General features: G+C 40.5%; 92 protein-coding genes, 1 tRNA gene, 1 other RNA gene and 10 pseudogenes (2 of these 104 cut by a window edge). 50 read left to right on the top strand and 54 right to left on the bottom strand.

Features of this window, described 5'->3' with window-relative positions; genetic code table 11:
- The 5 genes and pseudogenes from PGX00_RS04555 to rsmH all read right to left on the bottom strand — a co-directional run.
- Positions 1 to 381 carry the beginning of a UDP-N-acetylmuramoyl-tripeptide--D-alanyl-D-alanine ligase gene (locus tag PGX00_RS04555; RefSeq protein ID WP_272133306.1) on the bottom strand. Its footprint begins 981 nt before the window's first position, so the window shows 381 of its 1,362 coding nt (coding positions 1–381); the start codon lies at positions 379 to 381; its stop codon lies off the left edge, out of view.
- Positions 378 to 1,880, bottom strand: coding sequence for a UDP-N-acetylmuramoyl-L-alanyl-D-glutamate--2,6-diaminopimelate ligase (gene murE / locus PGX00_RS04550; protein WP_272133304.1), 1,503 nt, complete (start codon positions 1,878 to 1,880; stop codon positions 378 to 380). The genes PGX00_RS04555 and murE overlap by 4 nt, the downstream gene beginning before the upstream one ends.
- 52 nt (positions 1,881 to 1,932) lie before the next feature.
- Positions 1,933 to 3,678, bottom strand: coding sequence for a penicillin-binding transpeptidase domain-containing protein (locus PGX00_RS04545; RefSeq protein ID WP_272133303.1), 1,746 nt, complete (start codon positions 3,676 to 3,678; stop codon positions 1,933 to 1,935).
- A pseudogene (gene ftsL, locus PGX00_RS04540) lies at positions 3,675 to 3,988 on the bottom strand (cell division protein FtsL). The gene PGX00_RS04545 and the pseudogene ftsL overlap by 4 nt, the downstream one beginning before the upstream one ends.
- Positions 3,988 to 4,935 carry a 16S rRNA (cytosine(1402)-N(4))-methyltransferase RsmH gene (gene rsmH / locus PGX00_RS04535; protein ID WP_272133302.1) on the bottom strand — a complete coding sequence of 316 codons (948 nt, stop codon included), beginning with the start codon at positions 4,933 to 4,935 and terminating at the stop codon, positions 3,988 to 3,990. The pseudogene ftsL and the gene rsmH overlap by 1 nt, the downstream one beginning before the upstream one ends.
- Before the next feature lie 377 nt (positions 4,936 to 5,312).
- Between rsmH and PGX00_RS04530 the strand changes: the two genes are divergently transcribed.
- A complete protein-coding gene (locus PGX00_RS04530) occupies positions 5,313 to 6,251 on the top strand; it encodes a hypothetical protein (RefSeq protein ID WP_272133300.1) in 939 nt (312 codons plus the stop codon).
- Between the two features lie 392 nt (positions 6,252 to 6,643).
- On the top strand, positions 6,644 to 7,063 hold the full coding sequence (locus PGX00_RS04525) for a hypothetical protein (RefSeq protein ID WP_272133298.1): 420 nt from the start codon (positions 6,644 to 6,646) through the stop codon (positions 7,061 to 7,063).
- Between the two features lie 60 nt (positions 7,064 to 7,123).
- Here the strand turns inward: PGX00_RS04525 and rnpB are convergent.
- Positions 7,124 to 7,532, bottom strand: an RNA gene (gene rnpB / locus PGX00_RS04520) — RNase P RNA component class A.
- A gap of 88 nt (positions 7,533 to 7,620) precedes the next feature.
- Positions 7,621 to 8,484 carry a 16S rRNA (cytidine(1402)-2'-O)-methyltransferase gene (gene rsmI / locus PGX00_RS04515; RefSeq protein WP_272133297.1) on the bottom strand — a complete coding sequence of 288 codons (864 nt, stop codon included), beginning with the start codon at positions 8,482 to 8,484 and terminating at the stop codon, positions 7,621 to 7,623.
- 63 nt (positions 8,485 to 8,547) lie between these two features.
- On the opposite strand from rsmI, the gene PGX00_RS04510 reads away from it, so the two are divergent.
- The 4 genes from PGX00_RS04510 to PGX00_RS04495 are packed head-to-tail and all read left to right on the top strand — an operon-like array spanning position 8,548 to position 12,021.
- Entirely contained in the window at positions 8,548 to 10,362 is a 1,815-nt protein-coding gene (locus tag PGX00_RS04510; RefSeq protein WP_272133295.1) for a penicillin-binding protein activator, read from the top strand.
- Positions 10,349 to 10,717, top strand: a complete 369-nt coding sequence (locus tag PGX00_RS04505) for a YraN family protein (RefSeq protein WP_272133294.1) — start codon at positions 10,349 to 10,351, stop codon at positions 10,715 to 10,717. The genes PGX00_RS04510 and PGX00_RS04505 overlap by 14 nt, the downstream gene beginning before the upstream one ends.
- A gap of 7 nt (positions 10,718 to 10,724) precedes the next feature.
- Positions 10,725 to 11,315 carry a phosphoheptose isomerase gene (locus PGX00_RS04500; protein ID WP_272133292.1) on the top strand — a complete coding sequence of 197 codons (591 nt, stop codon included), beginning with the start codon at positions 10,725 to 10,727 and terminating at the stop codon, positions 11,313 to 11,315.
- 4 nt (positions 11,316 to 11,319) lie between these two features.
- A complete protein-coding gene (locus tag PGX00_RS04495) occupies positions 11,320 to 12,021 on the top strand; it encodes a BON domain-containing protein (RefSeq protein WP_272133290.1) in 702 nt (233 codons plus the stop codon).
- 43 nt (positions 12,022 to 12,064) lie between these two features.
- Here the strand turns inward: PGX00_RS04495 and sspB are convergent, their stop codons facing one another.
- The 8 genes from sspB to zapE form a co-directional block, all read right to left on the bottom strand.
- Positions 12,065 to 12,535 (bottom strand): ClpXP protease specificity-enhancing factor, encoded by a 471-nt coding sequence (gene sspB / locus PGX00_RS04490; protein ID WP_407702374.1) that lies wholly within the window; start codon positions 12,533 to 12,535, stop codon positions 12,065 to 12,067.
- A 37-nt stretch (positions 12,536 to 12,572) separates the two neighbouring features.
- Complete coding sequence (sspA, locus tag PGX00_RS04485) at positions 12,573 to 13,208, bottom strand: stringent starvation protein SspA (protein WP_272133288.1); 636 nt, start codon at positions 13,206 to 13,208, stop codon at positions 12,573 to 12,575.
- Between the two features lie 88 nt (positions 13,209 to 13,296).
- Entirely contained in the window at positions 13,297 to 14,034 is a 738-nt protein-coding gene (locus PGX00_RS04480) for a cytochrome c1 (RefSeq protein WP_272133286.1), read from the bottom strand.
- A complete protein-coding gene (locus tag PGX00_RS04475; protein ID WP_272133284.1) occupies positions 14,031 to 15,296 on the bottom strand; it encodes a cytochrome b in 1,266 nt (421 codons plus the stop codon). The genes PGX00_RS04480 and PGX00_RS04475 overlap by 4 nt, the downstream gene beginning before the upstream one ends.
- Positions 15,296 to 15,889 (bottom strand): ubiquinol-cytochrome c reductase iron-sulfur subunit, encoded by a 594-nt coding sequence (gene petA / locus PGX00_RS04470; RefSeq protein WP_272137922.1) that lies wholly within the window; start codon positions 15,887 to 15,889, stop codon positions 15,296 to 15,298. Before petA ends, PGX00_RS04475 begins: the two co-directional genes overlap by 1 nt.
- Positions 15,890 to 16,281: 392 nt before the next feature.
- On the bottom strand, positions 16,282 to 16,674 hold the full coding sequence (gene rpsI / locus PGX00_RS04465) for a 30S ribosomal protein S9 (RefSeq protein ID WP_272133282.1): 393 nt from the start codon (positions 16,672 to 16,674) through the stop codon (positions 16,282 to 16,284).
- A gap of 15 nt (positions 16,675 to 16,689) precedes the next feature.
- On the bottom strand, positions 16,690 to 17,118 hold the full coding sequence (gene rplM, locus PGX00_RS04460; RefSeq protein WP_171752644.1) for a 50S ribosomal protein L13: 429 nt from the start codon (positions 17,116 to 17,118) through the stop codon (positions 16,690 to 16,692).
- 226 nt (positions 17,119 to 17,344) lie between these two features.
- Entirely contained in the window at positions 17,345 to 18,448 is a 1,104-nt protein-coding gene (zapE, locus tag PGX00_RS04455; protein WP_272133278.1) for a cell division protein ZapE, read from the bottom strand.
- 157 nt (positions 18,449 to 18,605) lie between these two features.
- Here zapE and zapG point away from each other — a divergent pair, with 157 nt between their 5' ends.
- From zapG to degS, 3 genes are all read left to right on the top strand, one after another.
- The gene (gene zapG, locus PGX00_RS04450; RefSeq protein ID WP_272133276.1) at positions 18,606 to 19,034 is read left to right on the top strand and encodes a Z-ring associated protein ZapG; all 429 of its coding nucleotides are present in this window, start codon (positions 18,606 to 18,608) and stop codon (positions 19,032 to 19,034) included.
- 102 nt (positions 19,035 to 19,136) lie between these two features.
- Positions 19,137 to 20,504, top strand: a complete 1,368-nt coding sequence (locus PGX00_RS04445; protein WP_272133275.1) for a DegQ family serine endoprotease — start codon at positions 19,137 to 19,139, stop codon at positions 20,502 to 20,504.
- A gap of 146 nt (positions 20,505 to 20,650) precedes the next feature.
- Positions 20,651 to 21,718, top strand: coding sequence for an outer membrane-stress sensor serine endopeptidase DegS (gene degS, locus PGX00_RS04440; protein ID WP_272133274.1), 1,068 nt, complete (start codon positions 20,651 to 20,653; stop codon positions 21,716 to 21,718).
- 91 nt (positions 21,719 to 21,809) lie between these two features.
- Here degS and parC read toward each other — a convergent pair whose 3' ends face one another.
- From parC to nudF, 6 genes are all read right to left on the bottom strand, one after another.
- Positions 21,810 to 24,089, bottom strand: coding sequence for a DNA topoisomerase IV subunit A (gene parC / locus PGX00_RS04435; protein WP_272133272.1), 2,280 nt, complete (start codon positions 24,087 to 24,089; stop codon positions 21,810 to 21,812).
- 7 nt (positions 24,090 to 24,096) lie between these two features.
- Positions 24,097 to 25,977 carry a DNA topoisomerase IV subunit B gene (gene parE, locus PGX00_RS04430; RefSeq protein WP_272133270.1) on the bottom strand — a complete coding sequence of 627 codons (1,881 nt, stop codon included), beginning with the start codon at positions 25,975 to 25,977 and terminating at the stop codon, positions 24,097 to 24,099.
- A 221-nt stretch (positions 25,978 to 26,198) separates the two neighbouring features.
- A complete protein-coding gene (yqiA, locus tag PGX00_RS04425; RefSeq protein ID WP_272137920.1) occupies positions 26,199 to 26,783 on the bottom strand; it encodes an esterase YqiA in 585 nt (194 codons plus the stop codon).
- Positions 26,780 to 27,595, bottom strand: coding sequence for a 3',5'-cyclic-AMP phosphodiesterase (cpdA, locus tag PGX00_RS04420; protein WP_272133269.1), 816 nt, complete (start codon positions 27,593 to 27,595; stop codon positions 26,780 to 26,782). The genes yqiA and cpdA overlap by 4 nt, the downstream gene beginning before the upstream one ends.
- Positions 27,596 to 27,716: 121 nt before the next feature.
- The gene (locus PGX00_RS04415) at positions 27,717 to 28,154 is read right to left on the bottom strand and encodes a DUF1249 family protein (protein WP_272133267.1); all 438 of its coding nucleotides are present in this window, start codon (positions 28,152 to 28,154) and stop codon (positions 27,717 to 27,719) included.
- Positions 28,142 to 28,753 carry an ADP-ribose diphosphatase gene (gene nudF, locus PGX00_RS04410; RefSeq protein WP_272133265.1) on the bottom strand — a complete coding sequence of 204 codons (612 nt, stop codon included), beginning with the start codon at positions 28,751 to 28,753 and terminating at the stop codon, positions 28,142 to 28,144. The genes PGX00_RS04415 and nudF overlap by 13 nt, the downstream gene beginning before the upstream one ends.
- A gap of 234 nt (positions 28,754 to 28,987) precedes the next feature.
- On the opposite strand from nudF, the gene tolC reads away from it, so the two are divergent.
- Positions 28,988 to 30,301, top strand: a complete 1,314-nt coding sequence (tolC, locus tag PGX00_RS04405; protein WP_272133263.1) for an outer membrane channel protein TolC — start codon at positions 28,988 to 28,990, stop codon at positions 30,299 to 30,301.
- A 70-nt stretch (positions 30,302 to 30,371) separates the two neighbouring features.
- Here tolC and glnE read toward each other — a convergent pair whose 3' ends face one another.
- Both glnE and PGX00_RS04395 read right to left on the bottom strand, forming a co-directional pair.
- Positions 30,372 to 33,218: a bifunctional [glutamate--ammonia ligase]-adenylyl-L-tyrosine phosphorylase/[glutamate--ammonia-ligase] adenylyltransferase gene (gene glnE / locus PGX00_RS04400; protein ID WP_272133261.1), complete on the bottom strand. Its 2,847-nt coding sequence runs from the start codon at positions 33,216 to 33,218 to the stop codon at positions 30,372 to 30,374.
- 138 nt (positions 33,219 to 33,356) lie between these two features.
- Complete coding sequence (locus PGX00_RS04395; RefSeq protein WP_272133259.1) at positions 33,357 to 34,955, bottom strand: methyl-accepting chemotaxis protein; 1,599 nt, start codon at positions 34,953 to 34,955, stop codon at positions 33,357 to 33,359.
- A gap of 116 nt (positions 34,956 to 35,071) precedes the next feature.
- Here PGX00_RS04395 and PGX00_RS04390 point away from each other — a divergent pair, with 116 nt between their 5' ends.
- Positions 35,072 to 35,845, top strand: a complete 774-nt coding sequence (locus tag PGX00_RS04390; protein ID WP_272133258.1) for a potassium channel family protein — start codon at positions 35,072 to 35,074, stop codon at positions 35,843 to 35,845.
- A 72-nt stretch (positions 35,846 to 35,917) separates the two neighbouring features.
- On the opposite strand, the gene PGX00_RS04385 is transcribed toward PGX00_RS04390, so the two are convergent.
- Positions 35,918 to 37,441 (bottom strand): CYTH and CHAD domain-containing protein, encoded by a 1,524-nt coding sequence (locus PGX00_RS04385; RefSeq protein ID WP_272133256.1) that lies wholly within the window; start codon positions 37,439 to 37,441, stop codon positions 35,918 to 35,920.
- A gap of 210 nt (positions 37,442 to 37,651) precedes the next feature.
- Between PGX00_RS04385 and PGX00_RS04380 the strand changes: the two genes are divergently transcribed.
- The 3 genes from PGX00_RS04380 (at position 37,652) to PGX00_RS04370 (ending at position 40,490) form a co-directional block, all read left to right on the top strand.
- Complete coding sequence (locus PGX00_RS04380) at positions 37,652 to 38,332, top strand: TIGR00153 family protein (RefSeq protein ID WP_272133255.1); 681 nt, start codon at positions 37,652 to 37,654, stop codon at positions 38,330 to 38,332.
- Positions 38,333 to 38,440: 108 nt separating this feature from the next.
- Positions 38,441 to 39,700 carry an inorganic phosphate transporter gene (locus tag PGX00_RS04375; RefSeq protein WP_272133254.1) on the top strand — a complete coding sequence of 420 codons (1,260 nt, stop codon included), beginning with the start codon at positions 38,441 to 38,443 and terminating at the stop codon, positions 39,698 to 39,700.
- Between the two features lie 178 nt (positions 39,701 to 39,878).
- Positions 39,879 to 40,490 (top strand): TIGR04211 family SH3 domain-containing protein, encoded by a 612-nt coding sequence (locus tag PGX00_RS04370; RefSeq protein WP_272133252.1) that lies wholly within the window; start codon positions 39,879 to 39,881, stop codon positions 40,488 to 40,490.
- Between the two features lie 109 nt (positions 40,491 to 40,599).
- Here the strand turns inward: PGX00_RS04370 and PGX00_RS04365 are convergent, their stop codons facing one another.
- Positions 40,600 to 41,394, bottom strand: a complete 795-nt coding sequence (locus PGX00_RS04365) for a general secretion pathway protein GspB (protein WP_272133251.1) — start codon at positions 41,392 to 41,394, stop codon at positions 40,600 to 40,602.
- Between the two features lie 2 nt (positions 41,395 to 41,396).
- Positions 41,397 to 42,995, bottom strand: a complete 1,599-nt coding sequence (locus tag PGX00_RS04360) for an ExeA family protein (protein ID WP_272133249.1) — start codon at positions 42,993 to 42,995, stop codon at positions 41,397 to 41,399.
- 107 nt (positions 42,996 to 43,102) lie between these two features.
- Between PGX00_RS04360 and PGX00_RS04355 the strand changes: the two are divergent.
- A pseudogene (locus tag PGX00_RS04355) lies at positions 43,103 to 44,341 on the top strand (multifunctional CCA addition/repair protein); the annotation flags it as partial.
- 70 nt (positions 44,342 to 44,411) lie between these two features.
- Here the strand turns inward: PGX00_RS04355 and PGX00_RS04350 are convergent.
- From PGX00_RS04350 to folB, 3 genes are read right to left on the bottom strand one after another with little or no spacing between them, the layout of a single operon-like run.
- Entirely contained in the window at positions 44,412 to 45,215 is an 804-nt protein-coding gene (locus tag PGX00_RS04350) for an undecaprenyl-diphosphate phosphatase (RefSeq protein ID WP_272133246.1), read from the bottom strand.
- Between the two features lie 10 nt (positions 45,216 to 45,225).
- On the bottom strand, positions 45,226 to 45,708 hold the full coding sequence (folK, locus tag PGX00_RS04345; RefSeq protein WP_272133244.1) for a 2-amino-4-hydroxy-6-hydroxymethyldihydropteridine diphosphokinase: 483 nt from the start codon (positions 45,706 to 45,708) through the stop codon (positions 45,226 to 45,228).
- Positions 45,709 to 45,710: 2 nt separating this feature from the next.
- Positions 45,711 to 46,073, bottom strand: a complete 363-nt coding sequence (gene folB, locus PGX00_RS04340) for a dihydroneopterin aldolase (protein ID WP_272133242.1) — start codon at positions 46,071 to 46,073, stop codon at positions 45,711 to 45,713.
- Between the two features lie 324 nt (positions 46,074 to 46,397).
- Here folB and plsY point away from each other — a divergent pair, with 324 nt between their 5' ends.
- Positions 46,398 to 46,988, top strand: coding sequence for a glycerol-3-phosphate 1-O-acyltransferase PlsY (gene plsY, locus PGX00_RS04335; protein ID WP_272133241.1), 591 nt, complete (start codon positions 46,398 to 46,400; stop codon positions 46,986 to 46,988).
- 37 nt (positions 46,989 to 47,025) lie between these two features.
- Here the strand turns inward: plsY and tsaD are convergent.
- Positions 47,026 to 48,047: pseudogene (gene tsaD, locus PGX00_RS04330) on the bottom strand (tRNA (adenosine(37)-N6)-threonylcarbamoyltransferase complex transferase subunit TsaD).
- A 196-nt stretch (positions 48,048 to 48,243) separates the two neighbouring features.
- Between tsaD and rpsU the strand changes: the two are divergent.
- The 11 genes and pseudogenes from rpsU (at position 48,244) to PGX00_RS04280 (ending at position 56,545) form a co-directional block, all read left to right on the top strand.
- Positions 48,244 to 48,459, top strand: a complete 216-nt coding sequence (gene rpsU / locus PGX00_RS04325) for a 30S ribosomal protein S21 (RefSeq protein WP_004396009.1) — start codon at positions 48,244 to 48,246, stop codon at positions 48,457 to 48,459.
- Between the two features lie 28 nt (positions 48,460 to 48,487).
- Positions 48,488 to 48,931 carry a GatB/YqeY domain-containing protein gene (locus PGX00_RS04320; protein ID WP_272133180.1) on the top strand — a complete coding sequence of 148 codons (444 nt, stop codon included), beginning with the start codon at positions 48,488 to 48,490 and terminating at the stop codon, positions 48,929 to 48,931.
- 99 nt (positions 48,932 to 49,030) lie between these two features.
- Positions 49,031 to 50,314: pseudogene (gene dnaG / locus PGX00_RS04315) on the top strand (DNA primase); the annotation flags it as partial.
- 63 nt (positions 50,315 to 50,377) lie between these two features.
- Positions 50,378 to 50,782 (top strand): annotated as a pseudogene (dnaG, locus tag PGX00_RS22870) (DNA primase); the annotation flags it as partial.
- Between the two features lie 86 nt (positions 50,783 to 50,868).
- Positions 50,869 to 52,719 (top strand): RNA polymerase sigma factor RpoD, encoded by a 1,851-nt coding sequence (rpoD, locus tag PGX00_RS04310; RefSeq protein WP_272137918.1) that lies wholly within the window; start codon positions 50,869 to 50,871, stop codon positions 52,717 to 52,719.
- 157 nt (positions 52,720 to 52,876) lie between these two features.
- Positions 52,877 to 52,952 (top strand) — tRNA-Ile (locus tag PGX00_RS04305).
- Between the two features lie 196 nt (positions 52,953 to 53,148).
- Positions 53,149 to 53,979, top strand: coding sequence for a restriction endonuclease (locus tag PGX00_RS04300; RefSeq protein ID WP_272133176.1), 831 nt, complete (start codon positions 53,149 to 53,151; stop codon positions 53,977 to 53,979).
- Positions 53,980 to 54,307: 328 nt separating this feature from the next.
- Complete coding sequence (locus tag PGX00_RS04295) at positions 54,308 to 54,916, top strand: hypothetical protein (RefSeq protein ID WP_272133174.1); 609 nt, start codon at positions 54,308 to 54,310, stop codon at positions 54,914 to 54,916.
- Positions 54,917 to 54,934: 18 nt separating this feature from the next.
- Entirely contained in the window at positions 54,935 to 55,777 is an 843-nt protein-coding gene (locus tag PGX00_RS04290; RefSeq protein ID WP_272133172.1) for an RNA polymerase sigma factor, read from the top strand.
- Between the two features lie 17 nt (positions 55,778 to 55,794).
- Positions 55,795 to 55,974 carry a hypothetical protein gene (locus PGX00_RS04285; protein ID WP_272133170.1) on the top strand — a complete coding sequence of 60 codons (180 nt, stop codon included), beginning with the start codon at positions 55,795 to 55,797 and terminating at the stop codon, positions 55,972 to 55,974.
- 100 nt (positions 55,975 to 56,074) lie between these two features.
- Positions 56,075 to 56,545 carry a DsbA family protein gene (locus PGX00_RS04280; protein ID WP_272133167.1) on the top strand — a complete coding sequence of 157 codons (471 nt, stop codon included), beginning with the start codon at positions 56,075 to 56,077 and terminating at the stop codon, positions 56,543 to 56,545.
- A gap of 91 nt (positions 56,546 to 56,636) precedes the next feature.
- Here the strand turns inward: PGX00_RS04280 and PGX00_RS04275 are convergent, their stop codons facing one another.
- From PGX00_RS04275 to PGX00_RS04265, 3 genes are all read right to left on the bottom strand, one after another.
- Positions 56,637 to 57,140: a flavodoxin family protein gene (locus PGX00_RS04275; protein ID WP_323131696.1), complete on the bottom strand. Its 504-nt coding sequence runs from the start codon at positions 57,138 to 57,140 to the stop codon at positions 56,637 to 56,639.
- A 17-nt stretch (positions 57,141 to 57,157) separates the two neighbouring features.
- Entirely contained in the window at positions 57,158 to 57,337 is a 180-nt protein-coding gene (locus PGX00_RS04270; protein ID WP_272133165.1) for an NAD(P)H-dependent oxidoreductase, read from the bottom strand.
- A gap of 224 nt (positions 57,338 to 57,561) precedes the next feature.
- Complete coding sequence (locus PGX00_RS04265) at positions 57,562 to 57,939, bottom strand: TIGR04076 family protein (protein ID WP_272133163.1); 378 nt, start codon at positions 57,937 to 57,939, stop codon at positions 57,562 to 57,564.
- Between the two features lie 927 nt (positions 57,940 to 58,866).
- Here PGX00_RS04265 and PGX00_RS04260 point away from each other — a divergent pair.
- From PGX00_RS04260 to PGX00_RS04250, 3 genes are all read left to right on the top strand, one after another.
- The gene (locus tag PGX00_RS04260; protein ID WP_272133161.1) at positions 58,867 to 61,116 is read left to right on the top strand and encodes a bifunctional diguanylate cyclase/phosphodiesterase; all 2,250 of its coding nucleotides are present in this window, start codon (positions 58,867 to 58,869) and stop codon (positions 61,114 to 61,116) included.
- Between the two features lie 92 nt (positions 61,117 to 61,208).
- Complete coding sequence (locus tag PGX00_RS04255) at positions 61,209 to 61,577, top strand: PilZ domain-containing protein (RefSeq protein ID WP_272133159.1); 369 nt, start codon at positions 61,209 to 61,211, stop codon at positions 61,575 to 61,577.
- Between the two features lie 197 nt (positions 61,578 to 61,774).
- Positions 61,775 to 63,556: a lysophospholipid acyltransferase family protein gene (locus tag PGX00_RS04250; protein ID WP_272133157.1), complete on the top strand. Its 1,782-nt coding sequence runs from the start codon at positions 61,775 to 61,777 to the stop codon at positions 63,554 to 63,556.
- Positions 63,557 to 63,661: 105 nt separating this feature from the next.
- On the opposite strand, the gene PGX00_RS04245 is transcribed toward PGX00_RS04250, so the two are convergent.
- Together PGX00_RS04245 and PGX00_RS04240 are read right to left on the bottom strand one after the other, a co-directional pair.
- Positions 63,662 to 64,273 (bottom strand): response regulator transcription factor, encoded by a 612-nt coding sequence (locus PGX00_RS04245; protein WP_272133155.1) that lies wholly within the window; start codon positions 64,271 to 64,273, stop codon positions 63,662 to 63,664.
- Between the two features lie 265 nt (positions 64,274 to 64,538).
- Positions 64,539 to 65,477, bottom strand: coding sequence for a LysR family transcriptional regulator (locus PGX00_RS04240; RefSeq protein WP_272133153.1), 939 nt, complete (start codon positions 65,475 to 65,477; stop codon positions 64,539 to 64,541).
- 209 nt (positions 65,478 to 65,686) lie between these two features.
- Here PGX00_RS04240 and PGX00_RS04235 point away from each other — a divergent pair, with 209 nt between their 5' ends.
- On the top strand, positions 65,687 to 67,213 hold the full coding sequence (locus tag PGX00_RS04235) for a YjjI family glycine radical enzyme (protein ID WP_272133151.1): 1,527 nt from the start codon (positions 65,687 to 65,689) through the stop codon (positions 67,211 to 67,213).
- Positions 67,214 to 67,239: 26 nt separating this feature from the next.
- Positions 67,240 to 68,114 (top strand): annotated as a pseudogene (locus PGX00_RS04230) (YjjW family glycine radical enzyme activase).
- Between the two features lie 397 nt (positions 68,115 to 68,511).
- Here PGX00_RS04230 and glmS read toward each other — a convergent pair.
- Positions 68,512 to 70,344 carry a glutamine--fructose-6-phosphate transaminase (isomerizing) gene (glmS, locus tag PGX00_RS04225; protein WP_272133149.1) on the bottom strand — a complete coding sequence of 611 codons (1,833 nt, stop codon included), beginning with the start codon at positions 70,342 to 70,344 and terminating at the stop codon, positions 68,512 to 68,514.
- 66 nt (positions 70,345 to 70,410) lie between these two features.
- Positions 70,411 to 71,173: pseudogene (locus PGX00_RS04220) on the bottom strand (DeoR/GlpR family DNA-binding transcription regulator).
- Positions 71,174 to 71,597: 424 nt separating this feature from the next.
- Here PGX00_RS04220 and pykF point away from each other — a divergent pair.
- A complete protein-coding gene (pykF, locus tag PGX00_RS04215; protein ID WP_272133147.1) occupies positions 71,598 to 73,010 on the top strand; it encodes a pyruvate kinase PykF in 1,413 nt (470 codons plus the stop codon).
- Between the two features lie 507 nt (positions 73,011 to 73,517).
- Here pykF and PGX00_RS04210 read toward each other — a convergent pair.
- The 10 genes and pseudogenes from PGX00_RS04210 to PGX00_RS04165 all read right to left on the bottom strand — a co-directional run bounded on the left by PGX00_RS04210 (position 73,518) and on the right by PGX00_RS04165 (position 86,375).
- Positions 73,518 to 75,398 carry a GGDEF domain-containing protein gene (locus PGX00_RS04210; RefSeq protein ID WP_272133145.1) on the bottom strand — a complete coding sequence of 627 codons (1,881 nt, stop codon included), beginning with the start codon at positions 75,396 to 75,398 and terminating at the stop codon, positions 73,518 to 73,520.
- A 132-nt stretch (positions 75,399 to 75,530) separates the two neighbouring features.
- Positions 75,531 to 76,025, bottom strand: coding sequence for an acetolactate synthase small subunit (gene ilvN, locus PGX00_RS04205; protein ID WP_272133144.1), 495 nt, complete (start codon positions 76,023 to 76,025; stop codon positions 75,531 to 75,533).
- Positions 76,025 to 77,743 (bottom strand): acetolactate synthase 3 large subunit, encoded by a 1,719-nt coding sequence (locus tag PGX00_RS04200; protein ID WP_272133143.1) that lies wholly within the window; start codon positions 77,741 to 77,743, stop codon positions 76,025 to 76,027. Before PGX00_RS04200 ends, ilvN begins: the two co-directional genes overlap by 1 nt.
- Positions 77,744 to 78,189: 446 nt before the next feature.
- Positions 78,190 to 80,007, bottom strand: a complete 1,818-nt coding sequence (locus PGX00_RS04195) for an AMP-dependent synthetase/ligase (RefSeq protein WP_272133141.1) — start codon at positions 80,005 to 80,007, stop codon at positions 78,190 to 78,192.
- 234 nt (positions 80,008 to 80,241) lie between these two features.
- Entirely contained in the window at positions 80,242 to 81,204 is a 963-nt protein-coding gene (gene leuO, locus PGX00_RS04190) for a transcriptional regulator LeuO (protein ID WP_272133139.1), read from the bottom strand.
- Between the two features lie 497 nt (positions 81,205 to 81,701).
- Positions 81,702 to 82,754 carry an MJ1255/VC2487 family glycosyltransferase gene (locus PGX00_RS04185; RefSeq protein WP_272133137.1) on the bottom strand — a complete coding sequence of 351 codons (1,053 nt, stop codon included), beginning with the start codon at positions 82,752 to 82,754 and terminating at the stop codon, positions 81,702 to 81,704.
- Positions 82,751 to 83,283: pseudogene (locus tag PGX00_RS04180) on the bottom strand (phosphatase PAP2 family protein). Before PGX00_RS04180 ends, PGX00_RS04185 begins: the two are co-directional and overlap by 4 nt.
- A gap of 126 nt (positions 83,284 to 83,409) precedes the next feature.
- The gene (locus tag PGX00_RS04175; protein ID WP_272133135.1) at positions 83,410 to 84,345 is read right to left on the bottom strand and encodes a LysR family transcriptional regulator; all 936 of its coding nucleotides are present in this window, start codon (positions 84,343 to 84,345) and stop codon (positions 83,410 to 83,412) included.
- Between the two features lie 18 nt (positions 84,346 to 84,363).
- Positions 84,364 to 84,999 (bottom strand): response regulator, encoded by a 636-nt coding sequence (locus PGX00_RS04170; protein WP_272133133.1) that lies wholly within the window; start codon positions 84,997 to 84,999, stop codon positions 84,364 to 84,366.
- Entirely contained in the window at positions 84,996 to 86,375 is a 1,380-nt protein-coding gene (locus tag PGX00_RS04165) for a cache domain-containing protein (RefSeq protein ID WP_272133132.1), read from the bottom strand. Before PGX00_RS04165 ends, PGX00_RS04170 begins: the two co-directional genes overlap by 4 nt.
- Before the next feature lie 221 nt (positions 86,376 to 86,596).
- On the opposite strand from PGX00_RS04165, the gene PGX00_RS04160 reads away from it, so the two are divergent.
- The 3 genes from PGX00_RS04160 to PGX00_RS04150 are packed head-to-tail and all read left to right on the top strand — an operon-like array spanning position 86,597 to position 89,636.
- Positions 86,597 to 87,664 (top strand): TRAP transporter substrate-binding protein, encoded by a 1,068-nt coding sequence (locus PGX00_RS04160; RefSeq protein WP_272133131.1) that lies wholly within the window; start codon positions 86,597 to 86,599, stop codon positions 87,662 to 87,664.
- Between the two features lie 57 nt (positions 87,665 to 87,721).
- Positions 87,722 to 88,264 carry a TRAP transporter small permease subunit gene (locus PGX00_RS04155; protein WP_272133129.1) on the top strand — a complete coding sequence of 181 codons (543 nt, stop codon included), beginning with the start codon at positions 87,722 to 87,724 and terminating at the stop codon, positions 88,262 to 88,264.
- Positions 88,251 to 89,636, top strand: a complete 1,386-nt coding sequence (locus PGX00_RS04150; protein ID WP_272133127.1) for a TRAP transporter large permease — start codon at positions 88,251 to 88,253, stop codon at positions 89,634 to 89,636. Before PGX00_RS04155 ends, PGX00_RS04150 begins: the two co-directional genes overlap by 14 nt.
- A gap of 118 nt (positions 89,637 to 89,754) precedes the next feature.
- Here the strand turns inward: PGX00_RS04150 and lptG are convergent, their stop codons facing one another.
- A complete protein-coding gene (lptG, locus tag PGX00_RS04145; RefSeq protein ID WP_272133126.1) occupies positions 89,755 to 90,825 on the bottom strand; it encodes an LPS export ABC transporter permease LptG in 1,071 nt (356 codons plus the stop codon).
- Positions 90,818 to 91,926 (bottom strand): annotated as a pseudogene (lptF, locus tag PGX00_RS04140) (LPS export ABC transporter permease LptF). The gene lptG and the pseudogene lptF overlap by 8 nt, the downstream one beginning before the upstream one ends.
- A gap of 191 nt (positions 91,927 to 92,117) precedes the next feature.
- Here lptF and pepA point away from each other — a divergent pair.
- From pepA to PGX00_RS04115, 5 genes are all read left to right on the top strand, one after another.
- Positions 92,118 to 93,626: a leucyl aminopeptidase gene (pepA, locus tag PGX00_RS04135; protein WP_272133123.1), complete on the top strand. Its 1,509-nt coding sequence runs from the start codon at positions 92,118 to 92,120 to the stop codon at positions 93,624 to 93,626.
- An 81-nt stretch (positions 93,627 to 93,707) separates the two neighbouring features.
- Positions 93,708 to 94,160 carry a DNA polymerase III subunit chi gene (locus tag PGX00_RS04130; RefSeq protein ID WP_272133121.1) on the top strand — a complete coding sequence of 151 codons (453 nt, stop codon included), beginning with the start codon at positions 93,708 to 93,710 and terminating at the stop codon, positions 94,158 to 94,160.
- Positions 94,161 to 94,275: 115 nt separating this feature from the next.
- Positions 94,276 to 97,146, top strand: coding sequence for a valine--tRNA ligase (locus PGX00_RS04125; protein ID WP_272133120.1), 2,871 nt, complete (start codon positions 94,276 to 94,278; stop codon positions 97,144 to 97,146).
- 194 nt (positions 97,147 to 97,340) lie between these two features.
- Positions 97,341 to 97,736: a DUF2061 domain-containing protein gene (locus PGX00_RS04120; RefSeq protein WP_272133118.1), complete on the top strand. Its 396-nt coding sequence runs from the start codon at positions 97,341 to 97,343 to the stop codon at positions 97,734 to 97,736.
- A gap of 107 nt (positions 97,737 to 97,843) precedes the next feature.
- Positions 97,844 to 98,749 carry a bifunctional helix-turn-helix transcriptional regulator/GNAT family N-acetyltransferase gene (locus tag PGX00_RS04115; protein WP_272133116.1) on the top strand — a complete coding sequence of 302 codons (906 nt, stop codon included), beginning with the start codon at positions 97,844 to 97,846 and terminating at the stop codon, positions 98,747 to 98,749.
- 17 nt (positions 98,750 to 98,766) lie between these two features.
- Here the strand turns inward: PGX00_RS04115 and PGX00_RS04110 are convergent, their stop codons facing one another.
- The 3 genes from PGX00_RS04110 to rraB form a co-directional block, all read right to left on the bottom strand.
- On the bottom strand, positions 98,767 to 99,549 hold the full coding sequence (locus tag PGX00_RS04110; RefSeq protein ID WP_272133115.1) for a glycosyl hydrolase 2 galactose-binding domain-containing protein: 783 nt from the start codon (positions 99,547 to 99,549) through the stop codon (positions 98,767 to 98,769).
- 106 nt (positions 99,550 to 99,655) lie between these two features.
- Entirely contained in the window at positions 99,656 to 101,656 is a 2,001-nt protein-coding gene (locus tag PGX00_RS04105; protein WP_272133114.1) for a methyl-accepting chemotaxis protein, read from the bottom strand.
- 309 nt (positions 101,657 to 101,965) lie between these two features.
- Entirely contained in the window at positions 101,966 to 102,379 is a 414-nt protein-coding gene (gene rraB, locus PGX00_RS04100) for a ribonuclease E inhibitor RraB (RefSeq protein ID WP_272133112.1), read from the bottom strand.
- A 505-nt stretch (positions 102,380 to 102,884) separates the two neighbouring features.
- On the opposite strand from rraB, the gene arcA (PGX00_RS04095) reads away from it, so the two are divergent.
- From arcA (PGX00_RS04095) to PGX00_RS04055, 9 genes and pseudogenes are all read left to right on the top strand, one after another.
- A complete protein-coding gene (arcA, locus tag PGX00_RS04095; RefSeq protein WP_272133110.1) occupies positions 102,885 to 104,105 on the top strand; it encodes an arginine deiminase in 1,221 nt (406 codons plus the stop codon).
- 599 nt (positions 104,106 to 104,704) lie between these two features.
- Positions 104,705 to 106,138, top strand: coding sequence for a YfcC family protein (locus tag PGX00_RS04090; protein WP_272133108.1), 1,434 nt, complete (start codon positions 104,705 to 104,707; stop codon positions 106,136 to 106,138).
- A gap of 587 nt (positions 106,139 to 106,725) precedes the next feature.
- Positions 106,726 to 107,946 carry an arginine deiminase gene (arcA, locus tag PGX00_RS04085; protein ID WP_272133106.1) on the top strand — a complete coding sequence of 407 codons (1,221 nt, stop codon included), beginning with the start codon at positions 106,726 to 106,728 and terminating at the stop codon, positions 107,944 to 107,946.
- Between the two features lie 47 nt (positions 107,947 to 107,993).
- A pseudogene (gene arcC / locus PGX00_RS04080) lies at positions 107,994 to 108,907 on the top strand (carbamate kinase).
- 114 nt (positions 108,908 to 109,021) lie between these two features.
- Positions 109,022 to 110,026: an ornithine carbamoyltransferase gene (gene argF / locus PGX00_RS04075; protein WP_272133103.1), complete on the top strand. Its 1,005-nt coding sequence runs from the start codon at positions 109,022 to 109,024 to the stop codon at positions 110,024 to 110,026.
- Between the two features lie 414 nt (positions 110,027 to 110,440).
- Entirely contained in the window at positions 110,441 to 111,370 is a 930-nt protein-coding gene (pyrB, locus tag PGX00_RS04070; protein WP_272133101.1) for an aspartate carbamoyltransferase, read from the top strand.
- Between the two features lie 14 nt (positions 111,371 to 111,384).
- Entirely contained in the window at positions 111,385 to 111,849 is a 465-nt protein-coding gene (pyrI, locus tag PGX00_RS04065; protein WP_272133099.1) for an aspartate carbamoyltransferase regulatory subunit, read from the top strand.
- A gap of 397 nt (positions 111,850 to 112,246) precedes the next feature.
- Positions 112,247 to 112,738, top strand: coding sequence for an arginine repressor (locus PGX00_RS04060; protein ID WP_272133098.1), 492 nt, complete (start codon positions 112,247 to 112,249; stop codon positions 112,736 to 112,738).
- Between the two features lie 158 nt (positions 112,739 to 112,896).
- The gene (locus tag PGX00_RS04055) at positions 112,897 to 113,286 is read left to right on the top strand and encodes a RidA family protein (RefSeq protein WP_272133096.1); all 390 of its coding nucleotides are present in this window, start codon (positions 112,897 to 112,899) and stop codon (positions 113,284 to 113,286) included.
- A 77-nt stretch (positions 113,287 to 113,363) separates the two neighbouring features.
- On the opposite strand, the gene PGX00_RS04050 is transcribed toward PGX00_RS04055, so the two are convergent.
- Both PGX00_RS04050 and murA read right to left on the bottom strand, forming a co-directional pair.
- Entirely contained in the window at positions 113,364 to 114,095 is a 732-nt protein-coding gene (locus tag PGX00_RS04050; RefSeq protein WP_272133095.1) for a 1-acylglycerol-3-phosphate O-acyltransferase, read from the bottom strand.
- Between the two features lie 93 nt (positions 114,096 to 114,188).
- Positions 114,189 to 115,343, bottom strand: partial view of a UDP-N-acetylglucosamine 1-carboxyvinyltransferase gene (murA, locus tag PGX00_RS04045; RefSeq protein WP_272133094.1) — the 3' portion only. The gene runs 111 nt beyond the window's last position; only the last 1,155 of its 1,266 coding nucleotides appear in the window; the start codon falls outside the window, past its right edge; the stop codon is at positions 114,189 to 114,191.

Genomic DNA, 115,343 nt, shown 5'->3' with positions numbered 1-115,343 from the left:
CTTGCCTTTTAGGCTTAAGATCGATGAAACCATCTCTTTTACAGTGGTTTTTCCACAGCTACCCGTAATCGCAAGAGTTTTAATATCGCACTCTTTATGTACCCAAGAGGCTAATTGACCTAGCGCTAATCTCGTATCAGGTACCACAACTTGAGGAAGTTGAACTGGCAACTTTCGTTCAACCAACAATGCACTCGCGCCACACTCCTTCGCATTTTGACAGAAATCATGTGCATCAAACTTATCACCCACCAGAGCGATAAACAGCGATCCTGGGCTGATCGTTCTTGTATCTGTAGAGACTGAATCAATCCGTGGGTTTTCACCTAATACTTCACAATTCAGTACTTCGGCTATGGAGTTTAATGAAGTAGAAATCATTGAATTATTCCTAGTAATCGAGCGGCGGAATCACGGTCAGAATAATGTATTGTTTCATTCTTAAGAACCTGATAGTCCTCATGGCCTTTGCCTGCTAACAAAATAATATCGTTGCTACTCGCATTCTCGCTTGCTAGCTTCAACGCATGATATCTATCATGCTCTAGCCTAGCCAACTCAGGTTTATTCAGTCCTGCAAGCATGTCTTTAAATATGATCTCTGGGTCTTCACTGCGTGGATTATCGTCGGTCAACATAACGTGATCAGCTAAACGTTCCGCTATTTCTGCCATTATAGGCCGCTTACCTGTATCTCTATCTCCACCACAGCCAAAAATAACCCATAGCTTTCCTGAACAATGCACTCTTAAAGCCATTAATGCCTTTTCTAAAGCATCTGGAGTATGTGCATAATCGACAACTATTTTAGCTTTGTCTGTCGCTTGAAAAAGCTCCATCCTTCCAATGACGGGTTGTAAGCTTTTAGCGCTCGCTAATAGCTCTTGTTTGTCAAAACCTAGTGACAATAATGCGGCTAAACCGAGTAAGACATTCGAAGCATTAAACTCACCAATCAAGGGAACTGAAAGCTCCCCTTTTCCCCAATGCCCATCAATGGACAATTGAATTCCAGCATCAGAATATTGAATATTTCTCGCCCATAACGAGTTAGCTTGCGAAGGTTCGTTTATGATAGAAACCGCTATAGCTTCAGGCAGCTCGTTCAACCAGTCCGCCCCCACCTTATCATCAGCATTAATGACTATTTTTTCACAGCAATGCTGAGTAAATAGAGTGAGTTTTGCCTGTGCATAAGCTTCCATCGTGCCATGGTAATCGAGATGGTCTCTACTTAGATTAGTAAATACACCAGCAGAAAATGGCAAGGTCTTGACGCGCCCCTGAACTAATCCATGAGAAGAAATTTCAAGTGCTGCGTACTCGGCCCCTAAATCTGATAAATTCGCTAATGTCCGGTGAATATCAATCGCACTACCGGTCGTGTTTGTCGAAACTTGTAGGTTGTCAAGAAACCCATTCCCTGTTGTCCCCATCACTACTGAGCGTTTTTCTAGCAGTTCAAGCCATTGGGCAATAAGTTGAGTAATGGTTGTCTTTCCATTCGTTCCAGTTACACCTATCAACTTAGAATGACACTTATAGAGACGACTAGATAGTTCGGACAAATACAAATCAAGCTGGTCAATATAAACAATTGGACAGCCGGTTCTGTATTCTACTGAGCCATGCATGTGCTCTTCGCTAGCTTGAGCAATAACCGCATTTGCGCCTTGTTCAATAGCTTTGCCCATAAAAGATCGGCCATCCACAGCATGACCTAAAATCGCGACAAAAGTATCACCTTTTAGAACCTTACGACTATCCAATTCCAAATTAACGACTTGGATATCTTGTAAAGCATCATGTTGATTACTTTCTAGACTTTTACTCTCTATCCAAGGAGATAAAAGTGATAGTAAACTTTGCTTGTTAAGCATCAAGTTTATCCTTCAATATTTAGCCTGAATGTCTAAAGCAGCCCTTGCAAATTTATTTGGCATCAGGAGCTACGTTTAGAATTTGTAATGTTGATTTCATAACATCAGCGAAAACGGGACCAGCAACAGCCCCTCCATAGTATTGGTCGCCTTGAGGTTCATTTACGACGACGACCATTGCAACCTTAGGATTACTGATTGGAGCGACTCCGGCAACAATAGCAACATACTCATCGCTATACCCACCAGCCGTTGCCTTTCTCGATGTTCCCGTTTTTGCTGCGATACGGTAACCAGGAACAGCGGCTCTCGTTGCAGTGCCTCCTTGTTGCGTTACCCCTTCCAACATCTCTAAAACTTTGGCTGAATGTTCTGCACTCATTACGCGCTTAGCATGTTCAAATTTATTATCGTTGACGATATGAAGCGCTCTGTAAAGACCGTGACTACCAAGGGTCGCATACGCATGAGCTAATTGAATAGGAGTAACCGCAATACCATACCCAAAGGCGAGTGTCGCAATTTCAAACTTAGACCAGCGACGGCGATCAGGAAAAAGCCCCTCGGTTTCTCCGATGAGGTCAACACCACTAACAGAACCGAAACCTACTGAGCTATACATTCCTAATAAAGCGTCTAAAGGCATATCTAGCGCCAGTTTTGCCACACCAATATTGCTCGATTTTTTCAATATAGTAGCAAGGTTCGCTTTACCAATTTTTGAACTATCTCTAACACGGCTACCACCAATTTGCATAAGACCATTGCCGGTATCGATAACCGTCTCATAGTTTGCGCTGCCATTTTCTAAAGCCGCTAAGACAACAAATGGTTTCATGGTAGAACCCGGCTCAATGGAATCCGTAATGGTACGATTTCTCATTTTGAAACTCTGCATCTGCTCCTTATTATTAGGGTTATATGATGGTGCATTCACCATTGCCAAAACCCCACCGGTATTCACATCCAAAATAATAATTGAACCCGACGTCGCTCGGTAATCGGCTACCGCTTGTTTTATCGCTTGATATGATACGGCTTGAAGGCGTTGATCTATAGTGAGTTGTATTGGCTTGCCCTGCTTTCTTTCATTGAGAGCAATATTTTCAACCACTCGACCATGCCTGTCTTTTCGTATTGTTTTTTTACCCGCCTCACCGGTTAAATATGAGTCATAGCTACGCTCAACACCCTCAAGGCCATGATCATCGATACCTGTAACGCCAATAACATGTGCACTTACTTCACCAGTGGGATAATAACGGCGAGACTCATTATTCAAGCCAACCCCCGTAAGCTTCAGCTCACGAATGTAGTTTGCCATTGCAGAACTTACCTGCCTTTGTAGGTAAATAAAGCGTCTCTTTTTACTTTTCTCTATTTTATTCAATAACTCTTCACGTTTAATGCCAAGAACATCGGCTAACGCATGCCATCGATCGAGCTCTTCAAACCCACCAGCTTTAAAAATAGCCACGGGATCAGCCCATACCGCCTGAACCGGTACACTCACGGCAAGTTGTTCGTCATTACGATCTGAGATAATACCTCGAGCAGAGGGGATAGATTTGACTCGAACAGAACGCAAGTCACCTTGCTTAATCAAATCATCAGGCTTGATTACCTGTATATAGGCTACACGTACGATAAGGGCGGAAAATACAATAAATACGAAAGCAATAACGATATAAAAACGCCAAGGAATAAGGAGCACTTCTTCCTTTTTTTCTACACGTTTATTGACCGGTTTTTTCTTAGCTGAACTCTTGGCTCGTTTCACGACTTTCTTTGTATTCATTGGGAAGAAATCACCACTTCTTTATCCGCATCAGGACGCTTCATTTCAAGATCTTCAATCGCCATCTTTTGCACTCGGCTATGTTCTGCGAGTGCATTTTCTTCCAATATTAAATTTCGCCATTCATTGTCAAGCCGTTCGCGCTCCTCATAAGATTGATCTTTCTCAGTTATAGAGCGTCGAGTTTCATGGGTATTAAATACCACCCCCATTGCAGCTACTAATATCGCCAACAATAAAATAAAGGGTACTCCCCCACTCTGAATAAGTCGAGTGCTATTAGTTTGGCAAGATTAGGCTGGTTTTCCATTATAATTTCTCTGCAATCCTTAGTACTGAACTACGAGAGCGATTATTTATTTCTACCTCTTGATTAGATGGCTTAATTGCTTTACTCACTGTCTTAAGTGCTGCGCTACCTAATGCTTTAATTTGATCTTCCGTAAGTGGTAACCCATGTGGCACTTCAGGGCCTTTACTTTCCTTACGCATAAATCGCTTTACCATACGATCTTCTAAGGAATGAAAACTAATGACAGACAATCTGCCTTCTGGAGCCAAAATACTTAGCGCCCCTTTAAGTGCAGTATCTATCTCTTCAAGCTCACTATTGATATAGATTCGGATTGCTTGAAAACTCCTTGTTGCGGGGTGTTTCTTTTTCTCTCTAGATGGAGAGGCATCCGAAATCAGCTTTGCTAAATGACTAGTACGAGTAAGAGGTTCTTTCTCTTCATCTTCACGATGAGTAATAATAGCTCGAGCTATTCTCCTAGCAAATCGCTCTTCACCAAACTCTCGCAATACCCAGGTAATGTCGTCTAAGTCAGCTTCCATAAGCCATTGCGCAGCAGAAATGCCCGATGTAGGATCCATTCTCATATCTAGCGGACCATCTTTCATAAAACTAAAACCACGCTCTGCATCATCTAATTGTGGTGAAGAAACACCAAGATCAAGCAAAACACCATCGACCTTTCCCACTAGATCAAACTCTTCAGCATAATCAGCCATCTTAGAAAAAGGACCATGGATAATAGTAAATCGTGGATCATCAATTTTATTTGCTACCGCTATAGCAGTAGGATCACGGTCGATACTATAAAGACGACCATTTTCGCCTAGTTTCGACAAGATATTTCGACTATGCCCTCCACGACCAAATGTACCATCGATATATATGCCGTCTGGTTTAATCGCTAAACCTTCGATAGATTCATTAAGCAATACAGAAATATGTTGGAATGGTTCGGTCATGACAGGTGCTCGTTTCCTTGGGGCTTCAGTTTTGAAGTGTTAACGTTATAGTGTACCGAATTGCCCTGTTCTAGCCAGTAACAATGCATTTATTCAGGTAAAATACCGCAATAAATCACTATATATGAGTAACTCATCTTTAAGTCGTGAGTCTCGTGGTAAAAAAACAGACTTTTAATTACTATTTTTCATCTCTCTATTTGATGTCAACAAGCAATATCGCTGACGACAACAAAGGCCAGAGTATAACAACTAACGCCTTTATCCCGCAATCAGATACGTTTTACCCAAATAATAATTAAAGCTTTTGGAGAAGATGTTAGTTTGTTTATATCGACTTCAGAGGTTAGAATCAGATCATTACCGAGGAGAACTTTTTGAGTGCGAAATACACGTTTTATGCTTGGGAGAAATCCCCCGAGACTGCTGACGAAAAACTAGTGTTATTAAAATTGGCAGATATGGCCAACAACGATGGTATGGTTTCATTTGCTCTAGCTGACATTACCCAAGAATGTCTAACTAGCGAGTTTAAACTTGCAAACACCCTAACCTCGATAGCCAATCAAGGATTTCTAGAAAAAACTCAAGTCGAAAGACAACAGGGACGTGAAATTCATTGGTTTAAATTACTGCTTTCGGAAGATTCAGATACCGTCAAGTTGCCCGTGTATACATCGACAGATATCGTTCAAAAAGCACCTGCAACAATTAAACCGATGGCGCAAACCAGCGCTCCCAACTGGACTGGTCGTTTTTTTGGTCTTTATAACATCCCTGCTACAAGCCGTGATTCAATTTGGCAAAAATTTGCCCGTGAGATTAATACACAAACAACCAATTTAATCCGACTTGAACGCGACTTTGAAAGCTGGCTTGACCAGGCTAAACAAGCGGGTGATTTGAACGAGTTTGTTGGACATGCCAAAACAAATCAAAAACAGAATAAAGTAACTAAGTCTAAACACAGTGGCAGTAACTACTTATCTACCCACGACCTTAACGAATACGACGTACCAGACTGGGCACAACAGACACTTATGCATGCCGGTCTGCAGGTTGATCCTAAACTGTTTTGGGAAAAATTTGTGGTTTATTACAAATCCAGAGCCAATGAATATATCTCTATCACCCAGTTACTTAATAAACTGCGTTATTGGATAGTAAATGAGAAGCAATCGGCTGAAAACCGCAAACAAGCAGAAGAACGCCGTCAACTATCTTATCAAAATAGTAATAATCAGCGGAAGAGTTTAAGCCCCTCAGAAGAGTTTAGAGAATATCTAAGGGCACAAGGTAAGAAACCAAACTTTTAATGGTACCGAGTCAGCCAAAGCTAGTTTACGGACGAGAATATGAACAAATCAAATAAACCTGAAAATATGGATTTTTCCTCTATGGAAAAAAACTGCGCGAACTCGGTATTGATAATGGTATTGATCATTTAAACAAAAATAAAAGTACCGCTGTATCGCCAACGGCTAATAAACAACAAATTACGCCGTCTAAAAAACTCCCGGGTAAAGCTCGTCAAGTTCCAAGTCAACTCGCAATTAAAGATGAGTCCGATAGAGTACCAAGTGATTGGTGTAACTATATATTTGGCACACTGTTAAGCATTTACGAATCGACGTGGATAAAGTCTTATGGTGGTCGTCCTACTGGACGATTTCTTGATTTTGCCGATGGTCTCTCAGAAGAAGAGTTGATGCGGATAATTCAACACTGTCGTGAGCGCCTACAAGCAGGCGAGACTTGGCCTCCTATTATGGGAGAGTTAACGATTCTAAAAAATCAATTAACAGTATCTGAGTTGATGGATGCTCAAATGAGAGTGACCAATAAAGAACCTCAGAATCAACTCGAAAAGTGGATAATCCAAAATAAAGGATTCGAGCTACGCAGGCTCTCTCAGTCCCAACTAACGAAACGATTCAAAGAGTTTTACCTAGAAGCAATGAAGCTTCAAGAAAAGGGAAAACTCAGAACAGAAATGCCAAAAGCCATCGCTGAGAACTCAGTTAAAAATCTTAACGACGTGAAGCAAGAAGAATACAGACAAGCACACGGAAATCAAATCAACCCGCGAATTCAAGCTATCTTGGATAGTAAGAAAAAACAAGAATAAAAATTTATCTTCTCAAATAAAAAAACCTCGCAAAAATTTGCGAGGTTTTTTTATTTCAATAGGTGGAGTCAACTTGTAAGCCGGGTTCTGTATCCGCTTGCGCGGTGATAGCCATTCGTCTAGGCCAGCAATCGCTCACTGGCTCAAGCAACCTACCCGCTCCCTAACACGAGCCGCGCTATGTGGAAGCCTATTTGGTCTTGCTCCGGGTGGAGTTTACCTTGCTACGAACTGTTACCAGACGCACGGTGCGCTCTTACCGCACCCTTTCACCCTTACCTGTACCTTTATCTTCTATCGAAAACAAAAGCCATCGGCGGTTTTCTCTCTGCTGCACTTGTCGTGGGCTTACGCCCCCAGGCGTTACCTGGCACCCTGCTCTATGGAGCCCGGACTTTCCTCCCCTTCGTCAGTCTCCACAGGATAAACCGTAGGACATCAACGAAGCAGCGACTACCCAGTCAACTCCGGCGCGGATTGTAGCGGAAGCGACTATAGATGTCGAGCTTATAGAACAGCAATTTCTTAGTTGGTTATGTTCGATTACCTGCCTACGACTATTCCAAGTTCTCTAACCCCCATTTGTACAACAGATTTTTCTTTAATCCATGCGTTTCTGCAACGATAGCTGCAGCTTTCTTCAATGGGAGTTCTGCTACAAGTAATTTCAACAAGCGCAGTGCTTCCGCTGGAATTTCGTCTTTCACATCCTCTCGGTAACCATGGATAAGCAAGACCATCTCACCTCTCTTACGGTTATCGTCTTCTTCAATCCAAGGTATAAGTTCACCTAAAGGCATACCTTGAATAGTTTCAAAGGTTTTTGTTAACTCACGAGCAAGCACAACTATTCTTTCTGGCCCGAGCACTGCCAACATATCTTGAAGAGAGCCCATTATTCTATGAGGCGACTCATAAAAAATACAGGTACGTTCAGCTCTCTCTATCTCTCTAAATTTATCCTGCCTGCCTTTGCTTTTTGCCGGCAAAAAGCCTTCAAAGCTAAATCTATCAGAAGGTAACCCTGAGGCACTTAGAGCAGTTACAAATGCACACGCACCTGGAAGCGGAACAACTTTTACACCCGCTTGACGACATTTGTTTACTAAATGGTATCCTGGATCACTAATTAAAGGGGTTCCAGCATCAGAAACCAGCGCTATAGATTGTCCTTGTAATAATCTATCAACTAATACTTGCGCTTTTTGTTGTTCATTATGATCATGTAAGGCATAAGTTTTAGTTGGTATGTTAAAGTGGGCGAGCAGTTTCCCAGTGTGTCGTGTATCTTCTGCGGCAATAACATCCACACTGGATAAAACCTCAATAGCACGCTGGGTTATATCTCCCAAATTTCCAATTGGGGTGGGTACAATGTAGAGAGTTGGGATCTCTGACGGAAAAGTTTTGTTATCTGTCATTTGTTTACCATCACTTCAGCGATTAATATAGAGATAAATTTACACATAGTTGAATAATAACTTATGCCTAAAAAGAACCAGCAACGGATCAGTGTACCACGCCTTATTACTCCAATTGCACTAGCAATTGTTCTTGCGGCGTGTTCTTCTCAACCAAATTCCCCAGAAAAGATCGATATTACCTTAGATCCCACCTTATCGGCACAAGCTTATATCGTTAAGGCAGACACTCTCGGAAGTAGCTTACAAAATGATTGGCTTATTATGGCCCTCAAAGCAGCAACCGCTGAAGGAAATACTGAACAAGCTGGTTTCTTAATAACAAGAATAGAGAAACTACAATTATCTGAAATACAGCAGGCCGAATGGCAACTCGCCAGAGCCAAGCACTTAATGTTAACTGGTCAATCTACAGAAGCTCTGCAACAACTTAACTTTGCACAATGGTGGGAGCTTCCTCAAGAGCAATGGAAAGACTACCATGCAATGCGCGCTGAGTTATTTTCCCAACTAGGGGATCACATAAATGCTAGCCGAGAAACCATTTTACTCAGCCAATATCTAAAGCCTGAAGAACAAGAAATTATTGCAGAGCAGATTTGGAGCCAACTTTCAAAATATTCCCAATTTGATATAAGTAATTTGTCTGCACAACAAAATGAACCCGATCTCACTGCATGGCTTCAACTTGCTGTCTATATGAAGACTCTAGGTACAAATGCGACCCAACTAAAAGATGTACTAGAAACATGGCTGCAGGAAAACCCAGACCATTTAGCCGCCCTCTATGTGCCAAGCGACGTACAGGCTATTCTGGATCTTGAAATCGTACAACCTAAAAGCACGGCACTACTATTGCCATTAACGGGTAAATATGAAAAGCAAGCCAAGTTAGTAAGAGACGGTTTTCTAATGGCGTTAATGAATGATAACACTAGAGATAGTGATGCCATTCTTACCGTAATTGATACAAATAAAGTAAATAACCAACAGCTAGCTCAGAAACTAGACGAAGAGAGCATAGATTTTATCGTTGGCCCGCTGATGAAAAAGAACATCGAAGAACTAACTATGATTCAATCGGAGCGAGCACAAAAAATCCCAACGTTAGCGCTCAATATTCCTAATGAGACAGACCCCACATTCAACACCTGTTATCTAACGCTTTCACCTGAACAAGAAGTCGAACAGGCAGCTAAGCATCTATTTTCTCAAGGCTTTCAATACCCTCTAATTTTAGCCCCTAAAGGGACCTTAGGTACTCGAGTCGCTATTGCGTTCCAGAATGAATGGAAAAAATACAGCAACAATCAGGCTGTAGTCAGCTATTTTGGAACAAAAGCGCAATTGCAAAAAAACATAAATTCCACCCTTGGCATCAATGCAAGTCAAAGCAGAATTGTGCAAATGGAAAATTTAATGGCTATGCAGCTAGAAAATCAAGCCAGAAGCCGAAGGGATATTGACTCTATTTATATTGTGGCCAAGAGCTCAGAGCTAACACTGATAAAACCATTTATAGAAGTGGCTATCAATCCTGAAGCTAAACCACCTAAATTATTCGCAAACTCTAGAAGTAACGACGGAGGGAAGCGTCAATTTGAGGATCTGTCTGGGGTTATATTCAGTGATATACCGATGTTAGTCGAAAGCAATTCGACCTTACTTACGCAGTTAGATGAGCTATGGCCAAACCAGAGCAATAGTCAAAAACGCTTACAAGCATTAGGGATGGACGCTTATCAGTTAACGAACGAATTACCACAAATGAAAGTAGTACAAGACTATAAGATAGAAGCGAAAACAGGTACGCTAAGTATAGATCAACAATGTGTAGTACAGCGAGAAATCGGCTGGGCGGAGCATGAGTCTCTTTAGTAAAAGAGAGATAGGAAATAAATATGAGGCCTTGGCGAATAAGTTTCTAAACAGCCAAGGTTTATCTTTGATTGAATTTAATTTCAACACTAAGTTCGGCGAGATTGATCTAATAATGCAAGATCAAGAGACCATAGTCTTCGTTGAAGTAAAATACCGTAAAGATAGCCGTTTTGGCCACGCAGCGGAGTTTGTAACCCACTCTAAGCGTCAAAAGTTGATTAAGACCGCACATGTGTGGTTAGGTCGTCAAAATCGTTCACCATACTCGACTGATTTTAGATTTGATGTTGTTGCTATTCACCAACACGGAACAGACATCAATTGGATAAAGAACGCTATAACGCAGGATTAATTGAACCATGCAAGAAAGTATTAAAGCCAGTTTTACCGAGAGTATCCAAATTCAAATTGCAGCCGCAGAGGCGCTACCAGATCCCATCACTTATGCCGCTCAGGCAATGGTAACAAGCCTACTAAATGGCAATAAAATTCTTTGTTGTGGTAATGGTGGTTCGGCTGCCAACGCACAGCAGTTTGTATCTTGCCTACTCAATCATTTTGAAACAGAAAGACCAAGCTTACCTGCTATGGCGTTAACGGCAGATAACACAACTTTAACAGCGGTCGCTAATGACTATGATTACCAACAAATATTCTCAAAGCAGGTTAGAGCATTTGGTCAAGCTGGTGATATTTTATTAGCTATCTCTACGAGTGGTAATAGCCAAAACATCGTGAAAGCGATGGAAGCGGCTGTAACACGCGATATGACAATCATCGCACTTACCGGTAAAGACGGTGGTGAAATGGCTGGGTTGCTAGGCGAGCATGATGTGGAAGTTCGTATCCCCTCGCATAGAACGGCTCGCATCCATGAAGTACACATGGTCACTCTACACTGCCTATGTGATTTAATTGATCAGGTTCTTTTTCCTGCTCATGAGGAATAAAAAAATGAACAAAGTGCGTTTTTTATTGATACCTATCTTGAGCATTCTATTAACGGGTTGTGCGGGATTATTTTTAGCGGGAGCCGCTACAGCTGTTTACGTTGTAACCGATCCAAGAGACAGTCGAGAACTAGCCACTGACCAAGACATATCCTTACAAGTTGGCGCTCTTGGTAATAAGTCACCCTACCAATTTAATGTGAGAGTTACCGCCAATACCTTTAAAGGCAATGTATTGCTTATGGGTCAAGCGGTCTCTCAAGACTTAAAAGATTCTGTTGAAGCTGAAGTTCGTAAGCTCAAAGGAGTTAACGTCGTATATAACCAAATGAAAGTAAAACCTTTGCTCTCTATTGGTGCTGTTAGCAAAGACACATGGATTACAACCAAAGTGAAATCATCCATTATTGCGGATGACGAACTTCGTGAGATTAAAGTGACGGTCTATACCGAAGATACTGAAGTATTTTTGACGGGAGCAGTGTCCCCATACCACGCAGATAAAGCCGTTGATATCGCAAGAAATATTTCTGGTGTTAGCAAAGTAATTAGAGCTTTTTATTACGGTGAAGAGCCTGCAGCAAAAGAAGTACAACAAGAACAGAAACAAGAAATTCAAGCCGAAGTAATTACTGTTTCCGAAACTCAAGCCGAAAACACAGTAATAGAAGAAGATGTCCCTTTTATTGCTCCCATTGAAGAATGAACAATAAGGATCAAAAAAGCCGCTTAAACTAAGCGGCTTTTTATTATTTTACAACTCTTAGGCTTGGTCGCCCTTTCGGTGTTGGCGGCTCATCATTAGGTTCATTATCGCCATCATAACTTTGTGCCAGACCGATTGTTGGTTCGCCCTCTTCAGCATCGAAAAGTTCGTGTTCAACACCCTCTTCGATACTTATTTGATACGCATCTTCCGGTTCAAACATTGTACCAGCGCCATTCTCTCTAGCGTAAATAGCTTGGACAGCGTACAACGGAACAATAACAGAATGCGGCTTACCACCAAATCGAGCACTAAAGGTAACGGCTTCATTACTCATTTCTAAATTACCGACAGCTCTAGGGGCCACATTTAAAATAATCTGGCCATCTTGAACAAATTGGTCTGGTACACGAACACCGGGTAGATCCGCCTCAACAACTAAATGAGGCGTCAAATCATTGTCAACTAACCACTCATAAAATGCCCTCAACAAGTAAGGGCGGCGAGGGGTCATATTGCTGCTATCCATTTTTCGAATCAGCCTTTACTATCTATCGAACTAAACGCATCTCGCGTTCAGCTTCGGTCAATGAAGCTAAGAACGAATCACGTTCAAACACTCGACTCATGTAAATTTTCAACTCTTTAGAGCCAGGTCCAGTCAATTCAATACCAAAAGTAGGTAAACGCCACAACAGCGGAGCTAAATAGCAATCGATAAGACTAAATTCTTCACTCATGAAGTATTCATATTCTGCAAAAACAGGACCAAGCGTTAGTAGATCATTGCGTAGTTTCTGACGAGCAGATTCTGCTTGCTCAGGGCTACCTTCTACGATTTTTTTCGCCAATGAATACCAATTACGCTCTATACGATAAATCATCAAGCGGCTGTTGCCACGTGCAACTGGGTATACAGGCATCAATGGTGGGTGAGGAAAACGCTCGTCTAGATATTCCATAATGATCTTTGAGTCATAAAGTGCTAACTCACGATCAATTAGAGTTGGTACTGACTTATACGGGTTTAGCTCAATGAGTTCATTAGGCAAATTGGCATCATCAACCAATTCAACTTCAACACTTACCCCTTTTTCAGCTAAAACGATACGAACCTGATGACTATAAAGATCAGACGCGCTAGAAAAAAGAGTCATAACAGAACGTTTATTGGCAGCTACAGCCATTGAGCCCTCCGGTGCACTTACAAACAGAAAAAATAATGGAGGCTAACTGCCTCCATTACATGAAAATTAGCACGGCATGATAGCACAATTAGTGCACGTCGCGCCAATACTCTTTCTTAAGTAGAACTACCACGATGGTAAATAGCACAAGGAATCCCATGACCCACCAACCTAGAGCTTCACGCTCTAACTTGACAGGATCACCAGAATATTCGAGGAAATTTACAATATCACGAACAGCACTATCGTATTCACTGGTGCTCATTTCACCGGTGCCATCTGTCTTAACGCCAACCACTGACTGTTTCTCAACGCCATCAACCATATGCGTCTCAATGATTGGCATTGGGATTCCTTGAAGCTCTTCAAGTACATGAGGCATACCTACACTTGGGAAAATAATATTATTCACCCCAAATGGACGAGATGGATCCGCATAAAACGAACGTAAATAGGTATATAGCCAATCTGTACCTCGAACACGAGCAACCAATGATAGGTCTGGAGGTGGAGCACCAAACCATTTAGCCGCTGAATCGTCAGGTATGGCATTCTCCATTAGCTGACCAATTTTAGCATCAGGATCAAACATCAAGTGTTGTTTCATAAGATCCAGTGGGATATCTAAATCAGTAGCAACGCGTTGATAGCGTTGATATTGCGTTGAGTGACACCCAAAACAATAGTTCATAAATAGCTTTGCACCATTTTGCAATGACGCGGTATCCCTAATATCATTATTTGCTTTGTCTAAATGAACATTGCCACCGGCCGCAAGCGCCAAAGATGGTAACAATGCAAAAAGTACTACAATCCACTTCTTCATTTGAATGTCACCCTTTCTGGTAATGGTTTAGTCGCTTCATTTTTACTATAAAAGAACAGTAAAACGAAGAACATGAAATATCCTAGTGAGAATATGCGTGCTAGCAATGTATACAAATCTGTAACTGGCAACGCGCCTAAGATACCAAGGGCAATAAAGCTTACAGTGAACTGAACAATATTCAGTAAGTGGAACTTGCTGCGGTAACGGTATGAACGTACTTTGCAACGGTCTAACCATGGAAGTAAGAACAACACAACGATTGCTCCACCCATCGCTACTACACCTAATAGCTTGTCAGGAACAGCACGTAAAATCGCGTAAAATGGAGTGAAGTACCATACAGGTGCAATATGTTCCGGTGTTTTAAGTGGATTAGCAGCCTCAAAGTTAGGTGGCTCAAGGAAATAACCGCCCATCTCAGGGTTAAAAAACAACACATAGCAGAAGAAGAACAAGAAACCAGCAATACCAATAAAGTCTTTTACCGTTCCATAAGGGTGGAATGGAATAGAGTCGATAATGTCGTATTTCTTGGTGTAATACTCATGAAACTTAAATGAGCTTTCGTAATCATCCCCCATCGTTCCTTTCGGTAATTTTGTATCGATACCATCTGGGTTGTTTGAGCCGACCTCATGTAAAGCGAGAAGGTGCAGCACAACGAGGAGAAGTAAAACGATAGGCAATGCAATAACGTGAAGTGCAAAGAAGCGGTTCAATGTCGCGCCTGAGATAACGTAATCACCACGGATCCAAAGCGTCAAATCATCACCGATAACTGGAATCGCACCAAATAGTGAAATAATTACCTGCGCTCCCCAGTAAGACATTTGTCCCCATGGAAGTAGATACCCCATAAAGGCTTCGGCCATCAGTACTAAGAAAATGAGCATACCGAATATCCACACAAGTTCGCGTGGCTTCTGATATGAGCCATAGATTAGGCCACGGAACATATGCAGATAAATAACAATAAAGAACGCAGAAGCACCAGTGGAGTGCATATAGCGAAGCAACCATCCATAATCGACATCACGCATGATGTACTCTACAGATGCGAACGCACCATCTCCTGATGGTTCATAGCTCATTGTTAACCAAATACCAGTAACAAGTTGGTTAACAAGAACTAGCATGGCTAATGAACCAAACAAATACCAAAAGTTAAAGTTCTTAGGCATCGGGTATTCTGATAAATGCTTTTTATAAGCATTTATTGAAGGCAGACGCTTTTCAAACCATTCAGCTAAAGCTTGCATTAGGCTTCCCCTTCTTCATCTACACCAATAATAATTCTAGAATCCGTCAAATACATATGTTTTGGTATAACCAAGTTATATGGTGCGGGTACACCTTGGAATACTCGACCAGCCATATCAAACTTAGAACCGTGACACGGACAGAAGAAACCAGAACTAACCCCTTGAACTTGCTCACTAAAGGTATCTGGCAAATAGGTAGGTGAACAGCCTAGGTGGGTACAGATTCCAACTGCAACAAAATACTCCGGTTTAATTGAACGGTGCTCATTCTGAGCGTAAGCAGGTTGTTGCTCTTCGGTTGACGAGGGATCACTTAGTTGAGTATCGGCATCTTTCAATGCTGAGACTATAGATTCAGCTCGACGGACCACCCAAACAGGCTTACCACGCCATTCGACGCGAACCATTTGACCTTCTTCGAGTTTACTAATATCGACTTCAACGGGCGCACCCGCTGCTTTCGCTTTTTCACTTGGGTTCCAAGATTTAATAAAAGGAACAGCTACGGCTGCAGCTCCCAAACCACCAACAACGGCTGTTGTTGCAGTTAAGAAGCGCCTACGTCCACTGTTTAAAGGCGCATTGCTCATATCCAGCATATCTCCCATTTGCCCGACTTTATCATTATGCTTTGAGTTGGGCATGGCTAACAAAAATTAAACTTATTGTATTTATAGCGGTGCATGATAAGTAAATTTACACCTTTTGTTAACATTTATAACAAAAATTCGCTCATTAGTTCACAAAAAACTGAATAGATTCAAGATCTAGTTATCGATTCAAGAGCGTTACTGTTTTGTATTACCGTAACTTTATTTGAAGTGATAGGCGATAATCGCCTTTAAAGTGGTAGAGAAATACGCTTGAAATAGCGATTTAACACAGAAAAGAGTAAATTTTAGGTACAAAAAAGCTCGGTATAAAACCGAGCTTTTGATTCCACAATCCGGTATAAGCCAGAACGTAATATTCCGAAGAAATATTAACGCTTTGAGAATTGTGGGCGACGACGTGCTTTACGTAGACCAACTTTCTTACGTTCAACCTGACGTGCGTCACGTGTAACGTAGCCAGCTGCGCGTAATGCAGGGCGTAATGTTTCATCGTACTCCATAAGAGCGCGAGTGATACCGTGGCGGATCGCACCAGCTTGACCAGAAATACCACCACCTTTAACAGTAACGTATAAATCTAGTTTTTCTAACATGTCTACTAACTCAAGTGGTTGACGAACAACCATACGAGAAGTTTCACGACCAAAGTAAACATCAAGGCTACGCTTGTTGATTACGATGTTACCACTGCCTGGTTTAATGAAAACGCGAGCAGCTGAGCTTTTGCGACGGCCAGTGCCGTAGTATTGATTCTCTGCCATTGTCATAATCCCCGATTAGATGTCTAATACTGTTGGTTGTTGAGCAATATGGTTATGCTCAGCACCAGCGTAAACTTTAAGCTTACGGTACATAGCACGGCCAAGAGGACCACGTGGTAACATACCTTTAACAGCAAGTTCAAGAACCATCTCTGGTTTCTTATCAATCAATTTTTCAAAAGTGATTGATTTTAGACCACCAGGGAACTCAGAGTGACGGTAATACACTTTACCTTTAGCTTTGTTACCTGTTACAGCAACTTTCTCAGCGTTGATAACGATGATGTAATCACCAGTATCTACGTGAGGTGTGTATTCAGCTTTATGCTTGCCACGAAGGCGAGATGCAATTTCACTTGCAAGACGGCCAAGAGTTTTACCTTCAGCGTCTACAACATACCAGTCACGTTTTACAGTAGCTGGTTTAGCAACGAAAGTTTTCATGCTAATAATAACCCGTTAATTAAATTTTACACACAAGGAGTTGTTACACTCCCACTGTCTAAGAGCCCATATCATCACCCCTTCGAGTGTTGGCACTCTCGGCCATATTTTGGAAAAAATAGACCTGCAGTAACGGTGGGTCGCAGGATTATAGAGAAGTGTGAGGAAAAAATCATCTTTTTTGTGGCTAAACTTAAAAAAAGAGTAAAGCCAACAAAACGAAGGTTTAGGCCAAATGTTCTTTAGCTAAATACTCCTGACTTTGCATCTCAACAAGTCGAGACAAACAGCGCTTAAATTCGAAGTCTAACTGACCGGATGAATAAAGGCTCTCCATGCCCACTTGAGCCGAAATAATCAGTTTAACGTTCCTCTCATAAAACTCATCGACTAGTGCGATAAACCTTCTCGCTGCATCATCATGCTGCGCATTCATCTCAATAACGTCTGATAACAGAACGGTGTGGTAAATGCGTGATATTTCAATATAGTCGTTTTGACTTCTGCTGGTCTGACAAATCTGTTCGAATGTAACAAATAACACACCATCGCAAGCCTTTCTAACAGGTATATTTCTATGATTTATTTCTATTTCGAATAGAGTGCTTTTACAGTCGGTAGTAAGTTGTCCGTAATATCGGTTTAGATTTTCTTCAGCAATATCATCTAATGGTGAATGATAAATCTCAGCTTGTTCCAAAGTTCTCAATCGATAATCGACACCGCTGTCTACATTCACTATTTGACAATGTTCTTCAATCAAATCAATTGCGGGCAGAAAACGAGCTCGTTGCAATCCATTTCGATATAGATCTTTAGGCGGAATATTAGACGTAGCGACCAATACAACCCCTCTTTTGAATAAGGCCTGAAACAATGTTCCTAAAATCATAGCATCGGTGATATCAGAGACAAAAAATTCATCGAAACAGATGATGTCGGTTTCGGATTTAAATATATCCGCAACTTGTTCGAGAGGATCAGACGTTTCTGAAAGACGCCCCATTTCATCATGAACTCTCAACATAAAGCGATGAAAATGCACTCTCATTACTTTTGAGCCAATCATCGTTTCGCAAAAAGTATCCATTAGATACGTTTTTCCACGTCCTACCCCACCCCACATGTAGATGCCTTTAGGCAGTTTTGGCTTTTCGGCGGTTTTTCCTAGCCATCGCTGCAATTTGTTTACCGACGGTGTAGGGGTCTTCAAATATGCTTGATAATCATGAAAAAGCTGGTCTAGTTGCTGTACCGCGTTTTTTTGCGCAGGGTCATTTTGAAAACCAAACTCTTCAATATCTTTTTTATACTTGTCTATCGGTGTCATCAACTTCGCTGCCTAAAAATTAATGCTTATATATACAATATGAGTTTCTATTACGTATCTACTTTATTCAATTGCATACTCATAGTACCATGAGATACAAGCATGTGTAATTCGTATGTAAACAACATGTTACCTGATAACTTAAAAAGGAGTTGTTATGCCTTGGATTTACGGACTTGTGGGTCTTCTTGTAGGAGCGATTTTAGGTATTATAATTTCGCGTATAAAAACCCCACAATATAAAAAACATCAGCAGATGAAAAAAGAGTTGGCTACAACTAAGTTTGAATTAGAGCAACAACGACAAGAATTAACTGACCATTTTTCACAAACCTCTGAATTACTTGACGTATTAGGAAAAGATTACACTAAGCTCTACCAGCACATGGCCACAACCTCGACTGAAATGTTGGCAAATTTACCAGAACAAGACCAACCTTTTGCGAAGAAGCTAACTCAAGTAGATTCTGATACTGAGCAAGAAGCCGATACCCAACCTAAAGATTACGCCAAAGGTGCAACTGGATTATTAACACCAGAGAAAAAAGAAATCATCGAAGCGCCAGAAGCGGTTAAAGCCTCTTAATTGATGATCTAGTAATATTAGATACAATTATTTTATTAATTTATTTGAACTAGAGTCAGGTTTTTGAGTCATAAACTCCATAACAATATAGAGGAGTAAATGATGAAAAAACCTATACTTGCCTTAAGTGTATTGGCTTTAAGTCTAAGCACTATCATCACACCAGCACCTTCCTTCGCAGCACTACCTCTCAGTGTTGGAAATGAACAATTACCGAGCCTTGCTCCTATGTTAGAGCAAGTTACTCCGGCTGTTGTCAGTATCGCTGTTGAAGGTAAGCAGACGTCTCGGCAACAATTACCTGAATCATTTAGATTTTTCTTTGGCCCAGATTTCCCATCCGAGCAGCTTCAAGAGCGACCGTTTAGAGGGCTAGGTTCAGGTGTCATTGTTGATGCTAAAAAAGGACATATTGTTACTAACTATCATGTAATCAATGGCGCTGATGAAATCAAGGTCAAGCTACACGATGGTAGAGAGTATGATGCCGAGCTTATCGGCGGTGACGAGATGTCTGATATTGCGTTGCTCAAATTAGAGTCCACTAAAAATCTTACACAAATTAAAGTCGCCGATTCAGATAAATTACGCGTCGGAGACTTTAGTGTCGCTATTGGTAATCCATTTGGATTAGGACAAACCGTCACTTCAGGAATCGTTTCGGCGCTTGGCAGAAGTGGATTGAACATAGAAAACTTCGAAAACTTCATTCAAACCGACGCTGCTATTAACAGTGGTAATTCTGGCGGTGCACTGGTTAACCTCCGTGGTGAACTAATTGGAATTAACACAGCGATTCTCGGACCAAATGGCGGCAATATTGGGATTGGTTTTGCAATTCCATCTAACATGGTTATCAATCTCACCGACCAAATACTTGAGTTCGGCGAGGTTAAGCGCGGAATGTTAGGTGTCCAAGGTGGTGAAGTAACTTCTGAACTTGCCGAAGCTCTTGGATATGAAGCAAGCAAAGGGGCATTTGTTAGTCAGGTTGTACAAGACAGCGCAGCTGATAAAGCTGGGCTAGAAGCCGGTGATATCATTATCGAAATTAATGATAAAGAAATCCGAACCTTTAGCGAATTGAGAGCGAAAGTGGCAACACTTGGAGCCGGTAAAGAGATAACGCTCGGCGTTATTCGCGACGGCAAAAAGAAAAGCTTTGACGTTACGCTAGGTGAAGCATCCGATAGCAAAACAAAAGCTGCTACATTACACGACGGCCTCAAAGGTGCTGAGCTGACAAACACATCATCAGACGATTCTGTCGAAGGTGTTAAAGTTAGCTCCGTAGAGAAAGGCTCTTCAGCGGAAGCGTTCCAACTCCAATCGGGCGATATTATCGTCGGAGTCAACCGTCAACGCGTGCATAACCTTGGTGAATTAAGGTCGCTGTTAGAACAAAAACCAAATGTTCTAGCACTGAATGTTCAGCGTGGAGAGCGTACTATTTACTTAGTTGTTCGATAAATCATCTATATATTCACTACACAAGGGAAGATTGCTTCGTAATCTTCCCTTTCTTTTACAAACACCTATCTGTATCCTTATTCATCGTGAATTATCTTACCTATACTTAAATATTACGGTTTTGCTTTCGTAGCATTAGGGGATACATGCTGAATTTTCTATTACGTTCTGTTGGTTTAGGCCTAATAACAGCATTCATCATTTTGCTCGCAGTACCCTCACTGCGCTCTAACATCATTCCAGAAGATATCGTCGATACCGTTGAAAGCTTTCAAGAGCTTAGGGTGTCATTTAGTGATGCAGTCCTTCGTGCTGCGCCCGCTGTTGTCAATATTTATAGCCGAAAATACACGGCAGAAGATCGATCTACATTGAAGACTCAAGGGCTCGGCTCTGGTGTTATCGTCAGCGATAAAGGCTACATTATTACCAATTTTCACGTCATCGCAAAAGCGGACCAAATCATCGTTGCACTGCAAGATGGAAGAATAGCCAATGCGCAACTCGTTGGTAAGGATCGTCGAACAGACATTGCGATATTGCGTATAGAGATGACTGAACTACCCACTATCCCTTTAAACTCTAACTACGATGCACAAGTTGGAGATATCGTCTTAGCGATAGGTAATCCTTATAATTTAGGGCAAACAACGACATTCGGAATTATTTCAGCAACAGGTCGTTCCTCAATTAGTGCTGATGGTAGGCAAGCCTTTATTCAAACCGATGCTGCAATCAATCAAGGTAACTCTGGAGGAGCTTTAGTCAATACTCACGGAGAACTTGTTGGTATTAACACCGCCTCATTTCAACAAGCAACCGACCTCGAAACCTATGGAATCTCATTTGCCATACCTTACGCTTTAGCGGACCGTATTATGCAAAAAATCATAGCTGACGGACGGGTCATACGAGGGTATATAGGTGTCGATGGACAAGATATAAACACCATGACGTCTAGGTTATTAGGTGGTGATTATGTTGGTGCAATCATTATTTTAGGTGTTGCCCCAGAAGGTCCAGCAGCCATCGCTGGATTACAAAAAAATGATGTTCTACTCGCTATAGATGAACAAAAGATCAACGGTCGTCAAAGTGTAATGGACATCGTTGCAGATCTTCGCCCAGGGACAACGGTCAACTTTACCGTACTAAGAGATGGGGAAACACTTTCTATTGCTGTTCAGGTTGGTGAGTCTGCCGATCCTGAATAGATCCCTCTTTCAACTAAATAACCATCAAGAGAATAAAGAAAAGCCCAATTATTAATTGGGCTTAGTTATTCATATCAATTGCTAGAAAATTTTATTCTTCGGTATTGGGCATTTCTGTCCCTGATACTGTTTCTATTTCAATATTAGTCACTCTTTGAAGCCCTCTTGGTAACAAGCCTCCTCTACGACCTCTTTCACCTCTATAGTTTTCGAGATCTGCAGGTTTCAACCCTAATTTGCGTTTACCAGCATGGAGAGTAACCGTCGCACCTTGAGGTATAGAAATCAAATGAGAAACAATCTCTTCTCTTGCTTTTGCTTTCGCTGCCGGGATATTAATAATCTTGTTGCCTTTTCCTTTTCCTAGCTGAGGTAAATCTTTAATCGGGAAAATGAGCATTCTTCCTTGATTAGTTATCGCTAAGATTTCATCCGCATCAAGATTGTTCACAGGTTTCGGGGTCAACACCTCCGAATTAGCAGGTAAGCTAACGAGTGCTTTACCACTGCGGTTTTTAGAAAGCAGGTCTGCACCTTTACAAACGAAGCCATACCCCGCATCTGAACCTACAAGCCAAAGCTGTTCAATTTCACCCATAATAACCTGACGAATAGATGTCCCTTCTGCAACATTTAGACGCCCTGTTATAGGTTCACCTTGGCTTCTTGCCGATGGCAGTGAGTGGGACTCTAACGAATAACTACGTCCATCCGAGCCTAAGAAAACTGCTTGCTGATTACTCTTACCACATGCCTGTGCAAGGTAACTGTCACCAGATTTATAATTCAAATTTGAGGCATCGACATCATGGCCTTTCGCATGTCGTATCCATCCTTTATCTGATAGAACAACTGTAATTGGCTCACTTGGGACTAGGTCTCTTTCCGTTAGTGCTTTAGATTCACTACGCTCAACTAATGGAGAGCGTCTATCGTCGCCATATTTTTCAGCATCTGCTTGAATTTCTTTTTTAAGCAGCGTGTTCATGCGTCGTTCAGAGCCGAGTAATAATTGTAATTTATCACGCTCTTTCTCTAACTCTGATTGTTCACCACGTATTTTCATCTCTTCTAGTTTGGCGAGATTACGAAGTTTAATATCTAAAATCGCGTCAGCTTGAATATCTGTAATAGAAAAGCGTTCCATTAAGACTACTTTAGGGTGGTCTTCACTGCGGATAATTTCTATCACTTCATCAAGATTTAGATAAGCAACCAACAAACCCTCTAGGATGTGCAAACGAGCAAGGATTTTATCTAGACGATACTGTAATCGACGGCGGACTGTCAGACGACGAAATTCAATCCACTCAGACAGTATTTGCACTAACCCTTTAACTTGTGGACGATTGTCTAAACCAATCATATTCAAGTTAACTCTAAAGTTTTTCTCGAGATCTGTAGAAGCAAAAAGATGGTTCATCAGCTGATCACAATCAACTCTATTTGAGCGAGGGACGATAACAATTCGTGTTGGGTTCTCATGGTCAGATTCATCTCTAAGATCATCGACCATTGGCAATTTTTTAGCTCGCATCTGAGCCGCAATTTGCTCCAACAACTTCGCACCAGAAACTTGGTGAGGTAATGCCGTGATGACAATATCAGTGCTTTCTTTATGCCAAACCGCGCGCATTTTAATACTGCCACGACCAGTTTTATATATTTTTTGAATATCGCTTGTAGGAGAGATTATTTCCGCTTCTGTAGGGTAATCCGGTCCTTTCACATAATCCATTATGGCCGGCAATTCCGCTTTAGGGTTTTCCAATATATGAATCGCCGCATTCGCTACTTCACGAACGTTATGCGGTGGAATGTCTGTTGCCATTCCCACAGCAATACCTGTAATACCGTTAAGCAAAATGTGAGGTAATCTAGCGGGCAGCATTAATGGCTCTTTCATCGTGCCATCAAAATTAGGTTGCCATTCAACGGTGCCTTGACCAAGCTCGCCTAATAATACTTCTGCAAATTTAGATAATTTAGACTCGGTATAACGCATTGCAGCAAATGATTTCGGATCATCAGGTGCTCCCCAGTTACCTTGTCCATCCACTAATGGATAACGATAGGTAAATGGCTGAGCCATCAGAACCATCGCTTCATAACAAGCCGAGTCACCATGAGGATGATACTTACCGAGTACGTCACCTACTGTACGAGCCGATTTTTTGTACTTAGCAGAGGAAGAAAGTCCTAACTCGGACATTGCATAAATAATACGTCTTTGAACCGGTTTCAATCCATCACCAATATAAGGTAATGCTCGGTCCATAATGACGTACATAGAGTAATTCAAATACGCATCTTCAGTAAACTTGCGCATTGGCATCTGTTCAATGCCTTCATAGGTAATTTCAGTGGACATCTATCTTTTAAACCTCTGCTAAATCGCCATTGCTTTGTAACCAAGTACGACGGTCATCCGCTCTCTTTTTACCTAGTAACATATCTAACATTTCGTTGGTAAGCTCATCGTCATCAATAGTAAGTTGAACCAATCGACGAGTATTTGGATCCATTGTGGTTTCACGCAGTTGCAGTGGGTTCATCTCACCCAAACCTTTAAATCGTTGTACGTTTATTTTGGCTTTCTTCTTACTCAAACGTTCAAGTATGCCCTCTTTTTCTTCTTCATCGAGCGCGTAAAATACCTCTTTACCACAATCAATACGAAAAAGTGGTGGCATGGCAACATAAACATGACCTTCTGCGACCAAGGCCCTAAAATGGCGAGTGAATAATGCACAAAGTAATGTAGCAATATGGAGTCCATCGGAGTCAGCATCCGCTAGTATGCAAACCTTGCCGTAACGCAAGCTATCAAGATTATCTGTATCAGGGTCAATACCTAACGCCACAGAAATATCATGAACCTCTTGAGAGGCTAAAACCTGATCTGCTGACACTTCCCATGTGTTAAGTATTTTACCTCGAAGGGGCATAATAGCTTGAAATTCGCGATCTCTGGCCTGTTTTGCAGACCCTCCCGCAGAATCCCCTTCCACAAAAAATATCTCTGTACGGCTTAAATCTTGTACGGAACAATCCGTAAGTTTACCCGGTAAAGCAGGGCCTGATGCCACTTTTTTACGTACTACTTTTTTGCTCGCACGCATTCGGCGATGAGCATTAGAAATGCACATTTCAGCCATAAGTTCGGCTAATTGAGGACGCTCATTTAACCAAAGACTGAAAGAATCTTTAACAACTCCTGAGACAAATGCCGCGCATTGACGAGATGAAAGACGCTCTTTTGTTTGGCCAGCAAACTGAGGATCTTGCATCTTTATCGACAAGACATAAGAACAACGGTCAAAGACATCATCCCCCGTTAATTTAACGCCACGAGGAAGTAAGTTACGGAATTCACAAAACTCACGCATTGCATCGAGCAAACCCTGACGCAATCCATTGACATGAGTTCCACCAAGAGGGGTAGGTATCAAGTTCACATAACTTTCTGTTATTAATTCGCCACCTTCTGGCTGCCAGATAAGAGCCCAACTAGCCCCTTCCGTTTCCGCTTTAAACTCACCAGTAAATGGGGATTCTGGAAGTACTGTATAACCTTTAACGCCTTCGGAAAGATAATCTTTCAAGCCATCTTCATAAAACCATTTATGTACTTCACCGTTAATTTTATTGGTAAAAGTAATCTCCAACCCTGGGCAGAGAACCGCTTTGGCTCGTAGATTATTAATGAGTCTAGAAGCAGAGAAGTTACTCGAGTCAAAATATTTAGGCTCTGGCCAAAAGTGCACACTCGTCCCACTATTTCGACGGCCACAAGTCCCTGTAACCGTCAAATCGGAGACTTTATCACCATGTTCAAACGCAATTTCATAGACTTGGCCATCACGCCTAACAGTAACATCCACCCTTTTAGAGAGGGCATTAACTACCGAAATCCCAACGCCGTGTAAGCCACCGGAAAACTGATAACTTTTGTTAGAAAACTTACCACCTGCGTGGAGCTTACATAAGATCAGCTCGACACCCGAGATTTTCTCTTCAGGGTGAATATCTACAGGCATACCACGTCCATCGTCAATCACCTCTAATGATTGATCGGCATGGAGAATAACTTGTACTTTAGATGCATGACCGGCAAGTGCTTCATCGACACTATTATCGATAACTTCCTGACCTAAGTGGTTAGGGCGCACTGTATCCGTATACATCCCAGGTCTGCGACGTACTGGCTCTAAGCCGTTAAGAACCTCAATGGCTCCAGCATTATATTGTTCAGTCATAATACGGAAATTGTCTTATAAGTTTAGGGGTACTTTTTATGAAAACATTACGTTTTGAATTCAATTCGAAACAAACACCTCAAAATGGTGTTTTAGATATAAAAACGTGTTCTCACATAGAGTAAATACAAAGGAACATAGTCTGGAACAAGGGCTCAGTTGTCAAGCGCATTGCTCACGGGATAGAGATTTTATGACATTTCCCGCACGAATACGGGTGACTAGAGCCCAAGAAAGTTAATTATTTGTTCAGGATACCGGTCGAAACCAACGAAACTATGATCTCCGCCTTTTTCTACGGTTTGCTTAGATTCAGAAAACTTATCAACTGCCTGTCGATAATCAAGAACTTCATCACCTTCTTGTTGCAATAACCAAAAATCAGCAGGGTCTGTAAGTGTGACTACATCTAATGACCTTAGCTGCTCGACATGTTTTTGTTGCAAAGTATAGGTTTCATTTGTGTAGGGATTTGTCTGTTCACCTAAATAATCTTGTAATAATTCATAAGGGCGCACGGCCGGGTTTACAACTACGGCAGAAAAACCATAAAGACTATTTAACCAAGTTGACATATAACCACCCAAAGAACTACCAACCAGGCCGATTTGATAGTCATCTTTGTATTGTTCAACAATATCTAGCAGTAACTGCTTCGCGTCTTCTGGAAAGCAAGAAATTTGAGGCGTGATGACTTTAATATCTGGTCGACTTTGTTCACAAAACGTTTTCATTACATTCGCTTTCAAGGATTGCGGTGAGCTGTTAAAACCGTGAATATAAAGCAATAGCGAAGGTTTCATCAGTAACCTCCCGCACCAAAATCGGGAATAAACTGACCATTTTTGAGCCTGCCGATCTTGGTTTCTAATCTTCCATCCTCAAACAATTCTATCGTCCTCCAGCCTGGTGAGCGTGAATCCAATGAAAAATCCTTAGAATTGGGTTTAAACTGAACGCAGGTCGAAGGCGTTGTCATCACTCGAACACCAGAAATCAATTGATTGAAGTCTTGGTGAACATGTCCACCCAATATCGCCTTAACGTTATTATGCTTGTTAATTACATCCCATAACGATTGCGCTTCATGTAAAGTATGTTGATCTAACCACTCACTGCCAACAAGAACTGGATGATGATGAATAAGAACAAGCGTATGCAAATGCGCATTTTTAAGTAATGTATTGTCTAGGTACTTTAGCTGTAAATCAGACAGTCGACCATGGGGCACACCTGCCACTTGGCTATCAAGTAAAATAACTTGCCAATGCTCACCGGCTAAGACATGAGTCTCATCACGAACATGCTCCGAGGGAATGATGCTATCCATGCTCAATTTATAGTCGTGATTTCCAGGTAACCAAAAACACGGCTTACTTAAATGAGTAATCCCTTGTTCAAATCGTTGATATGAGCGAATCGAATGATCTTGAGAAATATCGCCCGTTGCAAGTACCGCGTCAAACTCAATATCTTGCGTCATAATTTCTTCTATAACGGCATGAAAACTATCAAGAGTGTTCACACCTAACAGACACCCGTCTGCCTCAGAAAACAGATGGGTATCAGTAACCTGCAAAAATTTTATACTGTTATTTAAGGTTGCTGGTATCTTCAAAATAGTAAACCTAACTTTTTTCCTTTGAATTAATCTTTATTCTCGTAAACTTTTTTTATAATTATTGATGGTGCGTTTTTATTGTCTCTTTTTAATCAGCAATGTCACGGGAAACTTAACACTAAAAAAGAGGAGCACGACTTATGCCATGTTTTAAACAAAAAGAAAGCCAATCACTTAAGAATTGATTTAATTGAAACTTTTCATCTTTCTGCATCATTTTTGAATTCGGGTAATCATAACGAGCTTGCACTCTAGAAATCTGCTCACTTGCACACACTTCTGCAACTCTAGCATCGTTATACAGCCTTACTGTCATCCTAGGTAAAGGAAAAACTGGCTGTTCGTTACATTGGCTAACATTAATTAAGGTTGTGTACTTAGTTATTTCTATGACTTCTAATTGATAGGCCATGTCCGCAACTTGATAAGAACGTACATCACCAACACTCGGCTGATTGGGCAGCAAAGCGTTTAATTTAGCATAGTTTGTTTCATAAACCCTCATCAGACCTGCAAGATCAACATGATAGGGCTTCCCAGACATTACCGTTGCCATTCTAACCTTAGTTTTTCATGGTTAATCTCTAACCATTGTAAGGCAATAATAGATGCGCCATTTTCTATTTTACCGTCAGCAATTAACGCATAAGCATCGCTTCTTTTCATTACCAATGCTCGAATATCTTCACTTTCATAATCGAGACCATAAACACCTCCAGCGCCCAAAGAGTTCACCTGCCCTACAAAAACATCTAATCGTTCAGAACAGCCTCCTGCAGAAGGGTAATAGCTAGCAACCGAAGCAATGTTGTCCACCTCTAAACCAGCCTCTTCCATCGCCTCACGACGAACGAGATCTTCTACCTCTTCATCAGCGTCCATGATCCCTGCAACAATCTCTAATTGCCATGGGTTTTCATGCTCTAATGCACCTACTCGAATCTGTTCAATCAATACCACTTCATCCCTTATTGGATCATAGGGTAACATTGCGGCGGCATGACCACGCTCAAATAATTCACGTTCTACAGGTTGACTCCACCCACCATCGTACAACTTGTGCTTAAATGTATACTTAACCATTTGAAAAAAACCTTTGAACAAGGTCTCTTTGGAAATGATCTTTACATCTTCTGGGGTAAATTGTGGCTTCATAGAGGATTAGACTCCATAGATTCATGTATTGAGTATTTTAATCATAGAGTAACTTTAGCACCAATGATATTACTCAACTTTATCAATAAGGTTTAAATAAATTTTGAATTTACCAAAAAATATTGCACACTCGTACAATAAAATGTAAAAAAGAGCAAAGATTAGAACAAAATAACCTCTACTTGGGTTAAACTCTTGAAGAATCGATCCTTAATTAAGGCAGGAACAAACCAAATGAAAAAGCTGCTTCCATTATTTATTAGTACAGCGCTAGGTACTACGTCGACCATCGCTCTTGCTGATGATCTTGCTGAGATCTACAATTTAGCAAAAGAAAACGACCCAACATTACTACGTTCAGCAGCTCAACGAGACGCTGCATTTGAGGCAATTAATTCTAGCCGTGCGACCCTTTTGCCACAAATTAATTTAAGTGCTAGCTACGATATTACACGTAGTGATTATGACAGTGCTGAAAATAATACGTTGGCTGCGGGTATCAATTTTTCACAAGAACTTTACCAACGCTCAAGCTGGATCACACTTGATACGGCAGAAAAATCAGCGAGACAAACTGATGCGGCCTATGCAGCCCAACAACAGAATTTGATCCTACGAGTTTCTACCGCCTACTTTGAAGTACTTAGAGCACAAGATAGCTTAGAATTTGTTCGTGCTGAAAAAGCCGCAGTAGCAAGACAGTTAGAGCAGACGAAACAACGTTTCGAGGTTGGTCTATCTGCAATTACCGACGTGCATGATGCACAAGCAGAGTACGATAGTGTGCTAGCGAGTGAAGTGGTAAGCGAAAATGACCTTGTTAACAGCTATGAAGCACTTCGTGAAATAACAGGGCGAGAGCATACTAACCTTAATGTTCTCGATACCAAAACCTTCTCTGCAACCAAAACCGAAGAATCTCCACAACAACTTCTTGAATTGGCGCAAACTAAGAACTTAACGCTATTAACAGCAAGAATCTCTCAAGATATTGCTCGAGACTCTATCTCATTGGCAAGTTCTGGACATCTTCCATCACTCACTTTAGATGGTGGTTACGGCTATACAGATCAAGGTGAAAGTACCAGTGATTATGATGCTAATAGCTTCAACATTGGCCTAAATCTTTCTGTACCTCTATATACTGGTGGCAATATCACCTCACAAGTTAAACAAGCTGAGTTTAACTATGTCGCGGCAAGTGAAGACCTAGAAGCGACTTATCGCAGCATCGTCGCTACAGTGCGTAGCTCAAACAACAACATCAATGCAACCATTGGTACTATACGAGCTTATGAGCAATCAGTAGTGTCTGCTAAGTCTGCTTTAGAAGCAACGGAAGCGGGCTTCGATGTTGGTACCCGTACCATTGTTGACGTTTTGGATTCTACTCGACGTTTATACGACGCAAACCGTAACTTATCTGATGCTCGTTACAACTACATCATCAGTGTTCTAAGTTTACGTGATGCTACTGGTACACTCAGTGAGAGTGAAATTTTATATATCAACGCAGGCCTTAAAGCACCTGATGTTGTAAAAAAATAACCTTTACTGCACTTAACGAAAAAGAGGGTCGGCAATGCCGACCCTCTTTTTCGTTAATACTAAACTAGAATCAAGTAAACCACTTATCCCATTGCTCGTTGACGCACGTTCGTTCTTCAATAAATCGGCTTTCATCCACATCCGCGTCTTGATTGAGTAAGTTTCGATGATGAATTTCATCTCGAAGTGTCGTATAAGCATTATTTAAGGCTAAGGCTTCACTTTCATCAATAACCCCTTGGCTCGCTAATGACTCAAAAATCCTGACATTATCAGACCAACGAGTTAGCGAGGTATGTTCATTACTAAAGCTTAGAACCAAATATTGAGCGAGAAATTCGATATCGGTAATTCCCCCTTTGTCTTGCTTAAGCATAAACCTACCGATTTTCTTCTCACCAAGATGCTCGCGCATTTTTTCACGCATTGCAGCGACATCTTGTTTCAGCTTTTCTTTCTCTCTAACTCTGGAAAGCACTCTATGCCGGATATCACCAAAAGCGAGAGCCAATGGTTTATCTCCGTAAATTAATCGAGTACGAACAAGAGCTTGATGCTCCCACGTCCACGCATCGTTTTGTTGATACTCTTCAAAGGCCTCTGTTGGGCTAACCAATAACCCAGAAACACCTGAAGGTCTCAAACGGGTATCAATTTCATACAAAATTCCAGAAGCCGTTCGTGTTGAAAATATATGGATAATTCTTTGCGCCAAGCGCAAATAAAACTGTCTTCCATCTATCTCTTTTTTACCATCTGTATAAATATTTACAGGACAATCATGCATAAAGACGATATCAAGATCCGAGTTATACCCTAGCTCCCAACCACCAACTTTTCCATAACCAACGACAGCAAACCCTTTACCTTCTCTATCTTTTAGATGAGTCGGCTCACCATATTTTTCAGACAATTGTAACCACGCCTGATTAATGACGGCCTCAACAATCGCCTCAGCTAAATAGGTTAAATGGTCGCTAACTTTCATCACAGGTAACACTTCAGCAATATCAGCGGCGGCGATTCTTAAACTACATATTTGCTTAAACTGCCTCAAAGCCTCCATCTGTTGTTCCATGTCATCTTCAGGGATCCGAGCTAAATAATCTCTTAATTCTGTCTTATATGACTCTAACGGAACTGGGTTGTAGAGTTGATTAGGGTCTAGCAATTCGTCAAGTAAGATCGGAAAACGGCTGAGTTGTTCCGATATCATAGGACTTGCTGTGCAGAGACGCACTAACTGGGTTAGCGCTGCAGGGTGTTCGTCAAGAAGCTCTAGGTAGGTAGTACGTGTGACTATTTTGTGCAAAAGGTGAAGCACTCGTGGCAGACCAAATTCAGCCTCCTCATGCAAAAATATACTTTGGAACACCTTAGGCATAAGCTTATTTAAGACTTCTCTCCCTCTTGGCCCCAGAGTCTTTTTAGCGAGATCATTCTTAAATTGAATAATCACTTGAGCTTCTTTTTCTGGGGCTTCTCTAGAGAGGTCTTGCTCTAAAACATGTTCGATCACTTCTTCTTTATGAGCCATGTCCCATAACTCAGAAAAATGTTTTTTGACCGCTGTACTTTCCTCTTCTTCTTCACCTATCAGCTGTTCAAATATGGCATGTACTACCTGCATATGATTTTGGGTATCTTGTAGCATTTCTTGCCAAGTCTCTTTTCCCATCGCACACGCTAACTTCAATTGATCAGATTCGTGTTCTGGTAAAGTTTGTGTTTGCTTATCGGCCATGGCTTGTAACAAGTTTTCTTGTCTTCTTAAATAACGATATGAAGCCTCTAATTGCTCAACTTCCGTATTATCTAAAAGATTTAACTCCTTCACTGCGGCCAAGGTTTCTAACAAACCCCGCCCTCTTAAACTTGGTTCCCTTCCCCCTCGAACCAGTTGAAATACTTGGGCAATAAATTCAATTTCACGTATACCACCGGCACCCAATTTTATATTATTAGCTAACCCTCTGCGCCTAACCTCACTGGATATCATAGATTTCATTCGGCGAAGAGATTGAATCGCACTAAAATCGATATAGCGTCTAAAGACAAAGGGTCTTAGCATTTGTCTAAGCTCTTGATATTCCGGATACATTTCACTACCCATCACCCGTGCTTTTATCATTGCATAGCGTTCCCAATCACGCCCCTGCTCTTGGTAATAGTCCTCAATTGCCGCATAACTCATCACTAACGGTCCACTTTCTCCAAATGGCCGTAATCGCATATCGACTCGATAACAAAAACCATCGAATGTTTGTTGATCGAGCGCTTTAATAATCCGTTGACCCAATCGCGTAAAAAACTGAGCGTTAGATATGCTTCTACGAGCTCCTTGAGTTTCTCCGTTTTCAGGATAAGTAAAGATGAGGTCTATATCTGATGAAAAGTTAAGCTCTCCCCCTCCAAGCTTACCCATCCCTATAATCAACATTGGTTGAGGTTCACCGCTGGCATTGCATGGCGTACCCCATTCATCGCAACAGAGCTTATATTGCCAGCGATAGGTTTCAAAAATCATCGCTTCTGCAAGCATTGATAGATGACTTAAGCTTTCATCAAGGCTCCAGTTATTAGTGAAGTCTCGCCATGCTATATAAACCATCTCTCTTCGTCTAAATTGGCGTAGAACCTTGAGCCCACAGTTCTCGTCATTGCAACTCTGTAGCAATGTGGCTAAACGATCTCGATAAGTACTACAACGTTCTTTCTTTTCCAGCATATCCGGTAAGATTTGTACTAACTCATCGTCTTGACAAAGTGAATCTGTCACAAATTGACTTAAGGCTATTACGCGCTTTAATTCACTCTGTCGCAGTTCTGGCCACTTTTCTATTAACAGCTGAGAGTCATCATTGAATTGAGAATAGGCGGATTGATATTCTGAAAGAAAGTTCTCGGGCAAATGCATCTGACGTCCTTGTTCGTTACCGTTTTTATCCTTTAACTTTAACCCTACTTTAGCAATAAAAAAGGCCCGCTAACACTGAGCGGGCCTGATAAACGTACGTTACGTGATCTCTAAGGTAACTATTGTCGGATTAGGTTACTATATTTGGAAAGATTGAATTTTCCTATCTAACTCTTCAGCGTTACGCTGCATATCTTCCGACATTTCCAATAGCTCAGATACAACCACAACAGAAGCCTCTACTAGGCCTCTTACGTTTGTTAGATTTTGATTCATCTCATCTGCTACAGTACTTTGTTGGCTTGCTGCTGTTGCTATCTGAATATTCATATCATTAATACTTGTTACCTGCTCAACAATGCCGCCTAGCTCATCGCCAGCATTATTCACCAACTCAGCACCATCTGCGGCTTCTACAACACTCTTTTCCATCATTTCTACTGCAGAGCTAGCACTGTTTTGCAACTGAGTAATCATATCTTGAATTTCTACTGTTGCTTTTTGAGTACTTTGCGCTAGGTTTCTCACTTCATCGGCAACGACTGCAAAACCACGTCCAGCTTCACCGGCTCTCGCTGCTTCTATAGCGGCGTTCAACGCCAGTAAATTTGTTTGTTCAGAGATGTTTTGGATAGTACCAACAACGCTGCTTATTGAATCGACTCTAACTTCTACTTGATTCACCGCCTCGGCCGATTTGCTTATATCATTCGATAGTTCTTTCATTTTGCTTACACTATCGAGCACAAACTGTTGTCCTGTTTGAGCTTGAACCTGAGCTTGTTCGGTGACTAACGATGCATTTTGAGCATGTTCAGCAACCGTTTGAACGGTTGTACTCATTTCATTCATTGCTGTAGCAAGCTGATCAATCTCACCAAATTCTTCTTCCGATGAATCTTTGGTTTCCGACATACTAATAGTCATCACCTCGGTCATACTAGATAACTCTTGGGAAGTATCGATCTGTGCTTTAATTACGTCTTGAAGCTGAATCCTTGTTTTTTCTAGCTCTCTGGCTAAGTCACCATACTCATCTTTACAATTTAGCTCGATTGGTGTGACAAGGTCTTTTCCTGCCATACCTTTAATGGCATCTGAGATATAATTCGTTTGGCGTAGCATAACATTAGCTGCACCAAGCAATATCCCGACAAAAACAATGATCATTAACAAAGTTTGCCAAATAATCTGCTCTATGTAAGCGTCGTAATGCTTTTGGGACATATCAGAACTTTGTGATACCACCACAACCCAATTCCCATTACTCAACTTAACAGCATGCTCAAACCTTTCTCCATCGGCTAATTTTATACTTTGATGACTTGATACCTGAGAGAGTAGCTGTTTAACAGAGCTTCCATTACTCGTCATGGTATCCATGGCATTAAGAGAGGTAAAACCAGGATGGCCAATTATTTTTCCACTGTCTCTTTCGACAATATAAGTAAAATGGTCCTTAGCGCTGCGATTTAGAATCTTTTTAATCGCAGACTCTACTGCACCATTTCCACTAGCAGTCGATAAAATAATATCAATTAAGCTTGCTTCAGATTGCGCTTCAATTGCAATTTGTTCTATTTGGATCGATGTAGAAGAATTATAAAATGTTCTCGCATCCCACAGCTGTTTTGAAATAATCAAAACCGAACTAAAAGCCATCAACAAAATGAGTTTAGGTACTAATCGTATGTCTGTGATCAGCCTTTCCCATGGTTTAATCGTGATACTTGCCATTCCTAGTTCTCCACGTATTCTTATATTACTTGACTCGTTGTCTAGATAGTTAGTATAGCTATCCTACCAATGATTATAGCGACACTAATTATCACTACATTTAATTTGAGCCTCGAATGAAAAAACATCATATCAAAGATGAAGTCAAACCAATGAGCCTAATGTCACTGGTATTGTCTTTTTTGTCACTATTTGTGATCTCTGGACTATTATTTTTTAAGCCTTCGCCAGATACCTATTCTTTACTTATCGGCATCGACACTGCGATCTGTAGTCTTTTTTTATTACAGCTCACAACAGACCTCATTCGTTCTAAAAATCGATTACTTTATCTAAAAGAACATTGGATAGATTTCGTCGCAAGCATACCGTTAATAGAGCCACTTCGTTATGGCCGAATTTTCCAAATTTTACGAGTGATCAAAGTTATTCAATCTGGAAAGCATATTTTTGATCAAATAAACCGTAACAGAAGTGAAGCCACATTCGCTTCAATCTTATTATTATTGATTTTTCTGCTGACATTGGGATCCACCGCGATTCTCTTTGTTGAGGCGAGTCATCCAGAGGCAAACATAAAATCTGCAGGTGATGCGTTGTGGTGGTCAATAGTGACCGTGTCAACCGTTGGCTATGGTGACCACTACCCAACGACCGATATAGGTAAGATTATTGCGTCGGCAATATTGATTTGTGGTGTAGGGATATTCGGTATGATTTCAGGCCTAATCACATCTTTAATCGCTTCACCAAAATCTAATAGACCATATCATCAATTAGCTAAAAATAATGAATTATTAGAAAAGCTCATCGCTGATCAAAAAATACTGATTAAAAGAATAGATAATTTAGAAAGATCCCAAAATCACAAACCAGATGAAAATCGATAACGATTAAAAAAGGTGGACAATCTTAGTTGCCCACCTTTTTTAATCAGATCATTATCACTGTCTGAAGGGTTTTCAATTACTCCAATAAGGAGGTACTTCTACACTCATCGCTCTGGTTTGTTCCATCGCGTGTAAGATAGAAAGTTCTTGTCTAGCAAGCCATCTTTCTAACTGATTTTTATCTTCTTCATCAAGTTCTTTGTCGCTAAGTAACTCTTCAAGAGGCTTTAAAGTAAGAAGATCATCAATACCATGGAGAAGATCATCCCAAGGCATACGAAAATTATTTCGCTGTTCAATATCGTATAGCGAAGCAAAACAGATACCGGTATAAAGGTTTCGCATTAACCCATATCGTTGATCTATATACTCTTCACTTGTTAAGACTTTTTGAGCAGGAAAAGCCTCCATTAATTCGGCCCACGTCCTGTCTAGTTGATGTTGAGAAAAGCGTTTAATGGAAGTTGTCATTTTTTCTTTTGCTTTATCATCGAGAAATGGATGCCAACCTCTACCCATTAGCCAACGACTTAAATCAAGTACGAGCCCCGTATACCGGGCCGAAGTAAATAGAGTGACCATTTCCTCTTCATTTGGTAACTGCGACTTGCTGTAATTAAGCTTAGATACCAATAACTTTCTCGCATCCAGTTTACGAAGAACATGACCTTTATCTTCACAAAGATCATCAATATAATCTGCTGTTTTTAACCAACTCATCTCTTCATCTAACCATTTTAACTCTTGACGTAACAAGGCACTTGCTCGCCGTGGAACAATGCCGCTATACACGGTTAAAATTTGTCTGATAAATGAGATTGAATTACTAATTTGTGCGAGCACGAGATTAGACGGATGTTCAAAAAATATCTGTTCGTGATAGTGCCAGTGTGAAAGGGCATGCTCTAACGAATTGATAAAGCAATCTTCTACACTATCGTCATTTTTCGTTTCCACCATAGATAACGGTTTTACATCATCGCCCTCATAATCTTGTGCAAGGCGGTAACCTCTAGCCGCTTTACTTAGATTACCTAATCGCATACCGCCTTCTTCACTTAAGCTTCTTGCTAAAGTAAACAGAGAGTCCGCTTGACCCGATTTCAGTTCGAGTTCCACCTCACAAATTGGTGACTCTTTATCCCCCGCAATGACTTTACCTTGATCAAAAGCCACTTCGATTTGGCTTCCGTCCGCCATTCCAACTAACCACTGCTCACGGGTAAAATTTGTTGAAAATAGTGGAAAAATTTCTTGTTGTAATTGGGATACATCTTTACCTGAGGGCCAAATATCTTGAGGATGAAGGGTAAGATCTGGAGAGTTACTATCATGTTCGGCATTATATTCGGGTCGTTGATGTAAGCCAGCCACTACGCGACCTGATGTTTTTACGGTCTGAACGAACACGTCATCGAATCGCCTAATACGCAGGCCAATATCATGCTGGCGTAACCAATTGTCTTGAGTATCGAAGTAAATATTACCTAATTCTCTACAACTGCTCTGAAGAACCTTGGTCTCCGCAATTTTTCGTTGTAATTTATCGGAAAATTCAGGTTTTACAAAAAACTTCAGTTCTATCTCGGTTTCCATTGAATATTTATACCTTTAAAAGTCGTCTTACACAGGATATTGCCTATTATTGCCTACCGCAAGAACGAAATTTCACGCTCTAGATGATCTAAATCAGTTTTATTGGTCAATTTATTAGGTTAACATGCGCCACTTCATAGCCCTAGGCGACCAAATACATTTTTTTAGTATATGGTTTATATAGGTTCTATTTTTTTAGGTTTGATCACTATGCCAGTAAATACAATTATGGGATTGTTCGCTAAATCCCCAATAAAGCCGTTACAAAAGCACGTGGCGGTTGTAGATGAATGTTGCTCTCAGCTTGTGGAGTTTTTTGAAACTTGCCATCAAGGTGATTGGGATAAAGCAGAAAAAATCCGTGCACACATTTCTGAACTAGAGAAAGAAGCCGATGTTTTAAAGCGTGAAATTCGTTTAAAACTCCCTAGCGGTTTGTTTATGCCTGTCGACCGTACAGACATGTTGGATCTTATCACTCAACAAGACAAACTCGCTAACCTCGCCAAAGATATTTCAGGACGCGTCATCGGACGTAGACTGAACATACCTAACACAATCCACGACAACTTTATCACATACGTTAAGCGTTGCATTGATTCAGCTAATTTAGCGCATAAAGTAGTCAAAGAGTTCGACGAACTTTTGGAGACCGGATTTAAAGGCCGTGAAGTAAACTTAGTGGCCGATATGATCCATCAACTGGACTTGATCGAAGACGACACTGACTTATTGCAAATTCAATTACGCCAACAATTAATGGCGATTGAAAATGACTATAGTCCGATTGACGTCATGTTTTTGTACAAAATTCTTGAATGGGTTGGCGAAATCGCTGATCAAGCTCAACGAGTTGGAACTCGTTTAGAATTGATGCTCTCTCGTTCATAAATTTTTCAGTCACTTTGTAAAGTCAGGTTTAACCTATAGGCAGTTCAATCAGCACAAATGAATGTGCTCTGCTTTCAGCTTGGCTTACTAAAATACTAAGGTATCACAATGGATATCCTCGCTAATTACGGCACTATCCTTATCATTACTGCTGCGCTCTTTGGCTTTTTAATGGCTATCGGTATTGGTGCAAATGATGTTGCCAATGCTATGGGCACATCAGTTGGTTCAAAAGCTTTAACGGTAAAACAAGCGATATTTATCGCTATGATTTTTGAATTCGCGGGTGCTTATCTCGCTGGTGGCGAAGTAACAGACACCATTCGTAAAGGGGTTATTGATACCTCTTTGTTTGAAAGCCAACCTGAAGTACTTGTATTCGGCATGATGTCAGCGCTATTGGCCGCTGGTACTTGGTTGTTACTTGCTTCTTTTAGAGGATGGCCAGTTTCTACGACTCACTCCATCATCGGTGCCATTATTGGTTTCGCTCTTGTTTCTGTTGGTTCAGAAGCGGTGGACTGGGGATCTGTTCAAGGTATCGTAGGCAGTTGGATAGTCACTCCACTTATATCAGGTATCATTGCCTACTATATATTCATTACTGCACAACGACTTATTTTTGATACCGCTGAGCCACTTAACAATGCAAAACGCTATGTTCCTGTATATATGTTCATAACGACATTAGTTATCGCCCTAGTTACAATCAAAAAAGGGCTTAAACACATAGGTTTGCACCTAACAGGCTTTGAAGCTTGGGGCTGGGCGATTGCAGTATCAGCTCTTGTCATGGTCGGTGGCTATATATACATAGGTAAAAAATTCGCGGGTAAGAAAGATGACCACGGTTTTGCTGGTGTAGAAAAAATATTTAGCACATTAATGGTGATCACAGCATGTGCAATGGCATTTGCTCATGGTTCAAATGATGTTGCGAATGCAATCGGACCACTTTCAGCTATCGCTTCGACTATCGAACATATGGGTGAAATAACCACTAAAAGTACTATTGCATGGTGGATATTACCACTAGGCGGTATTGGTATTGTGGTTGGTTTGGCGACTATGGGCCATAAAGTTATGGCAACAGTAGGAACCGGAATAACAGAATTAACACCAAGCCGTGGCTTTGCAGCTCAACTGGCAACGGCATCTACCGTTGTATTAGCTTCTGGTACTGGTTTACCTATCTCAACTACGCAAACACTTGTGGGTGCTGTTTTAGGTGTTGGTTTTGCTCGAGGTATTGCCGCTCTAAACCTAGGCGTTGTTCGAAATATCGTTGTTTCTTGGGTTGTCACCTTACCTGCTGGCGCTATATTAGCTGTGATATTTTTCTATATTTTGGAAGCGATATTTATCTAATCAATGTTAGGTTAATGTCATATTTGATTCAAAAGTTAAAAAAGGCACGTGTAGACGTGCCTTCTTAGTTGCATCAACAGGCTAAAATTCTTACTATTCTCTCACTGGAATATTCGAATAATGATTAAAACGAAATATGACCATCTTGCTAGTGCCATAATTTCGTAAGGGACACACTGTGAAAAAATTGCTTTTTGTTGTTTTATTTATCTGCTTCTCAATACCAAGCGCCTTTGCTGCTCCTAGGTACATTGCAGACAATCTGTTCACTTATATGCATGCCGGCCCTGGTAACGAGTTTCGTATCATCGGCAGTGTAAATGCAGGTGATAAAGTAAACTTAGTCGACGTCAATACCACTGCTAAGTATAGCCAAGTTATCGACGCGAAAGGTCGTAAAGGTTGGGTTGAAAGCCGTTTTGTTACCCGTCAAGCAAGCATGGCGGAACGCCTACCTAAGCTTGAAGAAGAACTAACCACAGTGAAAGAGCAACTCTCCAACGCACGTAAAAATTCAGATGAAGCAAAAGCGGGCTTAGTTCAATCACTAGATTCGCGTAATAAGCAAATTGCGGAGCTAGAACAAAACTACAGTGATATCAGCCAACAACTGACGAGTTCTCAAACTGAAATTAGAGAACTACGCGCTAAGTTAGACACACAAAAAGAAGACCTACTGCTTAAATACTTCATGTATGGCGGTGGTGTAGCGGGTATTGGTTTACTGTTTGGGCTAATTCTCCCACACATTATTCCAAGACGTAAAAAGGCACCAAACGGCTGGGCTTAATACATATGCGTGCAAGTGCTCGCGTGTAGGGCTTACAAAACGTAAAAAGGTTGCTATCGCAACCTTTTTTAATTTGAACAGGCATTAATTACTGCCATTTATTGGTCTATCAACCTTCCCACTCGTAAAGCGCCGGTATTTCTATTACATCACCTTCAAACCCAACCGTGATAAACCTTGGCGTAATAGTCAAGACTTGAACTGAATCATTAACCCAATCTCCTTCATGTCGTTCTACACCATTTATTTTTACCCAACGGCTTTGCTCATTACTGGCGTACATATGAGTTTGGAGATTCATAGCAGGTAATTTGCCTCTAAAGACATACTCATAATTAACTAACTCTATTGTCTCCACCTCATCGGATGAATATTGAGTTTGTTGTGGTTGCGTAGAGCCCTCACCATCTAATGCGTCTTGCACTCGTTCTGCTAGCTCGGAAGAGAGGCCACTTAAGTCGAGTGTGTCTAAATGTAAATCGTCACGTATAGGTTTAGCTTCATTTACAATTCCTGCCGCATTAATACCTGTTTGCTTCACTTGAGGGCTTATATCGGCCTCAACATTATTTATATTAAATTGCGATCTATCTATGGCTCTAAGCTCTGTTAATTCTGGATAAGCGAGAAACGTAACTAACGGCGGTTTAGGTACGCTTTGTAACTGCTTTTGCCTTTCTATCGTTTGCATTGCTCGCTCTGTTTGCTGCTGCCACGATTGCTTAGCGTCATAACCAAGATAAGCGATCGAAGCGATCGGCGGCAGCAGTACTAAAGAAACCATCAATACCAAGTTATTTTTTCTTTTTGGTAGATGCGTGTGATTTAAAATGACAGGAGAGGAGGAATGCATTGTTCTGTAGCCCTGTTCGGACTGTGCCAAAGATTTCATTAATTCAGACATAGTTAGCCCTCCTCTTTGATCAAGATAATTTCAGGGGCAAATTCGGTCGTCATCCGATCAAGTAATTTCAATGTATTTTTACCAACGACACCATCAGCGGACAATCCTTGCCAAGTTTGAAATGCTTTCACACGATTTTCTAACGTAGCATTAAACACCCGAGTATTTAATCTTTCATCCCCTAATACTTTAGCCAACAATAAATCCAATTTTTCGACGCTATTGCCGTTACTGTTTATCTTCAAAACTTGATCAATTTCACTGTACCAAAGTGTCTGATACTCACCATTCCAGTTGGTATTTAACCAATCCGTGGCAATTAAGACTCGCTGAGAGCCATTAATAAGTTCGATCTTGTCATCATAAACCTTATAAAGCACAGCATAAAAATCACCAAACTCACTATTTAAGCTCAATACAACCGGTCTCTTTTCAGCGACAACAGATTGTAAGTTTCCATAGCGAGTTTCACAGTAAAAAGGTGCGTTATTCAATGAACAATCAGCGTCTAGCACCGATGCTTTAATACCCCACAAGCCATATAAAATCTGTGTTGCATTAATTGGGTTTTGGCTCTGTTTAATGAAATCAGCTAATACATCATCAATGCTCTCCTGTTTTTCTATCTTCGATTGATAAACTGGAAGAGGTGTAAGATGAGATTGGACAAACGTTTCTATTGGTTGGTTAAATTTGAATACTAAACCGACCAAAATAATGGCGAGCATAATAGCGCTAAAAAAAGACGGAAATGAATGAGAAGTGTGGGACTGACTCTGTTGAGTTAATGGAGCCTGGAAAGACATTACGTCCTGACACGCCTTTTCGACTTTCTCTACGCTGACTTCTTGTTCCCCGCTGTAATAAGCATACAGCAATGCTTTATCACACACTAAATTGATCAAACGAGGGATACCCTGTGAATATTTAGCAATGACCTTTAATGCTTTAACACTAAACAATGCACGTGGCGCTCCCGCTATCTGAAGGCGAAATTCAACATATTGTTCAACCTCTTTATCCGACAAAGGCAATAGATGATAACGGCCCGTGATCCGTTGAGCCAATTGCCTCAGTTCAGCCGTTTGCAGCTTAGCTTGCAATTCAGGTTGCCCAATAAGAAGCACCTTTAACAATTTCTGACTGTCCGTTTCTAAATTAGTTAATAAACGTAGCTGCTCTAATACCTGAGTTGAAAGGTGTTGTGCCTCATCAATCAGCAATAGTGATTGAATCCCTTTTGCATGGTTTTCGAGTAAATACTGGTGAATACCTTTCGTTAACTGCTTAAGCGTTGCGTTTTCCGGATACTTAACATTAAACTCATCGCATATAGCTTCAAGCAGGTCGTTTTCAGAAAAGGTTGGGTTAAGTATTAAGCCTGCTTTCACATCGTCATTAAGCGATGCTAGCATGGCTTTGGATACCGTTGTTTTACCGGTTCCAACTTCCCCTGTCAGCATGGCAAAACCGCCACCGTCCCCAAGACCGGCTTGAAGATGTCCCATCGCCTCTCGATGGCGGGAACTTAAAAACAAGTATCTTGAACTTGGAACTATCGAAAATGGCATCTCAATAAATCCAAAATAATCCTTATACATTAACCCATCTCTTTTCGTAATGTTTAGTTCGCGTTAAATAGACAAAATGTTGTTATGCAAAGTACCACTGGCTGATAGAATGTAAAGCTTAACTGATTGTTTTTACCAAGGAGCATTGCTTGCAAACTTACCTTGTTGGCGGAGCTGTACGTGATAAATTACTCAATATTCCCAATTATGATAACGACTGGGTCGTTGTTGGTTCTACTGCAGACAAAATGCTATCACTCGGTTTTCAGCCTGTCGGTAAAGACTTCCCTGTTTTTCTTCACCCTAAAACCAAAGAAGAGTACGCGCTAGCACGGACTGAACGTAAATCAGGTCACGGCTATACTGGATTTCAATGTCATTTTTCTCCAGAGGTATCGATAGAAGAAGACCTTATTCGACGCGATCTTACCATTAATGCGATAGCTCAAGATAAGTCAGGGGCCCTCATTGACCCTTACGACGGCCAGACTGATATCAAAAACCTTGTACTTAGGCATGTGTCGGAGGCTTTTGTTGAAGACCCACTGCGTGTACTACGAGTCGCCCGTTTTGCAGCAAAACTCGCCCCACTTGGCTTTACCATCGCTCCTGAGACCATTCAATTAATGAGCAAGATGGTTAACTCTGGGGAACTTGCGCATCTTACCCCTGAAAGAGTATGGCAAGAATGGCATAAGTCATTAATAACAAAACGGCCTGATGTTTTTCTATCAGTGCTAAGGCAATGTGGTGCTCTCAAGGTTATCGTTCCAGAAATCGATCGGCTATTTGGTGTCCCTCAACCGGAAAAGTGGCACCCTGAAATAGATACAGGCATTCATACTCTTATGGTTGCTAAACAGGCAGCGCTAATCTCAGACTCTTCTGTTGTGCGATTTGCAGCACAAGTCCACGACCTCGGAAAAGGCGTAACCCCTAAATCTGAATGGCCAAGCCATAAAATGCATACCCATACAGGATTAGCTATCATTAAAGCAGTATGCGAACGTTTAAGAGTCCCCAATGAATATAAAGAGCTCGCTCTTGCAGTTTGCGCCCAACATTCAAATGTACATAGAGCAGCGGAACTAAGACCTGCCACCTTTCTAAAGATACTGAATAATTTAGATGTCTGGCGTAAACCTGAAAAACTCAATCTAGTATTACTTACCTGTATGGCCGATCACCAAGGAAGAAAAGGTCATGAAGACTCTGCTTATCCACAAAAACTGATTTTTGAGAGTGCTTATAAAACAGCGTTATCTATAAATGTACAAGACGTGATTAAAGATGGTTTTTCAGGAAAGCATATTCGAGAAGAGTCAGACAGAAGAAAAATTGAAGCGATTGCGTTATCTCAACATAGTGTTCGCTAACTATCGTTTGCTAACACATTATTTGTAAGAGCTTATCCCAACTTTCGTGGGGATAAGCTCTTCAGTTATCTTAACCGAAAATCAAAAAACCAAACAGGCCAAAACCGAGTATCAAACGATAGATGACAAACGGTAGCATTCCCATTTTTGAAATAAGCTTTAAGAAGAAAAAAATACAGATATAAGCACTAATGAAAGAGGTCACAATCCCTGTCAGTAGAATACTCAAATGTACCGGTTCACCACTGGTTATCAACTTAAGCCCAAGATACCCACCCGCTAACATAATAATTGGAATAGACATTAAAAAAGAGAAACGTGCAGCGGCTTCTCGGGTAAAGCCTAGATATAAAGCTGCGGTAATCGTTGCTCCAGAACGAGAAGTTCCCGGTATCATAGCTAACGCTTGAGTAATGCCAATAATCAATGATTTTTTACCATCGGCTTGATATTCATCATCTTTCAACGAAGCATTGTTGTCTACCCACCATAACAACAACGCAAATACCACGGTTGTTGTTGCAATGACCCAAGCACTTCTCAAATATATTTCAATAATGTCTTTCATGAATAGGCCAAAGATACAGGCAGGGATTGTAGCAAGCACCAACATCCACGCCAATTTACTCTCTTTTGATCTTTCGCCCTTGAAAATAGACCCCATTAAGGCGGTTAATAGGGTAACAACTTCATGTCTAAAATAAATAATAACCGCGGCAAGGGTTCCCACATGCACGGCCACATCGAATGCTAAGCCTTGATCTTCCCACCCTAAGATTGCAGAAGGCAAAATTAAGTGGGCGGAACTCGATATAGGGAGAAACTCCGTAAAGCCTTGAACTAAGGCAAGTATAAATGCTTCAAAATACGTCATTAAAATTCCATTAATATACAAAATCCACTTCAATAAGGGATTCTAAGTTATCCATCTTCTGCCAAATCTCTTTCACTCTTCTTCCATCATTGGGGATAACCAAATCAGGCACTAGGTCGAATAAAGGTTGAATAACAAAAGGGTATTTAAATATATCTTCTCTAGGTACAGTCGGAGAATGTGGTGATATTTCATCACCAAAAAGTAAGATATCGAGATCTAAGCTTCTATCCTGAAACTTTTTAGCCTCTTCACTACGGCCCCACTTTACCTCTATTTTACGAAGCTCATGTGAAAAATCCGTCAATTTTTGAGTGGTCGTTAGTTCTACAACAAAATTATAAAACGCCTCACTGTCAAAACCGACAGGTGCACATTCATATATAGGTGAGACCCTGATTTGATTATCCAATAAAAAGAGTTCATTCAACGCAGCATGGGTATGCTTTTCCCTATCTACATTGGTGCCAACGCCAATATAAACCTTCGTCATATTTATTTCTTAATGCCTCTTTCAATAATCACACCGACACCAGCGGCCTGTGGAACAGCGCCTGGTTTAGTTAAACGTATGCTTATCCATGGCACGTTAAACTTCATCATAATTAATTCTGCTACTTCTTCTGCAACTCGTTCTACCAATAAAAACCGACCATTCGCTATATGCTCAATAACCGCTGTGCTTACTTTGGAGTAATCTAATGCGTCTTCAACGTCATCACTTTTTCCTGCGGGTTTATTGTCGTGCGCCATTTCTATATCTAGGACCAGCTTCTGTTTGATCTCTTGTTCCCAGTCATATACACCTATGGTGGTAATAACCTCTAGCTTTTCAATAAACACTTTATCAAATGACATTTTTAGTCCTTTCAGTTGTGAGATAGAAGACAAACGCGACTCACCGTTCAATAATACAGGTCGTAATACTACGATTTTGTAAATAGTTTACATGACTCAATGTGCATAGCGAAGAGTGGAAAACTGAATTTCAATTTTTTCTCAAATTTTGAATAACTTATTTTTCACACTTTTTTCTCAGATATGAACAACATCACTCATTTCCCCAACAGGTCGGATACCAAAGGAAAAGAAAACAAAGTATTATTTTCAAACGAGCTATAATGAAGGCTCGTTCGAGAGAATAAGGCTACTAATTCTTGCGCTTAACCACTAGGGATACTTATGACACCATTAGCTCTTGGTATGATCATCTTTGCCTATCTACTCGGTTCTATATCGAGTGCGGTGTTGATCTGTCGGATCCTTAAGCTACCGGATCCGCGAGAACATGGTTCTAAAAACCCTGGTGCGACAAACGTATTACGTATTGGAGGCAAGTCTGCAGCCCTAACGGTATTATTGCTCGATATGTTAAAGGGTACGATTCCTGTTTGGTTGAGTTATTACCTAACAATTGAACCCTTGTACCTCGGTTTAATTGGCATTTCAGCTTGCTTAGGCCATATCTATCCTATCTTTTTTCATTTTAAAGGAGGAAAAGGGGTTGCCACTGCAATTGGTGCAATAGCTCCGATAGGTTGGGGATTAACAGGGTTACTCGGGTTAACATGGTTAATTGCTGCGTTTATAACCAGATATTCATCTCTTGCTGCGATTATTACTGCTCTGTTAGCACCATTTTACGCTTGGGTATTTAAGCCGCTTTATACACTGCCAGTTGCCATGCTTTGCTGTCTAATTTTGCTAAGACATTATGATAATATCCGTCGCCTTATGGACGGAACAGAGCCAAAAATCGGCTCTGCTTCTTAAACCGTTTCGAACACTTCTTACCTAAATAAATAGATCCTTAACGCGGTTCGATTGGAGATAATTGATCAATTGGCCAGCGAGGTTGTGCCTTAATAGACAAATCTGATGACTCATTATTTTTGAGTCTCTGCATACCCGCGTAAGCTATCATCGCGCCATTATCAGTACAAAACTCAGTTCTAGGATAGTAAACTTCTCCGCCTATTTTTTTGGCTAAAGTTTCTAATTCTGTTCTTAGCTGTTTGTTAGCACTAACGCCACCAGCAATGACAATACGCTTCATGCCCGTTTGTTCTAATGCTCGTTTGCACTTAATCACTAATGTGGCACAGACCGCTTCTTGAAACGCGTAAGCAATATCAGCTCTGGTTTGATCATCGTTTTCGTTCGCAGCGATAGTATTAGCAGCAAACGTTTTTAAACCTGAGAAGCTCATATCCAAACCTGGACGATCTGTCATAGGTCGAGGAAACCGGAAACGCCCTTGAGTCCCCTTTTCAGCCAAGCGAGATAACAACGGACCACCAGGATAATCTAATCCCATTAATTTTGCCGTCTTATCAAAAGCCTCACCAGCGGCATCATCAATCGACTCACCAAGTATTTGATATTCTCCAATACTTTTCACTTCTACAAGCATGGTGTGACCGCCAGAAACAAGCAGTGCGATAAACGGAAATGGCGGTGGTGTATCTTCTAACATAGGTGCTAACAGGTGGCCTTCCATATGGTGCACAGGGATAGCGGGCACCCCCAAGCATAAGCAATACTTCGACCTATTGTGGCACCAACCAAAATAGCCCCTACCAAACCAGGCCCTGCAGTATACGCAACACCATCAATATCTTTTTCCGTCAAGTTGGCTTCTTTTAACGCCTCTTTAATGAGAGGAATTGTTTTCTTAACATGGTCTCTTGAGGCCAACTCAGGAACCACTCCACCGTAATCGGCATGCAGTTTTACTTGGCTATACAACTGATGAGAAAGTAGCCCTTTCTCATCATCATAAATAGCGACCCCTGTTTCATCACAGGAAGTTTCAATACCTAAAATACGCATCGTTTTCTCATAGAAATCGGAAATTGACGCAATATTACCTAATCTGAGAAAATTTGACCACGATAATACTTTACAAAGGGGCAGTGATCGGATTAAAATTCCGCACCATTTTTGATCTAGCTGATTAAAGACCGATCGATGAAGATTTGAGTCCAAGGAATCAGCATTAACGAATAACCCCTGAGGTGAAAGGCATATGCCAATAGTTAAAGTACGTGAAAACGAACCGTTCGACGTTGCATTACGTCGTTTCAAACGCTCTTGCGAAAAAGCAGGTATCCTTTCAGAAGTGCGTCGTCGTGAGCATTATGAAAAACCTACTACAGTTCGCAAACGCGCTAAAGCAGCAGCTCAAAAGCGTCACGCTAAGAAGCTAGCTCGCGAAAACGCTCGTCGCGTACGTCTGTACTAATAACTGAGTCCCAAAAAGGAATTTAGTTATGGCTCTTATTGACCAACTCAAAGAAGAGCAGAAAATTGCGATGAAAGCCAAGGATAAATTACGCCTTGGCACTATTCGTTTAGCCTTATCAGCAATCAAGCAACGTGAAGTTGACGAGCGGATCACTCTGACCGACGACGATATCGTAGCAATAATGGTTAAGATGGTTAAACAACGTCGTGATTCTGTATCGCAATTTGAAACAGCAGGTCGCCAAGACTTAGCTGATGCTGAGAAAGCAGAAATTACTGTACTTGAGGACTTTATGCCTCAACCGCTATCAGAAGAAGAAGTCATCGCGCTTATTGAAAGTGCTATCACAGATTCTGGAGCTGCGGGCATGCAAGACATGGGTAAGGTAATGGGTGTACTCAAGCCACAGATTCAAGGGCGAGCAGACATGGGTAAAATAAGTGGTTTAGTTCGTTCTAAATTGGCTTAAATCCCAAATCAATTTAACAAGCCGTGCTATTCTTTTTGGAATGCACGGCTTGTTTGTATCTGCACATCATTGTTCTAAATTTATCAATAGTAAGGTTTTATGGCAGGACATATCCCACGACACTTTATAGATGACCTACTCGCAAGAGTAGATATCGTTGATATTGTCGATTCCCGCGTAAAACTTAAGAAAAAAGGCAAAAACTACGGTGCTTGCTGCCCTTTCCATAATGAAAAAACACCCTCTTTTTCCGTTAGCCAAGAAAAACAGTTCTATCACTGTTTTGGCTGTGGCGTGCACGGCAACTCTATTGACTTTGTTATGGAGTTTGACCGATTAGACTTTGTTGAAGCCATCGATGAAATAGCTTCTGGTTTGGGGTTAGAAGTTCCTAGAGAACAGAGAAGTGGCAGCGGACAATTTAGCAATGCTCCTCGTGCAAATCCGCAAGAAAAACGCGACTTATACGATTTAATGGGAAGCATTGCTCAGTTCTATCGCTCACAACTCAAAGTTTCAGCAAATAAACACGCAATTGATTACCTTAAAGACCGTGGGCTTTCTGGAGAGATAGTACAAAAGTTTGGCATCGGTTTCGTAGCCGATGAATGGGATGCGGTTCGTAAGAATTTTGGCCAGCAAAAAACCACCCAAGACATGTTAGTCACTGGCGGTATGCTTATCGAAAACGATAAAGGTAACCGTTACGATCGCTTTCGTGGGCGAGTGATGTTTCCTATCCATGATAGACGTGGGCGTGTCATTGGTTTTGGTGGACGAGTTATTGGCGACGGAACACCAAAATACCTAAACTCACCAGAAACACCTATTTTCCACAAAGGCAAAGAGCTTTATGGCCTTTACGAAGTACTGCAAGCCTACCGTGAGCCACCTCAGGTACTCGTTGTAGAAGGCTATATGGATGTAGTGGCCTTGGCACAGTATGGTGTTGACTATTCGGTTGCATCACTCGGTACATCAACCACTGGCGACCACCTCCAGTTATTATTTAGACAAACGAATACCGTGGTTTGTTGTTATGACGGTGACCGTGCAGGTAAAGAAGCCGCATGGCGAGCTCTAGAAAATGCGTTGGGCTACTTAAAAAGCGGTAACATATTAAAATTCCTATTTTTGCCTGACGGAGATGATCCCGATAGCTATATACGGGCCCATGGGCAAGAAGCATTTGAACAAGAAGTGAAAAATGCGACTCCATTATCAGAATATTTGTTTAGTAACCTAACGGATCAAGTTCAGGTCGGGAGTGATGAAGGTAAAGCAGCACTTTCTGCCCTAGCCGTTCCGCTTATTGAAAAAATTCCAGACGAGCACTTACAAGCACAACTATTAAAGATATTAGGTCAAAAAACGGGGATATTTTTAGAACACCAGGCCAATATAAAAAAACCAGCTAAAACTGAGACAAAAGCACCACAAAAGATAGCAAAAACCCCTATGCGCGTAGTTATTGCACTCTTAGTTCAGAATCCAAGCTATATTGAATATGTGCCAGATTTAACAAGTGTTCGAGAAATAGCCGTTCCTGGATTAAGTTTATTGATAGAAGTGCTTGATAAATGCAAGACAAATCCCCATATAACCACAGGCCAACTTTTAGAGAATTGGCGTAACCATAAAAATGAAATGATGTTATCGCGTCTAGCTAGTTGGGATATCCCACTCGGCAAAGACGAAGATAATGAACATGATGTATTCATGGATTCACTGGATAAAATTTTTGTCCAGTGCATCGATAAACAGATCGAAACTTTACAGGCTAAAGCAAGAAGTGTCGGCTTATCAGCCGAAGAAAAGAGGGAGCTTCAAGACTTGATCTTAGGAGCGTAACCCATAGTAGCCAGTACAGATTAGATTTGCTATAATTGGCGGTTTGCATTTCGCATACTTTCACCATCACACAGACCTCAAGTTGGATATCGTCTATGGATCAAAATCCGCAGTCACAGCTAAAGTTACTTGTCATTAAAGGTAAGGAACAAGGCTATCTGACGTACGCCGAAGTAAATGACCACCTACCTGCAGAAATCGTAGATTCTGAACAGGTAGAAGATATCATTCAAATGATCAACGACATGGGTATAAAAGTCGTTGAAACTGCCCCCGACGCAGATGAAATGTCCATCAATGAAGATAATAACATCACTGATGAAGACGCTGCTGAAGCGGCCGCTGCTGCACTTTCAAGTGTAGAAAGCGAAATTGGCCGCACTACCGACCCCGTTCGCATGTATATGCGTGAAATGGGTACGGTAGAGCTGTTAACTCGTGAAGGCGAAATTGACATCGCTAAGCGTATTGAAGATGGTATTAACCAAGTTCAATGCTCTGTAGCTGAATACCCGGGCACTATCTCTTATATCCTTGAGCAATTTGATAGAGTTCAAGCTGAAGAGCTACGCCTAACAGACCTTATCTCTGGCTTTGTAGATCCTGATGACGATGGTTCTGCTGCGCCTACCGCGACTCACATCGGTTCCGAACTGGCTGAATCTGATTTAGAAGATGAAGACGACGAAGATAAAGATGATGAGGACGAGGAAGAAGAAGATACAGGAATTGATCCTGAGCTTGCTTTAGAAAGGTTCACTGAGCTTCGTAATACTTATCAAGATATGCAACTTGCCATCAATGAGCATGGCCGCAACAGCAACGCAACTGCTGAAGCAAAAGATGCACTACTTCAAGTATTTAGAGAGTTCCGTCTCATTCCTAAACAGTTCGATTATCTAGTAAATGAACTTCGTACTTCAATGGAACGTGTTCGCACGCAAGAGCGTTTAATTATTCGCCAGTGTGTTGAATATGGAAAGATGCCAAAGAAAGCGTTTGTTCAAGCTTTTACCGGTAACGAATCATCGGAAGCTTGGCTAGATCAAATTCTAGCTTCAGATAAGCCTTACTCGGAAAAGATAAAACGAAACGAAGAAGATATTCGTCGTAGCATCCATAAACTTGCTACGATTGAAAAAGAGACTTCACTACCAGTACAAAACATTAAAGATATCAGCCGTCGCATGTCAATCGGAGAAGCTAAAGCTCGCCGTGCGAAGAAAGAGATGGTTGAAGCGAACTTGCGTTTGGTTATTTCTATCGCGAAGAAATACACCAACCGTGGCCTACAATTCTTGGATCTAATCCAAGAAGGTAACATCGGCCTGATGAAAGCGGTAGATAAGTTCGAATATCGCCGTGGTTATAAGTTCTCTACTTACGCTACGTGGTGGATTCGTCAGGCAATTACACGTTCTATTGCTGACCAAGCGCGTACTATCCGTATTCCGGTTCACATGATCGAAACGATCAACAAACTGAACCGCATCTCTCGTCAAATGTTACAAGAGATGGGCCGCGAGCCACTTCCGGAAGAACTAGCAGAACGCATGCAAATGCCAGAAGACAAAATCCGTAAAGTACTGAAAATTGCTAAAGAGCCAATCTCAATGGAGACACCAATTGGTGACGACGAAGATTCGCACTTAGGTGACTTCATCGAGGATACCACTCTTGAACTTCCGCTAGACTCAGCTACTTCTGGTAGCCTGAAGGTAGCAACAAAAGATGTTCTGGCTGGTTTAACCCCTCGTGAAGCGAAAGTACTTCGTATGCGCTTTGGTATCGATATGAACACTGACCACACTTTAGAAGAAGTTGGTAAGCAGTTCGACGTTACTCGTGAACGTATTCGTCAGATAGAAGCAAAAGCATTACGTAAACTTCGTCACCCTAGCCGCTCAGAAACTCTGCGCAGCTTCCTAGACGAGTAACCACTCCTACTAAGAAGTGGTATAAACTGATTAAAAGGTGAGCACTTGCTCACCTTTTTTATCATTTTCGGTTTAAGTGGATAAAAACTAAGCGCAAATGCCCTATAAAGCATCTAGACAGCTTTGGTAACATCCCCTATAATCGTCAACCTAATTTGGCCCCTTAGCTCAGTGGTTAGAGCGCTCGACTCATAATCGATCGGTCCGCAGTTCAAGTCTGCGAGGGGCCACCAAATTTAAAGGCCTGAGAGCGTTTTTGCTTCTCAGGCCTTTTTCGTTTCTGCTCTCTGTGTAGCAAATATGTAGCATCCAAACACACCTCATCATTTCTTAGTTACACAGTAAATTACTGATTGTGACAACAACGATATACATACTAAAAATCCAATGTTTTAATCACGTTATACAACAATAAATCGAAAAGGTCAGATGGCTAAAAAAAATGAAAGCCTACTAAGAATGCTATTCGAAGCGCCTTGGTGGGTTAGTGTGCTTATATCCGGCTTTAGTTACCTATTTCTAAATTATATATTCCCTAGGTTACTTGTCAGCGACGCAATGGTTTCTCAAGCCTTTCTCAACGCTGCAAGAGACTTATCACCTATGGTTGCATTAGTTTTTCTCTTCCCTGCCCCCTTTGCCTTTTTACGAAGCTATATCTCTAAAAAACGACTAGAAAATACATCTAGTGTAAGTGACATCGCCAAACTTGATTGGATGGAGTTTGAAGCCCTTTTAGGCGAGTTTTACCGACAACAGGGTTACACAGTCAAACAAAAGCTGTCACATAGCTCTGATGGCGGTGTAGACATTAAATTGACCAAAGATAGGAAGGTAAGCCTTGTTCAGTGTAAACACTGGAAGAAACAAAAAGTTGGAGTGAAGGTCTTACGTGAACTTTATGGTGTATTGCTTGATAGCAAAGCTGACAAGATGATTGTCATAACCTCTGGTGAGTTTACTATAGATGCACAGCAATTTGCACAGCATAAAGAGTTCGACCTGATTAACGGCGTACAGCTCGTTTCTATGCTTGCGCAAACTCAGCAATCTAACGACACAGTTAACATTGATATATCTACTCAGGAATATGGCACACCGCTCGGAAATAGGAAGCCCATTGAAACTACCTCTCTATCCACCTGTCCTAAATGTGGTTCAGAATTAACACTTAGAACGGCACGAAAAGGCTCTAACGCAGGTAAGCAGTTTTATGGCTGCATCGGGTTTCCTAAATGTCGTTACACTCGTTCTAAGTAGTATTTGGACAGAATGAGTTGAGCGCTTTGGACGAAATCTACCCTTCAAAGATTTTTCCACTCCCCAAATCGCAAAATGGCACCATTTTCTGGATGCCGAGAATGAAAGGTTCTGGACAAAAGCTTCCACAACCTCATGGGAAATACTTCCAATATAGTGCATACGCAAGCTAATTTCGATACTACCTATTCGTTTTTAAACCTAAGCAAAATTTGGAGCTTTCTTGCTAGTTCCAAGCTTGTTATCCACTTTTTATAGTCTTCCTCTGTCACAGTTTTATTTCTAGATCGTCTAAAGAGTAATAGTCAGAAATCTTTGAGGAAACGCCATGAACCTGCACTTTACAGACTATGTGATAGTTGCATTGACCTTACTCTACGCACTATTCGGTTATCTGATGCTTCGGGGAAAGAAACGTAACAAAGCAGAAATAATATTGACCGGCCTGCTTGGTGGGTTTGTTCTATTAGCAGGCACCGTAAAACTGTTTGACCCATTTTCCATAGTGCTCTTCGAGCAAATTGCTTCCAGCTCGAATCCTGTACCAGACTTAACCAGATGGCTTGCTCTGTCAGGGGAGATTGGGGTTGGTTATTTGATGCTCATAATAGCTTTTTGTCATTCCAGACTTCCCAAAAATCAGACACACTCCATCTTTGTGGTAGCTAATTTACTGATAATAATGATTGGTGTGGTTGATTATACTGTTCAGTATTTCTACGACATTACAGCAATGATCCTACCCATTGATTCTAAGCCTCAATTTATTGGTATTTTGCTGATTGCATTTGCTTTTCGAAACCTGCATATACACAGGGTGAACCATTACAAATATCAAAGAAAAAGCGGGCATCAACGACAATCTGGATGCCACTCTATGAACTTTTTCACTTTTTCGTGTCACACTTTTTTTCTAGAAAGTCTAAATAAAAAATAAAAGTGAAAGGGTTAATAGATGAACTCAAATCTGGAGCAATATGTCAGAAATGCAAAGAGCGGAGATCAAGAAGCACTTGATGTTGTTGTTCGTAGCATCAAAGACAACATTTATGGGTTAGCACTACGGATGCTTGGACATCCTGAAGATGCCGAAGATCAAACGCATGAGATATTGATTAAGGTTATTACGCACCTGAGTGACTTTCGGGAAGAAAGTGCCTTCAACACTTGGGTATACAAAATTGCCTGTAATCACCTACTCACAAAACGTAAACAAAAGAGTTCACATCCAGAACTGACGTTCGACTCTTTTGGCAAGGTTATTACGACCGTCACTATCGATGCTCCTCCTTTAGAGGCATCTGATCCGGAAAGGGGCGTGTTACTGGAAGAAGTCAGGCTCAACTGTATGCAAGGGTCACTCACATGTTTGGAAAGGGATGTGCGAATTGCGGTAATACTTGGTGAATTCGCTGGTGTTACGAGCAAAGAAGGCGCAGTTATATTAGGTACCACCCCGGAAGCGTTCCGGGCTCGTCTTTCTCGTGGCAGAAAAGCGTTACAGAAGTTCATGGGAAGCCACTGCGGATTAGTTAACAAAAAGAATGCCTGTAAGTGCCATCAGCATGCCGCGATGGCCTTAACAAAAGGAAAAAACTTTTCGAAACAGGACACTATTTTAAAGACTGAAGTGGCAGGAAAAGGCAGAAAAGAGCTACTGGCTCATTTAGAAGAGTGCTCTGAAATTGAACGCACCATTGAGATGCTTCGTCAGTACCCGGAATACCAGTCACCGGATTCCTTTTCCCATATTGTGAGCGGGTTAATTGGTTCTGGCAAATACAAGATATTTAACTAAACACTGGGAGAACCAATATGAAAAAGCATAACTGTGAAACGTGTAAACATAGAGCGAAATATGACAAAAATCCAAACTCCCTTTCCGGGAAACTCTGGCGATGGCATATAAATTTTTGTCCGGGTTGGAAAGGTTACATGGCTTCTCTTGAAAGCGAGAAAAAAGACGAAGTGCTAAAGAAATACCATCTCAACTAACCTGAAAAAAATTTCCTTAAATGGAGTAAGCGCTTTCAAAGCATTTAAACCTGTAATGAACTGTGTGCCATAGACAGGAGCATTACTATTGGTGCCATTTATGAACAAGAACATAGATTATTATTTTACAACCGCCTCTCCATTGGCAAATCTGGCTAGCCTAGCTGATGATTTTCTAAGAAGCAGAAGCGATAAGAGTTTAATCTATAAACCGATATCGATAACTCAGATGATTGAAAATTCTATTGAACCAGCCATTGAGTGCAGACTACATTCCATTGCTGACCATTGTCTACCGGACAAAATAGTAATCGCACTTCAAGAAACCAGGAACAATGTAGGAGAGTTTGTAATCAAAGTTTGGTCTGCGCTGTGGCTGTATGACAAGGATTTAAACGATATCAACGAACTTAAAGATATTCTCAGAAGTATGGGCCTAGATGCTGAACTCGTGCTGCGATATGCGAATTCGAAAGATGTTCAATCCATATACAAAAGCAACACTACCGAAGCGATTACCCGCAACAGTCTTGGCTTAACAATGACCGACCAACGAATTTTTGTCAGGTAAATATCAAAACCTCACTCGCGATGGAGTGAGGCTTGAACTTCGGCTATTTAGGTAGCTTAGTTGGTAATTTTTATTGCCAAAGGTAAATTATCTATACAGTCTCAGCATATCTCTTCATGATTTCTTGCTGCACAGCCGTGGCCACTTTTGCTCTGTCATGCCCTTCATTGAGACGTTCTCCAAGTAGTTTTCCGGCAGCTACTGCTGACGCCATCAAATCACTCTGCTTTTCAACTCTTGGAATGATGTCTTCGGTAAATTTAACACAAGAGCCATTTAGAAAAGCGGGTATCCCGACCTGACACGTTTCTCCGTACCCGCAGGTATAGCACGAGGCAGTTCCCTGACCCTGAATTTTTGCCACTGTTTCAATTAAGTTAACCATGCACATTTTTTCAATCTGATCGGCAGGTGCACTTCCCCTTATGCCACCCACGCCAACCGCTACAGCAAGTTTACCCCATAAGGCTTTACCTTCCTGATGCCGGAATTGATAGCAACGTTCAAAAAAGGTCTGTGTAAGGACATTCAGGGTATCAAAATAATTTGGCCCGCCTATCACCAGAGCGTCTGCCTCTAAAAGTTTATCCCGTATGAGGGTGAAGTCGTCTTTTACTGCGCATATATTGTCTTGGGCGCATCGAAGGCAAGCTTGGCAGCCTGAAATTTTTTCCCTCTTAAAGAGATTATCTCATACTCATGTCCGGTGTTTTCTGCAACTGTTTTTACCAGTTTGTAAGTGCCTGATATGGCTTCTCTTCTGGGGCTTCCTGATATTCCCAACACTTTCATTACACATTCCTCATTTTGCTTTTGTTCCAGATTATGGGCGTTTACCTATTTAGACTTTTCCGGAAAAAAAGTGTGACAAGAAAAATGACTTAATAATGAGTTTGTGGAGATGGTTGAAGGTTAATCTTTGTGTTCGATATCAGCTCGGGGGACGAGTATCAAAATGCTTTGATGCTCGCCCAAAACAATAGTAGCGCTGGGTAAGTATAAAAACGCTGTTTAATCTATACTGCGATTCGCCTTAGCTCCAACTTGACCTTATTCATAGAATTTGGGCACTCGAACACTTGGGTATCCGGCCCCTGTCCGATCTCTCCGAATTGAAGGTCAGTTATCGACTTATGGATACTGCTATAAAAAAATCCACAAAAATTACCACATTTGCGGAGACCTAACTCAAATTCATCTCCTGATTTCATACCAATTGAACAAGGGGCCTCACTGGAAATGATTCTAGCGATAACTTTATTCCCAACTGATGGAAAAGCAATGTGTGGTTTGTCTGCTTGTATCTGATTCCCCTCTTTAGCTATGACATGCGAGGATGCTATAGCTACACCAACGCCGACTAGTCCATTTTTTAAAAATTTACGTCTATCCATATCTGATTTTCTCTTTTGTTATCGAACAATATCTCGTGTAATACCCGAACCTTCTGGGCTCGCTCTATAGGCCCATCTCTATTTAGACTTTTTCGAAAAAAAAGTGTGACACGAAAAATCAAATATTTTCTTTACACCTTGCCACATCAGTAATAATTCATGGCTTGGGAAAAGAACAAAATTACTGGCTTAGAAATATCCAGAAGTGAATTCTGCTTTTTAGTGAGGTCGCATAACTATGCAATCGGAGAGCGTTGGTTAGAAATATCTATTTTGAGCAGTTTCGGGAGTTTCTTTTCATCACCTTTTAACTACCCTTCAGCTAAGAAGGTTAGATATGACGCAGCCGAAATATATCAGACATAATTTCTGCAAAATTGAAATGGGACAAAGACGTTTCATGAGCTTACCTCTTCTTGCATGTTCTACTAACAATACTGCATAAAGTAAATCTGACACCACGGAGCGGAGATGCAGGCTTTGTATGAGGAGCTTGTGTCTCAGGGGATTGCTAGTCTGGTGTGTGATATGTTGGTGCGTAGTGGAAATAGATAAACATCACATTTTCAGAATATGAGCGCTTTATTTTTGATTAACTTTTTCATTTGGTAACACCAAAGAAAACCTTAACCAACTAAATGCAAAATAAAAAGCAACTTAAACACTAAGTTCAAGTCGCGAGGGGCCACCAAATATATAAAGGCCTGAGAGCATTTTTGCTTCTCAGGCCTTTTGCTTTTCTTACGTCAAAATACCTTTATTTATCATACCCAAAAGTACAAATACGATTGCATGTTTTATTCTTAATCACGTAGGTATTGATAAATGCGCCACTGCAAGTAATTGAATATTTGAAGCAGCGGTCATATTCACACCGTCAATTCATTAGTACAATTAAGTATCTTTAGCGCATGAGTCAATTCCACTATGAAAGACCATCAACATTTACTTGCACAAGTTAATGAGTTGCGCCTTGAACTATCTTCAGCTAGAAAAATTAACGAGCAATTAACTGATGAGTTAGGAAAAAGCGACCTACGCTTTGTTTTAGCTATGCGCGGAGCAAATGAAGGTGTGTGGGATTGGGATATCGAAACTGACACGGTTTACTATTCCCCTCGTTGGAAATCGATGCTCGGATATGAGGAACATGAACTAGAAGGAAACTTGTCTACCTGGAAATCTCTCGTTCACCCAGATGAACAAAAATATGTTTTAGACAAAGCATCTGAATACTTAATCGGAAACTCAGACGCATTTGAAGTTGAAATGAGAATGCGGCATAAAAATGGCGAGTATATTTATATTCGCTCTACTGCTTTTAAAATTATTGACTCCACAGGCTCGCAGGCAATTCGACTTATTGGTTACCATACCGATATATCTAAACAAAAAGCATCTGAGCTTTTTAAGATAAAACACAGCAGTATTCTAGAGATGATCGCAAAAGGCGTTCCAGCTCTGAAAGTCTATGATGAAATCGCTTTATTGTATGAAAGTAGGCATCCTGGCATGCGCTGTTCTATGTTGGAACTAGATGGTAATGCTCTTCTCCACGGAGGCGCACCAAGCATGCCTAAGGCCTATTGTGATGCCGTGAATGGTTTAATCATTGGCCCCGAAATTGGGTCTTGTGGTGCATCTACTTTCACGGGAAAGCGCGTATTAGTCGAAAACATCGAAACAGATCCCAAATGGAAAGACCTTAAAGAGCAGACTCTTCCACACGGAATGCGCTGCTGTTGGTCGGAACCTATTATGAGTTCGACTAAAAACGTACTTGGGGCATTTGGTATGTATTACGATTACCCCGCTTTACCCAACGCAGAAGAGTCCGCAGATTTGAGTTCAGCAGCCATGCTGACAAGCATTGTCATGGAGCGAGATCACAACCAAAAGCGGATGAGAGAACTCGCGTACACAGACGAACTTACCGGATTTTCAAGTCGCTCTCACCTATATCTCTATCTTGAAGCATTAATTGAGAGATCGACACTCAATGCAAGCCGTTTTGCACTTTATTACATCGACTTGGATAATTTCAAAGGTATCAATGACAGCCTTGGCCACGATGTCGGTGATATTCATCTTCAAGAAATTGCAGAACGACTACTTCTTTTAAATCAGAACATTTATCTCATTTCTCGTTTAGGCGGTGATGAATTTTGTATTCTGCTCGAAAACAATGACGACATAACAACTACAAAGTTAGCCCAAAAATGTCTAGAGGTCGTTTCAAGGCCTTCATTACTTTCAGGAAGAAAGGTTATCCAAACTTGTAGTATTGGCATCGCGCGCTACCCAGAAGATGGTCAAGACCTAAAGAGTTTATTAAAAGCGGCAGATACTGCCCTCTATGACGCTAAAGAAAACGGTAAGAACCAGTTTTCTTATTACCGTAAATCCTTCAGCAACGAGGCTGAGTACAAATTCAAGGTAGAACAATATTTAAGAGAAGCAATCGAAAACAATCAGCTATACATTGAATACCAAACCCAAGTGGATATTCAAACCGGCAAAATTGTAGCTGTTGAAGCTTTATCTCGTTGGCATCATCCAGCATTAGGGCAGGTCCCTCCTTGCGAATTTATCGAGATAGCAGAACGAATTGGTATGATTAAACCATTAACTAAATTCGTGTTGAGAACTGCTTGTACCCAAATTGCCAACTGGAGAAAGTCTGGGGTTAACAATATTCGCGTTGCTGTAAATGTATCCCCTTCGCATTTTCTTGATGCAGAGTTTGTACCGATGGTCCGCAAGGTACTGGAGGAAACACAGATCCCTCCTTCTTATCTAGAATTAGAAGTAACAGAGACGGTTGTCCAAACAAAAGACAAGTACCTATCTGTATTTGCCGCGTTGAGAAAACTCGGTGTATTAATGGCAATAGATGATTTTGGCACTGGATATTCATCATTTGCATCCCTAAAACACCTCAATGTCGACTGCTTAAAAATAGACAAATATTTTTTAGATGATTTTGCAGACCATAAAACCGAACTATTGATAGAGTCAATGATAGGAATGGCGCATTCTCTTGGATACAGCGTTGTTGCTGAAGGGGTTGAACATGTTGAGCAATTAAACTTACTTAGAACACTAGGCTGTAATTTAGCTCAGGGTGATTTTTTTAATAAACCGGAAAAACCAGAAACTATTTATGAGCTTTTATAGCCCCCAAATCTCACAGTTGTAGGGATTTCATTTAGATTTAATCCAATCAAATATGATAGCATCTTGTTAGATAAGTCCGACAATAAAGAATTATGGATCAACAATCAGAAGCACAAAGAAGAGAGTACTTTCGTCTTAGGTACCCAAAAAGCGAACGACCAAGAGCCAAAATTCTTGATCGCGACTTTCGAATTTGTGAGATATCTGAACAAGGCACTCGTATTCTATTTACAAATTCACACCCGGTTTCCCGTGGTGTCACGATTAAAGGAACGATACGTTTCCATGATGGTGTCGAGATTCCTATTGAAGGACGCGTTTTAAGACTAGATGACAACGAATTGGTTGCTAAACTTACCAAAGGCCCCGACCTCAAACGTATGACAGCAGAACAAATTTATCTCCGTAAAAAGTACCCAGGACTATTTTCTAAAACAAAAGATTTCTCTTTTGTAAGATAATCAGCGTTTCGACGGTCTGTTGTAGTAATTAAACTATTTAGATTACTTACTGAGACCGCGAACTGATCTTATCGATAGATAACAATGACAGAAAGCTAGTGTCATTAACTGTTCATCTATTTCTAATCTTCAAGTCGCATAACTGAAACTTAGCGTTCATAAAATCTCAGCAAGTTAACAAGTATTCTGAGGTAATTATGCAATCTGTACAATCATCAACAAGCCCGTTTCGTCTTCCGAGAAAAACCCCTTTTGGTCTTGGCGAGTCTTTTGCTGAATGGGCCACAGGTTTAAGTACATTAGATAGATTTTACGCTCAACGTCCTGCCGGCTGTAATACTCAAGAGTTCTTACGTTTTACACTCGATGTTCTCGGCATCGACTATAAAGTAATACGTGGCTCACTTAATAATGTACCGTCAACCGGTGCAACGGTGGTTGTTGCAAACCATCCACTCGGCTGTGTTGAAGGGGTTATATTAGCCGAGTTGTTACTGACAATACGCAGTGACATTCAGATTCTGGCAAACCAATACCTTAAAACTGTTTCCGAACTCGATGAGCTATTTATCGGTGTCGACGTATTTGAAACACAGGACGCGAAACGTTCCAATATGCGAGCACTTCGTACAGCCAATAAGCATCTCGCCAATGGCGGGTTGCTGCTTATGTTTCCTGCCGGTGAAGTGTCTCAACTCGTGGACAGCAAAAAAGGCAAACTTGAAGACAAAGAGTGGAGCCGCTCTGTTAGCTCTCTTATTCGAAAAAACCGCGCGGTTACAGTGCCCATATTTATTAAAGGTCAAAATTCTAACCGTTTTTATATGGCAGGGAAAATACACCCTTTATTAAGAACCTTGATGCTAGGCCGAGAGCTACTGAACAAAAAAGAAGAGGTCATATCCATCGCTATCGGTGATGTAATCAAGTACAAAGAAGTCAATAATCTGGATGATAAAAAACTGGTTAATTATCTTAGACTCAATACTTATTTGCTAAATAGAACAATACAAAAACAAAACGAAACAAGTATTGGCTTTAATGGCAATGAACCCATCGCGACCTCATTGCCTTATGAAGCCATTCAACTGGACTTAGATAACCTGCCAAAAGAGGCACACCTTCTCACTAACAAAGAATTTGACGTTTATTGTACAAAGGCGACAAATATTCCTAGTTTGATGCATGAAATTGGCAGGCTTCGTGAATTAAACTTTCGCCAAGTCGGTGAAGGCACTGGCTTAGCACTTGATCTGGATAAGTTTGATGAAAAGTACCTGCAACTTTTTGTGTGGGATAGAGAGCATCGCAGGCTAGTTGGTGCCTATCGTTTAGGCTTGGTTGATGAACTCACTCAACATAAAGGAGTCAATGCTCTTTACTCTACGACGTTGTTTCATTATGACCAACGATTCTTGGATAGAATGAATAATGGTAAGGCAATCGAAATGGGCCGCTCTGTTATCGCTCAGGAATATCAAAGAAGCATGAGTGCGCTTCTCTTGCTATGGAAAGGCATTGCAACCTACGTTTATCGTAACCCTCAATATACACATTTATTTGGCCCCGTAAGTATCAGTAATGATTACAGCCATGAAGCTCGACAATTGCTAGCAGAAACCATGACGTTACATCATTACGATATCGAAAGCGCGAAATGCGTAAAAGCCTCTAATCCATTAAAAAGTAAAAGCACCTCTTGGAATACAAGCTTGCTTACTGCTTTAGGAGATTTACAGTTACTTTCTAGGGTCATAGCTCGTATGGATGCAGGCAAAGGTGTACCCGTACTGCTAAGACAATATCTAGGATTAAATGGCAAACTAGTGTGTTTTAATGTTGATCCTGCGTTTAACGATGCACTTGATGGCCTTATTGTCGTCGACCTACGCAAAGTCCCGAAAAAAACCTTAGGCCGCTATATGGGCTTTACTGAAAGTGAGAGTTATCTCACTTCTCATGACATTAAAATAGAGTGATTTGAGCTTATTTGTTATCGAGTCCTTAAGTTTTACTATTCCGTCATCCCCACAAAAGTGGGGATAGGATGATTTGTAAAATTCATATCCCGATACTCTGTTCGATTAGTGCATGAATGAATTTGGGGTCAGGTTTTGAATATTCATTATCTGAATCACCGAATCAGCATTATATTTAGTTAGGATACGAGTTTTATAAGTACTAACCGTCTTGGCACTTAGTGACAACAACTCTGATATCTTCTGGTTCGAATAACCTTGCACTAAATAATTATAAACAACTGACTCTCTTTTTGAGAGTGTCACCGCCTCTTTCGATTGGTTTAAATCTTCTTTAAAAACAGAGTATCCTCTAGACACTGCTAAGATAGCGTCTTTGATCATTTCTGTGCTTTCTGTTTTGGAAACAAATCCATTCGCACCGACCATTTTGGCCGTTTGGCTTACCATCGAATGATCATTGCTTGAGATAAAAAGCACTTTGCCAAAAAAATCGGCCGCTTTAGCACGACGCACAAAATCAAAACTGCTCGATGTTTTTAAATCGATATCAAGAATAATTAAGTCTATGTCATTTTCTCTAACGAGCTTCATTCCATTTTGAGCATTATCCGAAATAAATACATTTGTATGGCGGAAAGTTTTTTCAACTAAACTCGTTAGTGCTTCACAAACTAATGGGCGGGTATCCATAATTAAAATGTTCTTCGTATTCATATCATCATCTCTCTATTATTGATTATTTTTGAGAAATCCATGCTCACTCATTTCCTGTGTGAATAATGTACGATATCTTTTTAGGAATGTGTGGAAGGTCATTCTTTCCAAAATGGAATGTAAATGGAAAAAGCAGAAACACACGGTAAGAAAAAAGCTTTAGACCGGTATGGACAAAGCTTGATTTGAGAAATATAGAAATATAATTTGAATGGAAGCCGAAATGTAAGCAAAATAATAGGAGTTAAAAATCAAACCTTGTGTACTATTTATTTTTGGGGTTAAGTGTGTTTTGTAATATCGATTTCACTTGATCATAAAAATAATTGCCTCGATTTCCTACATATTCATAGAGACAAAACTCGATTTTACTTTGTATCTTAAACTCGCCAAAGGTGCTCGGATTGACAATATAAACATTACTATTGATATTCTGTTTAAATTTATCAATCTGATGAGAAAATAATCCAATTCCATACGGCAGGTCACCCTTGTTCGCCAACATAATATTATTGGCATATGAGATGTCATCAAAATCGGTCAGGTCATCGACATAGTATGGGATTTTTTGCTTATCAAGCATTTCAGTAATTGGCCTTTTTGCTATATTCCATCCAGGCACCAACTGTCTTAATAAGCGATACTTCAAATAATCATGCCAACTTGTATATATGTCTTTCTCCGGAACGACAAGGTTATAGCTCGTATCAAACATAACGGTTTGGTAGCATAATTTAGAGTTATTATCGAGTGATGGACCAACGGCAAAATCCACTTCCTTTGACGCTATTTTATCTGGGGTATTTTCAGCCCAACTGACAAGACTAAACTTAACATCAGGAAAAAATTGGCTCAACTGAGAATAAAGCACACTGCCGAACAAACTAATATCAACCGGTAATAAACTAATAACCACGTGCCGCTCTGTTTCAAACGCGTTTTCAATGGCTTCGTCTATAACCGCATCGAGGGCCGTTAGCTTTATTTCTATTTTAGGTGCAAGCCATTCTGTTAATGCCGTGGGTTCAAGGCCACTGGTGTGGCGCACAAACAGCTGATCATTAAAACCCTCTCTAAGCTTGCTTAACATCTTACTTACCGCACTATCCGTGCAACCCAGCTGCTTAGCCACTAACGATAAGCTTCTGTGTTTATGAATTAAAAGATAAACATGTAAAAGATTATAATCTACTTTCTTCGCCATCCCTGCCCTCTCGAGGTTATCTCTACTCTGTGCCTTTGATATAAAATATAGCCTGTTCATCGACGAGATGTGAAGCTTTTTAATAAACCAAACTTCGTGCTACTTTCTAAAATCAGCAGGGCGATCTGTCGTACTATTCCATATTATACTGGTTGAGTTACCTGCTTCTGAGATATAGTGACGATAGCTTAACTCTCCGGACTTAATTTATGAATCAAGAGCGCATTCAAAGCATCATTACCGATGCCAACCTTTCTCCTAAACAAAAAACAAATTTACTCGCATTAGAAGCGGAAGGTAGCCTTGCTTATGTGCCTTTATCTGCGCAAGCGCAATTAGCGCTCAGTGAAGGTGTTCTATGCGATATGTTTGAAGGTAATGCGCCCTTTAAACCGAGATATGTCCTGCCCGATTATGGTCGTTTTCTAAAACAAGGGTCTCAATATCTAGAGCTCGAACCGGCTTCTAATCTAGATGAAGCGCTTAATTTGCTCACTATTATTTATCATCATGTGCCATCTGTTACTTCCATTCCCGTCTATTTAGGGCATTTAGATGAAATACTAATGCCATATGTGAATGCATTATCTGAACAACAAATTTATCAGAAAATTAAGCTGTTTTGGATAATGTTAGACAGAACGTTACCAGATGCCTTTATGCACGCTAATATAGGCCCAAGTGATAACGTCATATGTCGAACTATTTTAAAGGTTGATGCTGAACTTAAACAGATAGCGCCTAATCTAACCTTTATGCATGACCCTGCTGTCACGCCAAACGACTTACTCCGTCACGCTACCTCTAATATTTGTGAATGCAGTAAGCCTCATGTGGCCAATTACCCTATGCATGCGGGTTTTTACGGAGATAAACGCTTTGGTATCGTGAGTTGCTATAACTCACTACCGTTATCCGGTGGAGCAAATACACTGGTTAGAATGAACTTAAACGAAATAGCGGCTCGCTCTAAAGATCAACAAGAGTTTCTATCCGTAATACTGCCCGAATATTGCCAAGTGATGTTTGAAGTTATAGAAGCTCGCAGCGGATTTTTGCACGAACAATCCAACTTCTTTAAGAGCTTTTTAGTGACCGAGCAATTGATCAAAGAAGATCGATTTGCTCCTATGTTTGGTATATTTGGCATGGCAGAAGCTGTAAAAACTCTGCTAGAAAAAGAGGGCATTACCGCTGAATTTGGCCATGATCAGGTAGCAAACGAACTGAGTTATACGATTTCTGAAGCCTTGGCTAATATCGTTGAAGTTACACCAGTCAAATATGGTTACCATGGGAGAGCACTTCTTCATGCTCAAGCAGGGATAAGCCTAGACACAGGAGTAACACCAGCAACTCGCATTTCCTATGGATATGAACCGGACCCCATCACCCATATTAAAGCCACCGTTGGTCACCACAAATTTTACCCTTCAGGTATCAGCGACATCCTCACAATCGACGAAACGGTAAAATCAAACCCAGAGGCTATGTATAACCTCTGCAAAGGTGCACTAGAGTTAGGCATGCGAGAGTTTACCGCGAACGTATTTTCCAATGACCTAGTTAGAATTACCGGTTATATGGTTAAAATGTCGGATATCGCGAAATATAAAAAACAAGGCTCTCGAACCAATACCACTTTCTTAGGTTCAGAAGCGGCTGACAATACGGAGTTGCTCAATCGTAAGCCACGAGTACTCAGTGCTGAAATGAATCCGATTTATCAAAAATAAAATGAAAAATAAGCGTAAACATTAAAATGACCACGCCATCTCGCACTGCTAAGATTAGTAAAATTCTCACTTTTTCTTGTGTAGATGGCCCTGGTAATCGGTTAGTCATATTTTTTCAAGGATGTAACTTCAATTGCACCTCATGCCATAACCCTCACTCTATTGCTCACTGTAATCACTGTGGTTTATGTGTCCCGGAATGTAAGGATGACGCACTCACATTGAATGAACAAAAAAAGTAATCTGGCATGCTGATAAATGCACAGATTGCGACAAATGCATCGACATCTGTTCTTTTCAATCATCCCCGAAAGTACGTGAATACAGCGTAGAAGATTTATTGTTAATTATTGAGGATAACTATGTATTTCTAAATGGCATCACCGTATCAGGGGGTGAAGCAAGCCTACAGATCCCTTTCATTATTGCACTTTTTAAAGCAATAAAATCACATCCTAAACTTGAAAGACTCACGTGCTTTATGGATAGTAATGGCTCTTTATCTGAACAGGGGTGGTCAAAAGTTTTACCTCATCTCGATGGTGCTATGATCGACTTAAAAGCGTGGGACGGTTTAGTTCACGAGAGACTTGTGGGTAGAGGTAATGAGTCAGTATTTAAATCGATAGATATCTTATCGACAGCTAACAAATTACATGAATTACGCTTACTCGCTATCCCTAACCAAACCGATTATCTTGAGCATATTGATACATTAACGGCTTATTTAAATAAATTACCTAGCGACGTTACTATTCGGCTCAATGCATTCCAACATCACGGAGTCACCGGTGAAGCTCTGTTTTGGGAAACCTGCAGCAAAGAAGAAATTGTCAATTTCAAACACCTTTTGCAAAAAGTATTACCTCACAAAATAATGCTCCCGCCCGCGTTTCAATAGCCTTTCTTCGTTTCAATAGCCTTTCTTCAATGCTCCTAACTAAACAATATTATCTCTTGTTTACCCTCGCTACCGGTTCCTTGACTAGACACATTAAAGGTTGAAAATTGAAGAGAACTAGAATAAGGCATACGGCTAAAACAGGACCATAGATTATCATCTGCAAGAGAAAGATATAATCCACCTCAATACGCAGCACATAATGCTATGATCGATGCTATCGCTACCGCAGAGCTACTACTTGCTCAAACATCGCCTATTTTTAAGCATGAAAAACATCTTTTCGATAAGACTTATAAGATAGCGCAATAGTTGTCTATAATATTCCATTCTAATTGATAGAAAAACGGCCACAACAATGACGTTGTGGCCGTTTTAACGTTAGTGTTATTAGTTATTACTCAACGGTTACAGCTTTCGCAAGGTTACGAGGTTGGTCAACATCGGTGCCTTTAATAAGCGCAATATGATAAGAAAGAAGTTGCATTGGAACCGTATAGAAAATAGGAGCAACGATCTCATTTACATGTGGCAGGGAAACGATCTTCATTCCTTCTACCGCTTCAAATCCTGCTTTTTCATCTGCAAATACATAAAGTAAACCGCCACGAGCTCGTACTTCTTCAACGTTCGACTTAAGTTTTTCGAGAAGATCGTTATTTGGTGCAACAACAACAACAGGCATATCAGCATCTATGAGCGCGAGTGGACCATGCTTAAGTTCGCCTGCAGCGTATGCTTCTGCGTGAATATAAGAGATCTCTTTTAGTTTAAGCGCCGCTTCCATCGCGATTGGATAATATTCACCACGACCTAAGAATAAGGTGTGTTGTTTATCAGCAAAGTCGACGGCTAACGCTTCAATTTCTTTATCGTAAGCAAGTGCAGCTTCAATTTGAACAGGTAATGCATGAATAGCTTGGACGATTTCTTTTTCTTTCTCTGCATCTATTTGCTTGTTCTGTTTACCAATCGCCGTTACTAACATGAGCATTGCAGCCAACTGAGTGGTGAAGGCTTTAGTTGATGCAACACCAATTTCCGTTCCCGCACGTGTCATGAATGCAAAATCAGATTCACGTACTAAAGAAGATCCAGATACGTTACAAATAGTCATCGCTGCCATATAGCCTTTTTCTTTCGCTAAACGAAGCGCGGCTAAAGTGTCCGCGGTTTCACCTGACTGAGAAAGAGTAATCAATAAGCTATTTGGACGAGTAACGAATTTGCGATAACGGAACTCAGATGCAATTTCAACATCACAGCTAACGCCAGCTAAGCCTTCGAACCAATATCTTGCAGCCATACCCGAGTTGTATGATGTACCGCAAGCGATAATTTGAACGTGTTCAACTTTAGATAAAATCTCTAGTGCATTAACACCGATGCTTTCAATGATCACCGAATCTTTTGTAATGCGTCCTTCCATCGTACTTTTAAGTGCTGTCGGCTGTTCAAAGATCTCTTTTTGCATGAAGTGACGATACTGACCTTTATCACCAGCATCATGTTCAGCGTTGGACTCAATAACTTCTCGCTCTACTGCGTCACCATTTGCATCAATAATACTAACGTCACGACGAGTGATTTCAGCTACATCACCCTCTTCAAGGTACATGAATTTTCGAGTGACACTTAGAAGCGCAAGCTGATCAGAAGCAAGGAAGTTTTCACCTATACCTAAGCCAATAACAATCGGACTACCTGATCGTGCCACAACGAGGCGCTCAGGGTCTTTGCGATCAACGATAACAGTACCGTAAGCACCTTCTAATTGAGCGGCTGTTTTATGTAAAGCTTCAACTAAAGTATCGGAAGTACGACGTTCCCACTCAACAAGATGAGCAATAACTTCTGTGTCTGTTTGAGATTCAAATACATAGCCACGCTGTTGTAATAGTTCACGCAACGGTTCGTGATTTTCGATGATACCGTTGTGAACAACCGTGATATCACCAGAAACATGTGGATGAGCATTAATTTCAGAAGGCTCGCCATGCGTAGCCCACCGTGTATGAGCAATACCTGTTCCGCCTAATACATCTTGCTGAGCAACAGCGTCGGCAAGTTCTTGTACTTTTCCTAAGCGACGAACTCGGGTCATGTTCTTATCTGCATCAACGACAGCAACACCAGCAGAATCATAGCCTCTATACTCTAATCTACGTAAACCTTCTACTAGTATCTCAACAACATCGCGTTGTGCCACTGCACCAACTATTCCACACATGTAATTTCTCCAACTTTCATATAATTTCTATTTTGCGAACACATTATGCGATCACAATGGTATTAATTAAGATGCACGTACTACTCGTACACCTTTAGATTCTATTATCTGTTTCTGGTCGTCGCTCAGGTTTTCATCGGTAACCAACACATTGATTCTTTGCCACGACAATTCCAGATTTGGAATTTTCCTACCAATTTTTTCGGATTCGATCATAACGACAACTTCTCTAGAGACATCGGCCATAACCTGACTTAGCCCTATCAACTCATTAAATGTAGTTGTTCCACGAGATAAGTCGACACCATCAGCCCCAATGAATAGCTGATCAAAGTCATAAGAGCGCAAGGCGGATTCAGCAACTTGGCCTTGGAATGACTCGGAGCGCACATCCCATGTACCACCAGTCATCAGAAGAGTTGGTTCGTTTTCGAGCGCATTCAAAGCATTCGCTACATGCAATGAGTTGGTCATAACAACTAAACCTTGTTTGTAATTTAGTTCAGGAATAAGGGCACCCGTTGTACTACCACTATCGATAACAATACGATTATGATCCTTAATTAACGCTGCTGCTAGCTTCGCAAGTTTTATCTTTCGATTCGAAACTTTATCGACATTTTCATCATTTACCACCTCTTTAGGGATCGCGATAGCCCCCGTATCTTCTCAAGAGAAGGCCATTTGTTTCCAATGAAGCGAGATCTTTTCGAATCGTCACCTCAGAAGTGTCAAATTTCTGTGAAAGGGCTTCTACACTTACTTCCCCAAGCTCTGAAACTAACTTAGCTATCGTGTGACGCCTTAACTGTGTATTTCTTTTCGTCATGACCTTGAAACTTATAAGTTACGAACCGAAAGCTATTATATTTCAATTGAAACTTGACTGTCTATTTAATTCGAACCAAAAATTAAACATTTTGAGCTTAAACTTTGTCCTAGAACAAATCTGGACAGTGATCTTGATCAGATTTTTTGTTAGAATTCGCGCCCTAAAGAAATTTAATTACAAAAAAACCGTTATTTTTTTGCAACGTTTCTTCTTTAGTATAGAGAGTGCAAAAAAATAGTGAGTCGAGCTATAGCAGACTGCCGCAATGCGGCTACACTATATGAAAGATTTTACGCTCGTTTAGATATCATAATTAATTGATGTAAATTACAGCAAAAATGTTGTCATTTTCTTTCTTATGTTCCTCTAAACAGCAACCAAACTTGAAAATGTAAAACATACTTACCGGAGAGTATCTTCCATGAAAAAGACCAAAATCGTATGTACGATTGGCCCTAAAACTGAATCTGTAGAGAAATTGACTCAACTTGTTGAAGCTGGCATGAATGTAATGCGCCTTAATTTCTCTCATGGTGATTTTGAAGAGCACGGCACACGTATCAAAAACTTCCGTTCTGTAATGGAAACTAAAGGTAAGCAACTTGCTATCCTTTTAGATACTAAGGGCCCAGAAATCCGTACTATCAAACTAGAAAACGGCGATGACGTTGATCTAGTAGCTGGTCAAGAATTCACTTTCACAACTGATACTTCAGTTGTTGGTAACAAAGACATCGTTGCTGTTACTTACCCTGGTTTCGCAAAAGACCTTTCAGTAGGAAACACTATCCTAGTTGATGATGGCCTAATCGAAATGGAAGTTACCGCTATCACTGACGTTGACGTAAAATGTAACGTTCTTAACAACGGTGCTCTAGGCGAAAACAAAGGTGTTAACCTTCCTGGCGTTTCAGTTAAACTTCCTGCGCTTTCTGAAAAAGATAAAGCTGACCTTAAGTTTGGTTGTGAGCAAGGCGTAGATTTCGTTGCTGCTTCATTCATTCGTAAAGAAGAAGATGTTAAAGAAATTCGCGATCTTCTAAATGCTAATGGCGGCGAAAGCATCCACATCATTTCTAAAATCGAAAACCAAGAAGGTGTTGATAACTTCGATTCTATTCTTGCTGCTTCTGACGGTATCATGGTTGCTCGTGGTGACCTTGGTGTTGAAATCCCAGCAGAAGAAGTAATCTTCGCTCAAAAAATGATGATTGAGAAATGTAACCGTGCTCGTAAAATGGTTATCACTGCAACTCAAATGCTTGATTCTATGATCCAAAATCCACGTCCAACTCGTGCTGAAGCTGGCGATGTTGCTAACGCAGTAATGGATGGTACGGATGCAGTAATGCTTTCTGGTGAAACAGCTAAGGGGAAATACCCTGTTGAAGCAGTAACTATTATGGCTCAAATCTGTAACCGTACAGATAGAGCACTAAAAGCTGAGCTAGGCGACCGTCTAGATAGCCCACGTCTACGTATTACAGAAGCAGTATGTAAAGGCGCAGTAGACACTGCTGAAAAACTAGCAGCTCCACTTATCGTTGTTGCAACTGACGGTGGTAAATCTGCTCGTTCAGTACGTAAATACTTCCCAACTGCGAACATTCTTGCTCTTACTACTAACAAGAAAACTGCAGCTCAACTAGTTCTTACTAAAGGTGTTCGTCCAGTTGTTGTTGATTCAATCGCAAATACTGATGAATTCTACGTTAACGGTAAAGAGCTTGCGCTTACTACTGGTCTTGGTAAGAAAGGCGATATCGTAGTTATGGTTTCTGGTGCACTAGTTGCTTCAGGTACTACAAACACGGCGTCTGTACACGTTCTATAAGATTCAGAAATTGAATTGTAGAGAGGGCTTATTGGCCCTCTTTTTTTGTGCCTAGATTAAGTAAGTTTGTGAACAGTGTACACGTTAGGTATTCTTCAGCTAGTATCGCTCACCACTATATTAGACCATAGTCGTAGATCCAATTTGCCAAGTTGATGAATTGCAGATATAAAAAATCGGGGAAAACCCCGATTTTTTTACCATCCGAAAAACTCTTTATGGTGTGTATTTAAAAGTAGGACCATTGGTAAAAAATAGATTGCGCTCATTTTAATACCAAGGATAACTAAGCTTCCGACGGTAACTCTCACTAGTGACTTATTCAACATACCTTGCCTCATGTACCCAGACTGTATGACTTCCTTACTAAATCGCGACCTTCGCGTTTATCCAAAATAAACTGGGATGTTCAAAAAACAACCAGTTTACTTATTTATAATTGTAGCTCAAGTATTTTTTTAAATTATACTTTAGTCTAGTTGTTGCAATTATGTGACAATTTACACGTTAAGCTATGTCATCTGTACTTTCACATCGAGATACTTTGTTTCTTCCCAATGACTTAGATTCAAAAAGTGCTATATCTGCATATTTGTAACAAGCGGAGGAATCAGAAATGATATCGGTGTATCCAATGCTAATTGTGACCGTATGCTGAGGGTCAGTTTCAATGGCCATCCGTATTCGCTCTAAAATTATTTGAGCATCTTCTGCTTTTGTATGCTTCATGATGATTGCGAATTCTTCACCTCCAATCCTAGAGACTGAATCAGTTTTTCGTGTATTTTCCACTAGACAATCAGCGACTCTGCGAATAACTCTGTCACCTTCATCATGACCTTGGTTGTCATTAATTCGCTTGAAATAGTCGATATCTAACAGAGCTAAGTATCCAACATGACTTTCAGGGTAGCGTTGAAAAAGCTCAGCTTCAGATCGAAGCTCTTGTTCAAACTTTCTTCTATTCCACAACTGGGATAATTCGTCTCTTTCACTCAAATATCTCAAGCGCTCTTCAAGCTCTTTACGCTCTGATATATCGACAATAGATATGATGTAGTTAGTCAAGTTGCCTTTATCGTCTAGCAAAGCTTGTACTCTAGTGAGAGTAATAATTTCAGCTCCATTGCCTACCCGAATAACCAACTCACCTTCCCACTGCCCGTTATTTTTAACTGACTCATATATACTTAACCAGCTGAAGCCTTCCTGACTCTTAAAAAATAACTTCCTAATCTTACGAAGGTGGATCTGCCCATCAACGTAACCCGTCATCCGTTCAAGTTCTTTGTTTACCTTTAGTACTCGGTAACGACTATCACAAACAATGACGGCAGTCATACCATTCAATGCCGCAAGGGCTAGGCTACTATCCACTTTTTTTCTCTTAAAATCATAAGCGATATGGACAAAAGGCACACAAGCAACAAGAATAAGAAACATAATAAGTACAGCGCTTTCAACTATTTCCGTATAGTCTTCAGATACATGCTGAGAAAGTTGCTGATTACTAAAATGAATGAGTGCATACATGCTTTTACTCGCACTCAAATCAATAAGTCGATAAACATAGAGCCCCGATTCGACCTGTGTGATACCCGAACCATTAACGAGCATGTCTTGCCAAAGGTCATTATGTGTAAGAGCTAAATTATGAATTTTTCTATGTCTAATAGAAAAACCAAATAACATCTCTGCATTTGGATGAGCAACATAATCACCGCTTGATGTGAGCAGTTGAGGGATAAATTCGGGTTGAGGCGAATAATCCAACATAGATTTAACTAGCCAAATATCAATCGTTAATACAAGATATCCTTTTCGAACACCATTGATTTCGAAAGGGGTAATCGCATATTGTACAGGTGTTAACGATTTTTCTTTGTCTATAGAAGAGGTCTCTAGCATAGGACCTAAATTACCAATTGTATTATTAGCAATGCTATGGGCAAACCTTAAATAGTAAGGTTCACCGAAAAAGTGGTAGTCGGTACTTATTTCTGCTTTTTGATCTTGATTTGAAAAGCTAACTTTTATCTTTTCTTGCCCTGTATTATCGACAAATCGAATCTGCTTAAAAAAACGTTGATAGTTGGCTAATGCTTGCCAAACTTCCTCAACGCGTTTTTTATCGATTGGGTTTTCAGACTGGACATAGTCCTTTAGAGCTCTATTGTTGCCTGTGAGTTTAAAGGTTGAAGATACTTGAGCTTTCAAGCGGGTGAAACTGCGGGCAGTAAAACGTAGTTGAAATTGACTGGTTTCAATTATCTGCTCTACATTTTTGTCATAAGCTGAGCGGTATTTAAAATAATGTGCTGCGCCAACGCCAATACAAAGTGACAGACAAGCTAGAGCAATGAAGCCAAGCCATCTTTCTCTAAACATCTATCACCTCATAAAAATAAAGCATATTACCGTTCCTAATAGTGAGACATTCTAGCAACAAATATGATTTTATTTAAAGTAAAGCCCTCTATTAAACAGAGGGCTTTACTGCATTGTGACAGCACTTAAGTTTTAAGCCTTTAAAGCTCTATCTCCTCGTGCAATACCCACAACGCCAGTCCGTGCAACTTCAACAACATCGGTTACATCGGAGATAGTTTTAATAAATGCGTCTAGTTTATCACTGGCCCCTGTTAACTGAATAGTATAAAGACAAGGAGTCACGTCGACTATCTGCCCACGGAAAATATCCGCAGTTCGTTTTACTTCGGTTCTTACTGGTCCATTTGCCTTTACCTTGACCAACATAAGCTCTCTTTCTATATGGTCATACTCGGTCACTTCTTGAACTTTAAGAACATCAATCAATTTGTTTAATTGCTTCTCAATCTGCTCTAGCACCATATCATTACTTTCTGTCGTGATATTAAGTCGAGAAAGTGTTTCATCATCCGTTGGAGATACAGTTAATGATTCAATGTTATACCCGCGTTGGGAAAAAAGACCAACTACACGAGAAAGAGAACCAGGTTCGTTTTCAAGTAACAGTGAAATTATATGTCTCATTAGGTTCTCTCCGTTTTGCTTAGCCACATCTTATCCATACCCTCGCCTTTAATCTGCATTGGGTAAACGTGTTCAGTTTCATCTACAGTGATATCAACAAACACAAGCTTATCTTTCATGTCTAAAGCTCGTTTTAATTCTGACTCCAAATCATCTGGAGAAGAAATACGAATACCTACATGACCGTATGCCTCAGCAATAGCAGCAAAGTCAGGAACAGAGTCCATATAAGACGAAGAGTGGCGACCTTGATAAATCATATCTTGCCACTGTTTAACCATTCCTAAGAAACGGTTGTTAAGGTTGATAATCTTCACTGGAATGTCGTATTGAAGCGCAGTCGAGAGCTCTTGAATATTCATTTGAATACTTCCATCCCCTGTCACAATAACAACCTCTTCTTCTGGCATAGCAAACTTAATACCCATACCAGCAGGTAATCCAAAGCCCATCGTTCCTAAACCACCGGAATTAATCCAACGACGCGGTTTATCAAACGGATAGTACAGTGCTGCAAACATCTGATGTTGACCAACATCAGATGCAACGTAAGCATCACCATTAGTTAATTTATATAATGCTTCTATGACTTCTTGAGGTTTGATTTTATCTGGCGACTTTTCATAACTCAGACAGCTACGATCTTGCCATTGTTTGATTTCACTCCACCAAGTATCAATAGCTTCAACGTCATTCGCCCCATTTTGCTCATCTAACAACTTGAGCATTGAATCTAAAACAACATCTGCAGAGCCCACAATAGGAACGTCAGCTCTAATAATTTTTGATATGGAAGATGGGTCGATATCGATATGCATGACTTTGGCATTTGGGCAATATTTTTCTACATTGTTCGTGGTTCTGTCATCAAAACGAACGCCTACACCAAAGATCAAATCGCAATTATTCATAGCCATGTTGGCTTCGTAAACACCATGCATACCTAACATACCCAACGCATTTTTATGCGTTCCAGGGAAAGCGCCTAAGCCCATTAATGTACTCACAACTGGCAAGTTCAATCTTTCCGCCAACTGTATTAACTGCTCGTGACACTCAGAAATCACCGCGCCACCACCAACATATAGAATTGGTTTTTTTGCTTCCAGCAAGGTTTTTAAACCCTTTTTAATTTGGCCTTTATGTCCGGTCATCGTTGGATTATACGAACGCATCTTGATCGACTCAGGGTACTCATAAGGGAATTTGAGCAAGGGATTTAACATATCTTTTGGCAAGTCAACAACCACTGGACCAGGACGACCAGTTGATGCTAAATAGAAGGCTTTTTTGATAATCTCAGGGATTGTTTTAGGATCGGTAACCAAGAAGCTATGCTTTACAACCGGACGGGAAATACCAACCATGTCACACTCTTGGAATGCATCATTACCAATCAATGTTCCAGGTACCTGACCAGAAAGCACCACCAGAGGAGCTGAGTCCATGTAAGCGGTACCAATACCTGTAATTGCATTGGTTGCACCAGGGCCTGATGTTACAAGTACCACACCTGTTTTTCCTGTAGCACGAGCATATCCATCTGCCATGTGCACTGCTGCTTGTTCGTGGCGAACAAGTACGTGTTCAATATCGCTTTTTTCGTGAAGTGCATCATAGATGTCAAGAACAGAACCACCAGGGTAGCCAAAGATGTGTTCAACGCCTTCGTCTAATAACGAACGAACAACCATGTCCGCGCCGGATAACATTTCCATTGTGTTGCCTCCTTAATACATACAATTAGCCACAGCTGATAAGCCCGAAGCTCTTGGTATATTGGCAAGTGTAACCAAATACCTACTAATTGTTGTATTACATAGTTAGGGCTTATTCGTAGCCTAATAATATTGAGGTTTAAACGTTTAGGAATCGTTCCTAGTGGTGTCGTTTAAACCAACAATATATCCATGAATTCGGTATAAGGCGTACCCTTAGTACCGAGTACTTAATTTCGATCTTATTGCTCATTAAATCAAGTAGAATCAGAAAAAAGCCATCATAAACTGCATATCCGGACATTACCGGTCAATAAATCCACACTTGAATGAAAAAACAGGACAAAGACAACAAAATACACTCTAGTTACAATAAAAAAGCCCGCTGAAATTCTATTTTCAACGGGCTTAAATCACAAAGTCGCTATATCAGCTAGCTTATTGAGCTATTTGTTATTTTTCTCTTTTGCTTTATCTGTATACATATCTTCAATTTCTTCTTCATAACGCTCATGAATTACTTTCCGACGTAACTTCTGTGTCGGTGTTAACTCACCCTTATCCATTGAAAATGCTTTAGGCAATAATGTAAATTTTTTCACTTGTTCAAATTTCGCCAGATCTTTTTGTAAGTCAGCGACTCTTTGTTCTAACATTTCAACAATATGGCTATGCTTTAATAGCTCTATTCGATCGTGGTATTTAATGTTGAGTTCTTTCGCGTATTCTTCAAGAGACTCAAAACTCGGAACAATAAGCGCCGATACAAATTTACGTGTATCGGCAATAACGGCAATTTGCTCTATGAAATGGTCTTTACCAATGGCGCCTTCAACGACTTGCGGTGCTATATATTTCCCACCAGATGTTTTCATCAATTCTTTGATTCTATCGGTAATAAACAAATTACCATTTTCATCAAATTCACCAGCATCACCCGTTTTGAGGAATCCATTCTCGTCAAAAGTGGCTGCAGTCTCCTCTGGCATTTTGTAGTAACCACGCATCACCATTGGACCGCGTACAAGAATCTCGCTATTTTGACCTATCTTGACTTGCGCACCGGGCATCGTAGTACCGATAGAGTCCGGATTAAATACGCCATCATCCCAACAAGAAACCGTGGCCGTTGTTTCCGTCATTCCATAGCCAAGCTTGACGTTTATTCCAATCGCATGGAAAAAACGGCCAATTGTTGCATCCAACTTGGCACCACCGCACGGCATAAAGTTGATATTTCCACCAAGTAAGTCTCTTAACTTTGCCAAAACTAGCTTATCTGCAAGTTTATGACTCTTTTTGAGTATAAGTGATGGCTCTCTGCCTTCTTGCTTGCAAACGGCAATACGTGCACCCATGTTAACAGCCCACGTAAAAATCATCTTACGGTGAACAGGAGCACGAGATACCTTCTCGTGAATAGCGGCAAAGATTTTTTCGTAGAAGCGTGGAACAGCACACATCACAGTAGGGCGAATTGCGCCTAAAGCATCACGGACCTGCATTGTATCTTGCAAGTAGCAGTTAGTTGCCCCTTTATAAAGAACATAAAAGGTCCATGCACGTTCATAGACATGTGACAGAGGCAAGAAGCTGAGAGATATATCCTCTTCAGTCAATACCATCTTCAAATCATGACCTTCGCATTGAGAGGCCATATTCTGATAATCCAACATAACCCCTTTCGGTTGTCCTGTTGTACCAGATGTATAAATTAACGTGAATAAATCTTCGTAGTTCGCTTCACTCAACCGCTGCTCTAAAGTTTGTTGGTGATCGACTGAACCACTAGCAATAAAGTCATTCCATGTCACTGCATTAGGGTTACCTTGAAGATCGACTTCATCACACATAACTACGATAAGTTCTAACTTCTCGCAGCTATCATAAATACTAACAGCAGCATCATATTGTGGTTGTTCACCGACAAATAATATTCTTACGTCAGCGTTTTGGAGAATAAACGCCGACTGTTCTGCGGTATTTGTTGGGTAAATAGGAACGGTTACCGCTCTGACTTGTAATGAGCCAACATCGGCTATGGTCCATCTAGGCATATTATTTGAAAAAATACCTACTTTATCTTGAGCTTTCAATCCTTGAGCCAGCAGTGCGAGAGATAACACATCAAGCTGTTCACCAAATTGCTTCCAGCTAATGCCTTTCCAAACATTTGCTACCTTATGGCGAAGAGCGATTCTATCTCCACCTTTTGCAACTTGCTCTCTAATACGTTTTACGAGATGAAAATCTAAATTGGCCATTTAATTTACCTTTGGCTTACACATGTAAGCTTAATCAGTCGACAAGTGTACATTTAGCTTCGGAAAAGGCAACAAGTGAAGCTAGTCTAAACACCTTAATTTGGTAAAAATGTGTATCAGGTACTGTCTGAAATAATGATTTTTTTAGAAGCATAGTTCTTACAGCTCTAAAACTAAAAAAGGCCCCGATAAGATTCTCTCTTAAAAGGGCCTTTTTTGTTATTTTGGCAGCAATTAGTATTGATTTGCTACTGTCTCTCCGCAAATAACCATTAACTGGTTGCGCATCCAGATGTGACCACGGTCTTTTTCGCTTGACTCATGCCAGCTCAAAAACCCGCTAATATTATTGTTCTCTAGTGGGAATTCCATCACCTTTAGATCAAGTCTATCTGATAGGTTTTCTACTAACCAACGAGGGGCCACTGTTATTAACTCTGACTGACTAACAACATAGAGAACATTGCTTAGACTCGTCCCTTTATAAGCGGCATTACATTCTAAATCTCTATAAGCTTGCTCAGAAAAACTACGCATACCGTTTAATTTAGATAACTTAGCATGCTTTTCAGTTAATAATTCTTGCTCAGAAATCATATCACCAATTCTAGGGTGCGATGACGCTGCAACAACAACTAGCTCGTCACTAAATATTTCTGTGCTTGCAAAGCCTTGCTCTTCAAATCGTGCGTAGTCGATAACAAAATCCACTTCCTGATAACGCATTTTTTCATTCAGGTTTACATCAAATTCAGCATCTAGGTGCAAATGAATATCTGGTGCTTTTTCAGCGATACTAGTTAGAATTTTAGGCACAAATCGCATATCACTAGGGCTAGAGATAGCCAGTTTAAACAAACGACTTGATGTTTCAGGCGTAAATACAGAGCTTGGTAACTCATTACGAACCAATTGCAAAGCTTGACGAATAGGGCCAAACAGTTGTCGTGCTCTTTGTGTTGGCTGAATACCTCGACCATGTCTCATGAACAGTTCGTCATTAAACATCACTTTAAGACGCGCAACAGCATTACTTACGGCTGGTTGAGACATGTTTAAATTGTGTGCCGCTCTAGTTATGTTCTGTTCTTGCATTACCGCATCAAAAACCGTTAGTAGATTTAAGTCTACTCCGCGCAACGTAGATTCCATACTGTGACTAGGTGCAACGTTATTTGTCTTAGGTTTGTTTTGCATGAATGTGCCTCATCAGTTTTTCTAAAGTTGCTTAAATGACTGTCACCGGTATACGGTTGTCATTAAATTAGGAACCTAGAATGTAGTTTGTATGTTTATCGCAACAGTTACCTGTCGTTCGAGTGGCATTACTATCCATCAATAGATTGCACCAATTCAATAAGCTTTATAAATAATCACTTAATTTTACCTATTTAGATAAAATAAACTTATTTATCAGAATCTTATGTGAAAACATAAAAATATATAAATCAACTAAAACAATGTTAACCGAGTAAGTATTTGGCAGGCGCATATTAAAACTACCAGTGATGGGAGACTAATTATGCTGATGAATAAAATAGAAATGATATTAGCTAAAAGCAGGTCGTAAAATAATAGCATTGGGCGGTAAATTTATTTAAAGAAATGCTCACTGCCCGCTCTGCAAAAAAACAAGAAACCAAATTGTTCAGAGACCAAACTCTAACAGTTAGTACTTCTGGTTTAACTTAAATTTAGTCTTGAATAACAACATAACTAGGAAAATCGACTTTATCCCAAAGCAAGGCCCTTAAATTTTCACTAGAACCCCAGTGACCGGCGATTATCCAATCTACGATGTATTTTGCTACGTCTGGGTATTTTACGCTTTCTGCTTCCCCTACATCCAACCAGTTTCTAACTGCAGCAGGATCTAAGTAATCCATTGAGTGCGCTAAACCTAGGTAATCAAGGGTCGCCACATTGCTCTCTTGCTCAAACTGTCCGGAAAGTGGTTTTAGTAATAATTTTTTTCCTATCGATAAGGCTTCTGAAGGAAGTTCAAATCCTCCATTCGCGATCACTCCCTTGCATCGATGCAAATCCTGTTGAAAACCAAAATACGATGGTTTTCTATAATGGATATTCTCAACTGTCGTTTCAGATAAAACCTCCGGGTGATAGCAAATAAATGTCTGACTAGAAAAACGCAGCAAAAGATCGGTAATATCATCGATATTTTCAAATGGTAGATAAACCAATACCTGTTTGCCCGTTTCCACTTTATGCGAGTTGTCTGTGTGAACAATCGGAGGAAAAATAGGTTGCCCAAAATGGTGCCAATGTAGAGCAATATGAAAATCTGAAGGTGCAAAATGTTGTATGATTTTTCCATCAAACCAGCTTCTGCCTTTCTTAGGAACTTCATACCTAAAAGCATTTTGATGGCTAATACCAATACAGGGGACTTTCTGCTTCTTAGCTGCCCAAGCGGTAATGGGTTCAAAATCATTTAGCACTACATCATAACCCGATAGATCCAACTGATTGATCTCCTTTAATACATTCAATGGAGTACAATCTAGCGCTGTTTTAATGTAGTTAACTCGTCCTTTTTCGGTAATAAAGGTAACTCCTTTTCTAGTCTGATAGTTGCCAAACTCGTCCATCGAGAAATAATTGGATTTTTCTCTTCCCGAAAAAAGGAAGTCTACCGATATCTGTTTATCCTTTAATGCACATGCCATCGCTCGTGCTCGAGCAATATGTCCATTGCCAGTACCTTGTACACCATACAAAATTTTCAAAGCTCAGCCCCTAGAAAATAAATTGCAGACGTTGCGCTAGCAAAACCTAACACAGCACCAATCACTACATCCGTTAAAAAGTGCACGCCAAGTAAAACTCGAGAAGTTCCTATTAATGTTGCCCAGATTAATGCGACAAAATAAGTGTCAGGATAAAACTCACCTAAAAGTGTAGCCATAACAAACGCTGCTGCAGTGTGCCCAGAAGGAAGACTAAATTTATCTGAAGGTGTAATAAATGAGATTAGCTGAGTCGAAAACTCAATAGGTCGCTTACGACGAAAACCATTCTTCGTAAACCAATAAATAGGGAGTTCTATAGCAAAAGCAAGAAGCCCAGTACAAAGAAAAAACGACCTATATTATCATCAAATATAAACGCAGATAGACCAATCATTACGTACAAATGACCATCACCTGTATGTGAAATTGCTTTGCTTACTTGTGCAAAGTTATAGCTAAATCTGTTTTGCAATAAAAACAGAGACACGGCTAAATCAAATCTGACTATTGGCTGTATGGTTCGCATTATATTTCCCCTCACTAAAGACACCACATCAATAATTTATTCAATGCAAATGACAGGGAGGTGACGCTTCTTTAGATAATTGATGACAATCTGATTGTTTTTTTGATGCGAATAACGTGTTTTTAGCTACTTACCGGAAGAAATAGATATTTGTTCAATCAAGAATGATTTGAATTGTGCACACCGTTCAGGCATAGGTTTTCGTGGACGATAATACATGTTGATATCAAACGTCGCACAAAGATAGTTTCCCATAACGCTGATTAACTCTTTATTTACAATGTGCTGTTTAACAATCGACTCGGGCAAATAAGCGATACCTGCACCGCGCAACGCAAAATCCAATAAAATCTCACTATTATCGCACTCTAAGGCATCTTTGATCGTCACGATTGTCGGCTGACCATAAAGCTCAAAACACCAACGACTCCCACCAAGTAATGTTCTTGCGTATAGGCAACGATGATTGTTAAGTTCATTTGGGTTATTCGGTGCGCCAAATCTTTGTAAATAACTAGATGAAGCGCATAAATAGAGAGGCTCACTAAGCAAATGCCTTTTAACTAAAAGAGAATCCGCTTGATGCTCTCCCGTGTAACTCGCATTCGCTCTAAACGCAAAATCAGTGGTTAACGGGTCAAAGTCTCCAGCCTCAATAAAAAGCTTAAAATCGACTTTGGGATGTAGCTGCATATATTGCGAGATAATGTCGGTGAGGTACTGTTTAGCGAACAAAGGTGTAGAAGAAATCCTAATTTCACCTTGTAAGGTTTCTGCTAAATTTTGTACATCTTCTATAACCGTGTTTATTTCAGGCAAAATCCCATTAAAACGCTGAAAAAGTTGTTGTCCAGCCTGAGTCGCAACCAGTTGACGCGTACTTCGCTTTATTAGCTCAACGCCAATAATTTCTTCTAACTCTTTTACCCATCGACTACCTGCAGCGGCTGATATTCCCTGCTCGGCAGAAGCTTCTTTAAACGACCCAACTCTTATCACTGCACAAAAAAACACGACTTTATCCAGAATAGGTTGACGACTATTTAAATAGTTTTTAGGCATAATTTAATCTAAACATATTCAACATTGCTTAATTAACCCTTTTTCTAAAGCAATCATTACCAAACCAGCGGTCGAAGTTGCTCCTAGCTTCTTTTTAATTCGAAGTCGGTGGGTTTCTACTGTCCTAACGCTAATGTGTAGCTTGTCTGCTATATCTTTATTACCGGCACCACTTACAATTGCTCTAAGAACATCTACTTCTCTTTTAGATAGCGTTTCATCTTTTTCTTCAGGCTCTTCATTAAATTGCTCTAACAATTTATCGGACGCTTGGGAACTTAAGTAAGAGCGCCCACTTGCTACCTGGTTTATAGCCATTACTAACTCATCAGAACCTACGTCTTTTAACACATATCCTTTCGCACCAGATTTGACAGAGCGGACGACATAATCTTTGGAGTCATGCATAGATAACATAATCACAGCAGTCTTCGACCCTGACTTTTTAAGCATCTCTAGCACTTCGATACCATTTAATTTCGGCATGTTTATATCAAGTAGTAAAACGTCAGGCTTAAGGTCCAGTGTCATTTGCAAAGCATCTTCACCTGTCCCAACACATGCCAAAATAGCGAGGTTATCCTCTCGATCTAGTCGCGATTTTAATCCATCTTGCATCAAGCGGTGGTCATCGGCTAATACTAAACTAATCATATAAATTCCATTCTCAGTGATACACGGATTTCCGTTCCTTGATCGAGATTACTGGTCACTTTAAACTCCCCACCAATACCTTGAATTCGCTCTTTCATATTCTGTAATCCCATACTGTCTTTGCGAAACTTCTGTTTTTTTGTATCTGTTGAAACCTTAAAACCCTTTCCATCATCACTAACAGTAAGGAGCAATTTTTTCCCTTCTCTTTGCAAAATAACATCGACGCCTTTAGCCTCGGCGTGTTTCTCTACATTATGCAACGCCTCTTGTACGACACGATAAAGCGTTGTTTCAACTTCCGAGACCATTTCTATGCCATCAATATCGTGTTCGAAAATGAGTTCTAAATCTGTGCGTTTGCGCAAATCGTTGATATATGAACCAATACCAGCCACCAATCCGAGATCATCAAGTTGAGGCGGTCTTAAATCTCTTGATATCCTACGTAACTCGACAATAGCCTGATCCATGGCTTGCTTACTCGCCTGTAACTCCCCTTCTTTGATTAATTCATCTGATTCTTTTTGCAGGTTTTCTAAACGATATTTCGCCGCAACAAGTAATTGATTTACGCCATCATGTAACTCTCTAGAGACTCTTTTTCTCTCATTTTCTTGAGAATCTATAATCTGCTGATTCAATAAGCTCATTTGTTCATTAGCCAATTTACGTACATTTAGGTTTAGTGACGCCCCTAAACCAGCAATTGCGGACACAGCAATAAATACCACAACGAATAGTGCTGCAGAGCTTTTGCTTACATTTATATCGAAACCATGTTGCATATGGGATATCTGATTTTCTACATCATCTAAATAGACACCCGTTCCTACCATCCACTGCCACTTATCAAGCGATATTGCGTAACTTAGCTTCGGAAGAGGCTCTTGTTTAGACGGTTTATGCCAAAAGTAATCAACAAAACCACCTCCCTGTTTAGCAACATAGATAAGCTCTTGAAGCAGTTTTTTACCTTTAAAGTCTTCGACGTCCCACCAGTTTTTCCCTATGCGTTCTTTTTGATGAGGCAAGACCAATGCAACGCCATTCCAATCATAAACAAAGAAGTAACCATCACTTCCATATGTGAGCTGGCTCAATTTTTCAGAAACTATTCGCTTTGCTGTTTGCTCATCAAGCGTTGAATCCAAGTAATACGGCTCAATACTTTTTACGGCTATTTCCACATACTGTTTCAATTCTTGTTTTTTTGAGATAACGATATTATTGCGAGTTAATTTCACTTCATCTTCTACTAAGTTTTTTGCTTGGCTAAACAATAAACTAGCAACGATTGCCACCACTATTATTAAAGGTACAACTGAAAGCAAAATTATATTTATCGATAGTTTTCTACTGTTAACAAACTCCATTACATCACCTCATATGGAATAACAACGTGTACGTAGTTTTACCAAACGAAATTGCTTGGATTAGGTAATTTCACTGACAAGATTTGCGCAATTTCCCCAATATCGAATCGGCTTTATCCCACCTAAACTAACCACAAATGTAACATCAACTTAACAATTTTAACTACTAGATGTTCACATTTTTACTTAACAAGGAACTTGTCCCCTACAAGGAGAAAGAAATGAACATAAACAAAATTGCTCTTGCGACCACCATAGCTATCGCTACTACTGGCTTCACAATGAGTGCAAACGCGGCAAGCAAAATATTATTAAAAACCCCCGTTGCTTTCGGCACTCATTTACCCGCTTTAGGCACACCAATTAAATGGTATGCCGACCATATTACTGCAACTTCCGGTGGTACTATAAAAATGAAAATTTATGAGCCTGGTAAGCTCGTTAATCCAGCGGAAATTTTAGATGCGGTATCTACAGGCAAAGTAAACTCCGGTTACGCAACAGCTGGATATTGGCAAGGCAAACTTCCTGCTTCGGCACTCTTTTCTGCGGTACCTTTTGGCCCGGAAGCAGGTGAATATATGGCATGGTTATACTTTGGGAATGGTCTAAAACTGTACCAAGAAATGTATGACCAGGGTGGTTACAATGTCAAAGTTCTTCCTTGTGCCATCATTTCTCCAGAGACATCAGGTTGGTTTAAAAAGCCAATTGAGAAACCAGAAGATCTGAAAGGATTGAATATGCGTTTCTTCGGTTTAGGTGCTTCTGTCATGGAAAAACTTGGTGTGGGTACTGTTCAACTTCCTGGTGGCGAGATATTTGGCGCACTTGAAAAAGGTGCTATTGACGCATCTGAGTTTTCTCAACCCGCTATCGATCAGCGCTTAGGTTTCCACAAAATAGTTAAATACAATTACTTCCCTGGCTGGCATCAACAGTCCACTGTATTTGAGCTACTCATCAACAAAGATACTTGGGCAAAAATGGATGACGCACAGCAAAGTGCCGTTGAAACTACCTGCATGGCAACAATGACCTACTCTATTGCGGAAGGAGAAGCGATGCAGTTCTCAGCCATGCAGAAAGCTAAAGAAAATGGCGTAGAGATTCGTTACTGGAACGATCAAATGCTAGACCTGTTCGAAACGACTTGGTTGGAAGTTGTCGATGAGAAAACCAATGCTGACCCATTCTTTAACAAAGTATGGCAAGACCTAAGTGAGTTCCGTAAAGGTTACGCACTTTGGGAAGCGAATGCATTCCTTCCTCGCGCGACACGTAATTAATATTTGACACCCTAATAGCCAGCCTAAGTGGCTGGCACTTTTTCTAAGGAGGAGCCCATGAGTAAGGTTGTATCTTCGCCACCCTCTGTTCCGATTTATGTGCACATGGAAAATGTCATCACGGCGATAAGTAAGTTTGTCGCTTGGACCAATTTGGTTTTAGTTCTGGTTATTATTATTCAAGTCGTTTTGAGGAAGGTTTTTTCTAGTGGCCTGATTCAATTAGAAGAACTGCAATGGCACCTCTACGCTACCGCGGTCATGTTTGGTGTTTCTTATGCGCAGATTAGTAATCTTCATGTTCGCGTTGACCTTTTTTATCACAAGTTTAGCGAAAAGAAGAAAGCGATTGTAGACATACTAGGTTTAACTCTATTCGCGATTCCATTCGTTATTATTGTCATTTTGCATTCATATGATTTCGCTTACGAATCTTGGAGAGTGAATGAAAGTTCGTCTTCACCATCGGGCTTGCCCTATAGATGGTTAATAAAAGGCGTTATTCCCGTTAGTTTTTCTCTGCTATTGCTAGCAATGGTTGCAAGAATTTTAAGAAATATAGAGGCACTAGCTAAAGGAGCACAACATGGAAGCGAATGAGTGGATTGTAATCGCCATGTTTGGCTCATTTATTTTACTGTTATTTACAGGTATACCCGTCGCTTATATATTGGGTGGCATCGGAGTTATATTTGCAGCAGTAGGGTATTTTGCCGATATCTATTTGGACACTTTTACCGGGCTCGATTACACCAGTTTAGGCCTTGTCGTTAACCGTATTTACAAGATCATGGACAACTGGATTCTGGTTGCACTTCCTATGTTTATTTTTATGGGGAACATGCTAGACAAATCAGGTATCGCCGAAAAACTGATGGCATCCATGCAAAAACTATTTGGTAAAGTACATGGTGGCTTAGCCATTACCGTCATGGCTATCGGTATTATTTTAGCTGCTTCCACAGGTATTATTGGTGCGTCCGTCGTTTTACTCGCAGTAATGTCGTTACCGACCATGATGCGCCAAGGTTACCACTTGCCCTTAGCATTAGGAACGATAGCTTCTGCCGGTACGTTGGGGATACTTTTACCCCCATCGATAATGTTGGTTATCATGGCAGATCAACTTGGGTTATCCGTTGGTGACCTTTTTATGGGTGCTATATTGCCAGGACTACTGCTAGGCACAATGTACATTATTTACATTCTAATCGTCGGTAAACTAAACCCAGAAAAAGCTCCTGTTCCACATGACGTAGAGCCAGTCGATTGGAGTATCATTTTTCAGGTATTTAAAGATATTACACCAACGGTTATTTTGATTTTTGTCGTCCTTGGATCCATATTCGCTGGTATCGCTACTCCAACTGAAGCGTCAGGTATTGGGGCCATGGGTGCAACACTTTTAGCTGCTTACAATAAAAGATTAAACCTAAAAGTAATGAAAGAGGTGTTGCTATCCTCATTTGGGACTACAGCTTATATCTTCATGATATTTCTTGGTGCGTCTTGCTTTGCTTTAGTGTTAAGAGAATTAGGCGGGGATGAGCTCATCGAATCATTCTTGAGCGGCTTACCATTTGGCCCTTACGGCATAATTGCGTTCATTCTATTTATTGTTTTCTTACTCGGTTTCTTCTTAGATTGGATCGAAATAACCTTGATAGCATTACCATTACTAGCACCGGTTATCGCCAACTTAGGCATCGAACTTGATGGCCATGGCGTGGTAGATAATCCAAGTTTAGTTTGGTTTGTGATGTTGGTTGCAATGGCCCTGCAGACGAGTTTTCTAACCCCTCCCGTAGGCTTTGCTCTGTTTTATTTAAAAGGAGTATGCCCGGAAGGCGTGGAGCTTAAAGATATCTATAAAGGTGTAATGCCATTTATCCTTATTCAGATTCTAGCTTTAGTGTGTTTAGTTATTTGGCCCCAACTCGTTCTCTGGTTCCCAAGTGTCGCTTATGGATAAGAGTTAAGAGTTAAGAGCTATAAGTTATCAATGATAAATTAGCGGGTAACTGGTTGCAGAGCGTGGGCAATGACCTCCCCTGTCGCCGGCGTATTGTTCCAGTTACCCCTTTTTATCGCTATAAGTTTCGCCGCAATAACATAATCGCAAGAGCTAAAAACAGAAGACTAGGAGCTACTGCACCAACAAAAGGTGGTATTTGATACACCAAACTAAGTGGCCCAAAAAATTCACTCGATATGTAAAAAGTAAATCCAGCAATAATCCCGGAAATAATTCTTGCTCCCATAGTGACACTTCGTAAAGGACCAAAAACAAAAGAGAGCGCCATTAACATCATCACTGCAATAGATAACGGTTGAGTCATCTTTCGCCAAAATGCCAATTCATATCTGGCTGCATCTTGTTCTGAAGCTTTTAGGTAATTGACGTAATCATAAATACCCGATAATGAGAGCTCTTCTGGTTTTACAGTAACCACATCTAACTTATCTGGCTCTATTGTAGACTGCCAGTCATAGGTTTGAAGATCTTCCTTAGATAGCTGAATATTGTCTTTCATATGAGTAAGTTGGACATTCTTCATTTGCCAAATATTATTACCGATATAATCGGCACTGTCGGCATAAACAATCGTTTCAAGGGCGTCTTCTTTATCAAACTGCCAAACCGTTAATGCTTGAAGAGTCTCATCGTTGATGCGTCCTATATAAATATAATTATCTGAATCTTTGGCCCAGACACCACTTCTGACTGACACAATAGTACCCCCGGAAATGGCAAAAGCTCGTGACTCTCTTGCCATTTTAATCGTCTGTGGAGACCCCCATTCGCCCAACGCCATTACAATAACCATTAAAGGGATTGCGGTTTTTAAAACAGATAAACCAATATCAAGCTTAGAAAAACCTGAAGCCTGCATTACTGTCAACTCAGAACTAGACGCCAACATACCTAATGCAATCAAAGCACCAAGCAATGTCGCCATAGGAAAAAACATTTCAATGTCCCGAGGCATCCCTAGAAGCACAAAATAAAGTGCCTGAACAAGGTCATAGGTTCCTCGCCCTACTTTTCTAAGTTGCTCTACATACTTAATTATCCCGGATAAACCCACCAATGTGGATAACGTAAGGAAGGTTGTCGCAATAATAGTTCTACCGATGTAAAGATCGAGGATTTTAAACACGCTTTGCCAACCTTTTTTGTCTAAAACTATCGACCAATCGCCTTACAGCGATGCTATCCATATAGTTAAGAATTAAACCTGCCAAAAGAAGAGAAATATTCACTGGCCACATACCAATAATTACAGGTAGCCCTCCCCCTCAATACCAGACTTGCTAGCGCTAAGCGCTAAAAAGTAAGTCATATAAATCAGGATTGCGGGCCCCATCTTAGCAAAGCGTCCTTGCCGAGGATTTACCGCTGACAAAGGGATAACAATAAGGGTCAATAACGGTATACAAACAATTAAAGAAATACGCCATTGTAATTCAGCTTGCGCTTTTTTATCTGGATGATTGAGCAATGTTAGTGTCGGTAAATCATCCCAATCACGCCCACTTTTCTTGACTTCCCTTTGTCCAATTAACGCGTCATATTCTTGATAATCCGTAATCATGTAATCAAGGCGCTTAGGTACCCCTTCATAACGTGTACCATCATAGAGAGACAGTATTTGTCTTCCATCATCAAGCTCTTTTACGCGTCCAGAGTCCGCAAGCATCACACTCGGCAAAATTGAATCTCTTTGAGTCACTTGAGCAACAAATACTTTACTCAACTTTTTATCTTTGAGATCTCCAATAAACACCACCGCTGAACCGTCGGGCGTGCGTTGGAATTGCCCTTTTTGTAGAAGCTCGACGCTATTGTCGGCAGACAATTGCTCCATGGTTTCAGCCCGCTTATCTAAAGCCCAAGGGGTTAACCAGAGAGTATTAAATCCCGCAACAATTGATGAAATCAAGGCTAAGTAAAGCGCAGATTGGATCAAAAATTTATTACCAATACCGGTAGCATTCATTACAGTAATCTCACTTTCAGCGTATAAACGGCCGAAAGTGATTAATATTCCAACAAATATACTAAGTGGCAGAATCATTCCTGCCATTACTGGCATATTTAGGCCAACCAAAGTCATAATCAAACTGGCCGGAATATCTCCGTCTGACGCCTGAGCCAGAATGCTGATAAACTTCTGGCTCAGAAACACCAAAAATAGTACGAAAAAGATCGCAATTTGACTTTTGATTGTCTCGCGGATCAAATATCTGACAATAATCACGCTAAAAGTACCTATACAAAACTTGTTTTTTTGCTCTAATCACTATAATTTCTCGATGAACCTTTTATTTTTTCAAATTTAGGCTAATTGTTGATTAAACAATATTTGTTTATTTTAGTTCAATTTAGAACAAAGTAGACCGCAATTATCTAACATTTAGTTCTGTTTGTCTTTAACTTGTAGGAGTTTACATGGAGTTCAGTGTAAAAAGTGGCAGCCCAGAGAAACAGCGTAGTGCTTGTATCGTCGTGGGCGTATTCGAACCTCGCCGCCTTTCCCCAGTGGCTGAACAGCTTGATAAAATCAGTGATGGTTATATTAGCTCTCTACTCCGTCGTGGAGATCTAGAAGGTAAACCCGGCCAGATGCTGCTTCTGCATCACGTTCCAGGCGTGCTGTCTGAACGAGTTCTTCTTGTTGGTTGTGGTAAAGAGCGCGAGTTAGGCGAACGTCAGTATAAAGAGATCATCCAAAAAACCATCAGTACCTTAAACGAAACGGGTTCTATGGAAGCGGTCTGTTTTCTCACAGAACTGCACGTAAAAGGCCGAGATACTTATTGGAAAGTACGCCAAGCTGTTGAATCTACAAAAGATGGGTTGTACATTTTCGACCAATTTAAGAGTAATAAGCCTGAAACTCGTCGCCCATTACGTAAACTTGTATTTAACGTACCAACTCGACGCGAATTGAACCTTGGTGAGAAAGCCATTACTCATGGCCTAGCCGTTGCATCTGGTGTTAAAGCTTCAAAAGATCTTGGTAACATGCCACCTAATGTTGCGAATCCTGCTTATTTAGCTTCACAAGCTCGTCGATTGGCCGACGATTACGAAACCATCACATCAAAAATCATTGGTGAAGAAGAGATGGAAAAACTAGGTATGACATCCTACCTAGCCGTTGGCCGAGGTTCTCGCAATGAGTCAATGATGTCGGTAATGGAATACAAAGGTAGCCCAGCCCCTGACGCCAAACCAATCGTCCTAGTCGGTAAAGGATTAACTTTTGATTCGGGTGGTATTTCCTTGAAGCCTGGCGAAGCCATGGATGAGATGAAATATGACATGTGTGGCGCTGCATCTGTATTTGGTACGATGAAAGCCTTGGCGAAACTCGCCCTGCCTATCAATGTCGTTGCTGTGCTTGCGGGCTGTGAAAACATGCCTGGTAGCAACGCTTATCGCCCAGGCGACATTTTGACCACTATGTCAGGTCAAACAGTAGAGGTATTGAATACCGATGCTGAAGGCCGTTTAGTTCTTTGCGATGCTCTAACTTATGTAGAGCGCTTTGAGCCAGAGTGTGTCGTTGATGTTGCAACACTAACTGGCGCATGTGTTATGGCGCTTGGACACCATATCAGCGGTTTAGTGTCAAACCACAACCCACTTGCTCATGAATTGGTCAATGCTTCTGAGCAAGCTGGTGATAGAGCATGGCGTCTGCCGATGGCTGACGAATATCAAGAACAGCTAGAAAGCCCATTTGCAGATATGCAAAATATTGGCGGTCGTCCTGCCGGTACTATTACTGCGGGTTGTTTTTTATCTCGTTACACGAAAAAGTACAACTGGGCTCATCTTGATGTTGCTGGTACCGCTTGGAAATCAGGCAAAGCCAAAGGCTCAACCGGTAGACCCGTCTCTCTTCTTGTCCAATTCCTACTTAATCGTAGTGGCCAAGAAATTGAAGAATAGAGATTCAATTTAACGAAAAGGGCCTTATGGCCCTTTTCTTTTATGGTTTAAGCACAAATAGCTGAGCAAGTTAGGTAGAGCATGAATACAGCCACTTTTTACATTGTTCAACCCGACTCCCCTCAATGCAATAAAGATGGGTTTGAGTCATATATACTTTTTCTGTTAAAACACTTCAGCAACCAGGGCGTAAAACTTTATGTAAACGCAGAAAATAAAGATGAATCCTTGTATTGGGATGAACGACTATGGCAGCAAGAGCCAGAGTATTTCCTGTCGCATAATCTTATCGGTGAGGGGCCCAAAAACGGCACATCGATTGAGATCGGTTATAGTCAATTGCGCCCAAGTTGGAATCGTCAACTCGTTATTAATTTGGCGAAAGATAATACAAACTTTGCGGGAACCTTTGCTCAAGTGATAGACTTCGTTCCTTATGATGAAAAAGCGAAGCAAACTGCCCGCGAAAGGTATAAAATTTATCGCAAAGCTGGATATCAGATGCAAACTATCGATATCGATCATCAGAACTAATTTATGATCTTATAGGTAGCCTCCTAGTTTGAGGCCTCCCTTTTTTAGGTGATAGACCTTTAAGATTTTTAATCCTTATTTCAGAATCAACTAAAAGTATCCATTAAAAGACGCCATGGAAAAGACATACAACCCACAATCAATTGAACAGTCTCTATACCAGACATGGGAAGAGAACGGTTATTTCAAACCACACGGTGATACCTCTAAAGATGCGTACAGCATCATGATTCCACCGCCAAACGTTACTGGTAGCCTGCATATGGGCCATGCCTTCCAAGATACGATCATGGATACCTTAATTCGTTGTGAACGAATGAAGGGTAAAAATACGTTGTGGCAAGTGGGTACCGACCACGCGGGTATCGCAACACAAATGGTTGTGGAGCGTAAAATTGCGGCTCTAGAAGGCAAAACAAAAAGTGATTATGGCCGTGATGCATTCATTGACAAAATTTGGGAATGGAAAAACGAGTCAGGCGGAACAATCACAAAGCAGCTGCGTAGATTAGGTGCATCTGTAGACTGGGAGCGTGAACGCTTCACTATGGATGACGGACTTTCCGACGCTGTCAAAGAAGTTTTTGTTCGCCTTTATGAAGATGATTTAATCTATCGTGGTAAACGCTTGGTTAACTGGGATCCTAAGTTACATACCGCCATCTCAGATCTTGAAGTAGAAAACAAAGATAAAAATGGCTATATGTGGCACTTCCGCTATCCACTAGCGGACGGTGTAAGAACAGCCGATGGCAAAGATTATATTATCGTCGCGACAACTCGCCCTGAAACGATGCTCGGCGATACTGGTGTAGCGGTAAATCCAGAAGATCCTCGCTATAAAGCACTCATTGGTAAAGAAATTATCCTTCCTATCGTGGATCGTCGTATTCCTATTGTCGGTGACGAACATGCCGATATGGAAAAAGGCACTGGTTGCGTAAAAATCACTCCTGCTCATGACTTTAATGACTATGAAGTTGGTAAACGTCATAGCCTACCAATGATCAATATCCTAACGTTCAACGGCGATATTCGTGATGCCGCTGAGGTTTTTGACACTAAAGGTGAAGAAAGCACAGCATATAGCACGTCTCTTCCAGAAAAGTATCACGGTATGGAGCGTTTCGCTGCGAGAAAAGCCGTTGTAGCAGAGTTCCAGGAATTAGAACTGCTTGATGAAATAAAAGATCACCAATTAACCGTGCCTTATGGTGACCGTGGTGGCGTTGTTATCGAACCAATGCTAACCGATCAATGGTATGTACGCGCAGGTCCACTAGCTGAGACGGCAACGAAAGCCGTAGAAGATGGTGAAATTCAGTTCGTACCAAAACAATATGAAAACATGTACTTCTCTTGGATGAGAGATATCCAAGACTGGTGTATATCTCGCCAGTTGTGGTGGGGGCACCGTATCCCAGCATGGTATGACAATGACGGCAACGTTTATGTTGGTCGTACTGAAGAAGAAGTACGCAGTAAAAACAACCTAGCTCCCGTTGTTGTTCTTCGCCAAGACGATGATGTATTGGACACTTGGTTCTCATCTGCACTTTGGACTTTCAGCACACAAGGTTGGCCAGCGGATACCGAAGACATGAAGGTATTCCATCCATCTGACGTGCTGGTAACAGGTTTTGATATTATCTTCTTCTGGGTTGCTCGCATGATCATGATGACCATGCACTTCATTAAAGATGAAAATGGTAAACCACAAGTACCGTTTAAAACGGTGTACGTAACTGGTCTTATACGCGATGAAAATGGCGACAAGATGTCTAAGTCTAAAGGTAATGTCCTCGACCCTATAGACATGATCGATGGCATCGATTTAGAGTCATTGGTAGAAAAACGTACGGGTAATATGATGCAGCCAAAGCTCGCTGCAAAAATAGAAAAAGATACCCGCAAGACATTTGAAGATGGTATTGAACCTTACGGTACCGATGCGCTACGTTTCACTCTTGCAGCAATGGCATCCACAGGGCGTGATATCAACTGGGATATGAAACGTCTTGAGGGATATCGTAATTTCTGTAACAAACTGTGGAATGCAAGTCGTTACGTATTGATGAACACTGAAGATAAAGATTGCGCGACCTCTCTGTCTCAAGAAGAAGTGGCTAATCTGGATTTCTCGCTAGCGGACAAATGGATTGAATCTCAATTCCAACTTGCTGCGAAGGATTTCAATACTCATATCGAAAATTACCGTTTGGATATGGCAGCCAATACACTTTACGAATTTATTTGGAACCAATTCTGTGACTGGTATTTAGAACTCACTAAGCCGGTTTTATGGAAAGGTACTGAAGCGCAACAAATGGCGACTCGTTATACGTTGATTACCGTTCTTGAAAAGACATTACGTCTTGCTCATCCTGTCTTGCCGTATATCACGGAGTCAATCTGGCAAAGCGTTAAACCACTTGCTGGTGTTGAAGGTGAGACAATCATGACGCAAGCTTTACCTCAATTTGAGCAAGCTAATTTCGATGAAAGTTCGATTGCAGATATTGATTGGGTGAAGAGCTTTATCTCTAGCATTCGTAATTTACGTGCTGAATACGATATAGCGCCAAGCAAGCCACTAGAAGTGATGCTGAAAGCGGCTGACGATAAAGATGTGAAGCGTCTGGAAGAAAACTTAACCGTTATTCTGTCTCTAGCGAAACTCGATAGTGTTAAAGTTCTCGCCGAGAACGAAAATACGCCAGCATGTGCCACCGCACTTGTAGCGAAATCAGAACTTATGATCCCTATGGCAGGCCTAATCGATAAAGATGCCGAATTAGCACGATTAGAAGGTGAAGTGAAGAAAATTCAAGGTGAGATAAAACGTATTGGCGGAAAGCTAAGCAACCAAGGTTTTGTTGCAAAAGCCCCCGAAGCGGTTGTCGCAAAAGAACGCGAGAAACTTACGGCATACGAAGAAACACTCGTCAAGATTGAAGAGCAAAAAGCAACGATTGCAGCACTTTAGTAAAGCACTGCCGTTTCTCATCTTTCATTCAGATTTAATCAAGTAAAAAGGTTGGCGTTAAGCCAACCTTTTCTATATCTACAGCCTAAAATCCTTTCATCGAAATAACCTATTAAACAAATAGTCATTTTCCCCTTGCTTAAATGAGAATAATTATCAATACTATTTACAAGTTAAGTAGAGAGGACAATAATATGATTAAAACAATGACATTTGCGGGTTTGCATTTCACTATTGCATTAACCGTTGCTTTTATACTAACCGGTGACTTTCTATTGGGTAGTTTAATTGCGATGATTGAACCAGCGGTTAATACCGTTGCATTTTACTTTCATGAAAAGGTGTGGAGCAGCCTACCAATATTAAAACGCAATGAAAATAACACCCAAGTGAAAACAGCCAGCTTTGCATTCATCCATTTTAATGTCGCTTTTATTGTCACCTACCTTCTAACTGGTGATGCTTTAATTGGTGGAGTAATGGCAATGATAGAGCCAAGCATAAATAGTGTTGCTTACTATTTTCATGAGAAAATCTGGCTACGTAGGCACCATATTATTACACCGGTAGCAATAACGAAAACAGCGTAAACAATCCTTAACTGATGCTACCACTCAAGCCTTACGCCTCTCTCTATTGACTTTGTTGGTATATGAAATCATATTGGTTTGATGTACTAACAAAATAAAAAATAATAATGAAAAAACTGCAACTAAGAAAGGCTTCTAGAGATCTTGTCCGTAGTCTGGGCGCTCTCGAAACACACTACGGTGATTTTAGCTTATCGCCGGTACAAGTTCATATTCTGGTCGAACTAGGACAGGAGTTGTCAACCATAAGCCAGATGGCACTAAAACTACGTATAGATAAACCTAACGCAAGCGGCACTCTTACATCCCTTGCAAAACAACTTTTGATAGAGTCGATAGTTAACCCAGATGATGAGCGTTGTCAGCTATATCGCTTGACACAAAAGGGTGAACAGATTCTTAACCAAATTGAGACTTCTCGAAACAAACAAATGCAAACCGTGATCGATCAGTTTGACGAAGATGAACTGGAGCTCATCGAGTCGAGCTTAAGTAAATTTATCAAGGCATTGTCGCTATCTAGAAGCCAGTCTTCTTATAACATTCGAACAATTAAACCTGACGATAATACACAATTAGCATCTCTTATTAGGGATGTATCTGCGGAATATGGTCTTACCGAAGACAAAGGATTTAGCGTTGCAGATCCAACCCTGGATTCTCTATATCAGGTCTACGATACCCCAAATAGTCATTATTGGGTGATTGAACAGAACGGAAAAATTTTTGGTGGTGCGGGTATCGCTCCAGTTACAGGAAAAGAGTCTATTTGTGAATTACAGAAAATGTACTTTTTGCCTGAACTAAGAGGTAAAGGATTAGCGCGAACCTTAGCTGTAAAGTGTTTCAAAGAAGCCCGAAAACTTGGCTTTTCACAAATGTATCTGGAGACTACCGATAACTTAAGTGAAGCTACGGCATTATATACATCATTAGGCTTCGAGCTTATAGAAGAAGCAATAGGCAACACTGGTCATACAGATTGCGAAATAAGAATGCTAAAAAACTTATAAGCCATGAGTTTTATAGCTTAAACAGGATAATGCTCAGCCTTCAAGCTAGGATTTAAACCAACTTGATGAGTATGTTTTTGCTCATCAAGTTCCACGGTTAATAGATACCACTGATTGTCTTTCTTTAATCTTGGTGCCTCAACTTGAAATATTGCCGTAGCCTGGTTACTCCTAATATCGAGCGGTATTTGATAAGTCATCCCATCAAATTTAACCGATGCAGAAACTAAACCGGACGCATAAACCTGATAGAAAAGATCGACTTTGAATTCACACCCACCACCGTGATGCCAGATTTGTTCAGTCGAAATATAATCCAATCTCACATTTTGAATAAAGTGCAGATAAGGCGTTTCCCATATTCCTAGTCGAGAATCTCGCTTTCGTGGTAATGCCTCTCCCAAAGTGCAAAGGTTTTCCTCGTATAATAACCAATCTTCATCTTCTTGCTCCAAAAACAAAATTTCAATTCTATTCCTGCCTAGGCGCAGATGTTGTTGTATGTCTTTACGATAAGTAAGCTCCGAGCCATCACAATCAAAAACAGCTTCACCGTTAATTCTAACTTCAGCATAAAAATCAACACCACCAATAACAAGATCCACCACAGGAAAACCAAGCATTTTTTCATCCACGTCAATATCGTGCATTAAATGCCATTCTTGATTTTTTATCTGCGATTCTGTTAATTGCTTTGGTAAAACCTGACTAAAGGGTGCAGGAAAGACAATGTCATCTTGAGGAATAGTGAGGTCGCTTAGAGGCGATAACTGCCAATATCCAGAAAGTGGTAATTGCATATTATTCTTGATCTTAATCAATTTTCGTCAGTATACGCAATTATCCCTAGAGGGCATAGTATTAGAGGTTAATCGTCTCTAACACTATGCCTTTAAGGTTCTCTGGTTAAATCTTGAATTGAGCAATCAAATGGCTCTGTTCGGTAGACAGTTGATTTAATGACTCACTATTGCGAGCCGCTTCTTTCGCGTCCTCAGCAATACTCATCGACATATCTGAGATATTAACAATGTTCTTCGCAACATCTTGTGCAACTGCGGTTTGCTCTTCTGAAGCAGTAGCAATTGAGCGGCTCATATCATTTATATGCGTTAAGCTAGAAAGCATGTTTTCTAAAGAATCATTGGTTTCGTTTGTTTGTTTAACCGATTGTTCTGCATGTACAAGGTTATTCTCTACAATACCAACGGCTTGATCTGCCTTTCCTTGCAAGCTATCTATCATCTCACCAATCTCGTTTGCGGACTGTTGAGTTCTCGTTGCTAAAGAACGAACTTCATCGGCAACCACGGCAAAACCACGTCCATGTTCACCTGCACGCGCAGCCTCAATAGCAGCGTTTAATGCAAGTAAGTTAGTCTGTTCTGAAATAGATTGAATCACCGTCAGAATTTCACCGATTTGCTGGCTCTGATTCGACAACTGACCAATAACCTGAGTAGCTTCTTCTAATGAGTCTTGAAGACGATGAACAAAGCGCAGGTTTTTTTGCATATTTTCCATATTGGAATGTGCTTGCAATGTAACGCCATCAACTTCATTACTCGTTTCTGAAGCCAGTGATGCCACTTCGTGTACAGCGTGCTCCATTTCTGTTACTGCTGTCGCTATTGAGTCTGTCTGCCTACTTTGTTCTTCAACTTTACGGTTGGTCTGTTGACTCATCTCATGGCTTTCATCCGCTACATTGCTTACTGTCTCGGCAGAGGATTTAATTTGAGATATCAAGCCACTTAATTTATCGCTTAACCCATTAACGTTATCGGCAATAAGCCCAAGTTCAGACTGATAACTATTGCCAATTTTGTGCGTTAAATCTCCACTCGCCAATTTATCGATAGCGTCCATTATGGATGAAAGCGGCTTCTTGATAGATCGTACTACTGTAAACGTTATAATGACTGCCAGTAGTGTTGATATAACCGTCAAAATCAGATTAATCATCAATGAATCAAACGACTCTTCCTCTGCATTTTTTAGCGCCGCTTCAGATAGCGAGCGAATATCAGAAACGATGAGTCCAGATTCCGATAGCAATGCGTCGACCTCTTGAGCAATCTTAGCAAGCGATGCCGTACTTTGTTCATTAAGGGCAATAAACTTAAGATGTTGTTGAAGTAATCCTTCCGAATTGACGATATTGTGTTCTAGCAGCTCTTTATAGACGTTCACTGCCGCTTCAGAATCCGGCATGGTTTTTACAATACGTTCCGCTTTTTCGTTAAATCGCTCTAAGTAGGCTGACAACTCATTCTTAAATGCCGTCACCTCTTGCTCTTTTACAATAGAAAGCACTTTTTGCAAATATCCAGCCGCGCCTTTGCCTTGAGTCAGTAAAAACTCAAGGTCCCAAACAACCTGCTGCATTTCATCGTCTGAGGCATCGGCAATAAGGTCGTTAATGTCTTGTTCAAAGAACAACCACTCTTCATCAAAAGTAGTCAACTCTTTCGTTGCAACAAAGCGAGCTAATGTTCTCTGATCATGAATATCCAAATGCTCGCTAGCACCATCGATAAATACAACCGCATTACTATTTAAGCTACTTAGTTTTGTAACAAGCTGAGGGTAATCAGATAACTCACTCTCTAAAAGGGTAACTGTTTCACCATAAGATTGTTTTGCATTGTCTAATGCGGTTCTGAGCTGAGATCGACGCTCTTCTCCGTCACTATTTGCGTGGACCAACATGGCACGATTGACGTCCTGAAGGTGCTGGGTCAAAACATTAGAGCGATCAAGAAGCCCAGTCAACGTAGACGCTGTTAGCTTTAACTGCTTAGACATATTCACTTGAGAAAAATAGGCAGAAGAACTGATCGCAAGTACAAAAAGAGTCACAGTAATAAAACCCAGCGTAATTCGCTGTATTAAAGACAAATGCATTACCAACCTCAACATAAAAAACAAATAAAAAGAGAACATTATAAATAGCTAACAATAGCGATCTATATTGTTGTATCGGCATTCTTAAGTGATAGTTTAGTCAAAAAATAAAGATTAACTCAACAAACGCGTCTAATTCAAACTCAATCACGGCTGGGTTGGGTACTGATTCAAACTAAAATAGTTTTTAGGGAAGTGGTTCAGATACGATGACACTGAGATAAAAAACAATAAATGAACGCATACTAAATGGCTGTATTATAAAGCGAATACAGCCATTTATAATAGGAGGGGGTTACTTACTATTAACTACTCTTCTTCGTCCGCTTCTTCATCATAAACGGCGTCGTCACCTTCATAAAAAGTGCCCCACCCATCATAAATAATGTCATATTTCTCGGCTAGATTAACCAGTTTTTCAACTTGTAAATCAATAGCTTCTGCATTTAGAACAGACTCCATAGTTGCATCGCAACATAACAGGCGATTACCATCTTCATCTTCTGTTTCTTCAGCTTCTAGTACTTCAAAACCCATTTTGAACGCTTCAACAACCGCTTTTTCCAATGTTTCAAAGTCTTCAGCAAATAAATGATGTTCGATGTCATATAGAGCATCAGGGTCACTTCCGTCTTCCAAAAGAGCGTCGATAATCTGTCTTGTATCTTCTTTTTGGATCTCAATTAAATCTTTAACAGATAGGTATTCATCTTCGTGGGACATGTAGATACTCCAGATAGCAAATGAGGTGTTTTATTCGCCGTGAATATGGCATGGATTGAAATGAAATACTACTATGAATCGCCTATAAAGGACGAACTATTGCTGTTGCAAACACTTTTTTAACAATTAAAAACACATTCAGAACAAAATAATGTTTAGCTCATTCAATACTCATGAACAAAAACTGAGTGAATATCGACTACAAAAAGTTTAATGAACATACATTACCATTGAATAAATTTCATTATTTTATTATAAGAATCAAAAGGTAAGCTTTTTTTGTTACATTATAAAGCCATATCTCTCGATACAACCTAGCATAATCAATCAATTTCACGCGACATTAACAAAAGAGTAAAGTATCGAAAATATTAAATAAAAACCAATTATTGGCATATAACTCCTCAATTAAATCAAAATGAAACACTTTAGTCTAAATAGATGACTTGCAAGTTGACAGTAAGCTTGTCATAAAGGGGGATAGTTAATATTGTAAGGATACAAAATGAGCAAGTTGTACGTGGGATCAGAAGTTGGGCAATTACGCCGAGTACTACTAAACCGCCCAGAAAGAGCACTTACCCACCTAACACCATCTAATTGTCAGGAGCTGCTTTTTGATGATGTACTTGCCGTTGAAGCGGCAGGAAAAGAGCATGACATATTTGCTCAAACTCTAAGAAATCAAGATGTCGAAGTTTTATTGCTACACGATCTTCTCGTTGAGACATTAGCAATAGAAGATGCAAAAGAGTGGCTACTACTTAATCAAATCTCCGACTTCAGATATGGACCCACTTTCGCTAAAGATCTTAGAAACTACCTTGCGGGTATGGATAATGAAAATCTAGCAACAATATTACTTGGTGGACTCGCTTATTCTGAGTTACCCATTCAGTCCTCATCCATGTTACCTAAAATGCATAGGCCGATTGATTTTGTTATTGAGCCTTTGCCCAACCACCTATTTACAAGAGATACCTCTTGTTGGATCTATGGTGGTGTTTCGCTTAATCCAATGATGAAGGCTGCCCGTCAAAGAGAAACTAATCACCTTAGAGCAATTTATCGCTGGCACCCAACATTTGCCGGTAGTGATTTTATTAAATATTTCGGCGATCAAGATCTCCACTATGATAATGCAACCATTGAAGGTGGCGATGTATTGGTTATTGGTAAAGGAGCTGTCTTGATTGGTATGTCAGAGAGAACTACGCCACAAGGTGTAGAAAACCTAGCCGCCAACCTATTTAGCTCTGGTCAGGCAAATCAGGTGATTGCTCTTAATCTACCTAAACATCGCTCTTGTATGCACCTAGATACGGTTATGACTCATATTGATATAGATACTTTTTCTGTCTATCCAGAAATCATAAACAAAAACTTAGAAACTTGGTCGTTAACGCCTAAAGGGCAAAACGATATGATTGTTAAACAGATGCCAGACTATGTATCTGCTCTTGAAACTGCGCTTAAAGTAGACAAGCTCAAGCTCATCACTACAGGTGGTGACAACTATGAAGCAGAACGAGAACAATGGAATGATGCTAACAACGTTCTGACTGTAAAACCTGGGGTCGTCATTGGCTATGAGCGAAATGTCTATACCAACGAAAAATATGACAAAGCAGGTATAGAAGTACTCAGTATTCCGGGTAATGAGCTAGGAAGAGGCCGAGGTGGCGCTCGATGCATGAGTTGTCCTATTGAACGAGATAGTATTTAAATTAATTAATAAAGCGACCAATTAGGTCGCTTTATTAATTGCGATCTACTTCTCATATATTGAACCTAAATATCCCCTATCCGATCATTTAGATACTGCATAATATTCCTTCTCTACATGACAAAAACAAAATCAACTTGAAATAATTTTTGTCATTACTGCATAACTAGCCAAGTAATTCTCCATCAGGCTAATCATAACGACAACTCTTGACTAAAGCCTCGTTCTAACATGCATACTTTTCAATTTTATATTACATAAATCAAAGCATATTAACCTAAATTAATGACTAAATAATCCACCTAAAAATTACAAACAATAATTTAGAATCTAATCCTCAGGGTAAATTGTGACTGAAAGCATAGATTGACAAGATATTAGTCTTTAAGATCGTCATTAGAAAGACAGAACGAACAACACCTAATTATAAATATTAATATAAACAGAAAATTATATTAGTGTTTAATTAAGAATTAGTAACCATTTAAAACTGAATACCAGAATTCAATTCGTCACTAAAAGATTTATATTTGGTGCGCTATTTTTCATCCTAAAGACCACCTAAAACTAGGTGTATAAGGAGATAATAATGACAACACATGCCGTCAACCATCCAGAAAAAAAGGTTCTTTTCCAATTTTAAGTTTCCCTCTGCATATACTATTCTTTTCGCACTGATCGCGATAGTCGCTTTAATGACTTGGATTGTTCCCGCAGGTCAATACGATAGAGCAATGAATGAAGAGCTTGGCAGAGAAGTTCCAATAGCAGGAACCTACCAAGCCGTTGAAAGTAATCCTCAAGGTATTGTTGATATCTTCCTTGCCCCTATAGATGGCTTCTATGATCACGAATCTTACGCAGCCGCTGCGATAGATGTTTCTCTATTTATCTTAGTTATCGGTGGTTTTCTAGGATTAGTCACCAAAACCGGTGCTATCGACGCAGGTATAGAACGTGTAATGCATCGACTAGAAGGCCGTGAAGAGTTGATGATCCCCATTTTAATGGGACTCTTTGCTGCTGGAGGCACAATCTATGGCATGGCAGAAGAATCCCTGCCATTTTATACCTTGTTAGTCCCCGTCATGCTTGCTGCTCGATTTGACCCTGTTGTGGCCGCGGCCACCGTACTGCTAGGGGCCGGGATTGGTACACTCGGTTCAACGATTAACCCATTCGCAACGGTCATCGCCTCAAACGCTGCTGGTATACCGTTTACTGACGGATTAACGTTACGAGTCGCTATATTAATTATTGGTTGGAGTATTTGTGTAGGCTACGTAATGCGCTACGCAAAAATGGTACGAGCAGATAAAACAAAATCCATTGTATACGACAAGCATGATGAAAATATCGAACACTTTTTAGGTAACAATTCTGGCGAAACAATGGAGTTCACCACGACGAGAAAAGTGATCCTTACATTATTTGCAGCTTCGTTCGGTGTGATGATATATGGAGTCGCGGTTGCAGGTTGGTGGATGGCAGAGCTATCTGCTATGTTTCTTGCAGCAACGATAGTCATTGGGCTAGTAGCGAAAATGAGTGAAGAAGAACTCACTACTAGCTTCATTGATGGTGCGAGAGATCTACTTGGTGTTGCACTTATAATTGGTATCGCCAGAGGAATCGTCGTCATCATGGATCGAGGAATGATCACCGATACACTGCTTAATTCTGCTGAAGATATTGTCACTGGTCTTTCTTCAATTATGTTTATCAATGTCATGTATTGGTTAGAGGTATTACTCTCATTTTTAGTTCCTTCTACATCTGGCTTGGCTGTTTTGACCATGCCTATAATGGCGCCACTCGCTGACTTTGCAGGTATCAGCAGAGAGCTTGTCGTCACCGCTTACCAGTCGGCATCAGGCGTTGTTAATTTGGTCACCCCTACGTCCGCAGTTGTTATGGGAGGGTTAGCAATAGCACGTGTGCCTTATGTTAGATGGATCAAATGGGTTGCACCTCTGCTCGCGATATTGACTGTATTTATTATGGTTGCTTTAAGTATTGGTGCCATATTGTAAGCACTCCAATTCATGACAAAGGTCGCTATATAGCGGCCTTTTTTATTATCTATTTATAACAATTAATCAGATAGTGAATATAATATCATTTTATTTAAATAAACAACCGTTAAATCTGACGTTAATGCTAAGGAATCTATATTTATATTTATTTCCATTGTGATTATTTATTTTGTTGACACAGGTCATATTAACCAAAATAAAACAGAACCAAATAATTAAGAACACCACTAAAAACGAGTAATAAGATGAATTAATTGAATATTATGTACATTAAAAGGAAAAAATCTTTCATTAGTGAGTGCATAAAAATCCACACATAATTATTCAGCCTTTTAAGAACAAAGTGTTAGATGAATTTTTATTACCTTTTACATCATAAACCTCAGCTCTTCAAACTAAATAGAAACGAATAATAAACCTATTCCATAACAAATAAAAACTTATATATTAGTGTGATTGAGATCTTAGTTAACAAAGAAATAAACCGTATTATAAAAACCAACAAGAAATGGAAATCTATATTAAACATCTAAATAAATGACATCGGGAATGATTGTAATTTATTATAAAAGAGAGATTGTGTTATGAGTAATTTCTACGTTGGTTCAGAAGTAGGTCAACTACGCCGTGTTTTATTACATCGTCCAGAGCGAGCTCTTAATCACCTTACCCCTTCAAACTGTCATGATTTATTGTTTGATGACGTTCTAGCGGTAGAGCAGGCGGGTAAAGAGCACGATGCGTTTTCACAGACACTCCGTAGCCAAGGTGTGGAAGTCCTTTTACTGCAAGACTTGCTCGCTGAAACCTTAGCTGTACCGGAAGCTAAAGAGTGGTTATTAGAGACACAAATTTCAACATTTCGATTCGGCTCTCGGTTTGCTAATGACGTGAGGTGCTTTCTTGGTGATCAAACCAATAACGAAATGGCTGCAATATTACTCGGTGGTTTGAGCTATGGTGAAATGCCTCTTCCATCATCATCGATGATGTCTGGAATGCATACAGAAAATGACTTCATTATTAAACCCCTACCAAACCACCTTTTTACGAGAGACACATCGTGTTGGGTATATGGCGGCGTATCGATAAACCCGATGGCAAAACGCGCACGTCAAAGAGAAACAAACCACCTAAGAGCAATCTATCGCTGGCATCCTACTTTTTCAGGTCAAGAATTCATTAAATACTTTGGTGATGAAGAGAGAAACTACGACTATTCCACGATTGAAGGTGGCGATGTACTTGTTATTGGTAAAGGCGCTGTATTAATTGGAATGTCGGAAAGAACAACGCCTCAAGGTGTAGAACAGCTGGCCTCCGGCTTATTTAAGCACGGTCAAGCGAAACAAGTTATTGCGATGGAGCTGCCAAAACACCGTTCCTGCATGCATCTCGATACCGTAATGACTCACATGAGAGAAGATACTTTCTCAATTTATCCTGAAGTTATCCGTAAAGATGTTAAATGTTGGAAATTGACTGGAGATGAAACGGGCGCTGTAAATGTGAAAGAAGAGGGTTACTTTGTTACCGCAATCGAGAAAGCGCTACAAGTAGACCAACTTAACCTTATTACAACTGGCGGCGACAACTTTGAAGCTGAACGTGAACAATGGAATGATGCTAACAACGTACTAACAGTGAAACCAGGGGTCGTCATTGGATACGAGCGTAATGTATACACAAATGAAAAATACGATAAAGCAGGTATTACGGTTTTACCTATTCCCGGTGATGAATTGGGACGCGGACGCGGTGGTGCACGCTGCATGAGTTGCCCAATCGAACGAGACGATATTTAACCAAACTAATTTATATGTTGGTGATATCACTAGCATGGAGATAAAGCATGAACAAAAAAACCGTAATAGTCGCGCTAGGTGGCAATGCCCTACTTCGTCGAGGTGAGCCATTAGAAGCTAAAACTCAACGAACAAATATAGCTACAGCCGCTAAAACCATTGCTGAGATAGCAAATGAATATAATGTGGTCTTGGTTCATGGTAATGGCCCACAGGTAGGACTATTAGCACTTCAAGGGTTAGAGTATAAAAAAGTAAACCCGTATCCGCTGGATGTTCTCGGTTCGGAGACACAGGGTATGATTGGATATATGTTGATGCAAGAGCTTAAAAACATCCTTCCCAATACAGATGTAACTTGCATGCTTACTCAAATGACCGTCGACCCAGAAGATCCTGCTTTCGCCAATCCAACAAAACCAATTGGACCAATATATAAAGAAGACGAGGCGCGTTCATTGGCAGAAAAACACCACTGGACTATTAAACCTGATGGAGAGTACTTTCGTCGAGTTGTACCGAGTCCATTACCCACAGGGATAATTGAAGCAGACGCAATCTCCGCTCTAATAGAGCGCGAGCACCTTGTCATTTGTACTGGTGGTGGTGGCATTCCTGTTAAATATGAAGACCAAAAACTGGTCGGAGTCGAAGCGGTTATTGACAAAGACATGTCTGCCGCTTTTCTAGCCAAGCAATTAGATGCAGATGCACTACTCATTTTAACGGACACCGATGCAGTCTATTTAGACTGGGGAAACCCACTCAAGAATCGATCAGAAGAACTACTCCAACTTTATTAGCGAAATACCAATTTGATGAAGGATCAATGGGGCCAAAAATAAAAGCCTCTTGTGAATTTATAAATTCAGGTGGCAAATTTGTTGGTATAGGCTCATTAGAAGATGGCTTACGCATACTAAAAGGTGACGCTGGAACAAATATTATTGCAAAAATATAGAATAGTTATTCACTTTAACTCGATAATGAGTTACATATAAATAAAAGAAACTGGCTATCAACATAATTTTGACTTATATGGTCAGTTTCCACTCAAAATTTAAGGGGAATCAACATGGCTTTTAACATTCGAAACCGTAACTTTCTAAAATTACTAGATTTCACACCACGTGAAATACAACACCTTCTAGAGCTTTCTGCTGAACTAAAAAAAGCGAAATATAACGGATACGAACAGCCACGCCTTACAGGTAAAAATATCGCTCTTATTTTTGAAAAAGCATCAACTCGTACTCGTTGTGCATTTGAAGTTGCAGCCTTTGATCAAGGTGCTCAGGTCTCTTACATCGGCCCTTCAGGCTCACAGATTGGTCACAAAGAATCCATGAAGGATACCGCGCGTGTTTTGGGTCGCATGTACGATGGGATAGAGTACCGAGGTTATGGTCAGGAGATAGTTGAAGAGCTAGGTGCTCATGCTGGCGTACCAGTATGGAATGGATTGACCAACGAATTCCACCCAACTCAAATTTTAGCCGATTTCCTAACTATGATCGAACATGGACGAGGTAAACAGCTACATGAAATAACCTTCGCCTATCTCGGTGACGCACGCAATAATATGGGTAACTCTCTACTCGTTGGTGCAGCAAAAATGGGCATGGATATTAGACTTGTCGCACCAAAACAATTTTGGCCAGAGGAGTCATTGGTTGCAACATGCCAAGCGATCGCAGAAGAGACTGGCGCAAAAATAACGATGACAGAAGACGTTCAGGAAGGCGTTCAAGGCTGCGATTTCTTATATACCGATGTGTGGGTGTCGATGGGGGAGTCTCAAGAAGCATGGGATGAACGAGTTAAGTTGATGACACCTTACCAAGTAAATATGCAAACTATGAAGGCAACAGGAAATCCTCATGCCAAATTTATGCACTGTCTACCTGCATTCCATAATGATGAGACGACGGTAGGTAAAGAGGTTGCTGAAAAATATGGTATGTCTGGGTTAGAAGTTACGGAAGACGTATTTGAATCGGAATGCTCGATTGTATTTGATGAAGCTGAAAATCGATTGCACACAATCAAGGCGGTAATGGTCGCTACATTAGGGCAATAACCAAAATATAAATGTGCGACTGAACGATACCTAAATCTGTTGGTCGCGCATTTTTATTCACTTAACTTAGACCATTTGATCGGAATATAAACCCAAGCAAAGGATTAATCTTAACTATATGTTTTAAAAGACAAATAAAACACATACATCATTACAAACTTACCATGTAATGCATTTCATTTAATTTTGATGTAATCGCTTGCGTTCACAAAAAAGGCGCGTATAATCTCCGGCAATTTGTCTAAATAGAGATAGGAAATGAACCCTGTAGCTTTAAAAATCCAGGTGCGCTGCCGACCAGTATCGGCACTATATTCATTTTCTATTTTTGCTATTTCATTAATTAAAGCCTCCTTGTTTAAGGGGGCTTTTTTTGTCTAAAAGAATTATATAAACTAAAAAGGGAAGAGCGTCATGGCGAACTCGCTGTTTAAAAAGCACATCATTTCCATCCCAGAGCTTAACCGTAATGAGCTAGAGCTCATTGTTGAAACCGCTGGAACATTGAAGTCAGACCCGAATCCACAACTATTGAAAAATAAAGTTGTCGCAAGCTGTTTTTTTGAGCCATCGACACGTACTCGCCTCTCTTTTGAGACTGCAATCCAGCGCCTAGGCGGTACTGTCATCGGTTTTGATAATGGAGGAAATACATCTCTAGCGAAAAAAGGGGAAACATTAGCTGACTCAGTACAGGTTATCTCCTCATATGTCGATGCCTTCGTTATGCGCCACCCGCAAGAAGGGGCAGCTCGACTCGCTTCTGAATTTTCAAACGGAGTTCCCGTAGTTAATGGTGGCGATGGTGCAAACCAACATCCTACGCAAACGCTACTTGACCTATTTTCTATTTATGAAACTCAAGGTCGACTCGATAACCTAAACGTCGCCTTGGTTGGTGATTTGAAATATGGCCGTACTGTACACTCATTAACTCAAGCTTTGGCTAAATTTGATAATAACCGATTCTTTTTTATTGCTCCTGATGCACTCGCCATGCCGGATTATATATGTGAAGAACTAGACGAAGCTGGTATCCCATATAGCTTGCATAAGGAAATGGACGACGTGATATCAGAACTCGACATCCTCTATATGACACGAGTCCAAAAAGAACGATTTGACGAATCTGAATATGCGCATATCAAATCTGCATTTATCCTTTCAGCTGCACAGCTTTCCGATGCACGTGAAAATATGAAAGTACTGCATCCCCTACCACGAGTGGATGAAATCACAGTCGACGTCGATAAAACCAAACATGCTTACTATTTTCAACAGGCCGAAAATGGTGTTTATGCGCGTGAGGCACTACTAGCATTAGTACTTAATCAAGATCTTTAAGTGAGGGATATCAAATGGTAAACAAAGCACAACTACAAGTAGAAGCAATTAGAAACGGCTCTGTGATTGACCATATCCCTGCACATGTAGGGATAAAAGTGCTCAAGTTATTTAAGATGCATAAGAGTGAGCAACGCATCACAATGGGGCTAAATCTACCGTCATCAGCGTTAGGCGCTAAAGATTTGATCAAAATTGAGAATGTCTACATTACAGAAGATCAGGCCAATCAATTAGCGTTGTACGCACCAAAGGCAACGGTTAATCAAATTGAAAATTATGAAGTAACAAAGAAACTTGCCCTCGCGCTACCTGACAAAATTGAGGCCATCTTTTCTTGCCCAAATACTAACTGTATTACTCACGGCGAACCCGTTGATAGCAGCTTCAACGTAATTAAAAAAGCGGATGATATCCAGTTGAGATGTAAATATTGTGAGAAAGTATTCTCAAGAGAAATCGTAACCGAACGAAATTAACATTCTCAATTATAAAAAAATAACTCACTATTTATTGTGAGTTATTTTTTTATTGAGTAATAAACTAGAATAACTAGCAATCCATCAACTTACTCTCTTTATTACAACCCATTGTCAGACCTCAATTAATCCATCCCCATCTTATCTACTATGGATAAATGACTAGTAAAAGTGAATAATAATACTCAATTTCACTTAAAATCAACCGATACGCAATATTTTTGTTTGGTGATCGAGTTCAAACAAAGCATGTTTGTGCACTGTTAAAATCATCATAATGGATTAAATTATTATAAAAAATACAAATAGATAACTAAAAATCTATTCACTGGCTCTGGATAACAAATGGATTATTGAACCAGCATTCAAACTCACTCCATTAATTAAGGCGTAGTTAGTGAACAATCTTACTTATTCTAACGATTTGAAATCAGCAAACGAAGATAGCATTACCGATATATGCAGGCGTTTACTACAACAGCAAAGCTTTAGTACACAAGAAAGTTTAAGAAATGAACTTATCAACCTTGGTTACGAGGACATAAGTCAATCTACTGTTTCTCGCGTTTTAACTAGGCTTAACGTGGTAAAAGTACCTAATGCTTATGGTAAAAAAGTATATTGTCTCTCCATGGAAAACGAGGGTATAAAAGTCGACTCTGCCATTTCGTCTCAAGTAGAGTTCGTTACCCATAATCAACTTGTCGTTGTTGTAAGGACTCATCCAGGCAGTGCTCAACTTGTGGCTCGTATTATCGATATACAACCCCATGAAGAGATATTAGGGACAGTTGGGGGAAACGATACTGTAATGATTGCACCAAAAGACATAAACCGTATCTCTGAGTGCGAAGCGATAGTACGTAAACGCTTAGGTATGACTGTATAAAAAGCAGCTCATCTATAAACTCTTTGACCCGTCCGAGCGTCTATTGCAAACTAGAACATTACCGTCAGTAAGTAGTCATTCACAAGAGGATGACTATAAGCCTAGCGCTTTCAAAAAACACTGAGAGGGATAATACATGTCTATATTAAGGATTAAAAATGACTAAAGTACTTCATACCGATCAAGCTCCTGCAGCTATTGGCCCATACGTTCAAGGTGTCGATTTGGGTAATATGGTTTTAACTTCGGGGCAAATTCCAGTCATTCCTGAAACCGGTGAAATTGTGTCAGATGATATAGCTAAACAAGCTCGTCAATCTTTGGACAATGTTAAAGCCGTTGTCGAGTCTTCCGGTTTAGGTGTTTCTAATATCGTTAAAATGACTGTTTTTGTTAAAGATCTTAACGATTTTGGTACTGTAAATGAAGTCTATGGTCAATTTTTTGATGACCATAAGGTAGCTAACTATCCAGCAAGATCTTGTGTTGAAGTTGCACGACTGCCAAAAGATGTGAAAATTGAGATAGAAGCCATTGCCGTAAAATAGGTTTTCTATTCAAACTAAATAAAAAGCGCATGTGTGAGTTATTACCCATGCGCTTTATTGTTTATAGCTCTATTTTGTTATTTTTGATTGTTTAAACGTTCTACTTCTTGGTCTAACTCTTCTAGCTTCGCTTTCATTTGTTCGCGCACTAAGTTTGCTAGTTCACGTACATTCTCTTTAGAATAATTTTCAGTACTTATCGGTGGAAGCATTTCCACTATAACGTGGCCATTATTCCAACGATTAAATTTTATTTTGTCTTGGGTTGTACTACAAACTATTGGAATAATAGGTAAACCAGCCCCTATAGCTGCATGAAATGCACCTGTTTTAAATGGTAGCATTCCGCGACCACGAGAGCGTGTGCCCTCTGGAAACATCCAAACGGACACATCGCTAGATTTCATTCGATCCACGACTTGATCAATTGTGCCTTTTGCTTTTGAACGGTTAAAACGATCAATAAGTATATTGCCAGTAATCCAATAAAGCTGACCAAACAATGGTATCCAAACCAGACTTTTTTTACCTACTGTTACTACTTTGGGCGTAACTGCTGCGGAAACTGTAAATAAATCCCAGTTATTCTGATGATTAGCCACATACATATGTTGGCCTCTTTCGTAAGCATCTTCTGGAAACCTTAATTCCAATTTAAATCCGAAGACACTTGCCATCTTGCAAAACTTACCACCAATGATGTAAACCAGTTTAGGGTTACGGGGAGTAAGTAGGCTATACCCACAGCCAAATACAAACATGAATACTGCAAAAATCATCACTGCAATAACACGTAATAATGCAACCATTTATCTTCTCCGCTATGGTTAGATATATATAAAAGAGTTAGAAATCAAAAAGCCGAAATCGACATGATTTCGGCTATTATTTTATCTAGTTTATTAGCTAGATTCACTAAATCGCTCTATTTGAGCACCAAGCTTATTCAGCTTGTTCTCTATTTTTTCATATCCACGATCTATATGATAAATACGGTCTACAATAGTTTCACCTTTCGCAATACAACCAGCGATAACCAAACTTGCAGAGGCACGAAGATCAGTTGCCATTACTTGAGCAGCGCTCAGTTCTTCTACATCACCACAAATGACAGTATTACCCTCGACTTCCGCTTTTGCTCCCATACGTTGTAATTCAGGTACATGCATAAAACGATTTTCAAAGATAGTTTCAGTGATAACACCACCACCTTGAGCCATCATATTCAATAATGTAAATTGAGCCTGCATATCCGTAGGAAAACCAGGATGAGGGGCAGTTCTGATTGATACTGCTTTTAGTTCTCGACCCGTCATATCAAGACTAATCCAATCATCACCGGTTTCGATCTTTGCGCCGGCTTCTTCTAGCTTAGCTAAAACGGCTTCAAGCAGAGATGATTGTGTTTTTTGACAGACTATTTTACCACCAGATACCGCTGCCGCGACCAGAAATGTTCCCGTCTCAATACGGTCAGGTAATACGGAATGTTTACCACCACCTAAACGCTCAACACCTTCAATTGTAATAGTATCGCCACCAGCACCAGAGATTTTGGCACCTAATGTGTTTAGGAAGTTAGCTGTATCTTCAATTTCAGGCTCTCTTGCTGCGTTATCTAGAACTGTCGTTCCTTCAGCAAGCGCTGCCGCACACATTATCGTGATTGTCGCCCCGACACTGACCTTATCCATAACAATATGCGCGCCTTTCAATCGTCCATCGACTTCAGCTTTAACATAGCCCTCGTCAAGAGTGATAGTCGCACCTAATTGCTCAAGACCATGAATATGCAGGTCAACCGGTCGAGCACCTATTGCGCATCCTCCAGGAAGGGACACTTGCCCTTTACCAAAACGTGCGACTAAAGGCCCTAAAGCCCAAATAGAAGCGCGCATTGTTTTTACAAGATCATAGGGCGCGCAATATTCATTGATAGTACTACTATCAACATGAACAGATCCATTACGACTCACTTTCGCACCAAGACGTGTAAGCAGTTCCATTGTGGTATCAATGTCCTTCAATTTAGGCACATTAGATACTTCTACAGGTTC

The organism is Vibrio algarum, assembly GCF_028204155.1.
Lineage (GTDB): Bacteria > Pseudomonadota > Gammaproteobacteria > Enterobacterales > Vibrionaceae > Vibrio > Vibrio algarum.
Note: the sequence above shows the minus strand (reverse complement) of the source record. Positions and strands in the feature narration are given on the sequence as shown.

Coding starts and splice junctions, on each gene's coding strand:
- pepA (WP_272133123.1), top strand. CDS start 92,118: ATGGAGTTCAGTGTAAAAAGTGGCAGCCCAGAGAAACAGCGTAGTGCT.
- PGX00_RS04050 (WP_272133095.1), bottom strand. CDS start 114,095: ATGGTTGCATTATTACGTGTTATTGCAGTGATGATTTTTGCAGTATTC.
- petA (WP_272137922.1), bottom strand. CDS start 15,889: ATGAGCAATGCGCCTTTAAACAGTGGACGTAGGCGCTTCTTAACTGCA.
- arcA (WP_272133110.1), top strand. CDS start 102,885: ATGAGCAAGTTGTACGTGGGATCAGAAGTTGGGCAATTACGCCGAGTA.
- PGX00_RS04505 (WP_272133294.1), top strand. CDS start 10,349: ATGAGTCTCTTTAGTAAAAGAGAGATAGGAAATAAATATGAGGCCTTG.
- PGX00_RS04125 (WP_272133120.1), top strand. CDS start 94,276: ATGGAAAAGACATACAACCCACAATCAATTGAACAGTCTCTATACCAG.
- PGX00_RS04175 (WP_272133135.1), bottom strand. CDS start 84,345: ATGCCTAAAAACTATTTAAATAGTCGTCAACCTATTCTGGATAAAGTC.
- PGX00_RS04385 (WP_272133256.1), bottom strand. CDS start 37,441: ATGGAAACCGAGATAGAACTGAAGTTTTTTGTAAAACCTGAATTTTCC.
- glnE (WP_272133261.1), bottom strand. CDS start 33,218: ATGCATTTGCCCGAGAACTTTCTTTCAGAATATCAATCCGCCTATTCT.
- ilvN (WP_272133144.1), bottom strand. CDS start 76,025: ATGAGACATATAATTTCACTGTTACTTGAAAACGAACCTGGTTCTCTT.
- PGX00_RS04350 (WP_272133246.1), bottom strand. CDS start 45,215: ATGACGTATTTTGAAGCATTTATACTTGCCTTAGTTCAAGGCTTTACG.
- PGX00_RS04300 (WP_272133176.1), top strand. CDS start 53,149: ATGGCTAAAAAAAATGAAAGCCTACTAAGAATGCTATTCGAAGCGCCT.
- argF (WP_272133103.1), top strand. CDS start 109,022: ATGGCTTTTAACATTCGAAACCGTAACTTTCTAAAATTACTAGATTTC.
- PGX00_RS04320 (WP_272133180.1), top strand. CDS start 48,488: ATGGCTCTTATTGACCAACTCAAAGAAGAGCAGAAAATTGCGATGAAA.
- PGX00_RS04200 (WP_272133143.1), bottom strand. CDS start 77,743: ATGGAAATGTTATCCGGCGCGGACATGGTTGTTCGTTCGTTATTAGAC.
- PGX00_RS04365 (WP_272133251.1), bottom strand. CDS start 41,394: ATGTCTGAATTAATGAAATCTTTGGCACAGTCCGAACAGGGCTACAGA.
- sspB (WP_407702374.1), bottom strand. CDS start 12,535: ATGACCCCTCGCCGCCCTTACTTGTTGAGGGCATTTTATGAGTGGTTA.
- glmS (WP_272133149.1), bottom strand. CDS start 70,344: ATGTGTGGAATAGTTGGTGCAGTGGCACAACGCGATGTTGTTGAGATA.
- PGX00_RS04130 (WP_272133121.1), top strand. CDS start 93,708: ATGAATACAGCCACTTTTTACATTGTTCAACCCGACTCCCCTCAATGC.
- PGX00_RS04170 (WP_272133133.1), bottom strand. CDS start 84,999: ATGATTAGTTTAGTATTAGCCGATGACCACCGCTTGATGCAAGATGGA.
- PGX00_RS04510 (WP_272133295.1), top strand. CDS start 8,548: ATGCCTAAAAAGAACCAGCAACGGATCAGTGTACCACGCCTTATTACT.
- PGX00_RS04360 (WP_272133249.1), bottom strand. CDS start 42,995: ATGTATAAGGATTATTTTGGATTTATTGAGATGCCATTTTCGATAGTT.
- leuO (WP_272133139.1), bottom strand. CDS start 81,204: ATGCAAAACAAACCTAAGACAAATAACGTTGCACCTAGTCACAGTATG.
- PGX00_RS04480 (WP_272133286.1), bottom strand. CDS start 14,034: ATGAAGAAGTGGATTGTAGTACTTTTTGCATTGTTACCATCTTTGGCG.
- PGX00_RS04150 (WP_272133127.1), top strand. CDS start 88,251: ATGGAAGCGAATGAGTGGATTGTAATCGCCATGTTTGGCTCATTTATT.
- PGX00_RS04115 (WP_272133116.1), top strand. CDS start 97,844: ATGAAAAAACTGCAACTAAGAAAGGCTTCTAGAGATCTTGTCCGTAGT.
- PGX00_RS04255 (WP_272133159.1), top strand. CDS start 61,209: ATGGATCAACAATCAGAAGCACAAAGAAGAGAGTACTTTCGTCTTAGG.
- PGX00_RS04395 (WP_272133259.1), bottom strand. CDS start 34,955: ATGGCAAGTATCACGATTAAACCATGGGAAAGGCTGATCACAGACATA.
- murE (WP_272133304.1), bottom strand. CDS start 1,880: ATGCTTAACAAGCAAAGTTTACTATCACTTTTATCTCCTTGGATAGAG.
- sspA (WP_272133288.1), bottom strand. CDS start 13,208: ATGGCTGTAGCTGCCAATAAACGTTCTGTTATGACTCTTTTTTCTAGC.
- zapE (WP_272133278.1), bottom strand. CDS start 18,448: ATGACACCGATAGACAAGTATAAAAAAGATATTGAAGAGTTTGGTTTT.
- PGX00_RS04265 (WP_272133163.1), bottom strand. CDS start 57,939: ATGGATAGACGTAAATTTTTAAAAAATGGACTAGTCGGCGTTGGTGTA.
- pyrI (WP_272133099.1), top strand. CDS start 111,385: ATGGTAAACAAAGCACAACTACAAGTAGAAGCAATTAGAAACGGCTCT.
- PGX00_RS04390 (WP_272133258.1), top strand. CDS start 35,072: ATGAAAAAACATCATATCAAAGATGAAGTCAAACCAATGAGCCTAATG.
- PGX00_RS04155 (WP_272133129.1), top strand. CDS start 87,722: ATGAGTAAGGTTGTATCTTCGCCACCCTCTGTTCCGATTTATGTGCAC.
- PGX00_RS04445 (WP_272133275.1), top strand. CDS start 19,137: ATGAAAAAACCTATACTTGCCTTAAGTGTATTGGCTTTAAGTCTAAGC.
- parE (WP_272133270.1), bottom strand. CDS start 25,977: ATGACTGAACAATATAATGCTGGAGCCATTGAGGTTCTTAACGGCTTA.
- PGX00_RS04375 (WP_272133254.1), top strand. CDS start 38,441: ATGGATATCCTCGCTAATTACGGCACTATCCTTATCATTACTGCTGCG.
- rplM (WP_171752644.1), bottom strand. CDS start 17,118: ATGAAAACTTTCGTTGCTAAACCAGCTACTGTAAAACGTGACTGGTAT.
- PGX00_RS04525 (WP_272133298.1), top strand. CDS start 6,644: ATGCGGATAATTCAACACTGTCGTGAGCGCCTACAAGCAGGCGAGACT.
- PGX00_RS04295 (WP_272133174.1), top strand. CDS start 54,308: ATGAACCTGCACTTTACAGACTATGTGATAGTTGCATTGACCTTACTC.
- PGX00_RS04380 (WP_272133255.1), top strand. CDS start 37,652: ATGCCAGTAAATACAATTATGGGATTGTTCGCTAAATCCCCAATAAAG.
- PGX00_RS04105 (WP_272133114.1), bottom strand. CDS start 101,656: ATGCATTTGTCTTTAATACAGCGAATTACGCTGGGTTTTATTACTGTG.
- PGX00_RS04260 (WP_272133161.1), top strand. CDS start 58,867: ATGAAAGACCATCAACATTTACTTGCACAAGTTAATGAGTTGCGCCTT.
- PGX00_RS04475 (WP_272133284.1), bottom strand. CDS start 15,296: ATGCAAGCTTTAGCTGAATGGTTTGAAAAGCGTCTGCCTTCAATAAAT.
- parC (WP_272133272.1), bottom strand. CDS start 24,089: ATGTCCACTGAAATTACCTATGAAGGCATTGAACAGATGCCAATGCGC.
- rraB (WP_272133112.1), bottom strand. CDS start 102,379: ATGTCCCACGAAGATGAATACCTATCTGTTAAAGATTTAATTGAGATC.
- arcA (WP_272133106.1), top strand. CDS start 106,726: ATGAGTAATTTCTACGTTGGTTCAGAAGTAGGTCAACTACGCCGTGTT.
- PGX00_RS04285 (WP_272133170.1), top strand. CDS start 55,795: ATGAAAAAGCATAACTGTGAAACGTGTAAACATAGAGCGAAATATGAC.
- PGX00_RS04235 (WP_272133151.1), top strand. CDS start 65,687: ATGAATCAAGAGCGCATTCAAAGCATCATTACCGATGCCAACCTTTCT.
- rsmH (WP_272133302.1), bottom strand. CDS start 4,935: ATGACCGAACCATTCCAACATATTTCTGTATTGCTTAATGAATCTATC.
- PGX00_RS04195 (WP_272133141.1), bottom strand. CDS start 80,007: ATGGCCAATTTAGATTTTCATCTCGTAAAACGTATTAGAGAGCAAGTT.
- rpsU (WP_004396009.1), top strand. CDS start 48,244: ATGCCAATAGTTAAAGTACGTGAAAACGAACCGTTCGACGTTGCATTA.
- folB (WP_272133242.1), bottom strand. CDS start 46,073: ATGTCATTTGATAAAGTGTTTATTGAAAAGCTAGAGGTTATTACCACC.
- PGX00_RS04055 (WP_272133096.1), top strand. CDS start 112,897: ATGACTAAAGTACTTCATACCGATCAAGCTCCTGCAGCTATTGGCCCA.
- tolC (WP_272133263.1), top strand. CDS start 28,988: ATGAAAAAGCTGCTTCCATTATTTATTAGTACAGCGCTAGGTACTACG.
- PGX00_RS04500 (WP_272133292.1), top strand. CDS start 10,725: ATGCAAGAAAGTATTAAAGCCAGTTTTACCGAGAGTATCCAAATTCAA.
- pykF (WP_272133147.1), top strand. CDS start 71,598: ATGAAAAAGACCAAAATCGTATGTACGATTGGCCCTAAAACTGAATCT.
- PGX00_RS04245 (WP_272133155.1), bottom strand. CDS start 64,273: ATGAATACGAAGAACATTTTAATTATGGATACCCGCCCATTAGTTTGT.
- PGX00_RS04240 (WP_272133153.1), bottom strand. CDS start 65,477: ATGGCGAAGAAAGTAGATTATAATCTTTTACATGTTTATCTTTTAATT.
- rsmI (WP_272133297.1), bottom strand. CDS start 8,484: ATGACAGATAACAAAACTTTTCCGTCAGAGATCCCAACTCTCTACATT.
- rpsI (WP_272133282.1), bottom strand. CDS start 16,674: ATGGCAGAGAATCAATACTACGGCACTGGCCGTCGCAAAAGCTCAGCT.
- PGX00_RS04290 (WP_272133172.1), top strand. CDS start 54,935: ATGAACTCAAATCTGGAGCAATATGTCAGAAATGCAAAGAGCGGAGAT.
- PGX00_RS04210 (WP_272133145.1), bottom strand. CDS start 75,398: ATGTTTAGAGAAAGATGGCTTGGCTTCATTGCTCTAGCTTGTCTGTCA.
- nudF (WP_272133265.1), bottom strand. CDS start 28,753: ATGAAGCCACAATTTACCCCAGAAGATGTAAAGATCATTTCCAAAGAG.
- PGX00_RS04280 (WP_272133167.1), top strand. CDS start 56,075: ATGAACAAGAACATAGATTATTATTTTACAACCGCCTCTCCATTGGCA.
- zapG (WP_272133276.1), top strand. CDS start 18,606: ATGCCTTGGATTTACGGACTTGTGGGTCTTCTTGTAGGAGCGATTTTA.
- PGX00_RS04250 (WP_272133157.1), top strand. CDS start 61,775: ATGCAATCTGTACAATCATCAACAAGCCCGTTTCGTCTTCCGAGAAAA.
- PGX00_RS04090 (WP_272133108.1), top strand. CDS start 104,705: ATGCCGTCAACCATCCAGAAAAAAAGGTTCTTTTCCAATTTTAAGTTT.
- PGX00_RS04270 (WP_272133165.1), bottom strand. CDS start 57,337: ATGAAAGTGTTGGGAATATCAGGAAGCCCCAGAAGAGAAGCCATATCA.
- plsY (WP_272133241.1), top strand. CDS start 46,398: ATGACACCATTAGCTCTTGGTATGATCATCTTTGCCTATCTACTCGGT.
- pyrB (WP_272133101.1), top strand. CDS start 110,441: ATGGCGAACTCGCTGTTTAAAAAGCACATCATTTCCATCCCAGAGCTT.
- degS (WP_272133274.1), top strand. CDS start 20,651: ATGCTGAATTTTCTATTACGTTCTGTTGGTTTAGGCCTAATAACAGCA.
- PGX00_RS04415 (WP_272133267.1), bottom strand. CDS start 28,154: ATGGCAACGGTAATGTCTGGGAAGCCCTATCATGTTGATCTTGCAGGT.
- PGX00_RS04495 (WP_272133290.1), top strand. CDS start 11,320: ATGAACAAAGTGCGTTTTTTATTGATACCTATCTTGAGCATTCTATTA.
- PGX00_RS04160 (WP_272133131.1), top strand. CDS start 86,597: ATGAACATAAACAAAATTGCTCTTGCGACCACCATAGCTATCGCTACT.
- PGX00_RS04545 (WP_272133303.1), bottom strand. CDS start 3,678: ATGAATACAAAGAAAGTCGTGAAACGAGCCAAGAGTTCAGCTAAGAAA.
- PGX00_RS04110 (WP_272133115.1), bottom strand. CDS start 99,549: ATGCAATTACCACTTTCTGGATATTGGCAGTTATCGCCTCTAAGCGAC.
- PGX00_RS04120 (WP_272133118.1), top strand. CDS start 97,341: ATGATTAAAACAATGACATTTGCGGGTTTGCATTTCACTATTGCATTA.
- folK (WP_272133244.1), bottom strand. CDS start 45,708: ATGACGAAGGTTTATATTGGCGTTGGCACCAATGTAGATAGGGAAAAG.
- PGX00_RS04165 (WP_272133132.1), bottom strand. CDS start 86,375: ATGGAGTTTGTTAACAGTAGAAAACTATCGATAAATATAATTTTGCTT.